Raw genomic sequence first — 115,343 nt, forward strand, 5'->3', positions numbered from 1 at the left:
CCACCATCGGACAGTTCTTCCCCTTCTATGATTTGGTCATGGATACGCAGGTCGATGCGTTCAAGCCATTTGCCAAGGCATTGGATCTCTCTGAAGAGTTTGATGACTTCGACAGTTTCATCCACTCCTTCCTCTATGACCCGGACAATGCCAATTCGGTTCGGAGCGCCATGCAGGCAGCCTTCAACAATGCGGTTGTATTGCGCCCTGAACTCGGATCGAATCTTGTGCAGTACATTGAGATGTCGGTGAATACGATTGCCGGCGCTGCTCACGGCGGTCTCAAATCCGAAAACATTTATAGGCAGCGTGACATCACCGATTACATGCTGGCTCTGTGGGGAGGCGTTGAGGATTCCGCTCTGGCACCCGTGCTCAAGGCGTTCCTGTTCATCGGCAAATATCTTGAGCGCGTGGATCTGTATACGCGATTCAGGCTTCCTGAGACAGACTTGCAGGCGCCGCTGAGCAAGCTCGCCACCTATGGTTCGATGCTGAACGGTATGCCGTTGCCGCAGTGCTTTGCCTCGGGTGCAAGGCAGTTGCTGAAACAGCTGCCAGAGCGAGGGTATGAGCAACTTTCGCAGCGCATTACCGAATTCCTCAATGGATTTGAAGGGCGGGTACTTGATATTGATAGTGGAAAGCCACGCGTGATGAACTCGATGAACATGGATTTTCGGCTTGAATGAGTGTTTGTGGACCTGAATGGATATGTTTGGCCGAAGCATGTACACAGTTTCTTCGATGCTGAACTGACCGAATTCGTGGTGCGTGTGTGTATGCTAACAACGTAAGAATGCGTGAAATGCTGGTTTGGGACATGCTGTTTCACACATGTATTGAGGAGCAGAGTGCTTGTGAAGAAACTTGTATTCGACTATGTGATGAAGCTGAGCTTCAGTGATGCCGTGACGGATCACCGCTTTCAGTTGCGCTGCGTACCGGCTTCAGGCCCACGTCAACAGGTTGTCGACGTCAAGGTAAAGGTGCTTCCAGAAACCGATCTGGAAACCGAGCATGACGGGTTCGGTTCTGTTGTGATGACCGGCTTCATCCCCAAGCCGCATACATCCTTTGAGTATTCTGTCACAGGCATTGCCTTTGTTGACAACGACCACACACAGTCAGAAGAATTCAAACCACTGTATAACTATGATTCGGTGCTGACTGTGCCGGGTCCGACGATTGAGGCGCTCTGTAAGAACTGCAGGGAGAAGCTGGCTGAAGAACACAAAACCGGTGATTCAATGGCAACGGCCAGTGAAATCATGAGCCAAGTATTCAATGCCTTTACCTATACACCAGGGTCAACGACGATTCGTACCACCGCTGAGGAGGCGTTGGAGCAGGGGACTGGTGTGTGTCAGGATTATGCGCATGCGATGCTGGCTGCATGCCGTGATTTGGGCATTGCATCACGCTATATCGCAGGTCTGCTGATCGGTGAGGGAGCTACGCATGCCTGGGTCGAAATCTACGACAACGGCCGTTGGGTCGGTTTCGATCCCACGCATAATCGACTTGTCAACGATGATTACATCACGATTTCCCACGGTCGTGATTATCGTGACTGCGTCATTGATATTGGAACATTTTCGGGGGCAAACGTAGAACAGCGTCAGTGGGTGAATGCATCGGTTCATGAGCAGGTCGCATAGCGTGGCATAGCATAGTCTGAGGGGGCAAGTCTGGTCTGCACAGGCTGAGAAGGACTAAACCAGTGATTGCGAATATTTGACAATATGTTCGTATATGCGCTTAATTACCGATGCAGGTATCGGCCGATCGCGGAATCATGGTCGGATTACCTGAATGCCTGTCAATCATCTGGTGGTTTTCGGGTCTGATTCGGTGGGGAAGTCCAGCGGCGAGTTTGTACCGAAGTTCGCAACATTCTTGTCATCTGGAGAACAGTGACATGGCATGAGTGGCTTTTGCAGCGGAAGAAAATCCCGACGAACAGCTGCCAACTTTGTTCGCTGCATGTTGTGCATGACTTGCGGGAACTGGGCTGGAACCCTCGAGTTTCGAAACAATTGAGGAGGAAGAGCTCCTGCAGAGCCTTGCCGACGTATCATCAACAACCCAAAACAGTGCCTGACTCCCTTTTCTTGGCCTTGCATGAGCATTACACCGATGCCCGCACGGTCGTGTTGGTTGGTTTTGCCGGTCAGATGATAGCCACCAACAACTTCAACTCGGTGATGTCATACCTTGGTAAATTTGATTACTGTTTATAACCATAGCTTATGACTTTTTTGGAAAACCATTGAAATTGTAGGGTTTTCAGAGTTGCGGAGGCTCGTTGCTTCTGGCTTGGAATCTGGCGGGCGGCATTGGTGACTTGTAGCAAATTTATACATCATATACAGTCTTGCTCACGATGCATCAAGATTTTATACGCAAGCTTCAGCAGGCATGTGCATGCCGTGAGATGGGACAGAACAATGCAAGACTTTGAATTCCACGAACCGACACGAACTATTTTTGGCCGAGATGCACTTGACCAGCTATCCAAGGTGCTATTGCAACTCCGTGTGCACAGCATACTGGCAGTTAGCGGTGTCACATATCCAGAAGAGCTGGGAATTCAGGCAAAAGTCACAGCTGTATGTGACGAGCAAGGCATTGACCTGATTTGGAGCGACGAAGTGAGACCAAATCCTCGCTTGGAGCTTGTACATCAACTTGTTGACACAGCGCGAGAGCACAATGTCGACCTGGTCATTGCGGTTGGTGGTGGTAGCTCCATTGACACGGCGAAGACGATTGCTCTCGGAGTGCCTTATGAGCATGATGTGTGGGATTTCTTTCAACGGAAAGCTGTTCCAGTCACAGCATTGCCGATCGGGGTGATTTCAACGATTCCTGGAAGTGGGTCAGAGCAATCGGATTGTGCGGTGATCCAAGAAGGCAGGAATAAGGTCTTCTTTGAAAATCCGCTTATTCTCCCGAATTTTACGATCATCAATCCAGAATTCAGTCGAAGCGTTCCAACGGTGTATCAGAGCAGCGCCATTGCAGACATGACAGCCCATCTGCTTGAAGTCTATGCGACCGATGAAGCGCCGGTCGATGTCACCGACAGGTTGATTGAGGCTAGTTTCACCAGCGTGCTCCATATATGGTCGCAAGGTGATCCGCGACCCACAGGACGTCGCTGTTCGCTCAGAACTGCATATGCTCTCGGCAGTAACGCATAACGATGGCATTCTGGGCAAGGGGCGCATTCCGGACTGGGTTGGACACAAGATCGAGCATGAGATATCTGGACTCTTCGGGCTGATTCATGGTGAAGGCATGTCTGTCGTGACTCCGGCATGGATGCGCTTTGTTGCAGCGCGAAAGCCAGACAAGCTGGTACAGTTTGCCACGCGTGTCTTCCATATTGATGCCGTGAGCTGGACAGATGCCGAGATCGTTGAGATCGCTGCCGCTGAACTCGAGGCATTCTATAGGGAATTGGGATTGCATACCCGTTTGAGCGAGCATGGTATATCGCGGACCGATCTTGAAGACATCGCTTTTCGTGCCACTCAGGATGGAAGTATTCTGCTTGGCAATTACCTGCAACTGAACACAGCTGATGTGGTCGAACTTCTGGAATATGCATTATGACACATCTTTTTTCTCCCTCTCTTGATAGCGAGAGAAAGCATGATGAACCTAGGGAAGCCATCATCAGATTTGACAAGGTTTCAAAGACCTTCCGCAGCGGCGATGGTGAACATGCCGCATTGCATGACATCAGTGCCGACATATTTCCAGGAAGCATCTTCGGCATCATCGGCCTGAGTGGTGCCGGGAAGAGCACGCTTGTACGGCTGATTAACGGCATTGAGCAGGCAACGTTGGGAGAGGTGATAGTCGAAGGACAGAAGCTCTCTCAGTTGAATGCGCGTCAGGGGAGAAAACTGAGAACGACCATCGGGATGATCTTCCAATCATGCAATCTGATGCCATCGCGAACCGTCCGAGACAATATTCTGCTTCCCCTGCAAGATAAGGATCTTTCACGTGAGGAGCGTGAGCAAAGAGTCGACAGCCTCTTGGAACTCGTTGGACTTTCGGGCAGAGAGCGAGCCTATCCAAATGAACTCTCCGGCGGGCAGCAGCAAAGGGTCGCGATTGCCCGAGCGCTCGCAAACAATCCCAGGATTCTACTGTGCGATGAGGCAACCAGTGCTCTCGACCCGGCTACGACGACGTCCATTCTGGATTTGATTCGAACGATCAACCGCAATACTGGCGTCACCGTTGTCATGGTGACGCACCAGATGTCTGTGATCAAGCATGTCTGCGACGAGGTGATGGTCCTCGATCATGGAACCGTCGTGGAACAGGGATCCGTGTATTCGATTTTCGTGAATCCACATGACGCCCTCACCAGAACATTCATCGAAACCACTTCGAATCTCGGAAGAATTAATGATCTGATACACGCAGACAATCCGGCGATCACCATCGGAAAGAGGCAGAGACTTATACGTCTGCAATATTCAAAGGAAGATGTTTCCGAACCCTTGGTTTCTCTGATGACTGCCCGCTTTGGCGTGCTTGTCAACATTCTTCTCAGCGATATTGAAAGCATCGGTGGAAGGCCTATCGGCGGTCTTGTGGCAACTATTGAAGGATCTGCGGAAAATATAGAATCCGCACTTGATTTCTTGAGGAAGAAAGACGTTCGAGTGGAGGTTATCGAACATGTTTGATATCGTTGCTCGATGGTTTCCCCATGTAGTTGAATATCGCGGAGAATTCATATCGTCAATCTGGGAAACGGCCGTCATGGTGGGTGTCTCTGGTGCGATTTCGCTGGTATCAAGTCTCATTCTCGGTGTGCTTCTGGTGACTACGCCCAAAGGGGGTCTGCTTGCCGCGCCGCTATGCAATCGGGTGCTTTCCTATGCCATCAATGTCCTGCGCTCGGTTCCCTTCATCATTCTCGCTGCAGCTCTAGTACCGTTGACACGGGCCTTGACCGGAGCAGCGCTCGGTCTCAGAGGTGCCATCTTTCCGCTGGTTGTCGGCATAACGCCATTCTTTGCGCGTCAAGTCGAAGCTGCGTTGATGACCATACCGTCAAATCTGATTGAAACCGCATACTCCATGGGATTCACGCCCTGGAAGATAATCCGTCGGGTGTATCTCAGAGAAGGCATACCTGCCCTTGCCAAGGGAACAACTATCACCATGGTCAGTCTCATAGGGTTGTCAGCTATATCCGGCTCGCTTGGTAGCGGCGGACTTGGCGACTTTGCCATCCGATACGGCTATCAGCGATTCATGTTTGATGCCACGCTCGCGTCGGTTATCGTGCTGCTCTGCATGGTAGGTTTTGTCGAATTCGTCGGCAAGATCGTAGTCGATGCAACAACACGCCAGTAGCGCGGCCACCTTCACTTCATGATGTCGAGTGAGCAGTGTGCCTACTTTCGGCTGCATGTTCACAGAAATATCTATTTGTTTATCAACGACCAAAGGAGCAATCAATTGAAATCAATAAAAACTCGTCTGATCATACTTGCGGCCATTCTTGCCACGGTGGCTGTGGTTGCAGTGGCAGTCTTCGCCTATAATCGCTTCCGCAGCGACGAATCCAGTCAGATAACCACGGTCAAGGTAGGGGTTGACAGCGACTCATACAACGATATCTGGGATGCTGTGAATGCAGAGCTCACGAAGAATAAGTCCGGCATACAGGTTGAATTGGTGCATATGGATGGAAGCCAGATCAATGCTGCCACGGCCAATGGCGAACTGGACCTGAACGCTTTCCAACATCACGCATTCCTCGACGACCAGAATGAGAGCGAGGGATACGACCTTACTACGTACGCCAACACCTTCATACAGCCGATGAATGTCTATTCCGATAGCATCGAGAGTCTTGACGATCTGAAGGATGGAGACAGTGTCGTGCTTCCCAACAACCCCACGAACATGGGTCGGGCGTTGAAGGTTCTGGAGCGGGCGGGAGTGCTGAAAACGAATCCAGACAAGGGATATCTGCCGACTGAGGAAGATGTCACCGACAATCCCAAGCATCTGGTTTTCAACCCGGTTGAATATCCGCAGGTTCCACGTCTGCTGCCTGATAACGCGGTTGGAATCATCAACACGAACGTTGCGATAGATGCCGGTCTGGATCCCATTGAGGATTCCATATATAGCGTGCCTGTCAATCCCGACGATGAATACAACCTGCCATGGATCAACATCATCGCCGGACGGGCGACAGATGCCAAGAATCCTGCCTATGTGAAAGTCGTTGAGGCATATGGTACTGAATCGGTCAAGAAGGTCATCGAAGAGAAACATGCCGGTCAGTGCATCTATGTGTTCAGCGACGAAGTGAATCCGAATCAGCCGGCTCAGGACTGACCCAGAGCCGTGAATGTGAGCGAGGACCGCCTCCTTGAGTCACTCTGCCCAGTGCAGAAGCCCAAGAGGGCGGTTCATCGTGGTTGCTGCGAGAGATTTGTAGCTGAAGCATTGTTCCAGAACCTTGCATGGAGCAGAGGAATGGCTACGGTCGTGTTGAAATATTCGACCAGTGGCCCCATGCATAATGCGGTTATTACCGTGGCAATGCCAACGGTGGCACCGCATGAGAACCCTACCGCGACGCAAAACAGATCCGTCCCAATGCGGCAGAACCTGAATTTCCAATGGGTGGAGGCATGAAGAGTCAACGCGCAGGCATCATAAGCGGAAACACCTAGATTCCCGGTGAAATACAGGGCAGTCGCCAAACAGAGCAAGACGATTCCGCAGACGAGCAGCATGCAGCGTACCGCGAGTGATGGCGACGGAATCCAGGCCTGCAGGGCGCTGAGCCACCATTGGGTAACAAAACCACTGAGAAAGATGGTAATCGGGGTTGCAAAGCCGAGATGTGTTCGACCAACACATGCAATCACCGCGAGCAAGCCAAGATTCACCAAGGTATAGCAGATTCCATACCCCATGTTTGTGATGGTGGCCATGCCAAAGACGAATGTGGTGAAAGGGTCAATGCCGAACGAGGATTTACTGATGACCGCCACGCTTGAAGCAGTGAGTATCACACCAGCGCACGATAGGACAAGACGTTGTGGAAACTGCTGAATGGGCTGAAATTTCAAAGTTTACTCACTTATGTTCGAAAGGATGGCAATGGAACGGGTTGGGTTCGGGTTGAACTGCAGGCCGCGTTGGTCGAACCACATGTATTTCTTGATGCCGGTCTCGTCTCCCCATGATTCAGGGCAATCGGTTTGTTGCCAATCGAGAGGAATTGCGTGGACTTCGCCAATGGAAGCCGTGCGCAAGGCCTTGCGCAGGTCTTCCTCCATGGCGGGTGTGAGGCTTTCCGGTTTTGCTGAGAAGAAGAACGGGGTGCCGCTGTTTGCAACGACCTCAGCCCATTGACGATTGAACTTCCAGTCTATGGTCGGGCCAATGCCGATGCAGTCCGCATCGATATCGAAGAAACGTCTGTGCTGTGGCAGGCGAAAAGCAAGCGTATTGATACCCATCTGACGTGTACGTTCCCAATCGATGCCGCTGGTATCGTCACCGGCACGCTGAATGTGCATCAGACCTGCGCCCAGATGACCGATGGTATTGCACCCAAGAACCAAGGCTCCAAAGCGTGCGGTTTCTTCATGGATACGGGCGTAGAATCTTTTGACCATCTGAGCATTGGTAATCGTGCGATCATAGAGGTGCCAGCCATCGTGGGTGACGTATGGGTTCATTTGGAATCCCCATAGACCGAACAGATCGAAGGTCGAGAAATCATGTTTCAGCAGCCGGTATCCCCAACCGCACATGGTTCGAATATCTTCCGCTATATATTCCAAGGCATCGGGGCATGATGGATCGAGACATCCATTCGTTTTCAGTCTCCAGCTGCATGGGATCTCCGGGTCATCGTTAAGCAGTAGACGAGTCCAGATTCCTGGCTTGATGCTCTTGTCTCTCATATAGTCCGCAAGACGTTGCATGTCTGGAAACCTGGAATTGCCTTCACGCCAGGGGCCGCCATTGTAGTTGTTGATACGGTGATGAATCTGCCATCCGTCATCGATGATCATGTATGGGCGATTGTCGTTGCCTTCGCTGAGCTTCGCCAAGTAATCGGTATCCTGCATGATGTCACGTTCGGTGCTGTCGCCGTATGCGTAATACCAGTTATTACTTCCGTAGACGGGCTTATTTGGGAGCAGGGGGTCGTCGCAGAGCGCAGAGCAGAACTGCTGGGCGGTTTGCATTGCGGTGGCGTTCTCATATTTTCTGGCGATGATGGTGGCCAGTTCGAGGTGTTCGCCGTGCAGTTGAACTCCCATGCCCCCATTTCTCACATCAAGGACCAGGGTGATGCCCTCAGCATCAATCTGCCAGAAGCACATGGCGTTTGGTCTGACGCGGACGCCGTAGCCAAAGCCGCCATCGGCTTGCGAAGCAATGAAATACCATGGCATGAATCGATTTGACAACAGATTATGAAAACCCATTGTTCCATACCCACGCTCCCACTCATCACCCAGGTAGAGTGCATCCTTGGGCATGCTCAGATTCCATCGCAAGCTAACGATCTTGATTCCGGTTTGCCGTGAGCTCAAGGTAACTGAGGTGGAACTTTCATCGGGCGACACCACGATTTGCGTATCTGAAAACCACAGATGCCGTGCATCGTACGTGCCCGACTCATTGCCTCGATCGGAGGTCACGGTTATCTGATGTGGTTCGCCAATGCAGATTGGCAGCATTTCGATATGTGAACTATCGGTCAACGTAACCACCCTTTCGTTGTGGACGACTGTGTCCCTGACTTCTGTGCCCTTGACTTCTGTGTCGCGAATCTCTCAGTGTCGAATGCGATGCATTCGGCATATTGCATAGTGATGCCCGTCGTGGCGATGTGCCTGGAAATTTTGGCCAGGAACATAACCACATGAATAGTTTTAGAGCGTGACTCGCCGTATTTCAAATAGACGAATTGTTTCTGGCTTGCAGCGTGGCATGCGGATTCCGACTGACTCAAGGAACGAACCGCTGACTTCCGCTTTTCCGAAAGGCCCATAGGAATCCAACGATTCCAAAGCAGCCTTGGCTGCCTCTGGACCTGTCCACTGCACGCAGTACTTGCCTTGCGGATCAAGCCCGGCAATGCGCATATATGAACCACGATTGCTTGGGGATTCCTCTTCCTGAACATGCGCAATGATTGCCCGCGACCCATCATTGGACACAACGCCATAGCCGGTTACTGAAGGATCGGCAATGTCGAAACGATGGTAGTTGCCGCCATGGAGGAATTCACGATGTTCCTTGTACCACGTAATCCATGCTGCCAATTCATCAAGGTCATCCTGAGAGGCGGTGGTGATATCCCACTCGATACCAAAACTGTAGAACACGGCGGTTGCAGCCCTGAATCCAAGCGAAAAAGTACGTCCTGTCTGCTTCGACGATGGCTGTGATATATGTGCGCCGATATATTCTGGTGCGACATGCTGCACGGTCCATCGCTGAATGCTTTGCCTGCTGAACTTCGCCGTAATTCGGTAGCGTAGAAGACCTATCATGGGTGGCATGTCAAAGCGTTCACAACCGTCAACTGTCACCTATAGGCTTGCTGAGCGTGATGAGCTGGGTAGCATTGCCGATCTTGCTGCCGCATCCTTTGCGGATTATCCTTTCTTTACCTTTGTCTTCCGTGACGCGTTCAGCGATGAGTCGGATTATCTGAAGTTCATCAGGTCGTTGCTCCTGATGTACTTTCGAGCGATCGCTCGTCGCAATGACTGCCTGGTAGGCGTGCTTGATGGGAGCATCGTGTCGGTTGCCTTGATGCAAAATCCGACGAACAAGCGTCCCGGACTCTTGAATTACATCGTTTCTGGCGGATGGCGGATTCCGTGGCGTGTGGGTTTGAAGAGAGTGCTGGATTTTCGCAGAATCAGTGACGATACCGATAGGGATTGCTTCACCAGGTATCCACAGGCATGGTATGTGGAATTACTTGCAGTGCAAAACAACCACAGAGGTCAGCGGCTTGGAAGCCGAATGATTCAGGACTGCATGATTCCCTATGTCAGGCGTAAGGGTGGGAACGCGATTACATTGATCACCAACACCGAGCCCAATCGACGGTTCTATACCAGCAACGGGTTCACGGAATTTCTCTCTCAGCCAGTAGAGCGCAACGGTATCACCGTTGGCAACTGGAGCTATTACATGGATCTGGACGACTGACACGCGTGATGGCTCATGGTCATGACGGTCTGTGACCAACCCTCGTTGAAGCCGCGGAACGCTCGTTCTTGATTATCTGACGTATATGTAATAGATTACCTAGCGTTCATATGGCTGCAGGGAGTGACTGCTCAGCCTTCGATAGGGATGTGGCATCCCAGACATGGCGCGTCGATGCGTTCGATGGTGTTCGATGGGGATGGTTAGAAGGGTTGCACACATGGCTGGCTTGTTGCTCGCGATTATTTATCTGGCATTCGTCAGTTTGGGACTTCCCGATTCGCTGCTTGGATCGGCATGGCCCTCGATGTATCAAGGGTTCGGGGTTCCAATCTCATACGCGGGTGGTATTGCGGTTGTTATTTCCTTGGGGACCATTGTCTCATCCTTGCTCAGCGACCGCTTCACGCAACGTTTCGGAGCAGGGAAGGTGACCGCTTCGTCCGTGCTCGTGACTGCGCTCGCACTTTTAGGATTCTCTGCGGCAACAAGCTACTGGCAGCTTTGTATTCTTGCAATCCCATATGGGCTGGGTGCCGGAGGTGTCGATGCCGCGCTCAACAACTACGTTGCCTTGCATTATGCGAGCAGACATATGAGTTGGCTGCATTGCATGTGGGGTATGGGCGCTTCGATAGGGCCATATATCATGGGCTTTGCGCTCGCAAGGAATCAGGGATGGCAGGGTGGCTATCGTTATATTGCCATCCTGCAGATGGTGCTCACTGCCGTGCTGATTTTCAGCGTTCCTCTGTGGAAACGGCGGGTGCATACTTCGTCACAGGACCGCGCAAAGGCTTCAGCTGATGCCGGGGCGGTGAGCAGCTCACATCTTGGAATCCGCGAGATTCTCAGCATTCCCGGGGCACCTCAGGTGTTCCTGCTGTTCTTCTGCTATTGTGCCATCGAGACCACTGCGGGACTGTGGGCGAGCAGCTACATGGTGAAGCATCTTGGCATTGCTTCGGATGCAGCAGCATCATGGGCCAGCATGTTCTATATAGGTATCACGGTTGGCCGGGCATTCAGCGGCTTCATGACGATCCGGCTGAACGATGCCGTGATGATACGCGTGGGATATGCGATTATGGCATTTGGACTGCTCGTCATCATGGTGTCAGGCAGTTCGAGCTTCATTGTTCTGGCAGGGCTGGTGATTCTGGGGCTTGGCTGTGCGCCAGTGTATCCGTGCGTCATCCATTCCACGCCTGCCACGTTTGGGGTAGATCGATCTCAGGCGATCATCGGTGTACAGATGGCAAGTGCGTATACCGGGTCCCTTGCGATGCCGCCGTTGTTCGGAGTCATTGCTAACGGTGTCGGCATCGCCGTGTTCCCTTGGTATCTTGGAGTGCTTCTTCTCGTGATGATTGCGATGCATGAGAGCATGCAGCGTGTGAAGAGCTAATACGCACCACTATCGCGCAGACTCTCGAAGTCCGGATCGATGCGCATGGTGCGTTATGATTTCGCAGGTTCCACGGTGATGTGATGATGGTGCCTTTGCGTATGACTTCGATGCAGCACACGCACGTTCAAGCGAAATTTTCATTCGGTAACCACACCAATTTCCAAGCATTCGTTGATAGCATGGACATGTTATTCCAGGTTATAAACAAGGGGGTTTTCTCATGGGTGACGTATTGGTTGTTATTGGTGTTGGTGGCATGGGAGGCACGATTGCGCGCCGTCTTGCACCAGGTCGAACTACAGTGCTCGCAGATTACAACGAGTCACTACTCAGTGCAACGGCTGATTCCATGCGAGCAGATGGATTCGATGTCGTGGCGCAGCACGTTGATGTATCTTCACGAGAATCGGTTCATCGGTTGGTTGAGTTTGTTGCGAAGACTGGCAAGCTCTCGACGCTTGTACATACTGCTGGAGTGTCACCTACGATGATGCCCCTCGATAGGATTCTTGCCATTGATCTTGCTGGTGTCGCGTACACCCTGGAGGAGTTTGGAGCCATTGTTAACCCCGATACTGCCGGCGTTGTGGTTTCAAGCATGTCGAGTTATCTTTCTCGTCCATTCACACCGGAACAGGAGCATGCGATCCGAGTTTCCACAGGTGAGCAGCTGTTGAAGCTTGATTTCTTCTCTGAGGCTGCACTCGGCAATTCGGGTGTAGGCTATGGCGTTGCCAAGTTAGCGAACAGAATTCAGGTGCAGGCTGCAAGTATTGCATGGGGCGCGCGCGGAGCAAGAATCAATGCTGTGAGCCCTGGAGTCATTTCGACGGGTATGGGTCAGCAGGAGCTTGACAGTCCATCGGGTGCATTCATGCAAGCCATGGTAGACAACTCGGGCACCGGTCGCATTGGGACTGCGAGTGATATTGCCGATGCAGTGACTTTTTTGGTTGGGCCACAGGCAAGCTTCATCACTGGCATAGATCTCCTTGTAGATGGAGGCGCGATAGCGGCAGTCTATTCCGGCAAGGTCCCACTGCCGACTGCGTGAGTGTCGATACCTTCATATGAATCAACGGCAATGTTTTCCAAACAGGTCGTCATAGCAAGTATTCTTTCAAACAGATTCCATTCATGGTGCTGGAAGCGCAGATATTCAGCAGATATTGGGATTGGCTCTAGCGTTACTCCTCAATTCCAAGATTTGTGGTAAGAATCTGACCCGTGCAATCATGTATCTCCCTGCCTTGGTTGGATGGTTGGATGGTTGGCGGGTGGATCCAACAGTGTGACCGAATGGTCTGCATCCACTTCCATGTTATTGGGAGTGTGTTTTTGTTGTTGGGAAGGCTTGTAGGGGTCGTATGTGGGTTTTCTGGTTGGGTGTTGCAAGGTGGGTGCAGTTTTCATGGTGTTGAAGCTTAGTGTGCGTTTTTGATGGCTGTGATGATGGCTCCGCTGGCGATTGTGAGGATTCCTGAAGTTATGAATACTGCTGGGTAGCCGGATAGGGAGATGCTTGTTGCTGCGGCGATTGGTCCGAGTGCGATTGCGCTGAGGTCGGCGACGTTGATCAGGCTCAGGTCTCGGGCTCGGCGTTCGCTGTCGGGGAGTAGGTGAATGGCCATGGTCATGCTTGTGGAGGCGTATGCGCCATATCCTAGGCCGGTGAGTATGGCGAGGATGGTCACTCCGGTCCAGCTGCCGGTCACCGCTCCGAGCACGGCTCCTATGGCGAATGCGAGTGTGGCAGTCACCAGACACCACTTGAAACGACCAGTTCGGTCGGTCAGAGATCCCGCGAATATCGCGGCCACGATGACACATGGTGCATATATTGCCGTCAGCAGCAGCACCCCGTCGTCGGTGGTCCGACCGGGGTGCTGCGCGGCATAGTGAATCACGTCCTGAAGATAATAGAACAGGTAGGCCAACGCCATGTTCTGGCCGAGTCCGAACAGAATCCTGTGTGCACAGACCAGCCAGAAATCCTTGCTCCGCGGAATCATATGCTCCCAATACATACGTTTCTTCGTTCTGGAGTGGGCTTGTGGAACCGTGTGGTCGTTGCGAAGTGTGGTGATGAAGCACAACTGTGCGATGCAGATCAGTCCCCCAAGGATCATGTATACCTGGCTGGGTGATGAGACAAGGGTCTGAACGCCAGTTCCGAGTACCGGAGCGGCGGCAGCGGCAATCCCGAGGCAAGCGGATGCCATGCCGCGATGTCGTTCTGGTACCACGTCGGGTATCGTGGCCGACGTTGGGGCCATGAGCATGTTTGCACCCACTTGAAGCAGCGTCCACCAAAGAGTCAGTTCTAAGATCGATCTGGAATGTCCGATGATGATTGAAATCGGAAGGATCAGTGCCATCCCTCCCAGTAGCCAAGGGATTCTCCTGCCGAATCGGGTTCTGGTTCTATCGCTCAGATGTCCTATGAGCGGGTTCGTGACTATGCCGACGATTCCTGCGATGCCCGTTACAAGCGCGAGACCAAACACCTTGTTCCCGGGGGCGATGCTGTCGACCTGATTGGGGATGGTGCTCAGAACAGGGCCAAGGATGATTGCCCACATGCTCGTACTGGCGGCGACGAGTGCAGGATAGTATGCGCGACCGATGATCGGTGGTGACGTGATGGCGTTGCTCATTGTTCCTGCCATCGGCACCAGCTTTGAGACAGGGGGAAGATGCACGAGCGAAGATTTATATTGACCATATGGCCAATATAAATCATCATTCTTTCCAGTTCCCTGAAAAGTTTCTTGAATTTACATCACGCGTTCGTGATCGTAACGAAACCGAAACCGGCAAGCATGGCGTTCATGATCTCGACCATGCGCTTGGCGGGAATGCGATCAGGATACATCGCGACTTGCGCGCCGAGTCCATCGAGGGTCGAGATAATTGTTTCCGCAACAAGAGTCGGATCGGGGCCATCAAGATGTTCCTGCGCCTGCGCGCCCTTGATCAGGAGTTCGAGCGCCCGTCTCCACTCGGTGTAAGAGCGCCAGCGCTCCTCGGCCAACTCTGGATTTCCAATCGCATATGCCCAGAATGCAAGCTCTATCTGCTCTCCAACCCTGCCTTCGTCGTCTACGGGGAGAGCGTCATAGACGGCTTGTTGCAGGGCCTCGGCACCTGAAAGTCCATTGAGATTCGCATCTATGCGATCGGCAAGCTGCTGATATGAACGTTGCAGTGCGGCTCGCAGTATTTCGTTCTTCCCATTGAAATAGTGAGAGATGATCCCATGGGAGACCCCCGCCTCTTTTGCGATTTCGCGCGTCGTCGCTCCTGAAAGGCCGGCTCGCGATACCACTCGGAGACATGCGTCGACGATTTCAAGGCGACGTGCCGAGTGATTGACGATCTTGCTCATGCTTGCAAGCATAGCGAGCAGATGCACTCGGGCAAGTTCATCGAAGCTTGACGCATTTTGGGATTTCGTTTATGTTGTACATATGGCCAATATTGCCGTTAGGATTGGTCCTGTCGAAAAGCGCTGTAGAAGGGTTAGCGGCTTGCATCGGCGGTGACGAAAGATGATAGGAGCATCATGATTCACATTGCAAACCCCAGTGACATCGGTGAACTGCGAGAGGCGATTGTCGGACCGTACAAGACATACAACTGGTGGAATCTGATCTGGGGGTCGGTGCGTTATCCGGACCTAGCCAGCCTTCGATATGTGGAAAACAACACCGTTCGCGTGCCGAATCATGACATTGCCCGCCGTCAGCACGACAAGCTCGTGCAGACTCTGATCGATTCGGGAGTAAAGGTTCATGCGCTTGCATCCTTGCCGGATGTGGACATTCAGCTGTACCCGAGGGACATTGCGTTCGCGGTCGACGACACGATATTCCTCTCGCGTTCGCGCGATCCAATCAGGAAGAAGGAGCAGAGGGCTCTCGAACCATATCTGACCGAATTTTCGAAAGTCAAGAGAATCGAATCGGGTCACATCGAAGGCGGCGATGTGATGGTGACCGACGACGTCGTTTTCGTCGGGCTGAGCGAGGCGACCAATCTTCAAGGAATCAGCGCGTTGAGGGAATGTTTCTCTTGTGCCGGCATCGACAGGGAAATAGTTCCGATTGAGTTCTCTGGCAGGGGCGTCGTCCATCTCGATACGAAGTTCACGATGGTCGGACCGAAGCTGGGATATATCCACTCTTCGTCACTGACTCCATATTCACGTAGTCAGATCGCTTCCCGTTTCGAACTTATCGAGGCGAACGATATGGAGGCGCGATCGCTGATGGTCAATACCGTTGCCCTTGCCCCTGATCGCATCATCATCGACTCGCATGCGCGCCGACTCGCCGATGCCCTGCGCGCCCATGATGTGGAGCCAGTCCCGTTGGACTTCTCGGAAGTCACCAAGTTCCCGGGTGGATTTCGCTGTGCAACGCTGCCCCTCCGTAGGGATAAGGTCAAATAGTCATCGGGCCTTATGTGTGATGGGTTGGTTTGGCAGACCAACCCATCACCGTGTTGGTCATATTGCTTATGGATCAAGACTCATATCTACGGTTCATATAATCTGAAATCAAGAATACGAATTCGGGAATAATGTGCCAATGGTGGCAAATAAGAGAGCGGAAACTTCAGACCCTTATCACGATTTAAAAAGTGGTGCGCAATTCGAATCTGTAAACTCGGAACGAATAATGCCTGTGGAGCTACTATGTTTCCAACGTAAAGGTGTCCATGAGATGCCTGCAATCCCATCCTAGAGCCAACCGAGCCGAAGGTTCAGGTTCAGGTTAAGGTGTCTACTTCCTACGGCTCCTTAGGTAGTAATATGATTGCGAAATGCGTATCCTGATGTTAGCCAAATATTACATTTTATGAATATAATGAATCTATTACATTCATATAATGTTATGACTCCATTACATTATTGATTGTGCGGGAGGAAATCCTGATGGAGCAATTCGTCGCCAGCATATCTGGCATTCATCATATGGCAACAGTCGTGCGCGATGCGCGTTTGGCGCGAGGATGGACGCAGGAAGAACTGGCGGCGCAGTCAGGGTTTTCGAGAGTCTGGATCAACCGTTTTGAGCTGACTGCAATTGCCGAGCCGAGTTTCAGCCGCATTCTTACATTGTGCAACATACTTGGCATCAAGCTTACCGTTTCCTATGCAATAGACCCAGATGCGGTGGGCAGTAGGGAAACTTCCCAGGGGAGGGCAAAGGAAGGCGCCGCCCGTAGCGGAGAAGGAAACATGGGTGAAAGCATCGGCGACAAGATGACGGACGACATGCCGCCGACACGGCAGCGGCGGTCAAGGAATGCCGCGACAATCCTTGAGACACTTGCCCTGCGATCCAAAGAGCAGAGGTCAGGTGGCATTGGTGAAGAGGAAAGCGCATGAAATCCAAAGAGCTCGTTGTGTTCCTCGAAGGCAGGCGGATTGGTCTTCTCAGGGAAGAGAACGATGGCAGGCATGTTTTCGCATACGATATGGGCGAGGATACCGGTGCCTCATTGTCTCTATCCATGCCTCGCCGTGCCAGACCTTGGTCAGGGAAACCAGTGGAGGCCTTCATCGACGGTGTGCTTCCAGACGAAAGAGCCATGCGGCAACGCATCGCACGCATATATGATGTCAATGCCAACAACCCGTTCTCTCTGCTGAGCGCCATCGGTCTGGATTGTGCTGGTGGCGTGCAGTTCGTTCCCATTGACAACATTGATACCTTTGAGCGCGATGCGGGTTTGCAAGAGATTTCAGAGCCTGACATCAGACAGCGGCTGATGTCGATTTCAGACAATCGACAAGCCACTTGGCAAGGCGAGGACGAGCATTGGTCGTTGAACGGGGCGCAGGACAAGATTGCACTATGCAGGCTCAATGACACTTGGTATGAAGCGCAAGGGTCTGCGCCGACCACCCATATCGTCAAGCCAGGCATCATGACCCTGCACGAGCAGGCATTCAACGAATATGTTTGCCTGAAAACGATTGAACAGTTGGATTTGCCAGTGTCCAATTCGCAATTCCGCATCTTTGATGGGCTGCCGGCTCTGGTGAGCAAACGCTGGGATCGAAAATATGTCAAGGACAAGGATGGACGCACGCAAATCCTTAGAATCCATCAGGAAGATCTATGTCAGGCAACCGCTCATCCGTCGGCTGAGAAATATCAGGCAGAAGGTGGACCCGGGCCTATTGAAATAGTCAGGTGTCTTCGAGACAACGGTTTGGATGAAAGCAGCATCGCTTTGTTCTATATCGCGTTGATATTGAATTTCCTGATGGCAGGAAGCGATGCCCATGCCAGGAACTATGCGATTACAGAACCGATTGGCGATACTCCGCAGCTTGCACCACTGTATGATGTAGCTTCCATGTTTGCTTATGACACAAGCCGAAATCAGCGAAAGCTTGCCATGAGCATCGGGGGTGAATACAACTGGGAACGAATAGAACTGAGGCACTGGCGAAAGCTTGTCAATGATGCCGGTTCCATTGATATCGCTGATCTGGAAGACTTCCTTACGCTGTATTCCAAGCGTTTGCCCGGTGCCTTCGCCGAAGCATCTCAAACGGCGCTCGACCTGTCTAAAGATGTCTTGTATGCGGACGATCAAACGCATAACGATCGTGTAGAACTTGTCAATCGGATTCAGAATGGAATCGACAAACAATGCGAGCGCGCATTGCAATGGTTTCGATAGGAATTCAGTTGGTGGAATCTGAAAAGTGGCGAATCAGAACGAATCTGTGGAGCTAGGGAGAGTTGCTGTAAGGGCTGAATTCGGCATTATTCTGCGGAAACAATGGTTATTGTGTTGACAATGCACCTAAATATGCGCGCCTATTCAAATTGATGCCAGGGTTGATAGGAGTGAGTCTACTCTCGAAATATCAAAAATATACATGTAGTATATTCTCTCTGTTATGCTGAGTGTCGATTATCTCGATTTTGTTTGAAATGTTGTAAGGAGACTGCATGAAGAGAAAAAATATGCGGGGGGGGGGGCTTCGTTTTAGCCGTCTCCTGGTGAGTGTGGCCGCTGTGGCGAGTCTGGGGCTTGGGGCGGCGTTCGTTCCTTCGGCCTTGGCTGTCGAAGAATCTGTCGGGGAACCTCAGGTTGCGGTGACCCCTGCAAGCGAGGTTGATGCGCAATCCGATGGTGCGTTCCTTCCGGCGGAGACTGCCCCAGTGGTGTTGGGTCCTGATGGGTATTTCAGCGAGATGATCACTGAGACTGAGAGGCTTCCGATGTGGTGGATGCTCGTAAAGTGGAATTTGGTAGGTCGGGTAGATTGCCGAATGTGGCCGCCAGCGGTACTGTTTCGGTTAATGGCAAGTATCTGGTGTTGGGCAAGGGTGCGCATAGTTCGAAGATTCGTGATCCGCGTAACGCTCCTTTGGCTGATACAAGTTCGTCTGCTTCGTCTTCGACTGCGCTGGGTGCGGGTGAGGCGTTGCTGTGGGCATCTGATGTGATGACCACGGGTTTCGCGTTTGATGGGAATGGCACACCGTATACAAACACTTTCGATAGTGCCGACTATGAGTCGAATGTGGCCAGGATATCGAAGGCGCTTGATGTGGATGCTTATTATTCGTCATTTGAACGCTCGTTGTTTGGTACTGCTACAACGTTGCCGGGTGTGTGCACAGGATCACAAAGTTCGCCTCCGTTTGATCAGGGTTGTGTTGCCGGGTATGCATTTGGTCAGGCATCTTCACACGGATTGTATCGTGTGTTCCCGTTGTCGGTGGGTGATATGGCTGAGTATTTCAACGCGAACGATGGTTATGTTCCAGATGATGATTTTAAGCGAGGATGTTCCGACGGTGCTTGTAGTAGTGCTGCTGGCTCTTGGCTGCGTTCTGCTTCTTGGGACGTGGTGAGCAAAGCTTTCAGCGTGGCGAGTACCGGACTCCCGCTCGCAACCAATGCGTCGTATGCCGGTCCCGGATTGCGACCTGCTCTTCGCCTGAATCTTGATAATCTGCTGCTGTCGGCATCCAGCAGGGATCAGAGTCAGCGCGTTTCGGATGATTTGCGTCTAACATTTGTCGAGTTGGGTAGGATGTTACATCCTGGATGGTCGGCTTCGGTTTCCGGTGGTGCCGGTTCGCGCATGTTGAATCTGACGGGTAGTTCCGATATGGGTTCCGATATGGGTTGGAAGGTCGTTGATCCCGATACGGATACGGTACTGGGTTCAGGTAGGACGAGTAGCGGAGGCAATGTTGCATTGCCCGAAGACGCAATGACCGACGATACTAAGGACTATGACCTGTATGTGTGGGGTCAGCAGGACGGCAGCGCTGCTGACGGCCTGACAAACAAGGCCACGGAGCCGGTGAAAACCACGATCAGGGGTTGGCAGATCACAATCCCTGGTACTGATCCTGTTGACCCTTCGGATCCGACCGACCCGGATCCTGGCACCCCAGAGGATCCTGAAGTGCCTGATGACCCTGATGACCCTGAGGTTCAAGAAAATCCTGAGGTTCCTGAGGCTCCAGAGGTGCCTTTGGATGTCGTGCCGTTGCCTGAGAGTGGTTTGTCAGGGTCTTCGGGTGGTGTGCTTTCTGCTGCTTCTGTGGCCACTGCGGGTAGCGCATTCAGATTGTATATCGGTGATGCTGCTGGTGTAGATGAGGGTGACAGGCTTGCGGCGTTCATCTATTCGACTCCGGTGCGTCTGAAGTCCACGACTGGCTTGAGTGACCTGATCGTGCAGAAGGCTGCCGATGGTCGCCTCTTCGTTGATGTGGTGCTGCCGGTCGGCTATTCGGGAGATCACAAGGTTGCTTTGTATGACGAGGATGGCGAGTTGCTTGGCTGGGTGCCGGTGAACATCGTTGCGCCGGTTGATGATTCGGATACCGACAAGTCGGTTCAGAACGCTGCGGACAAGAACGCTTCGAATGCTGCCGGTGATGCTGGCGGTGGTTCGACAGACCTGTATGGCGGTCTGGCTTCCACCGGTGTCGAAACGAGCACGCTTGTCGCCTTGATTGCCGTGTTCGCTCTTACCGGCGTGGGTCTGGCGATGCTTCGCAGGAAGAGCGCGAAGTAGTTCTCGATAGCTGTGAGTTCAAGGCGCATCCCGTTCTGTTTGGCGGGTGCGCCTTTATACGTCCTAGCGTTTGGCGTTGCAACGATGCTTCGCTAATGATGAGAAAGAGATGGAAAATGACTGATGTAAGTGCTGACGGTGTGGGCGCTCAGGAGGATCTTCCCTTTGAAGCAAGGGTGTTGCGTGGTCTGATGAAAGAGCATGATATTTCTCATAAGGAGCTTGCTTCATGAAATTAGGCAACGGGAACGGGGTGAAGAATGCCGATTGTGGGATAATGGATAATACGAGTTAAGGAGGGTGTGATGGATGAGCGAACACGTCGGAGCTTGGTTATTCGTGACGGCATGCATTCCGCCGAGCTTGAAGGCGGCCATGTCACTGCTGCTTATCGTCGTGATGCGCAGGACTACATCGATGGCCACATCAATGAGGATGATCTGATCCGGCGCACACGAGTCCGATATGGTCTGGAAGCCGCATGAATGATGATGCGGGTATCGACCCGTATCTGATCTCCGGAACGAACGTACTTCGAAACAAGGTAGACGCCCACACTGAGCAGGAGTTGGCTGACGCCGAGAATGATTTGGTCAATGCCCGGTACAGCAAGCTCAGCAGTACACCTCTGACCGCCGAGGGGACGGTCAGCCAGTTGCAGTGGATTCACCATTATCTCTTCCAGGACGTGTACGAGTGGGCGGGTCGGATCCGCACCATCGATATGAGCAAGGGCGGTGGCAGCGTCTTTCAACCCTTGCAACTGTTCGCCACGGGCGTGCAATATGCCGAGACGACGCTGCGCGATGATCTTATGCTTCAAGGCTTGGATCGAGACCAGTTCATCGAGCGACTGGCCGTCAACTTCGATAATTTCAACACCCTGCACCCCTTCCGCGAGGGCAATGGCCGCACGCAGCGCGTCTTCTGGACGCTGATCGCTAGGGACGCCGGTTGGGGCCTGGATTGGGCGCAGATATCCAAGCGTGAGAACGACATTGCCTCATTCGTCGCTCACGAGAACGTGGACTATCACCCGTTGGAATCCATGTTCGACAGAATCGTACACCCGTTGCCTCCCGAGCAGGATCGCCGACTTCTGCCGTCCATCGGTCTCACGTCAGGCAGCCATGATGATACCGAAACACCGAACGTGTACCAGGCGTTGAGTGACAGTGAGTACGAGCGGCAGCGGCAACGCTACAGCTACCAGAAGAAAGACGGCTCCGAAGCCCAGACCAAGGAAGGGTGTCAGCGACTTACGCCAGGAACTCAGAGTGAAAACCAAGTGTCTCGTAATAGGACAATCCTCGCCCGGCGCTTTGCAGCAGAAGCACAGCGGGGGAGATGAATCGTGGACTGCTGACCTCACCCGCCGAGCTGGATCAGATCGACCAAGCCCCGGACGCACCAATCAACAAAAGCGTTGATCCGTGAGAATCGTGCCCCAGTCACTGCGCTGTTCCTTGCGCCTGGACATGCTGCGCCTCCATATTCACCACATCGAATACGGGGAAAACCGTGCACCTAAACATGCACCTATCTAGACCATAATCATACGGGAACGAATGCAAGCGTACGCGAAAGTACGAAGGAAAGACCGACGAAAGACCCAAGAAACGGCGGAATTCCAACAAAGACTGCATGAAATAAAGACTTTTAGAAAATGCCCAAAGAACCAACTGTGGAGCTAGGGAGAATCCGATTCTACTCCTGTGAGATGCTGAAAAGACTATAAAACATCGGGACTGGGCAAATTTTGCCACGCTATTTACCACCTCAATAGGGAAATGAATTTCAGCGAATCACCACGGAGTTTATGGATGGGAAAATGGTGAAGATGGATCGGGTCATTACAAGAAATTAACTGGATTGTTTGTGGAAAGGATGATCCCATTGACTTTCTGGTGTCGCTATCCGGACACCTTCTCATTTACATCCAGAATGAGTGTTCGAAATCACATCTGTCTCGACACATTTTCTATGCAGGTGCGGGCTTTCGGCGTGGCAATAGAGTCAATATATTGGAATATCAGTATCACGGGCCGGCTAGACCTATAATATGGAGAATACAATAACCATGTATGGATCCCGTCGCATGCGACAAAAAACGTATACCAGAATTAACCTCTCTTATTATCCGCTGGGGGATATCGTCGAATACCGAGTGAGGAAGCTTAATAATATATTGACTATGCTGAATCAAAAGGATTTTAGGACGCCATTACCCGAATGACCCGTATGGTATGTTTCAACATCGGTTCAATCACCAACCCACCCTGTATATACCTATGTATAGCTGGTTACTAACCTTCCGGGGGTCGGTGGGCTCCCGGCACCACAGGAAGTACTGTTGTTATAGGGTCGCTAGCCCGGTGCTATCGAGGATATGGATTAAATTACGCCGACGTGCAATAAAGCCCCTGATCTCAAGGCTCCGGAGATCACGTGAAAGCGTTTCGGGTGTTGTCCCTATAAGGCGTGCTAGTACATTCATTTTCACAGGTAATACAAACTGCTGTGATCCTGTTGTCTCAGACTGATCCAGTAGATATCTTGCCAGTCGCCCTTCGGTACGTTCTATGGATAGAATCCCATTCATCCATTCCATCTCCACGAATTTCGCGGTGTTCATTTCCAGCATTCGTATACTCAGCAGTGGTTGCTCTACGAGGAGTTTATGGAACAATTGGTGCGAGAGTAGACACACCTCTGCCGGTTCCAGGGTCTGCCCATAGAGGGAATCGTTCGGGTATCCGAGCATCCACGCTTCCCCCTCGTAACCTCCGGCTTTTTGCACGCGAAGTAGCTGCTCACGCCCATTGCTGCTCATCTGGTATATCTTTAGCGACCCGCGAGCCACTATGATGAGCTTCAGTTCGTCGCCAGGCATGAATACCATTTCATTTCGGGAGAATTGTTGGTGTTGCAGGTGCTCGTCAATGAAGTTCTGGTCAGACTGGGGGAGATTTGCGAACAGAGGGACTAGCCCCGCGCATCTATGCTCATGAGGTTTAGACCGAGCTGCTGCGATGCTATTCATCATCGTCATCGGTCTCTTGGTACAGACCATCCATCGGATCCTTTCCCAGGAAAAGTTGGATTTCAGTGATTTGATGTTTCACCCATATCGCAAGACGATTGAGTGCGTCATACAGTGGTATCTTACCCTCTTTCTCCGCTAATTCGATTGCTCTATTGATGAAAAGCAGCTGCCAGCCGAAATTGTTGACTAGTGCACCGAGCTGCTCCTCACCTGGAGCATACTTCATTGATGGATCTTCGGTCAGCTTACCGTATTCAACGATTTGCGAGCTCGTTGTTGGAATGATCTCGTTCTCTGATACCAGGACGCCGTCAATTTCACCGAGGATGTCACGCTGAAACAACAACCATTCCTTGACATGGTATTCCATAAAGATTCGGGCAGTGCCGGATGCGTACCACCTCGTTTGTCGTATGGTGAGTATGTTGAGGAAGAGATTCGAGATTACGTGTCCTGACATAGCGGCGGACGTCGGAATATGATGTTCCTTTTCTGATTGGGTGATCTCATCCTGATACCGTCTTCTCCAGATATTCTCCTGACTATCAGCCATTAGTTCTCCTTAGTCGTCGTCCTCTCGACGACATATCCCATCTTTTCTACTGTATTGGCGAGCGATCGCGCGTTTGTCGCGCGCTCATCAAAATTGGCCTTGACCTTCCCCGCATTGAAAAGCACCTCTACATCTTGTACCCCATGCTGCCGGGCAACTGCCGTCCGAATGGTATCTAGACATGATGGGCATGTCATTCCACTCACTTGTAGGATCGCTCTTTTCATCTATATTCCTTACTCTGTGTGTGTTTCACCTTTTACTGTATGGGGATTTGGGTCGGTCCCGTCTGGGCCTCTGAATGACACATACAGTTAAATGCCCTCGCCCCCAACACTTGGTCATAATACGGATTACATCTAGCGTCGGTGTTGACGTGTATCAAGTTTTCTGTGTGATAGTCGTAAAGCATTGATCACTACGACGAGGATGCTTGCCTCGTGTACCAGCATGCCCGATGCCATGTATATGAATCCGGTGAATAGGCCGATGATTAGTATTAATATTGTGATGAGGGCGATGCCAATATTCTCATATGTATTGATAACCGTTGCCTTCGCTAGAGCATGGGCAATAGGGAGTTTAGTGATATCCGAGTTCAATAGCACGATATCGGATATCTCGATCGTTGTTGCGGTCCCATCGCCCATAGCGATTCCCAGATCTGCGACCGCTAGTGCGGGTCCGTCATTGATCCCGTCCCCGACAAACGCGATCTTCTGATTGGATCCTTGTATGGTCCTAATGAAGTTCGCTTTATCCTGAGGGAGCAGATCACCATGGGCCTCATCAAGGTCAAGCTTGCTGGAGATCTCATTCACAACAGTCTGAGAGTCGCCGGAAAGCATTATCAGGCGGCCAATGCCCTGTCTGCGTAGTTGTCTCAATGCTGCGTTGGCGTGGCGTCGGATCGTATCGCCGATACCGATCATGATACATGGCCTACCATCAATCGCGATGAATACAACGGAAAGTCCGGCGTGCATCCATTTATCCGCCATGATCTTGTCCGAGGGGGTGACAGTGATTGCATGTGCTTGCAACAGACGTCGGTTACCGATGACTACCGTATGCTGGTCACAAATTGCACTTACGCCTTGTCCGGCGGTCACTCGGAAGTGCTTCGGTTGAGTGAACGATATTGCAGGCATACGCCGCTGTACATACGTCACCACAGCCGTCGCCAAAGGGTGGGTTGACTCTTGTTCTAAACTGGCCGCCAATCTCCATACGTAATTAATGTCCAGCTCAGGATACGGTGACGAGGTTGCGGGGATGGTGCACTCTCTCACTCGAGCCACTGCCGGGATACCATTGGTCAGGGTTCCCGTCTTGTCAAGGACCATAACATCGACCTTACTTAGTTCATGGAACATCCGTGCCCCTTTTACAAGGATGCCGCATTTCGCTCCGAGTCCAATCCCTGCAACGTTCGATACCGGTACACCGATGACCAATGCACCAGGACAACCCAAGACAAGGATCGTGATCGCTAAGCGAACGTCACTGGTTAGCACACCAGTCGCAAATGACACCAGAATCACAACCGGGGTATAGTACCTTGCAAAGCGGTCGATGAAACGCTGTACCGCGGTTTTGGAGTCCTCCGCCTGCTCAATCACCTCAATGATTCTTCCGAAGACTGTGTCATCACCAACCTGTGTCGTCCTCACCACAATCATGCCGTCCGTAAGGAATGAACCAGCGAAGACCGCATCACAATCCTGTGCGGACTTACGGCGCGCGGTCGACTCTCCAGTGATGCTCGCCTCGTTAAGATTGCCATCCCCAGATACGATGACGCCATCAACTGGAACTTGTGAACCTGTCTTTACCAGGAGATAATCACCGCTCTTGATGGCGTCAATGGTGACCTCTTCGGCATCGTGGGCTGTTGGCGATGTGACACGTAGTGCGGTCTGGGGTGAGAGATCGATGAGGTCTTTGACTGCTGAACGCGTTTTCGTGAGTGTAGACTCTTCGATGATCTGACCGATGAGGAATAACCATGCGACGATACCGGCCTCACTAAATTCACCGATGATCAATGCTCCGACAATGGCGACACTAACTAACAGCTCTATGGAGATTACTCGGAGTTGTAAAGAAACCAACGCCTTGATGAATATGGGGATCAGCCCAAGGATGCCAGAGAGTAGATAGAATATCGATGCTATCAGTGTTCGATCTCTCATGAATGGTATTGGCAGGTACTGGATGAGAATCGCCGAAATAATGAGACCGCTCATTACATATACCATGTTCCGCATATGTCGTACGAAGTATCGTTGGATTACATGCATTAGAATCTCTCCTCTTGTCCAGTACTTGTAAGATAGCGGGGACGTGGATAAAAGGAATTGATAGCCGTCAAGGGAAGTTTGGACGGGATCCTCACCGTGAGATCCGAGCGTTGCGACATGAATCATTCGGGAGAAGTATGGTAATCCATTCGTTCTCGGTATCGTTCAATTTTCACGGGTACCCTGCAGGATCGCTGCTCGTCGCTCTAACATTGCGGGTTGCTGACCTGGTATTAAATATGGTTCCATCTTGAGGGGTACCTCCAACGTATCCTATGGATACCATGATGCTCTTGCCTCAGGTGGCAGAAGCATAACTATGATGAGACATACTCGTCATGGTGGGCAGAACTACGTCTTGTACGGTTATTGGGCGTGCTCATGGAAAGGGTGCGCCCTCTATCATGGGTTGGTGGTGGTACTCGGTTATCGCCGAACCGGGATAGTATGCTATGGGCATCGGGTCGATCCTTTCGCAACGGCACCGTCAAAGATTTCTATGTGTGTAGGATGACCCCGTAGGAATCGCGAAGGAGGTGCATAACTTGAGCCTACTGGCAGTGGGGCGGGTCGCAGGGAAGGGATCCCGGGTCGGACTCGATCATGAACAAGTCCCAGCCGTTAGCTGTATTCAGAGATGTGATGCGTGAGGGGTGAGGGGGCTATTCCTGGATTCTGCATACATCTTCGGGATACTAGGCGGATACGCGGGCTGAGATTCTCCTGGCCACCAAACCTCTATCGATGATGACCATCAGGAAAGCAATCATCTCAACCGCTAATGTCAATACAGCCAAGTTGATGAACACGGTACGTCTACCGAACTGGTCTATGTCGAGGAACGGGTAGGGATAATGACCGCCACCAGGCCACTCGGCCTCGGTAAAGAAGGGGCGGATGTAAGCGAATGCCACGTAGGTATACGGTATTAATGCCCACCATAATGGATCCCACCAGCGTAGGGCACCTTTCTTCGCGAAGAGCACCCAGTCTCCGGTCACCAACAGAGGGACAATGATATGTACCAGATTATCCGTCAATGTGAAAGGTTGATAACTAGAACTTTGCGTAAAGTCTGAGGGAGCGAGGATCACGAGGTAAATGAGCAGTGTCACGAGAAGTGCAAGCCCTATGCCTGCGCCGATTCTGGGATGAACTGATGCAGTCCCATTCCTAGCATGTTTCGCAATGGTGATTAATGTCGTTATGAGTGCGCAAAGAGACCAAGCCATACCCAGTAGATTACTCATCGACGTATAATACAATATTCCACCGGGTGCAAAACTGGGTGTACCTAAATTAATGACTCTAGAGATCGCGACACCGGCAATGACTGCTGTCGCCGCACGGTAGGCTGCGGCGGGAAGACGAATATCAGCAAGCATACGTATCCCTCCTATGAGTCAGACGTCCTAATAGGCTAGGCACCCCGTTGGATATGCCTCGTACCGTACGTTATAGATGGAAGATTGTGAAAGGAACAATTAATCGCAGGATGCCATGATGGTGAGTGGCGTGCAGGCACGGATTCGATCAGGACTTCTATGGTAGGTCCGATATGGGATAATCTGTGATTGCTCACCGATAGCTTGTGGAATGATGCGAATATCAGACTGGTATCAAGATAAAGGCCTCAACTCAGATAATGCCGTAATGATTACATGTGGATATTGAACATGAGGGGATTAATCGTCAACGGCTAATGATCCATCGCATCAGGGAATGGCCTGGTTCCACCGGATTCAGAACGGGAGGTATTGGCGAACGACATTCTGAGCCGTCCAGGCCATACAGACGAGCTGATACCACCATAGAATCACCGCTTTGAGAAACCGAGTGAAGGAATAACTTTGTGATCCTTACATTCTATGAGCGAAGTTCCCTATTCATCGCCCTCCAGATCCGGGCATCTTCTTCATATTGAACGTTAATGTCGTATATCCTCCGTTATCCAGGGTTGATGAATGAATGATAATGGTATTCCATCCCTTCCATGCTTTGTGGATAGATGGTTCACAAGCCGGAAACCCAATCGTATCAATGCGCCACTGGACGCCGATGCACCTATGCCCCGTGGCGGAGATGCGTTCCCGCATCACGTCCAACCCCTTCCACCCACCCGCGGCCTCCATACGAACAGTCATCATCTAGGGATACGGGGAGCAACGGATTACCTAATCCAACTCTTAGAGAATTTCTCGCACTCTTCCCGATCAACTTATAATGTGTTTATACCGTTGCATCGGAGGCATGGAGTTATGGAACATGGTATAAGGATTGAACGGGTATATTCGTTGGCGCCGGGGGAAACTGGATATCGTATCCTTGTTGATCGATTGTGGCCACGGGGCATCAGTAAGGCGAAGTTGGCGCTGGATTTCTGGGCGAAGGATTTAGCTCCTACCCCTGAATTACGAAAATGGTTTTCACATCGAGCAGATCGGTTTGAAGAATTTCAAACGCGCTATCTTGCACAACTGGACGCGTATGACGGGGCCAACAATTTTTGCACGATGTGCTCCGATGTGCTCCGCAATCACGATGTTCTGCTTTTATATGCTGCCAAAGATGAACATAACAATCAGGCGGTTGTGTTGCAGGCATGGTTGAGACAGCGCTTGCACAGATAACTCAAGGTAGCTGATTCATTTCGCGCTGCACTCCCCTCGTTCGGACGACTTAGGATAGTTCCGACAATCACAAAGATCAAGAGTAACTACATATTGTGTCGAAAAAAATTTTGATTACTATATCTAGTGGTTTTAAAAATTAGTGATTGTATGTGAAGGGGAAGAACCATGGACGAGGGATCTGTCATCACGCTTGATCAAGCATTCGTTGACCAAGTGAATCAAAGCGTTGAACCTCACTGGGGGCCACTTGGCTGGGTTACCTATAAACGCACATACGCGCGTTTCATTGACGCTGAGAACCGGTCCGAGGAATGGTCTGAAACAGTACAACGCGTGGTTGAGGGCAATATCAATCTTGATCCCAGACTGCATGATGACAGTGTTACGGATAAGGATGCGCTGGTTCGCACACTCACCAACGAGGCTCAGAGCTTGTACAAGCTGATCTATGGTCTTGCGGCAACCCCATCTGGACGCAATTTGTGGGTGAGCGGAACGCAGTATCAGCGTGAGCATGGCGATTCACTCAATAACTGCTGGTTTATTTCCATAAAACCACAACGCTACGGTGATTCCGCAATTGTTCCATCGTATGTGAATGCGCAGCAAGAAACCGTGTCGATGCCCTTCGCATTCATGTTTGACCAACTCATGAAAGGCGGCGGTGTCGGATTCTCTGTTACTCGTAACAATATTGAACACATACCGAAGGTTGCGTGCACCCGCAATCTGACCATTGTGGTAAGCAGCAAGAATGGGTCGGCTGAAGAAGCTTGCAAATCCGGTGCGGTTGACCGAGATGAATGGTTGGCTCACCATCCAGTTACGGAAGATGCGCCGTTCTATTACGAGGTTCCTGATACACGTGAGGGATGGGTGGAAGCGCTTGCGACAGTCATTGACGCACACTTCGACTATTTCCCGAAAGCCCACGATTCAATCGTCATAGACATCTCACGCATTCGTGCACGAGGAGAACGCATTCACGGCTTTGGTGGAACAGCCTCAGGAGCAGCACCCCTTGTCGAGATGCTTCTCGATGTCAATTCGATTGTGAATGCGGCGGTACACGGACATCTCTCATCGGTGGACGCTACGGATATCGGCAATCTGATAGGCAAAGCTGTGGTTGCAGGAAACGTTCGGCGTTCTGCTGAACTGGCTTTGGGAAATTGGGATGATGAAGCCTTTGTGACGATGAAACAAGATCAGCAGAAGCTGTACCATCACCGTTGGGCTTCCAACAATTCTGTAGCAGTCTCTGGTGATAGGCAGGAATACGAAAGAATTGCTGATTCCATCAGGGTTAATGGTGAACCTGGAGTTGTTGATCTCGATCTCTCTCGACATTACGGGCGTCTTGTCGATGGTCGTTCAGATTCTTCGGATATTCTCGCGGAAGGAACAAATCCTTGCGGTGAAATCACGTTGGAGAATGGTGAACCGTGCAATTTATTCGAAGTATTTCCTGATATTGCACAGCAGCAGGGTTGGGATCTTGGGACTGTGTTCTCTCTTGCAGCTCGATTTGCGAAGCGAGTGACTTTCGGTCATTATGACTGGGAGGTCTCACGTAAGGTCATTGAACGTAACCGGCGTATTGGTATCTCTATGTCAGGTATACAAGACTGGTTCCTGAACCGTTTTGGTCACCGGGTGGTTATAGGATTCACACAGCAGCGAGAGCCGATTTTCGATAAGCGTGCAATTGCCGAGGTTGACGCATTATATCGTGATGTAGTTCAGGCAGACAACGCGTATTCCGCGCAACTGCATTGTCCGACATCACTTAAGCACACCACGGTGAAACCCTCTGGAACAGTTGCCAAGTTAGCAGGAGCTTCAGAAGGTATGCATTTCCATTACGCACCATACCTCATACAGCGCATCCGTTTCCAGGAAGACGACCCATTGCTTCCAGCGCTTCAAGCTTGCGGATACACGATTGAGCCCGATGTGTATACGGAACATACGATGTGTGTCGAATTCCCAGTCGAAGCCGAGAATGCCGATTCCCAGCGTTTTGCATCAGCAGGAACAGTGTCGGCTCAGGAGCAGTTGGCGACGCAGACGTTCTTGCAAACCTATTGGGCAGATAATGCAGTGAGCTGCACGATAACATTCCAAGAGAGTGAAAAGCCATCATTACCCAGCATCCTCAGTGACTATGCAGGCCTGATTAAATCCACTTCCATGCTGCCTTATTCGGGTGCAGGATTCAAACAAGCCCCCAAAGAACCCATAAGCAAGACCACATATGAGCACATAGTTGGCCAGATTAGCGATGATCCTCATCAAGTGTTCTTGCGGTTGAACCCTCAGCATGATCGTGACGACCTTGTTCTCGTCGATCAGAGCGATTGCGTGAGTGGCGCGTGCCCGGTTCGTTAGGTGTTGTGGAAACATCCTCCGAATTGTCTGCATACGAAGCATTGAAAACATCATCTAAGTTCACCCAGCCGTTGGAAAAGCTGCATGGTGCGATGCTTCGCAGACATCGTCAGCTTGAGCAGTTCGCACTCATGGCCTTCCATAGACTTTCGTTGGCAGCAGTGTTGTGGCATCATCTCGCCATAGTTTTCATATGTGGCATGAATCTGTCAATACCTTTGCAAATGTGGATTATCGTGCTGCTCGTATCCTTCGAAATGATATCCTCTCGAGTCAGACCAGTGCTGACAACACTTATGTATGGCACGATCATGGGACTGATGATAACGCTCGCGGCACTGGTGTTCGATACAGAAGGCAGTGCAATTCTGATACATCTCTGGGGATGGATGCCGACAACACAGGCACTGCAATCCGGAATATCTCACGCATTATCGTTTCTCATCATTATGATTGTGGCACTTTCGCAAACGCGTAATGCTCACAGCTTGGGATCGCCAAAAGCGATGCAACATTGGATGCCCCAATTTTCAATAGTGCTAAGCCTATGCATGACCATGATTCCTGATCTCGCACGGCAAGTGATGTCACTACGCTTCCTTGTCAAGCGATATCAGGCATGTAGAGTGGACACTGCGACACAATATTCCGGCGGATGGCATCGTGACAATTCGCGATGTATCTTGGTACGAGCACTCATGTATACAGTTTTGGTTGAATCAATACAGTGCGCTTCAACACGTGCCGGTGCGCTCACTCGGGTAGTATCCACCTCTTCGAGCGATATGCGCCTTCGCCATCGCCCACCACAATCTTTAGACATGCTACAGCCACCTGGCCGTCAGAGTGCGGCTATGAGATGGACCAATGCCAACCGTGTGCGCTCTGAGAGGTCACGTCGCTTCGTCGCTGTTTCGGGAATGCTGTTCCTGCTCTTAATGGTGCAGCTGTGGAATGAATCTTTTAGGGAGAGTGTTTTCAGTGTTACCTTGCTTGTTGCCTTACCATACCTGTTTGCAATGGAGGAGCTGATATGGGCGAAATTGCACGCATAAGCCATTACAGCTACATGTATCCGCACTCGCAAGCATCGTCTTGTGGCGAGTCTCCTCAGGCATTGAATGACGTATCTTTCACCGTTTCACAGGGAGAATTCATTGTGCTCACCGGCTTCACAGGAAGTGGAAAGACAACCTTGTTGCGTCATCTCAATCCTGATTTTTCCTTGCAGGGAAAACATCAAGGGTGTGTGCACGTTGCAAAGCGTACCAGAAGTAACGAGTCGGGCGAGAGCAGCAATGTGCGGATTGGATACGTTCCCCAGCATCCGAAAGACGTTATGGTAGCGGAAACACTGCGCGATGATCTCGCAATCAGGCTTTCAAGTCCCCAAGCGAGTAAACACAGAAGCGCCACTAATGTCGAGACATTAGCGTTGATGGCAAACGACATTATTGGATTCCTTGGTATTGCATCCATCGTTGACATCCCAGTTTCGCAGTTATCTGAGGGGCAGAGCCAGCTGGTGGCATTAGCGGCTGTCCTCTCAACGAGGCCAGACATGTTGCTACTTGATGAGCCGACCGCCTATTTGGATTCAGTGACTCGCAGGAATACCCTCGATGTATTGCAACGTCTCAATATTGATGATGGCCTCACCATAGTCATTGCAGAGCATCGCCTCAGTGGATTACTGCCCATGTCTGATCGGATCATTGCTTTGCACCATGGGCGAATTATCGTTGATGATCAACCTCGTGTGGCGTTGCGAACATTATATGCTGATCCTGAACTACGACCTCTGATTCCTGATGTCCCTAGAGTTTTTCTCGAATATTATTGCCGGACGTCACAGCTGAATCATCACATGCACAGCAGCGAAGCATGTGTGCCGCTGGGAGTTGGAGAGGGAAGACGAGAACTGGAATCCATCACAGCATACGGCGACAATGCATCATGTACAAACAAAGATCCTCTGACAAGCCGGATTATGAACACCACTGACGCGCAGACCGCAACTGAGGATCCGCACGTTTCACCAATCCTACAAGTGAACGGACTGAGTTACACGTATCCGCAGGCAAGCAGGAGCGCATTGGAAGATATCACTTTCACTGCCAACGCAGCTCAGGTAGTCGCGGTGACGGGACAAAGCGGAAGCGGGAAGAGCACACTATTTCAGCTGCTCAGCGGTGTGATTAATCCACAGTACGGCACTATCACATGGGACATGCACAATGACAACGAGACTGAGCATCAAGTCTCGAACAAGCATCAGGGTGACCGGAGTCGCCCGTGGAGCATATTCCACAATCGCCATGCTCATACCCGTCGCATGCATCCTTCTCAGGCGGGTCCATACATTGGATACGTGCCGCAGGACTGTCGCATCTTACTGAATTTCGAGGCTGGATATAACCCCGAACAATCAATAAGTCATGGGATTTACGACGCAAGCAATGGGGAACAGCAGTTGAAAACAGTGATGAGTGTCATCCGTGAAACACACCAGATCCTTATATTGGATGAACCAACACAGGGTTTAGACACCAATGCAACGAAAATTGTCGGGCAAGCCCTAGTCAGAAAAGCCTCACAGGGCTGCCTAGTGATGATATCTTCTCATGATCCCGATTTCTGCATCACATATGCCACCCAAGCCATCGTCATCATGGGCGGACACATAGTCGCATACGATACCCCTCAAAGCATCATCGGCAGCCAACACTATTCAACGACTGACATCCACCGATTATTCGCTCATATTGACAACCGTATCCTTACCTTGCCGCAATCCGAAGCGTTTATTGCCGGACAGGTAGGGCAAGAGGTGCAAATGCCCTAATACCTATTGTCGTAATCTCCATATCACATTAATCATCTTCCCAAGTAATGAACAGTATGCAAGAAAAGAGCAACTGATTTGATGAGCAGTCATATAGCACAAGAATCAACGGCACATACTGATATCGATAGTGCCAACGATCTAGAGGAACAGACCAATAATCCACATCCAACACCGGCGCAGCATATTCGGACGATATCGCTCGTTTTTCTTGGGCTCCTCGGTATATGCCTCATACTCCTCCTCGTCCAATCCGTGTTCCGCATGGATACCGCCTACGCATTCGCAATAATTATCGTTCCCGTGATTGCGGCAGTAGCCCTGTGGATAATAGAGAAACAGAAGCTGGATACCGTTACCCTCGCGATAACTGCTGCGCTTGCGGCACTTGCTGTTGTCTCCAGAATCGTGAAAATACCAATACCAGATGTAGAACTTACTAGTTTTCTGGTGATTCTTGCAGGGTTGTCACTTGGACCCGAATCAGGTTTCCTTACAGGGGCTCTCAACGCACTCATCTCAAATGCTTGGCTTGGTCAGGGCGCCTGGACACCGTGGCAAATGCTTGCGTGGGGGATCATGGGAGCTGCTGCTGGTTGGATACGAGGATACAGATGGAGTCAGAATCGTATCGTGATGTTTGTTTGGGGAATAGTATGGGCTTTCATATTTGGCTGGATTCTTGATATTTGGTCATGGCTCACCTATATCCGTGTGTACACCGTACCGGCGTTCTTTGCCTCTCTTGCATCTTCGGCACCGTTTGACATGATGAACGCGATCTCTACAGGTGTATTGCTGCTCATCACCACCCCATGGGCTGTCAACCTGATTCGTCGCGCTCAAGATGACAACACCGTGTCGCCAGAAACTTCCGATGCTCATGTGGTACAAGAGCCTTACGAATAAGAGCCGCGAGGTTGGGAAGGGTATGAGCATACGATGAAGATTTATACAAGACGAGGTGATGCGGGTTCAAGCAGGCAAATGAATGGTCATAGCATACCTAAATCAGATCCTCAGATTCTCGCTGTCGGGGTTCTCGATGAAACGCAATCCTGGATTGGTCTCGTCATATCGGATCTATCTCCGGCTTGCACTCAGCTTGAGTCTAAGCTACTGCATGTTCAATCCTTGCTGTATCTACTTCAGGCAGACATCAGTATTGATAATCGTTGCAGCATTCATGATAATGACGTGACGATAATGGAGCATGAGATTGATTCTATGATGAGTGCTGTGCCTGCTATTCATGCTTTCATTCTTCCCGGAGGAGGACATACAGGAGCACAGCTGCAATATGCCCGAACCCTAGCCCGTGGGGCAGAACGAGCGTGTGTGGCATTCCACAGCACACGACCCGATCGGGTTCAGCCTGAGAGTATGCGTTTCATTAACCGTCTCTCAGATTATCTATTTGCAATGGCTCTGTACGCGAATCATCTCGACGGCATTCCCGAAAAAATGTCCCGAGAATCATGAACCAGGATATGCATATCGATTTCGACGGATATCGGGATACGCGAATTTGCATATCGCAACCAGCTCCCCTATCGGAGGGGCAATATCACGATATAAAGTTGCACCTGTGTGCGGGAAAATTATGGTAATTGTTTTTTTTGAGGGGGGGGGGGCAGTCGTTGCAATTAGCTCGTTCTGACCTGGCTTTCCTTGAAGGTTCTGCAGATGAAGCTGCACAAGGCCTACTTGGATGCGTGTTGTCAAGTGATATTGGAGGTTTTCATACCAGTGTGCGCATTGTTGAAACTGAGGCATATGACCAAGATGATCCAGCTAGCCATGCATTTCATGGTTTGAGTCGCAGGAATCGTGCATTATTTGGGCCTGCAGGACACGCATACATATATGTTTCTCATGGCATATATCATTGCTGCAATATCACGGCAGGTGTTGAAGGTTATGGAGCTGGAGCACTTATACGAGCTGTTGAACCAATTGATGGCATCGATGTGTTGCAGTCTAGAAGAGCCAAAAATGCGGTTGAGCTCACAAACGGTCCAGCTAAACTCTGTCAGGCGCTCGGCATAGACATGAGCTTATATGGGCATGATTTCACAAGTTCACCATTGGTGCTTCGCTACGCCGCATTGCGGCGAGGGGAGCGCATTGTGCGAACCCCTCGCGTTGGCATAACCAAGGCGACAGAGCGTTTGCGACGTTTCGTGATTGCAAATAATCCCTATGTTTCCAAGGCTCCACGATCGATTCGCAATCGTAGCGAATTCCTATTGTGAAATAGACGACCGTTTGGCCGTGCATTACAGGCGTAGCGACTGCATGTATCCCGGTGCAATTCCCCTCTTGGGGGTTCTTTCTTTCTGGCTGCTATGACAGTCGGAGTCTGATGTTGGCATGATCACTGTTCTTTCGCGTCAGTCAGCTAGATTGGTGGTCAAAGCCAGTTGCACGGATTTCAGAGCAGTCACGCTTCTCGAGCTAACGAGGTAGGGAGTAGAGTCGTTTGCACCGGTTGGCGATTACGAGACGGGTGCCATTGCAGAGGTGGTCGTAATGAGGCAGGGGTCGATTCGTTTTCTGCGTCTTGGGTCTTGTCGGGAGTGTGGTTGCATGGGCGTTGTGGAGTGGGCGGTCGGCGATGGCAGGAACTGATCATGGCAGTCGCAGACTGTTGACCCGACGGGGCTGGCGACGTGTGCTGTGGTGGGCCGGTCTCGCCGCTTTGTTCACCGCGGCGGCGGTGGATTATGGCATCTGGTGGACGATTTTCCCCACGTTGATGATCGGCACCATCATTTTTTCGCCCTCAGTGTGGGTTTACACGGCTCTTGGCGTGAGCCTATGCTGCTGGATCGCCGTTTTGCTGTTGCATGAGAGCGTCACACCTACGTCCGTGAAATTCGGACGGCTGCGACGTGTCGTGGTTGCCGTCATCGTCGTTGTGGGATTGGCTGGCGTGCTTCCGATGACTGTATTCACGGGGTTTACTGCTGAATCTCAGTACCGGGTGCTCTCACCGGGCACTCCGGCGGGATGCCGTGTGGTGACGTCCATGGCACCGATGCTGGAGGGCACGGCCGGGTATGTGTATCTCTCGACTCCGGGATCGATCGTTCTGCACCGCGTGCCCACATCTTGGTTCTCGTACTGGTGGTGGTCGAATGACGGTTCCAACAATGGATACAACCCCATCGATGCAGGGGAATGGTCGCTGTGCTGGGATGGCGACCAAGGGTACTTGTCCATCAGGCTTAGGGGGTTGGCGGATGATGGGCACTCAGCAACATTGACCTGTCCGCGCCGGTAGGTTCACTTGCTGGTATTCCGTTCAGTGGTGGGGATTGGAGCAAGCCCTTAACGACGTGAGAGATACCCAAACCAACAAGCGAGGAAAACGGCAATGGTGGCAGTGAGGGTCAAAGCCGACGCCCTTCAAGAGAACCAAAGGAAAAAGCAGTTTGCCGATCAGGAAGATAGCGATCGGGGGAGGTGGATTCCGGTCGTTACTTTTGTGGCTATCGTATTGGTGATGCTGTGGTTCGGAAAGTATATGGGAAGTGTATGAACTCTCTAACCCCTAGTTCGTGGTCTAGGAATGCGAGCTCCCTGCTTAAGGCTTCGGTATTGGGCACGGGGATCTGTACCGCCCTTCTTCCGCCCCTAGTAATAGTCCTGAACGGGTGGAAGCTAGTTCATCCTTCTGAGACCATGAAGAGATTCATCGATTACCCGTTGTATTCGGTTAGTTGGGCAGCGCTTCTCTTCTCCGTCATAGTCATTATCGTTAACTCCAGAATGTGATGTGTAATTAATGACCGTTTTCTAGACAATCCCACGGCCTGCCGACCCAGGCCGTTTTTTCATGCTGAAACGTGTATGGAAACCCGTGCAAGAATCAGAGTGCAGTAATCGCTTGATTGGGTTGAGTTTCTTCACATAAGAACCTGCACGTAGCACGAAAGTGTGCTATACTTATGTCGTGTCTTCAAGGATGGTGTTTGCCCGCTCGGCCGAGCGTCATGGTTACACGGTCGCCGATGTGCTGTTTGCGTATCAGCATCTGATTCGTCGTAAGGTGCTGGTGCGTAGCGGTGAACGCTATCTTAAGTTCACTGGACTGCACCACGGTGACCCGCTGGTGCCGAGCATCGAGGTCATGATGAAGATCATACCGGGGCAGGGCATCGTGGTGTTCCATGTGAACGCCGAACAGGGTGGCTTCTGGGACAAGGATTGAAAGGTAGGTGAACCTCATGGCATTGCAGGACGAGACGTGGCAGTGGGATGATTCTCAGGCGGTGGAGAGTACCGCCGCCCAGGCTCAGGTTGAGGCCGATCACGATTTGATGGAGGCGGCCGGCACCGATAATGTTGCGGATGCCGTGGCTGTATTGATGGGCAGGCCTCGCCTGGGGGACAAGCCCAGGGAGAAGAGCGTGCAGATTCATTTCAAGGCTTCCGAGTCGATGGCTGCCTTCGTGGACGAGCAGCGCAAACAGTCTGGAATGCGCAACAAGTCCGAGTATCTGCGCATGCTCATAGAGCAGGAGATGAAGCACCAGCACCACCGGTTGCAGGCCGCGTGACCATGATCGTCGGTTATGCCAGGGTGAGCACTCTGGAGCAGAACGAGCGGTTGCAGACCGACGCGCTCACCAGGGCAGGATGCGAACGGCTGTTCACCGACCATGCGTCCGGCGCGAAGGCGCACCGGCCCGAACTGGACCATATGCTCGACACCATCCGCGAGGGGGACACGCTCGTCGTGTGGAAGCTCGACCGGCTCGGCCGTAGCGTGCAGAACCTCGTCGATCTCATGAACCTGCTGCAAGTAAAGGGAGTGGGGTTCAAAAGCCTGACGGAGAACATGGACACCACCACACCCGGAGGCGTGCTGATCTTCAACGTGTTCGCCGCGATGGCGCAGTTCGAACGCGACCTGATACGGGAACGCACCAACGCGGGATTGCAGGCCGCCAGGGCCAGGGGACACCTGGGTGGCAGGCCATCCAAGCTTGACGGGAGGCAGCGCAAACGCATCCGCGAACTCTACCAGGGCAGGACGCTCACCGTGCAGGAGATCGCCGACCAGTACCACGTCAGCCGGCAGACCATATACAGCGTCATCAAGGCATAGCTAGCTAGTTATATAACTAGCTAGCTGCATCCGCTCATCGCGCCTCCGCCACGGTCAGCTCATCCCACCGTGTGGGAATCCGGTTGCTGAGGTGCTGTCGTTTCATGTTCCATCCCGTTGAGGGTCTGATCGGTGGCGGTGCTGCATGGATGCGCAGTGGACGGGAGTATCGTGTTGGAACTTGTGATAGCTCTGGATATGAAAAAGGGTTGGTTGCTGGATAAGGTTCGGTCGGTTCGTAGGATGGCTGGAGGTGCCGATGGGTCGTTGGCGCAGGTTGCTTGGTTGGATTGGCTCTGTCTGCTTCCTTATCCCGCTCGTTCCGCTCAGTGATCCGCAGGTGCGCACTAGCGTGGGAATCAGTGTGTGGGAACATCCTATGATGCCGCTGCCAGGGATGGTGCTCACACCGGAGACGTTGCTGACTACTGCCGGTCTGGTGCTCGGCGCTTTGTGCTGGCTTGCCTACGGAGTCCTGTGCATGGTGGCCGCTGGCAGACCCGGCGCGGCGGCCGGCCAACGTGTCGTTACAGGCCATGCGCGCAGGGTTCTGTGGCTTCTGACGCGCGTCATCCTCGCATTGGCGGTGTTCTGGGGATTGCTGACCGCCGGGTTCACGCTGCTGTTCGCCGATAGTTATCATGTGCTCGCGCCGCGCAGCGCTGCCGGCTGCGCCGTCGTCGTCTCGTTCGGCGAGGGCATGGCCAACTCCTCCGGCGACGTGTATCTCAAGCAGCCCGACTCCCCATGGCTCGTAGACACCGGCGGCAACTGGTCGCAGGTGCATGACGTTGTTGCCGATCCCATCCGCGAGGGTGCATGGTCGCTCATATGGCAGGGCCGTGCCGCCCATCTGAACATCTGGGGACACGACGGCACCGTGGAGTTCCAGACGTCACCGCACGGGATCACCTGCGATCAATGATGCGTGGCTTTCATCTGCTCGGTGAGGCAAGGAACCTGGCGTACACGCGGGCTAGCGCATCCGCTTGGCTGGCGGAGGGCATACCCGATGCCTTTGCTGCTGCCAACAGCAGTTTAGTGGTGAAGCCGAGGTTGACGCCCCACACGTCGATGCCATTGAGAACCATGGTGAACGCTGCAGACACGTTGTCCGGGTTTGCGTTGAACCGGCTGCTGTAGAAGTTTCTGATCCGCTGGTTGCCGTCTGCCTGATAGATCGAGCGCATCGCGTTGCCCAGCGCCAGCCCCGAGGTATCGCCGCTCATGGCTTTCTGCAGGAGCCACCCGTCGGCGTCCGCCAGCACATCGGCGTATGCGAAACCTCCGTCTGCGTCGACCACGCCAAGGCGCTGAGCCGCCCATGTCGACAGGTCTGCGTTTTCTCCGCTTCCTTCGTAGGAGCCCCAGAGCTGGAGCAGATCGAGCAGCCATCCGCCCAAATCACCGGCATCCGACTTGTTTGCGGCAATGTCAACGCCCCAATCGCGGTAGCCAAGGCAGGTGGCCGCCATGTGGGGGACATCCCGGTAGGATGTATTGACCGATGGCAGACTTCCAGTGGTTCCCGCAGTGCCGAGCGCTTCTTCGACAGCGGCTCTCGCAAGGACCTCCTGCTCATTTGTTGCCGGCTCCGGCGTATAAGTGTGCCACATTATGGATTTCTCTTCTCCGTCGGACCAGTATGTCGGTTTTCTTAGCCATCCGAGGATGTAGTCGGGCATGAACCCGGCGTAGGCGTTCATGGGGTTGAGCAGGCTGTTGGCCGCGTATATCGCCTTCTCTCCCTTGATCTCGGCGCTGACGATCCAGTCGTAGAGGACGTCGAGGCCGAACTGTGCGGGGGTGTCCCCGTCCTTTTCGGTGGGTGGCAGGGTGAGGGATGCTAGGTCGATGGCTGCCGCGCGCGATGAGATGGCATCCTTGTCGATGCCTATGCTGCTGCCGCCCAGGCTGGCGGTGGTTTCCTGTATCTGGTTGTACTGCCATGCTGGCGGCATGGGGAATCCCATGTTGCCCGACCAGCCTGTGGACATGCCGGCCACGAAGACGGCCGATGCCAGACCCTTGCCGGTGAGACTCTGACATACGTTGCGGGTGCCGTACACGCCGATGGCGTATGCGCCGTTGAGGTAGGGCTTCATCCCGTCGGCGATGCCGTTGAAGAAGTCGGATACCGGTCCGGCGATGGAATCCTCGTTCGGATCATAGTCCACTGCGAAGAAGACGGTGGATCCCATGGGCAGTCCCAGCAGCCGGCATCGCGCCGTGGCCTCGGCGCCCTGAGTTTCTCCTTCCGCAGCGGTCATGACGCTGTCGCTGTTGTTGTAGCGTTCGTGGATGGGGAACAGTCTGAGTCCCGCGGCCTTGATCGCGCCAAGCTCGGCGATGGTGATGTTCTTGCCGGACCCGACCGTGTATCGGCCAACATGCGTGTATCCGGCATCGGCGGCGCCTTGCGCCTGGCTGCCGGTGAGCTGCGTCGAGGTGTCGAACCCCTTCGTTGTCCTGTCGGGGTCCCCTGTCGATACAAGCAGCGCGCACCAGGTCCCGTAGTCACCCTCGCCAGTCACTGTCAGTTCCATGAAGGACTGGAAGCTTGACGCCTGTGCGCCGGTCTGCGCGCCGAACGATCCGTCGAATGGTGTGTCCGCATACCCGTTGAGCCGGAGCGCTCCTTGGAAGAGACGGACGTAATGGTGGGAGCTGTCCGCGTCTCCCTGGGAGACCGGAGCACTGTCGCGCAGACCCTGCCTGGTGCCGGGGCCGAAGTTGCCGTTGGCTGTCGCATCGTCCATGCCGAACTCGTACTGCAATCCGTAGAGCATGGCCGTCTGTATCTGCCGCGAGTACAGTCCGTCGCAGGGAACCAGAGCGAAGCTGCCACGAGTGGAGTACATGCCGTTGAGCCACTGTTGCACCGTGCGAATGCTGCCGGTCCCGCTGCCCGTCTCGGGAATGACGTACGCATCCATCGACATCAGCGATGCCATGAGCTTCACATCGATGGACTGAATCGTTGCATCCAGGCCGAGATCGGACCTGACCCGGGAAACGGATGGCACCAGGTTCGTGAATGCCATGGGATCGGTGAAGTTCCATCCCGAATACCCTTTGCACCACAGGCTTCCCGATACCAGGCGCAGCACGTTCTGCGACGTCGTCGATGCATCTATCTTCCCTATCTTCGCCGTGAACGCGGCGGTGGTGGCCGTGCCGAAACCCGAGGACACCGGAGAAATGCCAAGCTCATGCTGAAGACCTCGGCGCAGCCCATAGATCGTGTTCCACCCGGTATTTCCATCCTCCGCAAGACTCACCCATCCGTCAACCGACCCGTATGTTGCGTTGAGCCACTGCTGTGTGGCTAGAACCATTGCATCTGCCATGATAGGCATCTCCTTCAGAGATTCATCAGAATCGATAAACCTGTAAGTAACTGAATCTTGAACCGTTCGACCGGCCACGTACCCTTCGCGTGTGACCGCTCTACAAAGAGCGGGAAGAGGCGTCGGCGTATTACCCAAGCCCGTTCCTACCGCTGGAACCGTCGTCCTTGACATTTCCACGATCATTATATGCAGGCGACACACGCTGCAAGGGTCACGGAACATGAACGTGCGATGAGCAGTAAGTGACGTCTGTGAGCCTGCTTCCTCCCAGCAGTATGATTATGGCAGGCTCCGGTCTCATCGGCGAGAATGGGGGCTTATTCTATGAAGGGGAAAGAAATGATTCATCATCAGAACTCTATGCTCAGGTTCAACGGCACTGCCGTTAGTAACTACTCGCAGTTGAACATGACCAAGCGCATCAACATCACCACCCAATAGCAGGCCAAAGACTCCGACCCTGACAACGGGCCGGAAGGAGACGGCTGACCAGTACCACGTCAGCCGACATACCATCCATAGCGTTATAGGCGCGTGACGTGCTATACGGCTAGTCGGTCATATGACTGCGGCTATTAAGGGGTCTATCGGCAGACTATTCTGAGTCGTATGAAGAATTCAGCGGACGTGGACGGGGCATCATTGATCGATACCAATGTCTGGTTCAGTCATCTTCGTTCATGCCATCTTGATGATCGGGATGCCATTCTTCAGGCGACCTTGGATATTGAGATGTCGCTCACGGGACGCATTGACATGTTTCAGCTCAATATCTTCTTTGCGGAGGCGTCGAAGGAGCTGCGTAATGCCGTGAAGCTTTTAGAAAGCGGCATGTATGATTCCGCGTTCTATTCCGTGAGATCCGCAGTGGAACTGGCCCACATCGTGGCATATTTCTCGGGCGACGATGATCCAGCATCTAGTGAGCTGTATGAAAGATGGAAAAAAGGCGGATGGTTTCCGCCCGATGGGGAGATAAGGAAAAACCTGGCGGAGGTCTGCGCCCCGTTTCAGGAGGTCAAGGCCGCTCTGCCTGAATTCTTCGCTGAACGCAACAAGGCCTTGCGTCGTGCGAACAAGTACATTCACCGGCAGGGGTTCCGCACGTTCTACTCATTGACTCAGAGACCGGAACCCTGGTATGCAGGATATTTGCCTGCGATGCGCGATGAGTTCCATGCGTTCATCATGGGTGCAGTGACCGAGATCATCCTGCTGCGACTGAGCGTGGATCCCTTCCCGATTCTGCTCCGCGATCCTGACGTGATGTATAAGATCCATTATGTTTCTCAGACCAAGCCGCTGTCGGACACGGTCGTGGACCTGTTTCTGACCCCTAAGATAATTGACTCGTACCGTTCCACAAGCTTCTATTCCCAGCTTGCCGAAGAATTCTCGGGTAATGAGCCGTTCTCCAAGGCAACCTACAACCTGTTCAACTTCGGGATATACCATCATGCCGATCACGATAAGATCATGCAACAATTCAAGCTTCTCGGAAAATCGGACCGTATGGCTGTTCGCATCTTCGAATGCATGCCAGACGTGTCGTGCATATTCACAGAATCCGGACTGAAAATGTACATGGCGGAATCATTTGTTCTCAAGAGCGGCCCTCTCATCAGCTCTGACGACTTCAGAACAGATCAAGGACAGCCAGGCATCGTTAACCGGCCTTGCCCCCAGGGATACGAAACTCTCATACACATTGATGGTGACGCCTATATGTTGAATCATGCCCACCCTTTATCCACCGATTCCATGCGGAGTCTTGAAAGACTGAAGTCAGACATTGAAGCCGACTCCTAGAGGATGCCCGTAAAAAGGTGCTCCTACCATGCTCACAGAGAGACAGCGTTAAAGGATCATCGTGCCTTCGCCACGGCCAGCTCATCCCACCGTGTGGTGCCTCGGTTGCTGAGGTGGTGTCGTTTCATGTTCCATGCGGCGCCGGTTTCCTGGCGTGCCCTGCCCTTGCCTTTCATGCCGGCCCAGCCGATGCCGACGCTTTGCAGCCCGAATTTCCGGTTGGCCTGGTCGAGGATCGTGCCCAGGCCATTGTCACGCTTGGCGTCCATCCCGTCGAAGGTCGTGTATGACGCGGCGTCGGTGAGTGCGCCGAGCATGACGCCGGCCCGCACGTATCTGGCGTGTGGGTCGATCATGCGGGGGAGTGTGCCCACGGCTGCCCTGGCGATGGTGAGCGGGTCGTCTGCCGGGTCGGTGAGGATGATGCTGCCGCTTCTGGACTGGTAGTCCTGGTTGAAGGGGCTGGTGGCGATGAACACGGTGACCATGCCGGCCAGGGATCCTTGCTTGCGTAGCCGGATGGATGCCTGCTGCGCGTAGGTGCTGACTGCTGCGGAGAGGTCGGGCAGGCCGGTTATGGGCTGGCCGAACATTCTGCTGCACATGAGCTGCTGTTTCCTGGTGCCGTCGATGGCGTCGAAATCGTCCAGTTCGATGGAGGGTATGCCTTGCAGTTCCAATACCGTGCGTTGCAGGAGCACGGAGAACAGGTGACGGATCCTGGATGGATCCGCGCGTGCGAGGTCGCCGGCCGTGGTGATGCTCATGCCTTGAAGCTTTCTGGTGAGGCGTCGGCCGACGCCCCACACTTCCGACACGTCGATCCGGTCGAGCACGTCCGGCTCCTGGGATCTAAGCAGATCCCAGTCGCCTATGCCGCCGCCCTGGTGCTTGATGTAGTGGCTGACGATCTTCGCCAACGTCCTGGTGGGGGCGGTGGCGATGGTGAGCGGGATGCCGATGCCTTGCAGCACCGTTTCCCGCATTCTTGTGCAGACGATCCTGGTGCGCTGCGGATCCTGGAAGCCTCGCAGGAAGCATTCGTCTATCGAGTAGATCTCCTGGCCGGGAAGGGCCGCGGCCATGAGCCGCATCATGCGCCTGGACAGGCTCGCATACAGTTCGTAGTTGCTGCTCCTGGCTATCACGCCATCATGCTGTGCCTGGCCTCTGATCTTGAACCAGGGCGTGCCGTTGCTGATGCCGAGCAGCTTCGCCTCGCGGCTGCGCGAGACCACGCACCCGTCATTGTTGGAGAGCACCACGAGCGGCCGGCGTGCGAGTTCGGGGTGGAACACTCTCTCGCATGACGCATAGAAGCTATCCGCGTCGGCCAGCACGAACATGCGTCCACTCATCGGCATCACCCTTCTTCGAGGACGTTCATTCTATCTGCCGGCCGCGATGTGATCCGCGTCTCCCGGATCACATCATTCGATGAGCTAGGGGAGACGGACTGCCCGCAGAGGGACAGACCGGTTTTCGTCGCCTTACGGCCTATGGCGGTAAGGCTGAACAGGTTGGATGGTGGGGTTTTCCTGCCACCTTCCACTCTGGCACAACCCGCTGCGAGTCAAGCCGGATGTGTCCCGGCCCACGCCTCGCTTTCGTCTTCGGGGATATAAAAGCGTATCCCCTTGGGCTTCGCTCCCCATGTTCCGATCCACACACGGCTTGACTCTCCGCTTCCTGTTGTGCCGGCATTCCAGGCGTCAGGAAAACAGTTGGATACACAAAGGAGAGTCATGATGACGAACACGTTCTGCGACGACTTCAGGGCAATGACCGCCGAGAGGATGGCCGGGTCGATGGAGGACATGACCTACGCCTACGAGCAGACCAGAGTCCCCAAGGCACACTACAGGAAGATGCTCGCCACCGGCATCGAGCAGGTGATGGAAGCCAGCGTCGAAATCAACTTGATACAGCCCTACATCAGCATCATCAAGCAGATGATAAACGAAAACCCCAAGAGCTTCTACAAGGCACTGCTGTGCATCGACGCGAAGGTGACCATGACCACTATCCGCACCAGCGAATGGGAAGCACTGGAAGACATGTGGCAGTCACACCAATCGAAGGACGACCCCAACCATGGCGGCCACCTGCCCAAGGCCACCATCGACACGTTCAAGGACATAGCCAAGCACGGCCTCGACCAACTCAGCAACGAGCTTGACGACAAGCAGAAATAGCCAATCAACAGCAATCAAATGAAACAGAACCAAGGAGAGAACATCATGGCAAACACCTACTACCACTGCTCAAGGTGCGGCAGACAAGTCGAAGAAAACGAAGCATGTGACGAACACTTTACCTGCGAATGCCGATTGGAACCACAACCAGACGTCAAGACCACGACTGCGGTCATCAGTCTTGAAAAGCTCGGCATAGCCGCCTATGAACCAGACGAGCAGGAAATAGAGGACGCGCTCATCAACGACTATTACGACACACTCAGGTACGAGCAGGGACGTGCCGTGGCCGACCAGTGGGAAAAGGAAAAGCGCGAGGCATTCCACCAATGGATGCGACACCACGATGAACAAGTCATCAGAAATCAACAGAAGAAGGAAGGTGAAGACTGATGGCCCGCCCGAACGGAACGGAGGAACTGTATTCGATACGCCTTGGAATCGAGGCGCGGGAAGCGCCAGTCGCCGCACTCTACAGTGACCTGAGACTGAACCCCGAACAGGTTCCACACGGCTGGCACCGGTATTCGATTCGTGAGACGGACGGGGGCAGCGGGGAGCCGGCCACCATCGAACGGCATGTGCTGGTGAACCATCTGATGGACATTCTCACCACGGAAAACCTGGACAGCCTCATCGAAAAAAACGACGGCTGTCTGAACATCAGCGACTACGACTACGACGATTCACATTGCGTATCATTCCCCAAATCGATTCTTTCGCCACGATACTTCCACGACTGAGCGTCACACCCGCCGCACAGCAACGGCGGGCACACCCCACCGTCGCCATCGCGCGATGCAGGGGGAATGGAGCGGCCCACGGCTGCACTGACCATCGAAAGGAGCATCCGCCAAACGCGGACGCAGACACATGAAGGCGGCCGAACAACGTGGCCGCGTCCTCGATGCCTGAAGAGAAGAGGCGAGGCATCGAGCAGGAGATGGAGCAGCCTTCGGCTGCGCTTTTCTGTTTTCTTTTTGACCGGTCGGCTATCGCCTTGGATCATATCGAAGTCGCGGAACCCGTCAACGCGACGCACGCGAGCAAGCTCGGAGCGTCGCTTATGACGGAACCCGCTTTGTTCGATAACGCTTCGCTTGACCAACCGGCCAAAAAGAAAAAACAGGGGGGGTAGAACTCATGAGCCGCACACTAAGAATCAGCATCGAGCAGCCATCAGAGAGCAACCATACATGGAACAAATGCGACACCTATGTGCATAGCGAGGGCATCGGCAACGATGACGCAGACCAAATTATCTCATCGATGGACACGATTGCGCCCGACGTGTGGCATCTGGAAAACGATTGCGGCGACGAGTGGGAAATCAGCACGGAACAATACGAACAACTGCAATCAGAGCATGAGAAATGCAGTCCATCACGGTTCACCCTTCCCGACTTGCCACAGACTTTCACCACCGATTACGTCACCGTTAGCATCAACTAAGGAGCAGCACATCATGACTACCATCATCAAAGCAAACAGCTTGGAACAGGCGAAGAGCAGACTCGAACGGGTCAGAAGCGAACGGGAAGCGACCGAACAGGCGGCACGCGACGAGGCGCATGCGATACCGTTCGGACAGCCGAACATCGAGGGACGCGGCAACATCTACAAGCATGTGCAGCAGCAGTGGGACAGGACGCGCCGCCTCGCTGACGAGGAAGAGCGTGCAGCCGACCGCGTGGACATGCTCGAAATGGTCGAGAAGTTCAAGGAAGATAACGAACGGTTGCAGGATGTTCGCGTGGTGGGACGCACAGGCTGGGCAAGCGTGGGAGCCGCCACGAGCGTCAACAACCTTGACTATTTCAAAGGCAGGCTAGCTCAGATGATAGCCGACAACGAGGCAGTGAAAGCATGGAACAAGAACCACAGGGATGCGAAGCGTTGCACGTTCGGCAGCAAGATAACCGCCCTGAGAAAAAAGGTCGCCTATCTCGAAGCAGTGAAAAGCAAGGCCGACAGCACGCCCGTCAGCGAGCACAGCCAGCAGCTCATCGACAGTGGCAAGGTAAGCCAGTGGAAGAAGAAACCAATCTACTATTTCGTGGACGGGCTGCGCAAAGTCGCGTTGACCCTTGATGATAACGGTGACTTCCAGGAATCGAAACGCTACCCAGCATACGAGGACAGCGACCGCGAGACCGTGCAAAGACTCCTGGCACACTGAACCAGCCGGGCACTCCACAGTCAGCGTGGAGTGCCCAAGGCTCGCGTCCCGTGCGTTTCTCGCGCGCCACAGACAACGTGGCGCACTCCAAGCCGCTCTCGCCTACCGGCGACATAGGGAGCGGGTTTCACCCGCGCATTGATGAGCGGAACGACCGTCAAAGGGGCGGTCGCATTAGTGTCTTCATGATCGTGGCTGCGCTTCGCTGCGCGTCTTTTTCGTCCCTTCTTGACTCATTCCACTGTAGCGCCGGTGCTGCCTCATGCAACCCGGATGCGTCGGCAAAGCCGGCCGCCGCGCACGGGCCTTCGGGCCTTCTCGCCACTCCGGTCACACGCCGCAGGCGTGTTCTCTCGTGCCGCTGCGGCTTGCATTCGTGCGCTCCACCGCATCCGTGGAAATCGTTCAAGAAGTTCCAAAAAAATGATTGGAACCACACAAAGAAAGAAGAAAACAATGCAATATCTCAACGACAGCCAAGGACACGCACTGACCGGCACCAACGGGTTCGACGAACCGATAACCTACACAGTCTGCCGGTTCCAAGCAGACAGATCACTGGCACTGATGACGGTGTACAGAGATGAGATGGGCAACATGGGAGCCGACCCGGTAAGCGTCAACCTTATGGCATATGGCTACATTCCCATGCGCGGGCACACGTACATCAACGAAGAATACCTTCAACTCGTCAAACCCCTCATCGACGCTGAACAAGCAAGAATATGCAGCCACATTCATTACGGCTCCTACAATGCCTCAGCGGTAGATATGGAAATACTCATCGACAACATCGAGGAAATCGCAGACCAAAACAGTAAGGAAGAATAGAGACACAAGCCGATACCATCACGAAATTTGCGCGGATAATCGCCCGAAACGAATAAAGAATGCCCCGCTTTTGCGGGGCATTACTGTTTGTCAGTGAAGAACAAATCACGCATCATGATGTACAAAAGCAGGAACATCACTGATCGCATTCTGCGAAGAATCCTGAGATTCCGTTTCCTCATTTGATGATTTTTCTTGCGCATCTTCCGAAGATGAATCACTCGCAGCCGCTTGTCGAATCAAGGATATTTGTTGCGAAGAAAGCTCAAAAAGCTCATCGATTGCCTGCTTGTTCATCCCATACTTATTCGTGAACTTTGCCAATTCCGAGTTCAAAACCGACGCAGCACCCATCATTTTCTTAAGCTCATTGAATACAGTCTTCATATCCTTCAGCTTCTCCGATGCAAGTGCACGCTCTCGTTTCAGCACATCAACACCCAGAGTATTCTCGCTCATTCTCGACGCCATTACTGTGCTCCAATCTCTATAAAAATATGCATTTCCATGCTCAATTATCAATTCTAGTTCATGCACTAGAAGCTCAAAAAAATGACAAAACAAGTAAAACTACCTACTGTGCCCCCTTGGGGCTAAAATGGGTAGCAAGCATAGCATTGGGGACCCCCCAATGCTCATTCCGGCTTCGCCGGACTGCGGGACACCCGAACCCGATAGGAGCAGCAGTGAGCAACGATCATCACAGAAACAGATCAGTAGAGAAGAAAATTCGTTTCACACCTGAGGAGTGGCAACAGGCGTCGGCCATCCTTGACCAGGTTCGTGAGTATCGGCCGATGTCGCTGAATGAGTTTGTGTGTCAGTCGGTGTTGGGCAAACAGATCACGTTGATTGCTGTGCCTTTGGACTATACGAAGATGGAGGTTCAGGTCAACAAGATCGGTGTGAACGTCAACCAGATCGCACATCGAGTCAATGCACAGGATTATGCAACCTTGGAAGAGGTCAGTAAGGTGAAGGCCGAGTTGGCTGAAGTGCATCGTCTCGTCGGTGAGGCGTGGAAAAAATTCAACGAACAGCAGGGCCGATAGGATGGCCGTAGTCAAGATCGGCCAGGTGAAGCAGACGCTTTCCAAGGCCATGCAGTACATCTGCAACCCCGACAAGACCCGGGACATGGAGCTGGTGAGCACCAACCTTCCATCCGTGGGCAAAGACCCTACCGCTTTTGCACAGTATTTTCTTGAAGAGCAGCACCGAATCGAAACAGGCCGCGCCCCGACGAAGACCACACTGGTGCGCGCTCACCACATCATTCAGTCGTTCGACCCGGGTGACAACATTACCCCGGAGAGGGCGCACGAGCTGGGCGTGGAGCTGATGGAACGCATCACCGGGGGCATGCAGCATTACGTGATCGCCACGCATACCGACCGCGACCATATCCACAACCACATCATGCTCAGTCCGGTGAACTTTGAAACATTGAAACGAGTGAAGGTGCCGCGCACCTATCTCAAAAGGCTCAGAACAATCAGCGATGAGCTATGTCTGGAAAACGGGTTGAAGGTGATCCGTGAGAAGAAGGTCAAGTCGTACGGCAAGACACGTCCCGACCTGTACACGCAGTTGAAGGGGGAGAGCGTCAAGGAGTCGATCCGTCTGCGCATCGACCAGACGGCCGGCCGTGTGGAGTCTTTCGACCAGTTCAAGCGCGTGCTGCGCTCCACGGGAGTGTTCACGCACGTGCGTGGCAAGTATCTCACGTTCGAGGATGCGCAGACGGGCATGAGGTTCCGGGATGCGAAGCTTGGCGAGGCGTATGACGAGATGAGCCTGATGGTCAAGATCGGCCAGGAGAGTCTGGAATGCATCAGCTTCAACAGGGGCATGATCGCCAGGCAAGATTCCAGGACGGTGAGCGTATGGGTGCCGGGCACCAGGCGCGGCAAGCGGCTGGTGATTCCACGGCAGCGTCTGGTCGTGGACGGGCAGACGATCCGCGCATGGCTGCCCAGGGATTCGGAACAGGTCTTGAGTGACAGCCGCGGACGGTTCATGCAGCAGGTTCCCACGGAAGGACTCTACGAATACTTCACGCCACCGAGCCTGAACATCGACAAGCTCATACGCAACAGCTTCCCCCAGATCTACACGGCCAACCCCGCGCAGCGGAAACGACTCATGGCACAGGCCATCAAGGTCGAGGAAGTCAACAACGTGGTCAGAGAAATCAATACGGTACGCGAATACCTCCTGGAAGGCGGAATGAGCAGCAGGCAGGCCGTGGCCACCCTGGGAGCAAAGATCCGCGAAAGACAGGACGACCTCCAAGCGCTCATCGTGGCAAGCTGCGAGGAAGGCCTGAACCCTGAACAGGTCGAAAGCCTGGACAAACAGATCAGAGGCAGCGAGAAGGAAATATCAGACCTCGCCCGACAAGTGAAGGCGCTGACCGGACGCGAGCAAAGACTCACACAACAGGAGGGGCAGCGGCGGCAGGGGAAGCACCACGGCAGATAGCAGCTCACAGGTCTGAATCGTGATGTGATTCGTGATCCCAATTGCAGTTATGGTTCCAGAGACCAGCGGGTGGTGTCGCTACACCTGACCTTTCCGCTCGTCACCTTGGGTGTTGTGATGGATTCCACCTGTTTCTGCACAGGAGTTTGTGGCCTGGAAGATCAGTGGCGGTGGTGTGGCGTTGCTGCCCGGCGGCGAGTGTGAAGGATGAGCAGGGTCGGGAGTGCGAGTATGGCGATGAGTGCCAGGATGATGCCGATGCCGGCGGCTGCGTGTTCCTGGATCCAGGCGAGGGGCTGCACGGCGGTGTGTGTGGGAGTGGCTGTGGGTTTGGCCGAGGCGCTGCTCTTGCTGTTCTTGCTGCTGGTGTCGATGGTGCGGCCGGTGTTGACGATGTCGATGCTTTCGCCTCCGTTCAGGGCGATTCGGCTGCCGTCGGGGGAAATGATGATTGATTCGCTTCCGGCCGCGTCGGTTTTTACTGTGCTGACGGTGCCTGTGGCGGTGTCCGTCGCCGTGAGTTGGAAGTTGTCGGCGATGGATCCGTATATCACGGTGCCGTCGGGGGACAGTCCGCACATGTATCCGTTGGCGCACACGTTGCTCTTGACCTGCGTGGTCTTGTCGTTGGCCGTGTCGGTCAGTGTTGCCTTTCCCTGGCCGTCGGCGGTGAGGATGACCGTTCCGTCCGGGGTGGATGCAAGGTATGTGGCGGCCAGGGGTATGGTCAGCCGGTGCCGTACCGTGCCGGTGGCGGCGTTGACGAGGAGCAGGCTGGTCGTGGACTCCTTGCTGACTGGTAGGTAGAGGGTGCCGCCGTCGGGGGATGCGAGGGTGTTGGCCCCGTGGATGAGGTCCATGTCAGTGGGGGCGGTGCCGTAGTCCTGCTCCACGCTGCCGGTCGCCGTGTCTATGCGTACCCATCGTGGCTGGCTGGTGGTCGTGGCCATGAGTGCCCCGTACAGGCTTGTCCCGTCTGCCGACAGGGCGACGGGCGTGAGGAAGGCGCCGTCGAGCTGCTTGAACTGCAGTGCGCTTCCAGTGGCGTTCGTGTCGATCGCGGCGATCCTGTTGACCTTGTGGCCGGTCTCGTCGGCAAACACGCCGACGACGTGCCTGGCATCGGGAGATGCTGCGTAGTACACCAGCTTCGTGGTCTGCACGCTTGCGGTCACGGTATCGGTGGCGGTGTCGATCCTGACGAGCTGGTTCGTGTTGAGACCGGACTGCACGAGCAGTGTCCTGCCGTCTAGGGAAATCCTTGGGTTCGTGGGGTTCGTCACGTGCGTGTCGATCGTGGCGGTCGCCCGTGCGGCTGCCATGTCGATCACCGTGACCGTCGTGTCAGCATTGCCACTGTCCGTGTTGCCATTGGTGACGTACAGGGTCTTCCCGTCCGGTGCGAGCAGCATCGCGTTGGCATGCTTGCCGACGGGCACGGACGCGGCAACGCTCAGTTTCGCAGCAGACGAAGGCGAAGCCGATGCACTGGCGCCTGCACCCCACGCAGCCGGAGCCATGCATACCACCAGTAGCATCAACAGCACGATGGTCACAGGCATCTGCACGCGCCGCAAGCTTCTCATGAGATTCACCGTTCTTCTCCATTTTCGCATCAACCTGAAGGCAGGCCGTCCGACCCCCATCGCTCGGACGGCCTGCAATGATTCACATCACATCCAATGATCGCATCATATCGGACTGCGCCTACCAGATGGCCCTGTCCGATGGCATGCTTCCGTACTGCAGACCAAGATCCACGTATCCGTTCACCTGCTGGCCTGCAGCATGGAATGAGAACCACGAGGATCCATCCCCCCAATAATCGGCGAGCATGAACAAGATGTGGGTCGCTCCCATCGGCGCATCGGTGTTCCCGTCTCCCTGTTTGAGCGCGATCTTGGTTCCGGCCTTCAACGGTGACATCATTATAGTTTCACCATCTGTTGCGGTATAGCACCAGGCGAGGTCCTGGCTAAGCGTGAATACGGCGTAGACGCTCCCATTGATGGAGGTCGTCGTTGCTGCGGCAAGCGATGATCCTGTGGAGTTATAGTCGGTGAATTCTTTTTGTTGACTTGCCCAGTGGTATAGAATGTCTGATCCCCATGAATCGGATTCGTGAATGAATCCGATGACGATGTTTCCGGCTGAGTTTCTGAAATAGATCTCATAGGTATATGAGCTCGCCGGGATAGGTGAGCCTCCGGCCTCCGCACCGTCCTGTCTGATGTAGATTTCGTTGGGATTGATCTGTCCGATCTGATTTGCCGCGTCCGCGTTCTGTCTGGCGTTGTATACGGGTATCGAGGTTGTGGAAAGATTCACGAGTGTGTGGCGGGCCGCGTTGACGGCATTGTGGATGTCGGGTGATGGGTTGTCTGTACTGGAGGGGATGGCGCTAGAGATGGTTTCCGCCCGGGGTGAGGTGATGTCGTTGTCGATTTCCAGGCTCTGGGATCCGCTGGTGATAGTGAGGTTCGATATCTGGTCGAAACCCCAGTTGGAGGGAAGTCGATAACCCATGTTGCCGCTGAAGCCGGAGGACATGTCGGATACGAAACTGTTGACCGCATACCCCGCTTCGCTAACCCTGCTGCACACGTTTCTCGCCCCATAAATACCGATGCGATACATGTCGCCCATCGCCTGGTGGAGGGCCTGGAAATACGGCAGGATGTTGGTCGTCACATCGGCGTCCAAAGCATCAAAATCAACCGCAACAAAGATCAGGGCGTTCGCCGGTATCCCGAACTCCGCACCCGCAGACTTCACGGCTGCGGCATCCACGGCCCCTTGCGCTGCAGTGAAATAGGACAGGGAATTTCCCAATGTTTGGAAGATGGGGAACACGGAAAGGCCTCCGGCGAGAATCCGTCCGAGCTCGCCGTCCTGCAAAGCCTTGTCCTCCCCGTCGATGATGCCATGCGTGATGTATCGTCCCACCATCGAATAGGAGTTTGCTCTCAGAACTGCCAGACGTGCCGTTGTGATCTCGAATCTCGTGTCGCAGGCCGTGCCCTTCCGGGTGTTGTCGCCATAGCTGATGAGCAGACTCATCCATGTGGCCAGGTTCGCCACCCCGGTCTGCGGCAGTGCGCACAGCTGTTGGAACGCGCTGACATTGCTCGCGGAGAAGCCGCCATCGAAATTTCCACTGCCAAACCCATTGACATACAGGCAGAAGTTGAGCAGACGGGTGAAATCGCTGATCTGGCTGGCCGTGTAGGAGGATCCTGTGTAGCTGGTCTGACCGCCTGTATATGGGATCGTCGGGCAGTAGGTCTTGGTGCCAGTGCCGAAATTGCCGTTGGCGACGCTCGTGGGCATGCCTTCCAACGCCTGTAGCACGAGAATGGTGGCCGTGTTCGTGTCCCTGTTATACAGGCCATCGCAGGGAATGATGCCGACGTATGCCTCGTAATCGCGATTCATTTCCTGCTGGAAGGAGCGCACATTGCTGTCCCCGCCGGATCCGGTGACGATCTGGAACTGATTCATGGAAAGCAGGGCCTTCATGAAGTTCACGCTCACGACGGCATCGGGACTGACCTTGCCAGCATCCTCTTTCATAGTGATCACGGCATCGGCTACGGGTTGGTCAAAATGGTTGTCCAATGTCCCGTAATGTTCGGGATTGTATCCCTTGCACCACAATGCGCCTTGGAGAATCGCATATTTGTTGCTTGTCCCCGATGCCGGCTGCAACGGGTTTTGGGCATACAGGGCCTGCGAGGTGGGACCGAAGTTGTCCGCCGTGTTCTGTATCCCCAATTCAATCTGCAACGCGCGCGTCAACGCATAGATCGTTTGCCAACCCGTGAACCCATCCTCGGTGATCGTGTTGTAGCGGGGATCACCGCCATATGTTGCGTTGAGCCACTGCTGTGTGGCTAGAACCATTGCATCTGCCATGATAGGCATCTCCTTCAGAGATTCATCAGAATCGATAAACCTGTAAGTAACTGAATCTTGAACCGTTCGACCGGCCACGTACCCTTCGCGTGTGACCGCTCTACAAAGAGCGGGAAGAGGCGTCGGCGTATTACCCAAGCCCGTTCCTACCGCTGGAACCGTCGTCCTTGACATTTCCACGATCATTATATGCAGGCGACACACGCTGCAAGGGTCACGGAACATGAACGTGCGATGAGCAGTAAGTGACGTCTGTGAGCCTGCTTCCTCCCAGCAGTATGATTATGGCAGGCTCCGGTCTCATCGGCGAGAATGGGGGCTTATTCTATGAAGGGGAAAGAAATGATTCATCATCAGAACTCTATGAAAAAATGGGCTGCGCCCATCGGTTTTTGCCTCACAGCATTCCTACTGTCATCATTCTTCGTTCCCGCCGTCTCGGCCGACGAGCTATCGGATGATACGCCGGCATCCACTGGCAATGTCGAGCTGATAGAAACCGGGAATGTACTCAACCCCGACGCCCTCATCAACGCAGGATCGGCCACCGACGACGAAACAACCATCAGCCCCATGCGAGTAACAGCTACGACTGACGAACTGGAATTGCAGCCCACCTGGCAAAACCCTGCATATGTGTCTCGAACGTCATCCTCGGGAATGATGTCCCGCGCATCCGTTGTATCAAGCGTGTGCACCACGAAGAATTATAAAGTCATCACCAAAGTCGGCGGGGAAGCAGGATCTGGATACGTATACCAGTGCTGGAGCGGCAAGGGAACCTACACGTCATCAACAGCATTCCCCACATATGGTGGAGGAGTCACAGCAGTCTGCCCCGGCAACAACAAGGGACAGATCTACTATCGTGCCACCTGGGGAGGAAGCTGGTTTTGGAGTCTGGTACGTGGACCCGTCTCCACTAACAGCACCTGCTATTCGTTTGCTGCTCAAATGATGTACAGGAGCATTAGACTCAACTCCTGACAGCCGTTATCAACGGGAAGGCGGAGGCACATGCGTGCAACACTCCTAAGACTCGCACGAGTCGCCTGCATGGCGGGCATAACGATGATGCTCGTCATGCCCGCGGCGGCATGCTCGTCCGTCCGGCAGGCGACGCCCATCGAACCCACCGGATCGTCATCCTCAACAAGCAGGGACACGACGCATGGGGAAGCCCCCTCTCCGGCGGCCAACATGTCATCGACGACCACCGCGTCGCCCAGTCCGACAGGGGCGCAGGAGAATCTGGGCACCTACCGGCAGCTGTTCGCCGACCCCACGCTAGCCCAGTGCATGGCAGAGATCATGGGCCAGCACGTCGACGACCAACTCACCCGCCAGGCAGCCGAAGGAATGACCGGCATCGGCGGCCTCGGCGTCGCGAACGATTCCGGACTTCCCGATACCGAGCATCCCCACTGTGGCATCGCATTGAAGAACGTGACCAGCCTTTCGGGACTCGAACACTTCACGAACATCCAGACCCTCTACCTCGATGGTCTTACACACGTTAGCGACCTGACCCCCATACGAGGGCTCGACCGGCTCATGATGCTCAGGCTCAACGGCACGGCCGTCACCGACTACTCGCAGCTGAACATGCCCAAACGCATCTTCAACCTCGACGTGTACGTCAACCCAGGCCAGCCCACACCCACCATCGCCCAGCAGAGAGCCTGGCGCATCAACATCATCACGCAATGACTTGTCCGGCGATGTGAGAGACCACATAAGCTACGCAAGCCAAAATATCACGACAACGGCGATAAGAGCAGCATGCCAGACGATGAGTTAGAGTCCTGGATCACTGCCACCAATGTTTCCTTCGTCGCTGCCACTACTGGGCACACTCCACGAAGGGGCTGCACTGCTGCCATTCTTGGAAGTTCCTGACGTGCTGGATCCTGATGTGCTGCCGGTTGAATGCCGGCGTGTAGTGGATCCCGACGAATCAGAAGAACGATGATACGAGTTCGAGGACGAAGACGGGGAACCCGAAGATCCCGACGCAGCCTGAGCCGCAGCCTGAGCGGCGGCAGCAGCCTTGTCGGCGGCCGCCTTGTCAGCCGCAGCCTTCGCAGCCACGCTATCGTTCACGCCCTTCACCGGAGCGGCCAGCGTCGCCTGAGCATCCCGATACTTCTTGGGATCCTTCACGCCCTTGTCCGCAAGCACCTTGTTCGCCGCGTCTAGCGACTTCTTCAACGTCTCGCGAGTCTTGTTGTCGGCAACCTTGCCGTGCGACGAGTCCAACGTGCCCTGAGCGGCCTTCACCGCCTTCGCCAGCGAAGACTTCGCATCCGCAAGCGACTTCGCATCACGCGACGCCACCACCACACGAGCAGCCCTAACAATGGCACTTGTGTCGGATTGTATGGCTGAGGCATTTGTGGCGAGACGTTCGGCTTGGCCGGTGAGCTGGGTGGTGGTGAGACTGGACGTGCAGGAGACGGTGAGCTGGTCGGCCATGCTGGTCTGAACTTTTTGAAGCGTGGTGAGGGTCGATGGGGTGGTGAGTTGGGTGGGTTGGATGCCTTTGAGTTCGTGCGCCGTGGCGAGACTCTTTGCACGGGCGGTGATGGCTTGTTCCTGACTGGTGAGTGCCGACTGGCACGATTGGAGTGCCTTGCCGTGCTGTGCGCTGTGCCATGCCTGCATGCAGCCTGCGGCGGCAGCTACAAGAATGAGCGCGCCTGCGAGGATGCAGGCGGCTTTGATGAACATGATGCGGCTGATGGCCGGCAGTCGTCTGACTGATGTTGGCGCCGGCCCGTCATCGTTCATGCTCACGGGATCAAGCTGCTGGGTGGGTGCTTCGTTGATGGGCTGCGTCACCTCGTCGGAGACGGGTAGTGGCTCGACCGCCGTTTCAGGTTCAGGTTCAGGCTTTGGCTCCCGTTCGGTGGCCGGCTGTAGGGCCGTCGTGGCGATGCCGTCCGGCTCCTGGGTGTCAACGAGGGAACCGTCAGGACGGACGACGAAGTGATGCTGCCCGTCCGATTCCAGGACGTTGAGTGCATGATCCTCTTTGAGTGTGGCGGCGTCGCGGACGAGGATCGTAAGTATTGCCGAACGCGCTGCCTGCGCGTCCTGTTCGCGGATCTTGCGTCGTTGCCCGTTGACGGTGAGCGTGGCCGAACCGTCATCGTAGATGGCCGCCGTGCACTGGATCATGATATTGAGTCCTTACTGCTGTTGGGTTTCGTTGACCAGATCGTCAGGGATGCGGAAGCTGAGCTGGTCTGCCGTGGGGTTGACTACCTTGGTCACCAGATCGCTTTTCTCATCGACGGTGACTGTCCAGGTGTCCTTTTCCTCATCGAACTGCACATCTTTCCCGTTCTTATCCGTATACCAGGGTTGGATGGAGGCAGTCACCGTGATGGTATAGGTACGATCCGGTTTCTTGCCGGTGACGTTCTGCACCGCCCAGGTGGTGTAGGCGGTTTCGCCGCTGGGTTGGATGCCTGCCGTATGCGCCTTGGCGAACACGGTGTCCCACAGCGAGATATACGACGATGCGGCCTGCTTGCTCATACCGGCGCTTTCCAAGGTGGTTGCATCGGGCTTGGTGACGGCATCGTTCAGCTTGCTGTATGTGGTTGCAATGGTGGCCACGACGCTGGTCGCTTTGTAGACCACGGCGTCGGGCACGTTCGTATAGCTGTCATCCTCGCCACCCTTGCCACCGTCGCCGGCCCCCGTCGATGATGATGCACTGTAGCCGAAGGCTTTGTTGGCGATGGCTGCCTGCTGTTCACGATTGCGGTTCACGGCGCCGACAATGGCGAACGTGCAGCCCACGATGATGGCCAATACGACTGCCGCCGCGACCCCGATTATTGTCCACTTCTTCTTGTTGCTCATAATGTTTTCTCCTTCTCCTTCTTCTTCTTTAATACCAGTGGGGGCTACGGGACTGCCACTTCTCCCATGCTGCGCATGGTGTCCCGTAGTCAGGTCGTGACTTAATGTAGCCCAGACCCCACTTGACCTGGGTCACCCCGTTGGTCTTCCAGTCAGAGCCGGACGAGGCCATCTTGCTGCCCGGCAGCGCCTGGGGAATGCCATAGGCGCCGCTGGAAGCGTTCTCCGCATCGACGCGCCAGCCTGATTCGTGATCCCACAGCTGCACCAGGCAGTTGTATTGGGTGTCATCGTTCAACGCGCTCTTTGCGTAGCTTTTCGCGTCCGTTCCCGTGCCGCCGGCGGAGCCGGAAGCACTGCGGCCGAGTGGATTGTGCTTGATCACGGCCTGCCCGGAGGCCACATATGAGGCGAGCTGGCTGGTGGTGGGGTTGGTCTGGAAGTATTTGCCGCCTCCATAGTTCTCGATGAGCACGGATCCATCAGAGACCTGCGCGATGTAGCCGACGTGCCCGTAGGGGCCGCCGCTGGCGCCGAGAATGGCGACGCCGGCCGGTATGGAGATGATGTCGCCAGCGGAGGGCGTCGTGGTGACGTTCCATCCGGATAGATTGCCGGCGAGGCCCCATTGGCCGCCGTTGCCGCCCAGGGGAGTGAGCTGCGCCCACTTGTATTTCCAGGGTGCGGCGGTGACGCCGGCATCACGGTTGATTCGCCAGGCCACGAAGTCGGTGCAGTTGCCGTACTCGTAGCCCAGGGGAGACGTTCCGTCGTTGTAATGGCCCTTGTATGGGTAGTCGTCTGTGATCGGATAGTTCGCGCTGCTGGTCTGCGTATTCTGGTCGTTCGCGGCTCCTGGAAGCCAGGAGAACAGTGAGGTGATCAATGTGATCACGGCCATGAGAATCACGATGCCCATGATGAGCGGCAGCGACATGGAGCTGACGGCCGCAGCGACCGCCGTGGCCGCACGGGTAGCCAGGGCAACGGCCTGCCTGGTGATGTTGGCTGTCGTTCGTGCGGCCGCCTGGGCCGTCTTCCTGGCCGCTTTTGCTGTGGCTTTGCGGGCCGTGGATTGCGTTGCCTTGCGCGCTGTGCGCTGGGCAACCTTCCTGGCCGCCACGCTGGCCGCCTTTCGTGTGGCCAGCGTGGCGGTCTTGCGCACCGTGGTCGCCGTCGATCGAGCCGCCCAGACGGTGGTCTTGCGGGCTACCATCGCCCCTGCTTTCACGCCGGTGCGTGCGAAGCGTTTCGCCCCCGTTTGCAGGAGCTGTTTCGACTTGTCGCCTAGGCGCTCGTTCATGTCGCGCTGATCGCGTCCGGTCAGGGTCGGCGTCGTGGAACGAATGCCGCTGCTCAGCTTGGACAACAGCCTGCTCTTCTTGCGCCGTTCGTTCCTCACGATGGATTGTGCGCCGCGACGGCGGCCCAGGGCAGCGCCTTCCCTATGGAAGTTCATGCTGCCCTTGCGTGATTTCACGTTGGGTTGGCCGAACCTTACCATGCCGGCCTGGTGTGTCCTGGCTTTCATCAGGACTCGCTTTCACCGAACTTGGTGGAGAACAGCCGGTACAGGCCGCTCGTGGTGGGAATGCGCCCATCGACGGGCACGGTGGCGCTGCCACAGCGGATCAGGCCGCATCCTGCCGGAATGTTGGTGAAGCTGCGCCGCTGCTCGTCACTGAAATGCAGCAGGTCGCACAGGGTGTCGGCATCGGTCGCGTTCTGCTTCAACAGGTACAGGAAGTTCGAGTTGGCGAGCATGAGCCGAGCGTCATCGTTGGAAAGCAGCTCATCGATGTTCTGCGTGATGCCGGTGGGGATCAGCCCCCATTTGCGGGCACGCTTGTACAGGCTACGGAAGTATTCGCTGCTGAACCTGTTGGAGAACAGCAGGTGGAACTCATCGATGTAGAGCCAGGTGCGACGGCCACGCTTTCGGTTGTAGGCCGTGCGACGCCAGATCTGGTCGAGCACCACCATCATGCCGAACGTCTTCAACTCGTTGCCCAGAGACGAAATGTCCCAGGATACGAGCCGGTTGTCCACCTGCACGTTGGTCTCATGGGCGAACAGGTTCAGCGAGCCGTTCGTGTACAGGTCCAACGCTCCTGCCAGCTCGTGGCCTTCCGCTGACTCTGAGTCCTCCAAAGACTTCTGCAAGTCCAGCAAGGTCGGCTGCACCATCGGCACGCCATCATGGGCTGCGGCCGCATGGGTGCGGTACAGCTTGACGGCACACCGGTCGATGAGCGACTTCTGGGCTGCGGTCAGCCCCTCCTTGCCGCCCACCAGGGCTGAGATCATCTGGAGGATGAAGTCGGCCTTCTCGTGGATGGCGTCACCGTCTGCCATGCCGGACTCCAAGCTAATGTCCATCGGATTGACGGTATCCGTGGATCCGGCGTGAATCTGTATGGTGGTGCCGCCATACGCCTTGATGAGCGGCGCATACTCACGTTCCGGGTCGATGATGATAATGTCATCGTCCGGCCGGGAGAGAAACACGTTCGTGATCTCCATCTTGCCGGACTGGCTCTTGCCTGATCCGGTGGTGCCCAGGATGAACCCGTTGCCGTTCATCTCCTGGGTACGATCCGCGAGAATCACGTTGCCGGACTGCGAGTTGATCCCATACCAGTTGCCGTGCGGGGCCAGCAGCTCCTGCGTAGTGAAGGGGATGATCACGGCCGTGCTCGCGGTGGTCATGGTGCGTCTCATCGGCAGTGCGCGCACGCCAAGCGGCAGTTCGGTGCTGATCCCGTCAAGCGTCATGAACGTGGCGCGTTCCGCCTGGCAGGAATGCTTGCGGATCGCGGTCATCACCTCTTCGGTCACCTGGTCGCAGTCCTCCTTGGTGGTGCCGGTGATGCCGATGATGAGCACGGTGCTGAGGATCTTCTGATTCGACTGCTCCAATTCCTCACGCAACTGGGTGGCCTCGTCCAGACCCTCGGTGAGCCGGTGAGGGATCATGGTCTCGTCATAGTGCGCCCTGCGAGCCTTCTTCTGCTCGGTCATGACCTGCATCTCGAACTCGGCTATCTGACGGTTGAGCATGCCCATGCCGTCAGCCTGATCGAACGGCTCGATATGCAGGCTGATGTTCAGATCGCTCTTGATCGCCGTGAGATCCCCGATGAGACTGTCAGAAAGCCAACGCGGGTAGTCACGCACCCACAGCACCGTGTGATGGGATGAACCCGAACCGTTCATCAGCTCACAGCCCTTGCCGTCAGCATCGAGCTTGATGGCCCAGGGGGCGATGTAATCCTTCGTGTGCATGGACTTGCGGGCTGCGGCGAAATCATCCTCCGTGAACGACGGCACCTCGCCGGGACGCATCAGATGCGATAGCAGCGCGAGCCGCTGCGTACGGTCAAGCCGTTCGACACGGCAGCCATCCATGGCGCTCAGCATGCCCTGGATCTCCCCATAGGCGCGGCTCAGCGCTGCGGAAGCCTTCTCCGCATCGCTTTCACGAACCGTCACCGTCAGATACTTTTCGGTGACCACGCTTTTCCCACTGCCGGAACGCAGCTTGTTCGTGGCGATCCTGTTGAAGTCCTCGCGCCATGCATCGAACCGGTCGCCGGTCAATGGCTTCTGCACCAGGTCGGTCACGTCAGCCTCATCGAGCACGCGGTTGATGACATTCTCCTGGATCCTGGTGCCGGAGCCGAAACTGTTAATAAACTTGGCCCACTGATCTACCAGAGCCTCCTTCGTGTCCTGCGCCGACGCCACATAGTTGATGTCGGACATGCTCATCGTGATCGACCATTCATCCTCTCCCAGGTAGGCCATCCCGTCAGGCTTCATCGCCCTGTACGCAATGACGTCGCCCGTGCGCTTGGGGGCAGCCGACCACACGCCACGGCTCACGTCATCGTAGCCGGTGACGTGGCGGATATGACCCTTGGCTGAAAGATGGGTGTCAGCGTTCTTTGAGGTTTTCCTTCTCCTTCTTTTTATCCTGCTTCTGCTCTCTTCTGCTTCGCTGATCTGCTGGGCGGCCTGCGTCCATCCCTCGGTATTCGTCTGCATAAGTAATGACCTTTCGTGATGCGTAATGATTGATGACATAGCCGATGTACTGTTCGGGCTTCAATCCCTTGGGACGCCACCATCCCCAGGCAGCAATGGGAATGAGTATGGGGAACAGGAGATACATCGCCATGTTGGTGGCCGACGACCAGGATGCGCCATTCGCGTGCAGCGTGAAGGCCGCAGCGGCATAGGCGCCGCCACCGACCAGCACGGCGACGGCGGCCGCGCCAAGCTGACGCCAGCTCATGCCAAACATGACCTTCGCCTCATAGGCGCGAACGTCTTTATAGACTTGTACTTCCAATGCCATGCGTCATCCTTCCCCGACAATGGCTTTTGCGAGGCTGTTCGAGCCAATAACGACCAGCGCCAAGATGATGGGAGCCACGAACAGGTTCCCGAAGTTCTTCATGATAAAGTCCATCGGATCGCTGCCGGCCTTCACGGCACTGGTCACCCACCCGTTGATCAGTGCCTGGTAGAGCTTGATCCCCGCTATGAGCATGACGCCCTGTAGGGTGATCGTCGCATAGCGTTTGAGATAGCCAATGCCGATCTGCTTGGTGTCCTCATGGGCCAGGAAAGCAAGAGGAAGACTGCTGAAAGCGGTCATCAGATCAAGCTGGATGAAACGCCAGAAGATCATCACCGTAGGCAGCACGCCAACGACGTTGGCGATGAGCCAGGGGAACAGCACGATCATCAGCATGGCAGCCTGAGCGCCCCAGTTGGCAGAGTCGATGGAGTCCTTCATCGCATTGCCCAGATTGGCGGTGGCAGTCGTGCCAGAGCCAATCTGGATGTTGCTGCCACTCTTTGCCAGTGAGACGCCGATATTGTCAATGCCTTGCAGCAGCGCCCCACTGATCTTGAGCACCGCCAGCACCAGGCACGCCTTGATCATGACCGCTGCGACCAGGCGCACGCTCAGCATCTTGTCACCGTCCGCACGGGTGGTGGCCTGTTGCAGCATGAGCATGAGCATGACGCTCAATACCAGGGCGGTAATGGGCTTGACGGCCACGTTCTGGAATGTGGTCATCGCGTTGTACATCGTGGCGTTGTAGTCCGATGGCAGCTTGAGCAGATTCTTCGTATCAGCATTGCCACTGCTGATCGCGTTGAGCATGGCTACAATCCACTGATCCATAGCGGCCTCACACCTGGATGTTCAGGAACAGCTGTGCTGCGGCGATGATGAGGCCGCCGCCCACGACCTGCCAGATGCCCGACTGAATCTGTGGCCCCTGATGGTCGCGGAGCGCAAGCCCCATGACGATGGCTCCCCAAACGAGCCACAGTCCGCCGCCAACGGTGACGAATGTTTTTATCAGGGAGAGAATTGTCTGAATGGTCATTGTTTTGCCTTTCTCCGGTCATTAATAATTATATAACATCATTTTATGTATTTATAGTTTTATACTAGAATCGTGTCCATGAGATCTAATGACCCGGCCGATGCACTGCACGCAGTCCTGAATATGCGCCGCTACCTGCTGCTGAGACGCATAGCAGGGGATCCGTCCGGAAGCTGCAAGATCTCACAGCTTCAGGCCAGCCTCCCCGAACAGTCACCGACAGGCATCTACCGAGACTGCCTCGCGCTCGAACGCGCAGGGCTACTGCGCCCCACGGGAGGAATACCACGCCGCGCGCACGTCGAATCGTCATGGGAGCTTGCAACCGACGTGCAGGAGCTACTGACGGCACTGGCAGAGTCCTTCCCGAAGCGTTCATGACCGCTTCTCCTTGTACACGAAGGCAGACGGATCTATCTTCTTGGAAAGGAACGGCCGCACGCCGCGCAGCGTATACACGCACTCGTCCGATCTGATCAGCGCCAGCTCGTCCGTGGTCAGCAGCTCTCGCTTCACCTTGTGCCACGACTTCGTGCTGCTGCCGCTCATCCCATAGCTCTGACTATCCTCGCGCACGTCGATGGTGCCCGATCCGAGCCGCTTGCTCAGCCACTCGTTCGTGGTGTTGTCATTCGACCCGAGGTAGAGGATGGAATCGCAGTTGCCCACGATGGTGTCCCACTGCTCCTTATAGAGGGCCTTGCCCTGACTGTATGACTGCAAGACGATGCACGCGCTGATCCACCGACTGCGGAACGTGGAGATGCGCTGCTCGAAGTCGGGAATCTTGCCGATGTTGGCGAACTCGTCCAACAGGCATTGAATGGGCACCTGCACATGCCCTTCGGGACTGTGGTCGGCAATGTAGATGTTCTCCTCGAACAGGCACTGGTAGAAGATCGAGGCGAGGAAGCTGAACGTGCGATCCGTGTCCGACAGTTCCAGGAACAGTACCGTTTTCTCCTTGCCTATGCGTCCCAGGTCAATGTCATCGTCGGAGAGCATGGCGCGCACATGGCCGACCTGCATCGGGGCAAGCCGGTTGCCCAGGGAGATGATGATGCTTTTCTTCGTCTCGCCGGCACCCTGCGTGAACGGCGTGTACTCCTTGATGGCGAACTCAAGGCCCTGGATGATGCGGGTGGCCTCGTCGTCATAAAGCTCTGGATCCTTGATGAATGCGGCGACCGTGTGCTTCGCGGACTCAAACATCAGGTCAACGTCGAAACGCTTGTTTTCATCCTGCTCACTCGCGCCCATGCGGCCAACCAGGTCGATGACCATAGGCAGCGATGGATCGGTCTCGGAGAAGTAGACGAACGCGATCAGGGCATTCAGGAGGGCACGTTCGGAACTGACCCAGAACGAGTCGGACGATTCCTTGCTGCTGCTGCCCGACGTGTTGTTGATCAGGTTCTCAGTCAATCGCAGGATGGACACTTCGGGATCGTTTCTGCTGAAATACTTCATCGGGTTGAAATGATTGGATTGGGCGAAGTCGATAAGGTTCAGCGTGCGCACCTGGTAGCCGCGTGACGCCAGCTCCATGCCGTAGTCGCGCATGATCTCGCCCTTGGGATCGGTGACCGCATAGCTTGTCAGGGCACGCCGCAGGTTCGGCATGATGAAGAAGCGCGTTTTTCCCGTGCCGGAACCGCCGATAATGAAGGCATTGATATTGCGCTGCGTCTTGTGCGTGTCAATGCTCAGCCCCTCGGTCTGGGTGAATTGAATGTTGTTGAACGCCTTGCGATCCATGAAGGGGCGTATGTCTCTGGCAGTGCCCCATGTAGCTGACCCATGTTCCTCGCCGTTGCGCTCTCTGCGCCACCCCGCGTTATACAGCGCAACCAGGCCGAGCGCGATCAGGCTGACGGCACCGGCCATGAGATCAGCACGGTTCGTGGAAAAGTGCGACGGACGGGAGAGAATGTCGGTAAAGAGACGGTTCATCGCCGTGTCGAGACTCATGCCCTGGGCGCGGTCTGTGCGCACCTGGTAGCTGATCTTGTCAACCATCCAGAACAGGATGACGGCGAAGACGATGCCGATAACGGCAAGATCGCGTCTGTTGCGTGTACGATTCATGATTTACCTTTTCACTGTGTCCATGCGAGCATTGCGCTCAACGTCATGGGTGAGCACACTGCTATCCGACGAGCCGCTTGCAGCCTGCTGCTCATGACTGTGCTGCTCCTGTATGAGGCGCTGTGTGGTCTGATGCAGGAGGTTTCTCACATCCATCGCAGTGCGGCGCCGCGAGGAATCCTCACGCTGCCCGTCACCGCCCTGTGCCGTCCGGTCGGACTGCATCTTGTGTTCGGGGAGGCTGGCCTGAAGCTGCGGCAAGGCCGGCGCCGGCCGGCGCACCTTCACGGGCGGCTGAGGATCGTTGACCGGCATGGTGATGGCCGTGATCCCCTCACCGAACCATGTGATGACCCGTTCTGCCGTGGTGCCGGTCATGGCCTGAAAGAGCTGCAACGACGGCGATCCGGCGTGAGCGGCACCGACCAGAACGCGAGCAGTGGGTTTCATGCTTCACTCTCCTGCCAGGTTTCACTAGTTTCACCAGTCATGGCCTCAATGTTGACCACGGCCGTGATTTGGCCCGAGTTTTCTTTCTTCTCGCGCACAAGTCCACGGATCCAGAGCAGATCACCACGGGTATATTGCTTGGCCTGGCAATATCTGGAAACAGTGCCGCGCGCACTACAGGGAACACTCACCAGACGATTGCCGCCAATATCGCAGGTCACTAAAAGATACGTAACTTCATTGCCGTCGCTGAAACTCAGATGCTTCGGTTCCTTCAACAGCGTGCCTGTAATCCACACTCGTGCCCCGGCAGGCAGCACATCTTCTTCTTCCTCGCTCATGGCCGTTCACCTGGCTCTCGTCTTGGTCGCCGTTTTCACCGGTGCCGCGTTGCGTGCCCGGTTGATGCGCTCCTGGGTGTCCTGTTTCAGTTCCCTGCGCACGTCGGCGGCAGTCTTCTTGCGTGGCATGGCCTTGGACGATGAGCGGGTCTTTGCCTGGACGGGCTGCTGCGCGGTCTCGCCATGCTCCTTGCCTACAGCGGGCATCTTCTGGGTGGAGGCCTGCGCCACCTGCTCGATGCCGAGCTGCTGATAGTTGCCGACACGGCTTGTGTCGAAGTTGGGTACGTTCTGCGCGTAGGAGTCGATGAACTGCTTGACGGCCGGCGTGCATGATTGCGGGAACGTGAAAACCTGCTGGCCTTCCCCGCCAGGCTTCACCGTGAAGGGGATGGAGAGCTTGGTGAGATTGTCGCTGATAATCTTCGCATCCCGATCCCATTGCACGGTCTTGAACGGCATCGAGAACTTGGGGGCGTCGGCCGCAACGGTTTCCGGCACGAGATCCGAGGCTTTCGTGACCGCCACATCCTGTGCGGTCTCATTGATGCCCTGAGCTTGCTCAGGCACCGTCACCGGGTCGATGCTAGCCTTGCCGCTCACGGTCGCCAACGCACGTTCGAGCGAGTGTTTGACCATATCGGCGTCAGTGCCTTTGAACACGATGTAGTACTTGCCGGTATCGGGGTTCTTCTCGATCCCGTAATGCAGCCCATATTGATGCAGTTGATTGCGCACCGAGCGCATGTCCTCACGGGAGAGCTCTTCGGTGAAATGAAGGTCGCCGCCAGCCTTCTTCGTGAGTTTCACTACTGATTCACGCCCTTGCCGCAGCGTGTCCTTCGTGGTTTTCCCTATCTTGGAGACTGTCGTTGATGTGGCCGCCGCAAGTATGTTCGCCGCCTTCTCGCTGACGCGCAGGATAAGGGTTGCTCCCTGCATGGCCGCGCTGAGCACGCTTTGTGCGATCTGTTCTTCCATGACCATGATGGCCTTCGCTTTCGTTCAAAAGAATGGTTGAAATATTGAAGGATGCCCCGCCCGCAGGGGAAAGCAGACGGGGCATCATATGGCCGGCGGATGTTCAGCCGGCCGCTGATGGTGACGGTTGGGGAAACCGTCAGTGCCCTGCATGAGGGCCGGTGCGGTGGTTGATCGCATCGAGGTGTTCAAGCTGTCTGTCTCCTATCGCGGCAGCCCTGCACAGCGATAGCACCATAAGTAGGCCGAATGACACTGCGAGAACGGCCACGATCCACAGCATGATGGCTCCTTTCGAGACTGGATGAATGATGATTGGGGGGGGGATGCCTCGCCCGAAGAAGAGAGAAGAGGGCGAGGCAAGCATGATCACTCCTTGCTGTCCGTATCCTTGCCGGAAGCGTCGGAGAGGGCGAGGGAACGGCGGTAGAGGAACAGTCCCGCACCGCCACCTGCTAGCAGAACCACGGCGGCAGCCAGCCAGAAGATGTCGGCACCGGTCTTCGCCAGGGCGTTCTTGGCGGGCGCGGGCTTGTTGTACCCGTTCCAGTCGTCGTGCGCGCTGATCGCAGTGTCGTAGCACACCTTGGATGGATCCACGGTCGGGTTCTTGCCGTCGAATGGGTCGGTGTCGATGGCCGGACAGTCGATGATCGGCTGCGCGGTGACCTTCGCACGATCCGTGTGGTGGTCGTTGCTCTTGGTGCCCTTCAACGTGCCGGTGACGTCCACGGACGCTCCGGGCTTCAACACGAGCGTGTTCCAGTTGGCCGGATACTTGAAGTCCACGACCGTGCCGGAACCGGCGATGGTCTGGTCTTTCAAGTCGATCTTTGAGAGACTGGCCTTGCCGGTGTTGGTGATGTGGAACACGATCTGTGTGTCACCCGTCACGTCCAGGGCGTCCTTGGGATCGTTGCGATCCCCGGCCTTCATGCCGCTCTTCGCATCGTATTTCTCGATGCTGATGGAAGGCGTCTGATCAGGAGTATGGGTGACCACCACGTTCGACGGCCTGTCCTGGCCGTTGAGCGTTTCAACAAACTGGTTCTTCACGTCGCCGGTCTTGATACGTTCCATCTGCACGTAGGCACGCCAACCCTGCTCCGTGGTGTCGTTGGATGAGGCGATGGCGAGGTATCGAGCCGTGGCGGTCACCGTGAGTACACCGTCCTTATCGGATGCGGTGAACAGGTCTCCACCGAATTTCGTGGAGTCCACGCCACTGCCGGCGATCCGGTCACCCTTCGCGGCCAAAGTCACGGCCTTGCCGTCCTGGTATTCGACCACATCCTTGGTGGCGTACACCGCCCACTGGCCGGTGTACCGGTCGTGCGACTGGTCGTACCCGTCCGTGATCTTCCAGTCGGTGATCTCCTTGTATGCACGATTCGTGTGCAAAGTCGAGGAATCCAGCTGGTAGAGGAACAGGTGGTTCAGGTAGATGCTCTGACCGTCGGCCGAAGCGCCGCCCACGTTGACCGTGACATCCTTGGAGGGGTTGATCTCTTTCAACGGGTTGCTTACGGTGTTGGTGAGCTTCTGCTCGTTGTTGGTGACCTGGATCGCGGTGTTCTTCACCGTGTAACCGTCCTTGACGGCCTTCACCGTCATGGGCAGCACGATCTGGTAGGTCTGTCCAAGCACCTTCTGGTCGATGGCGGGCGAGGTGAGCGGATCCAGCTTCTCGGTCGAATACGCTTTCAGGTCGGACGGCTGCGGGTCGCCCTTCACGGTCTCGCCCGTGGCGGGAATGGTCGTGTCCACCGTCTTGAAGAAGGCATATACGATGCCGTCCTTCTCCTGGATGTTGAACTTGCCGGTCACGTCACTGCCCTGGGCGTCAAGCACATGGATCCCTGTCGTGTCAAGCTTCAAGTACTGCTCGTCGTAGTCATCGACCATGCCCAGGCGCTGCACCACATACGCGGTGTTGTCCAGCTTCGAGGCATCGAGGTTGACCCGATAGTAGATCCTGTCGCCCAGCACGGCGGTCTTGCCGTCGATGTTGATCTTCGCATCCTTCTGAGTGTCCTGCTTGGAGGGATTGTCGTCGGGAGGCGTGTTCTCCACGATGTTCGACGGAGTGATGCTGTTGTTCAGCGTCAACTTCCACTGGTTGTCCACCTTCGTGTTCGCGGGAGCATCCTTGGAGACCGTGCCCTCGAACCGCACGATGATCCTCGGGTTCGAGCCGGCCTTCCAGTTGGCCTTCACCCAGGCGTCGGAGAACGCGATGCGAACCGTGTGCGCGGTGTCATCCCAGGTGTTGGTGTACTGGCTCTTGGGAATGATGTTGCCCGTATTCAGGTCGGTGACCTCCAAGGTCTGCTTGTCCACGTTCAGATACTGGTCGTAACTGTCCGTCACACCCACGTTCGTCACCTGATAGGCCAGGTTCGCAGGCAGTTTCGGCGTGGTTTCAAGCTTGTATTCGACCTTCTGGCCGGGGAACACGGTCTTGCCGTCCACGCTGGACTGGTCGCCGCCCTGTGAGGCTTCGGCCAGCACGTCCTTCGTGACCGGTGGCACGTAGCCGCAGATCTCGGGCTGGTTCGTATCCTCAGACTGCGTGTTCAAGGTTTCGGAACCCGCGTTCGTCAAACCCGCGCCATCGTTGACACCGGCGGGGTTCGTGCAGAAGGTCAGCTCGTCGCCGGCGTTCTTGCCGAAGTCGGAGCGCACCTGCTTGGCGCCCCCGCCATTGGCGAAATTGATGGTTCCTGGGATCAGCAGGGTGATCTGCTGAGCCTTGGCCAGGCCCTTCAACGAGGTGAGATAGCCGGCCTTCGCGGTTGCGGTGGCAGTCGTACCGTTCACGGTGATGGTGAACTGGTCGGTCACGTCCGTGCCCGTGTTGGCGATGTCCGCGACACTGGACTGCTTCTCACTGCTCGCATCGGCCTCGTACACGCGGATCTTGGACGCGTCGGCGGCATCGAAGATGTAGTCCGCCTTCGCCCAATCGTCGGTCAACGTGAGCTTGGTGGGGGCTTGGATCAGGTGTGCGGCAACGGTTCCGTTGACCACTGAGCCGACCTTGTCGCCGTCGAGGAAGGTCTCGGTGTCGGCACCGGTCTGGTTGCTTCTGGACGGGTCGATCACGGCCTGCCACTTGCCATCCACGTATTTGATCCAGGACTTGTCGGGGTTGGGACGCCAGGTCGGGAACGACTTGTCATCCGTGTTCACGCTCGGCTCCTGATTCCACTTGACCGAAGCCACATCATCGACCTTGGAGAAGTCAGGCTTGGCAACCGTCACATCGAAGCTGAAGGTGAAGGTGTGATCCGACGGCATCTCACCCTTGGAAGCGGCGCGCACGGCAGTGACCGTGTTCGCGTTTCTGTCCCAGTTGATCGTGAACTGACCGGATACATCCTTATTACCGTCCGACGTGTCCACGAGCTTGTAGTTGCTGATGCCATAGCTCACGCCGTTCGGGGTGATCGTATCCTTGATGGTCATCTCATAGCCACCACGACCGGTACCGGTCGTGATCGTCGTACGATTCACCATCTGGTCGGCGGAAGTACCCTCTTCGATGCTCTTACCAGGCTTCACGGGAGGCACGGCGGCAACCGAGAACGATTCAGACGCCTCAGGATCCGTGGTATCCACGGCAGCCTGCATCTTGCCCTGCTTGGCTACCTGCACGTCAAACCAGTACGTGCCTTCCTGCCAATGCGACATGCCAAAGTCGGAAGGCGTGAAATCGGGCGAGTTCTTCGAACCATCATTACGGATGGCCATGCTCTTCGTCACGCTTCTCGCGGCCACGTACCCGTTCCTCTGCCCGTCATAGTGCATGATGACCTTCGCCGTAAGGTTCTCGCTCAGCGAGGAACCATTGTTCGACGTGGTGATCACGTCATGCACGGCAGCGGTGGAACCCACCTTCATCGAGGCGGCAGACGCCTGCTTGGTGGACACGGAAAGCTTGTATGCAACCGGTGGTTCGTCGCTGGAAAGGACGATGACAATGATTCCTGGTGTCTTCGCGGCCTCGCGTGCCACCAGAGCATTGATGGTGGTCACACCATTGGAGAATGGTGTGGTGGTCTGATAGGCCACGCCTTCATGTGAGTAGCTTTTACCCTGTGTCTCGGCATTCCAGGCAGAAGCCCATTGCGATGTAGTGAAGCCGCCTGTGCTGCCGGTGTACTTTCCGTCAGTGGAAACCGCACCAACGCTCACCAATCTGCAACCGGCATTCGTGTCACCGTTATGCTTGGTAGCATAACGAGACTGGCATTCACTGACCGCACTATTCAACGCTGTATTCGCTGACGCATCCGCAGGATGTGAAGCGTCGTTATAGGAAGTCAATCCCATCGCGGCCAACGCTATATCCACATTCCCTAGTGTGGGAGCACCATAACTGTCTTGGTAAGTGAAACTGATCTGACCGTCACCACCGGAACCTGTACCGCCGCCACCTGATCCGCCGCCACCGTCAGCATACGCGGCAAGCGGTGAAACCGATGTGGAAAGTGCAGCGACCAAGGCAGCCGCTATGGTCGTTCCCTTCTTCCAATTCCTCATATTCTTCCCTTATCATTAAGGGGCAGCCCCTTGTGGGTTGCCCTAACAGGCCCCTGCTATCGCGTTCATCCGGCAAAAGAGAACCGCGGTAGCGGGGACGCACTTGGTGTTTGCCGTGCGTGCGGACACGTCACGGCGTGGACAGGTCATCGTCGGTCGGCAAACCCAACCGTTGCAGTGCCTGGATGCCGGTGATGCCCGTGTTCAACAGTTTGGCCAGGGTGACCGCGAGACCGTCGGGAGTGGCGTTCTCCTCGTCCCTGCGCAGCAAGGCGAGCACGTGCGTGCATTTCCAGGTGTGCGTGTGAGCATGGCCGGATGGGTGGCGGGCCTTGACCGTGAGGTTGAGTTCAAGGCCGCGTCTGAGCCAGTTGCGGAAACTGGCATCCCAGTCGGCACTGACCTGTGCCGAGGAGAGGCAACGGTCACGGAATTTCGCAAACTCCGCATCACAGTCCAGACCAAGGGTGGTGGCGAGAGCGTGGTGCGCACTATCAGGCCGCCAGTCGCCGATTCCGCTCATCGTGGGTCGGCGTCGACGGTGGGGAAGTTTCTCACCCGGGTTATTGGTCGGGTTATATGGTTCGTGCGCACCGTGTTGCATGTCTACGGGGCTGTGATTGCACCCCTGGACAGCGCTTGCTGCATCCCTGTGAACATCCACGGGTGCAGGATCTGCACCCGTAACGGTCGTGTCCTCCGCCCGGTGTCTCGTTGTTCGCAGGTTCAGGTCCCATACCGTGGGGCGATGATTGCCGGGCAGGTACGAGGCGAGCCGCTGGTCGCCGTGCCGTATCGCTCCGGACCGTTCCAGCAGGCGCAGCTTGTACTGCACCGTGCGGCGTGACACCTCGGCGATCCGGGACAGCGTCGCCAGGCTGGGGTAGGCGCCGGTGCCGTCGGGATTGGCGTAATCACCCAAGGCGATCAGGATCACCTTCGCGGTCGCGTCCTTGCCCGTGGGCGCCTCGTTCAACGCCCACAGCATGCTGCGCAGACTCATGAGCGTCGCCTGCGATGGATCCTCGTGGTGCTGCGCACCTCGACGAGCCGTTCGTCCAGATGCTCGATGCTGTCCGTGGACACCCGATACTGGCGTGAGGGCTGGCATACGCGCAGCACACCCTCCCTGCCGAGCTTGAGGATCTGGCGACGATCCATGCCCAGCATGAGCGACGCCTCACTCAGATTCACCCACTTCGGCACGAACCCGCCACCGCTACTCATGATCGGCCCCTTCTCCCGCAACCCCATGATGCGTGTCCGGCACCGGTGTGGCCGTCTCTTCGTCGGGGCTCACCAGTGTCTCGATGTCGACATGGAAGGCTCGCGCCAGCATCTCCAGCTCATGCACATCGAACGGTGACGTGGAGGGGAAGCGCAGCCGACGGATCAAAGTCACCCGAGGGATCCCCGTCAGCTGCGAGGCACGCAGCACGGAAGCGCCCGACCGGGTGATGACCGCCGCGACATGGTGCGCGACGAGTGTCGCGAAACTTGAACTGTCCATGAAAGACATGGTAATGCCCAAACAGGCAGCATGTCAATATCGGAGGTGCCCATATAGGACTTGATAATGACTGTTCAGTGTTATAGAGTGTCCATATGGACATGAACGAAGCTACAGCGAAGACCATAGCATCCGAACGATCGGCTGCGGGGCTGACGATCAAACGGCTCGCGGAACGCTCGGGCGTCCCCGAACGCACTTTGATCCGCATCCTCAAGAACGAGCGTGACATCAAGGTCACCCAACTCGCCCAACTCGCCGAAGTGTTCGGCGTCTACCCCCACGAACTCATCCAATCCGCCGAAGCGTTCATCGAACGCGACCAGCGCGGACCCGTCACCCTTGGGGAGCCGCAGCCCAGCGAACTGTCCGAAGCGGACAAGACAGCGTACGTGCTCAACAAGATAGGCAACCATGACGTCAGGCTCGCGGCATCGCACGACCCCAACAAATGGGCTGAGGCGGCAGGCGGCGATGGACGATAACAGGCGCATCCTCCCCGATTTCCTGCACCGGACATACACGCAGATCATCAACGACACCGAGCACCTCGACGTGAGCGTCGTCAACACCCTGCTTCCGGGGGATCTCACCGGAATATACGATGAAGCAACGAAGCTCATCCTCATAGACCAGCGGCTCATCAGCGCCCAGCAACGCTGCACCCTGGCACACGAACTCGTGCACTGGGAGCACGCCGATGAAACCTGTTCGGGAACCCTGGGCTCGAAGATCGAGCGGCACACCCGCATGGAAACCGCATCCAAGCTCATACGGCCGTGCGAATACGCCCTCGCCGAGAACGAATACGACGGCGACACCTACGCCATCGCCTGCGAACTGGACGTCACCGTGCAAGTCATCGAAGACTTCCGCAACTACCTCGCAATGGTCCCTGCCATGACAGACCGTCGGCAACAGGCATTTTGCCAAAGCCGAAGATCGACGGGTGGCATCTGACAGCCAGGGGAGGAATCAGCCTTGCTTCTTCGCTTGTTTGCCCGTTTCATGCCGCATCATGGCGGTGGAGAGTTGTGATGACAGCTGTTCGTTCTGCTTTCTGAGTTCCTGTATGCGCTGATCATTATCCTCTATACGGGAGCGCAGCGACTCGACGGTATCATCACCGGGAATGAGCGAGCCTACCTGGCGGGCGAGGTACCTTGACCGCGACTGGACACTGTGCTGATACCGCATCGCGGTCTGCGGATCCGAATGACCGGCCGCATCCATGATCTCACGCACCGTTGCACCCTGCTGGGCCAGCAACGTCAACGCCGTATGACGCAAATCATGGAAACGAAGATCCTTGCGCCCTGCCTGGATTCTGGCCTTGTCATACCAGCCTCTGAGCGTGTTGGGGTGCAACGGGGCTGAACTGTCAGTGACACCGGGGAAAATAAAAGCACCAGCTTCGGGACCGGTAAGGTCGACCAGCGTCTCCATCATTGGTTTCAATTGTGGGGGTATGCTCTCATCGCGTTCACTGTGCTCGGTTTTGGTGCTGCCAATAAGCTCCGGTCCAATGGTCTTGCGGCTCGTACGAATATGAAGCACCATATGGTCCAGATCGATGCTGCTTCTGGTGAGCGCGCAGATCTCGCCGATGCGAGGGCCGTTGCAGAATACGGCGATGTACACCGCCGCGCGATACCGTTCGGGCATGGCCTCGTAGATCATGCGTACCTGTGCGAGCGTGGCGGGCACCGTCTCGGTGTTGCGACGCTGTGATGGTGTCATGATGGTGCAGGGATTCCTGGGAATCAGGGGGCTTTCCCCATCAGGTCCGGGACTGCTGGCGGATGCCAACACGCTCTTGAGCACTTTGAGTGCATTGATGCACATGCTGCGCTGCGAGTGATCCAACCCGTCCCACCACCGATCCACATCACGGCTCGTAATCTCGGCCAAGCGTCGTTTGCCGAAAAACGGGAGGATATGGTTCGTCGCGTCCTTGCGTATCCTGTAGACCGTGCCTGCCTGGAGTTGGTCGCCCGACCGGGTACGTCGCAGACCCAGCCATTGTTCAAAGTATTGGGCGAAGGTCAACGAGCGACGCTGCTGTTCCCGAAGGATCTCCCTTTCAGGCTGCCATGAATGGGCGTCGATACGAAGCTTGGCGTCCCTGAGCCACACCAGTGCACCGGCCTCGTCTTCGATGTCGAAGCTGGCATACTGACGCTCCCTCAATCCAGGCCACTTATCAAAAGCCCAGAAGGGCGTCAGATAACTCGCCTCTATCCACGCGCTCGTCCGATTGCTCTTGTGCCGAAGCGTACCGAATCTCCGAGTCATAACATCCTCCTGCACCCGTGAACCATGCTGCTTTTACCACATGAATTACCACGCCAAACAGGAAACAGCAAGCGAAAACACGGCATTGCACGTCAAGACAGACCAACCGGGAAACCATGGAAGCACAAGGGGAAAACACTGAAATGGCAACAAAAAAGGCCGGTCACGACGGACCGGCCCTTTGATAACCGTGGAGCTAGGGAGAGTCGAACTCCCGACCCTCTGCTTGCAAAGCAGATGCGCTACCAGCTGCGCCATAGCCCCGAATTGCCAAATACTTAACTTAGCGTGGGCCCGGGAGGACTTGAACCTCCGACCTCATCCTTATCAGGGATGCGCTCTAACCACCTGAGCTACGGGCCCGCTTTTGTGCGTGTAAAACACACAAAGAGATACAATACAGTCTTAGTCTCATGAAGTCAATTCCACCGTGTCGTTGTCAAGGTCGTTGTCAAGCATGAATTTTCCTATTGCTGCCGCGCCTTACCAACCGGGGAACAGCGTCATGTTCTATGCTGGTTGAGCGAATATAACAGGAAATAATGGCAGGATGGTTGCACGATTATCCGCATCGCTGCAACGTGCAGGCATGTGCGGGATGAACCTGAATTGGTGGAGTCGAATGGCAAGGATTGGTTGCAGAGCAAGGTGAGTGTTGTTTATAGGGGTGCTACGGGGCGGACTGCCCGAACGAGCGTGGTTCGTGTAGCCGAAATCCACGGCAGACCGGTCACGATAACTCGCAAGCCCGTGAAGAACATGTATCTGCGCATTCAGAGCAAGGACGGCAGAATCAGCGTCACTGCACCATTTCGGATATCTGATGGCACAATCCGAGATTTTATTGAGAATCGATGGGATTGGATTGAACATGCCGAAAAGGAGCTCAACAAGGCAAGAAATGCTGCTATGGAGTCGGGAACGAGCCACGTCTGGTCGACAGCCAGGAAAAGGGAGGCTCGGCAAAGGATGAATGATGTCCTGCCTGCATTGCTGAATAAGTGGCTGCCGATTGTTGGCCGTGAACCGAGTAACATTTCCTTGAGACTCATGACAACCCGCTGGGGATCGTGCACGCCAGCCACACGGCGAATTCGCCTGAATCTAGAGCTGGCATGGCTCGAACCTGAGCTACTTGAATATGTGCTGGTCCATGAGCTGACGCACCTCTGGGCCTCAGGGCATGGCGCATCATTCCAGCGCTATATGACCACATTCATGCCCGACTGGAAACACCGCCGCCGCACCCTCAATCGACACATCATCGGCTGATTCCCGGACTCTGCTGCACACGTTGCGCTTCCAGAGTCTTAAATACAGAAACAGTGCGCTTTTGGAGTCACTTTTGGGTGAAAAGCTGAAAAGCTGAAAAGCGACTCCAAAACACACTGTATGAAATCTCTATATGAGAGAGAACTCAGATTAAGTGGCTTCTCATGAACCACTGGAAGGTTTCGAGCTTCTGCACGTGGTCCTGTATGATGTTGGAGCTGACAACATCCAGCTCATCCAGCTCCTTGATGGCCTCGCGGTCATCGGCAATAAATGAATCATAGAAGCCACACAGCGCCTTCAGATAGTCAAGAGTGGATTTACGGCCACTCAGGTCGACACCCTTCCACGTGCGGTTACGAATGATTGCCTCTGGGCGTCCATCTGGTGAACCACCGAGGGTTGCAATGCGTTCTGCGGTCTCATCGGCCATATCTCTGACCTCGTCAACCTGTGGATCAATCATCAAATGCACTGCAATGAAGTTTGGACCGGTTACGTTCCAGTGAGCATGCTTGAGCACGAGTGAAGCCTCTTGTTCTTGGCTCAGTCTGTTCTGCAAAATGGAGATAATCTTCTCGGAAGCTGCCTCATCAAGTCCGGGAACCGTAAAAGTCAATGCCATAAGAACTCCTTCGTATACTGTTTCGCATTCCATCGTTTTCGTTGGTGCGATTCAACAGATGGAATCTTTACCTATTGCACCCTGATCACTACAGTAAAGGCCACATTCTAGAAGTCAAATCAGTGAAATGTGAACGTTTATGGGCATTCAAATGCCTTCCGGTCTCAGACCTCTTGTTTGGCGGCCTCCACATTGTTGCTCGAGCCTGTCAATGGGTTCGCAGGCCCAATGTTCTGCCTGCGGCGTACCTGTACCGTTTCGATTCGTCTTCCCTCAACCTGTGTGACGACCATGTCATAGCCATCATCAGAGTGCAGAATCTCACCGATCTGACCCATCTTTCCGGTATGCGCAAGAAAGTATCCGGCGACGGTTTCGTAAGGTCCATCTTCGAGTTCAATGCCGGTGACATCCGCAAAGTCCTCGATGGTCATGCCGCCGTCAATCGTGGCGATTCCGTTGACGAACGCGGTCTGTTTCTGCCGAGGTCCCCCCGGTGTTTCAGGCAGATCATATTCATCGCGGATATCACCGACCAGCTCTTCTGTCATGTCTTCAAGCGTGACAATTCCGTCTGTGCCACCGTATTCATCGATGACTACGGCGAGGTGAATGCCGCGTTTGCGTAGCATTTCCAAACTGGGAAGCAACTTCGAAGTGCCCGGCAGCGATATACCATCTCGGGTCACGTCGGCAACGGTCTTGGCACTCGAATCGCGAACATCGAGTAGGTCGCGAACATGTACGAAACCGAGCACATCGTCAAAATCCTTGCCTTTCACCGGATAGCGTGAATAGGGCTCGTTGCGTACGAAGATTGCGGCATCATGCAGTGACATGTCAGCGTCAAGGAAGGTGACATCAGCGCGTGGTCGCATGACTTCGGCGACAATCGTTTCGGAGGCATCGAAGACATCGTCGAGAATGGTGCGTTCGTCCTTGCTTAAATGCGTATTGCTTGAGACAAGAACCCTGAGCTCGTCATCGCTGACCTGTGTGTTGGTCTGCTGCGGATCGAAGCCCAGCAGTCTCACGATGCCATTCGTATTCTTGCCAATAAGCCAGATCAGTGGCCTGCACACCGCAGAGAAAACATGAATGGCAGGAACGGTTGCACGTGCAATCTGTTCGGTGCGTTGCATGGCGATACGCTTCGGAACCATCTCAGATATCACGTTGGAGAAATATGAAATGATCAGAGTCAGAACAACCGTCGTCAATGGTGATGCCACATTGCTGGGCATGCCCCATGAGATCAGCAGCGGCACTATTTGCGGTGCAAGCGATGATGCGCCGAACGATACGGAGAGAAATCCAGAAAGGGTGACGCCAATCTGCACCGTGGAAAGAAATGTATTTGGATCGCGTGCAATTTTGCCCACTCTTGCGCCCTTGGCATCTTCCTGCTCCATTTGCTCAATCTGCGAGCCACGCAGCGACACCAAAGCCAGCTCCGTACCTGAAAATACGGAGCCGATGATGAGAAATACAAAGATCAGCACGATATTAAGCCACAACGACATATCTCCAATTTACGTTGAACAGCCGTCAATTGCACGCTGTGCACCTCTGTGAGCGAAGAAATACGGAGTGGCGCAATGATGCGTTGCCAGGCCACGCTCCTTCACTCTTAGAAGGAGAGCACCTCAACCTTGCCAGTGGTGAGCAGGTAACGGGCTCCAACCATCGAAACCCTGCCGCTTGCAATGGCTGATTGAATGATGCTTGAGCTCGAGACCAGATGTTCAATCGTCCTAGCGATATGCACACGCTCGAAATCGTCGGTCGTGGTCAGATCTGCTGCCTGTGCGGCAAGGATGGAAGCTCCGACCTGGCGAACGACGATTGAGTCGGAAACCAGCTCGGCGGTGTCATTGTCTTCGGAGAACCCTGCCCTCAACGATTCATCGGCATGCAAAGCCGCCAGAGCCGATTGAACGGCCCCGCAATGCTCATGACCCATGACGACCAGCAGACTCACATGAAGGGATTCGATCGCGAACTCCAACGATGCCTGTACTGCGTCGTCAATGATTTCGCCTGCCGTTCGAATCGTGAACAGATCACCCAGTCCTTCGTCAAATATGATTTCCGGGGGCACTCGCGAATCAGAGCACGAGAGCACCGCAGCATCTGGACTCTGCCCGTCGACAAGACCTTCACGAGTTTCCTTGTCCTGCCAAGGGTGTTCGGCCTCACCTTGTGCAAAACGTCTGTTGCCAGCAAGCATGCGACTCCACGTCACCGTAGCGGTGCTTTCTTCGCGCTGTTCAACTTTATTCGCCTCAACATTGTGTTTTCCATCTGTATTGACCACAACCGCCCCCTTGTTAGCTGTGACAATCCTACAGTCACACTATGGCGGCTGATCGCGCTTTCGCATATGACGCAATGCAGAGTGTGACGATATAGGCATTGAGCGGATGGGGATGTCTATCGCAATAGGTAAGTGCGAAGATGCGTTCCAAATCTGCAATCAGACGATGACGTGCAGGTGACGAATGTTGACCTGGACCCCCCCAGCAAGAGATTCATGCCGTATCCAATGTGTGACTGGTTCGTAAGTGTCGTGGAGCTGTTGAGAAAGCCAATGTGGTGTTCGTGGCTTTCGCCAAGCTTTGGGATTGCAACAGGCAGTAACGGCACATAAGTTTTTCGTATACTGCAGAACTTGTTTTCACATCGAGAACGCTGCTAGTTTGTTGCTTCATCACCCAGGATATGACGTGCTTGGTAGTCGAGTGAAGATGACGATTGACGAGAAAAGCAAGAAGGTTCCACGATGACACAATTTGCAACTCAACTGGTGCATGGTGTCGAGGTTCACGACAATGAGACAGGTGCCGTGAATCCGCCCATCTACAATTCATCGACCTATGCGTTCAGCTCCGTAGATGAAGCTCCTCGATGGGATTATGCCCGTTCAGGCAATCCGACTCGTGAATTCTTGGAGCGGCAGATCGCGCAGCTCGAGCATGGATTCCAAGGCTTTGCATTCTCTTCCGGTCTGGCAGCGATTCATGCAACACTATCGGTGTTCTCTCCAGGTGACCGCATCGTGGTAGGAGCGAATATCTATGGTGGCACCTATTCACAGATTCATGAGCATTTCGATCGTTGGGGACTCGATTTTGCTCCAGTCGATACACAGGATCTGGAAGCCGTCGAGCGTGCACTGCAGCTCGTGCCAACGCAGGCTTTGTATATCGAAACGCTCACCAATCCTGTATTGCAGGTCAATGACGTTGCAGCGCTCGCAAGCTTGGCTCATCGATATGGTGCAGTTCTTATCGTTGACAACACCTTCGTGACACCATATCTGCAACAGCCACTCGACTTGGGCGCTGACATCGTGCTTCATTCGGCGACCAAGTATCTTGCCGGCCATTCTGACGTTATTGCTGGTCTGGCTGTGGCAAAAAGCGAATCGATTGCGCATCGTCTGTATTTTGCGCTGAACCGTCTTGGCGGGGCACTGCCGCCTGCAGAGTGCGATTCGGTGCGTAAGGGCCTGCAAACACTGGCGTTGCGTATGGATAGGCAACAGAGCAATGCATCACCGATTGCGCGTTATCTGCTTGCACATCCGCTCATAAGCGTCGTGCACTATCCGGGAGCCAGTGAGGCTGGCAAGGCTTTGCTCGAGTCGAAAGGTCTGCGCGGAGCTGGTGGCGTGCTCTCGTTTGAGGTGAAGCGAGGAGTGGATCCCAGCATTGTGGTCAACAATCTTAAGATTTTCCGTCTAGCGGTGAGCCTTGGCGCGGTTGAGAGTCTCGCCGAATTACCCTGTAGAATGACACATTTCGAGATTCCACGGGAGGAACGTCTCAAGCTGGGGATCAGCGATGAACTTATTCGGCTCGCAATCGGCATAGAAGACGTGCATGATCTTCTTGCAGATCTGGAGCAAGCTTTCACTCTCGCTGCAAAATCCGAAAGACCCAGCCCTCGCCAAAACCGCGTGAGCACTCGGGCGTAGTCAGAAGGTGCCAATCAATTTCGTATAGAGAAGTCCGGTCTCAGATTCCTGCTCAGGCCATGACGGCTGAATAATTGCATCCCGTACGCTAGAACGATTGAGGTGGCTTGTTGTGGTGTGCGGTGGTCTTGGCAAGATTTGAAGTTGCCACGCCAAGGCTGGTCGCCATGCCGAGCGGACCGAGAGCCACGATTGGAAGGTGACTCACCTCCATCACCATCATCAAGGCCATCAATGGTGCGCGCTGCGAGGCCGAGAGCAGAGCGACGGCTCCGACCATGGCACACTGCCATAGCGGTGTGCCAGGAATCCAGTAATTCCAAGCAATGCCGAGAATGGCACCAAGCGCTGCACCTATGCCAATGGAGGGTGTCAGGGTGCCGCCAGAAGCACCAGCCTTGAGTGTGAATGTGGTAAGCAACGCCTTTGCGCAGGCGAGAACAGCCAAAGCGATGACTACTGTCACTCCTGAGTTCTCTGCCGAATAATTCATCGCTGTCTGGGCAAGTGCCCTCCCATTGCCCATGACCTCAGGGCCCCAGAGAGCTACGACTCCTGTCAGCAGTGCAACCAGCGGAAGTTGCCAAAGAATATGCATGCCTGTGGTTTTTTTCGTTTCTGCCCAAGAGGATGCGCGAGAGAAGTAGCCTCCGGCAATGCCTATCAGTGGAGATGCAACGATGGAGAATGCAAGGATCTGCCACGAGAATGGCGAATTGGGCACGGCATAATATGCATCGGTGCCATGAATGAGTCCTCCGACATACGACGCAATCGATGACATTGCCAGACTGACCGCGACTGTCTCTGCATTCACGCGCTTCAGAAGGATTTCGACGCTGAAAAGCGCTCCAGTCAATGGAGAAATATAGACTCCAGCAAATCCTGCCCCGGCTGCGGCTGCGACAAGCAACTCTCGATCCTCGCTTGGCAATCCCCACCTATGCATCAGTTGGAACCAAAGGCCACCGAACAATGCTCCAGCTTCTCGTGGTGCAACTTCTCGACCGACCGATCCACCGGTTCCGACCAGAAATATCTGAGTGACCACATGTACGATGGTCTGCCAGAAAGGCATCTGCGCACCCTTGACCGACTTCTTGACCGAGGGAACATGCCTGGCCTTATTGCGTAGTAGCCACCAAATAACTGCGGCGATAATGCCACCAATGGTCAATGAAATGAATCTTCGCCAACGATTGACGTTAAATGCGCCAGGCATTGAGGAACTTTCAACGAAGCCGAGAAAGAAATTTTCGACGACCTTGAGCAATAACGACAAGAGTCCTGAAGACACTCCTGCCACTATTCCCAAAACGAGGGTTGAGATGATAAGTATGAAGGTTCTTTGTTTGGATATCGATTTTTTTGAACCTAGGTCCGTGATTGTGGATTCTCCTGAATGTGACTGTGACTGTGACTGGGCATGTGAAGCATTTTGCATGGTGTTATCTATGTGATCGTGGGTTTTCATTGTTGGGAATATGTAAGAATCAGATCGTTGCCTTCAGCGGTGTGATGTCGTGCCAATCGCCTGTAGAGGCTATGGCCGGCCCACGATTGTATTCGGATAGGCGCCATTTCAGATGCTCCCCATCGTCGTTGCAAAAATGCAGCGGTATCAACCGTGCCCAGTGCGCATTTCTCATGCCAACCAATGACGTGCATGGAGGGATGCTATGAATACCTAAAACTGTGTGTAACAAGGTTTCTATCAATGTTCCGTGAGCAAAGATGAACAGATTTGTATCTGCCCCCGCTGAAGTAGCCCACCGTTGCAACGCGGAGGCACCGCGTTTGCCAACGTCTTCGAGTGGTTCGGCATGGTGCTTCAGCTCACCGCCGTCCAGACTCTGCCAGAGTTTGAAATCCTCTGGCCATTTCGACTGAATCTCGTCTCGGGACATGCCTTCCCAATCTCCGTAGCTGCGTTCACGGAAAGCCGGATCCGTATGCACCTCAAGATTGAGCGGATCAGCAAATTGGTGTGCAGTATCGAGTGCACGGTTGAGGTCGGAGCTGACAACCAGCTGTTTCGGAACCTCGTGGGCATGTTCGACATAGAGTGTGTTCAATGCACGTGCTGTCTGCGTTACCTGCCAGAGTCCATCCTTGTCGAGAGGCTGTTCGATTTGACCTTGAAGTCTATGCTGCGCATTGAAACCTGTGCGACCGTGACGAACAAGAATAATCGAATTGACCGTCTGTATGCTGTCTGCCATACCTGTCCTTTTCTATTGAGCTCATGCTTTCATTTCTCGCAGTCGCGCCAAAGAGTCCAACCATTTCACAATCATTCCACAATCATTCCCCAATCAGAATAAACCGGTAGCTAAACGTCTTGTGTTACCTGTGTGAATACATGATTCATAATTGCAAGATACACGCGGTGGTGTCTCCGTGATGCATGCCCGATTCCAGACGATGGGCGGGGCGAATGGCGGTAGCGAATAAATTTCAGAAAACTTTCAGCATTCACTACGATTTTGTCAAGGTCGGGATGGTTAGGTTATACCTGTCGATGGAAAGCAGCAAGACATCGAACAAGAGATTTTTCTCCTGATAATTGAATTCTTCTTCTCTCTCCTTTCTTCCCGGCGGTTACCCCGCCGGGTTTTTGCTTTTCGGATTAGGATTGTGCCCTGAGATGGCTCAAGGACGTAAAGTCTTAAGATGAGTCGATATATGGTGTGGTTCAACAAGGTGTGGGAGAGCGGATGAGAGACGAACAAGGCAGGGCTTCAGCCAGTGGTGTGCCGCAAGAGCAGCAGTATTCTTACAATGAACCCGAGTCGGAGTATGAGCCACCCCGCTCGCGTGCTGCATCGGCGTTAGGCGCGACCGCAGCAGTTCTTGGACTTATTGCAGTCATCTGTTCTCTACTATTCATCACAAGAACCATAGCGCCGGCATCCCTCAAGTTCAGCGACGTACTATCCTTGTCAAACCTTGAATGGTGCTCGTTCGTTTTCAGTATTCTTGCTTTGATTCTCGTCATTGCCGCCAAGATTTCACACAGACGGGCAATGGAAGATGGCAGAAGAGGCACCTGGGGAATTATCGGAATCATTCTGGCGCTATTGATCACGGTCTGTGGTCTGCTGATTGGCAATCTTTTCCCTCAAGGTGTGATCCAGCCTTCCGTCTCCGAAAATGCTCCCGTTTCAAGCAGCAAGACAATGCGCAAGGGTATTGAGAGCTCAGTTGGGTCATGCACCGGGGGCTGGCAGTCATTGAGTACAAGTTCATATCCAGGTCTGACGCTCGCGGAGCTGTGTAAGGACCCAAGAATGGCATATGTCACCTTTGAGAATCCGACCATGGCGAGCCTTGAACGAGGAGCGGTCAATTCGAAGATTTCCGACATGCTCGAGGAATATTCGGATAACGGCAAAGCACAGGGTGATTGGCGCACCCTGAATGGAAAGATGTGGCTCGTGTTTGGTGAGAAGGCCAACATTGAAAAATTGCAGAAATCGTGGGGTGGCACCATCGACACCGTTGAATGACATGGTTCATTCTTTGATGAATCACTTAAGCATGGCTGATTGATTTCTCTCTTGTCTCAATGCTGTGCAATTTCATTGCTCGGTGAAGTAAAGAAGCTAAGGTTTGCAATATGAGTGAAAATATGCACGATGACGACAATCAGGGCAGCGAAGCTGGAGTTTCTGGCACGAATGCCCTCATTGGAGAAGCTTCAACGGTAATTCCGGGTCATTTTGGCGACCCATTGCAGATAACGCATGCACTGTACTCTAATCGTGATGCTCGGGCCAATCCCGCCAAGCCGTTGTTCCTGTTGCTGCATGGATGGGGATCTCGTGAGCGGGATCTGGCCGATCTGATGCAATATATCGCGCCTTTCAACGACTATATCGGGCTGCGTGCTCCCCTGGATATGCCTGAGCAATTCGGTCAGTTTGGGGCTCAAGGCTATACATGGTTCCACGATTGCGTTCCAACAGGGTCTCAACTTGATCGCGATGCATATGCAGCCTCACGGGCCATAGATCAGTGGGTCGAATCAAACATCGCTCCAGAACGAGAAGTCGTTCCCCTCGGTTTCTCTCAAGGGGGTGTTCTGGCAGTTCATTTGCTTCGTGTGCATCCTGAACGCTATCGTGCTGCGGTGAGTTTGTCTGGCTTTCTGGCACCGAAAGCCATTGCTGCCACAGCTCCCGCCGATGATCGACTTGCTGCTCTCGAGATTCCTGTCTTCTACGGCTACGGAAAAGCAGACAACATAATTCCCAAATATGAGATTTTTGCTATGGCCGCGTGGCTTGAGGAACACACATGGTTGAAATCCCGTGGATACCCCGGATTGGATCACGCTGTGAGCCTGGATGAGTTCAATGATATCCGTCAATGGCTCAGTGACAATAACATCGCCTCTGGAGTGATGTAGCGCCTATGAATCCCACATGCGTCAGAGGTCGGAATCAGCGTCAACCTGCATCACATAGACATTTCTTCTGAGCTGGCGGGCTTCGGCACGAGTGATGTCGCCCGATTCGAACATATTCTGAATGACGCCAAGCTCGATCGCATATCCTTCGCGTTTGATTTCCTGAATGCCATTCAGCACATGAGCCGATTCATTCACCGAAGGACGTGCACGGAGAGCGGTTTCTGCACGCTGATGCTCAATGATTACCGATAGCACATCTTCAGTGTTGAAATTTGGTTTTGCAAGCTCAGCATAGAGTTTCTCGATCACATAGCGATTCAAATCGAGATGCAGCCGCCGAGACACCGCATAAATGGTGTCATCGCTTACCAAAGGCGTGGAATGGCGCACGCGGCTTTCGATGCCCTTTGCCAGGTTATGAGTGCGGCGACGTAGGGAACGCAGTCTCCAAAGCAGCTCGCTCGCTTCTGAGATGTGGCTGAGTGTACGTGAGATATGCACCAGAATGCGTTCAGCTGCCTGACGTTCTGATTCGAATCGTTGTAGTGGCGTGAGTTGAGAAATGATCCAGGAATTCTGCCAAGACGTGCGTTCATCAGAGAGCGCAGGTGTGTCTTCCGTCGTATCTCCAGGCGATGTGACGGGTAAGTTGCCGGTGTCGTCGGAGATCGTCGCAGCGAGTTCTTCACTTTCGGCACCATTGGAAGCGTTGAAATCGGCAATTTCCTGCTCGATAATGGTGATTCGGTTTTCAATATAATCGCGTTCCCAATTCAGCACAGTGATTTGCAGCCGTTCCAACTCCTTGGAGTCATGCTGCCCAATCTGCGACTTGAGACGCGCGATACGCTGATTGTATGAAGAAAGCACCATGCGCAGTGCGTGATGATTCTCCTGAGTATCGTGCTCCGAGAGTTGCTCGATGGTTCGACGCAGGACCTCAAGAACGGTTTCGACGAATTTCGTTGAAACGACCTGATCGTAGACCGGAGCTAGAACCTGAAGAGCGAAATTGGCCAGTAGCAGCGTCACGATGATGACACCGGATGCAATGAAGATCAGTTCATCGCGCATGGGGAACCACGCACCCGAGCTGACCGTGTAGGGAATTGTGAGTGCCAGCGAAAGCGTAATGGTTCCTTTTGGCCCTCCGAAGGTCATAACCGCAGCGGACCTCCAGCGCTCAAGGTTCATCGGTCTGCGTTCGCCGGTAACCACGTCCTTGGTGATGGCGAGCATCGCAGAAATCCAGATGAAACGGATGATGATAACCACGACCGATACCAGGAATATGACCCCAATGAGCAACCCATGGCTGATGTTTTCATCCGACCAGCTTGACATCATCGCATTGGGCAAGAGCATGCCGAGCAATACAAAGACAGCACCGTTCAAACTGAAGGAGAGTACCGTCCACACGCTTGATGACACGATATTCGTTCGTGAAACGTTCGGTCCGATGCCGCTGGTGTCGAATCGGGCGAGCAACCCTCCCGTCACCACCGCAAGCACTCCTGAAATATGAAGCAGATGCTCAGCTATCAAATACAGCAGGAATGGGAAAAAAATTTCCAACAGGATGCGCGTTGTCGTGGTTTCCCAACCCAAGTGTCTACTGGTCTCAAACATCCAGTTCATGATCAACCCTGCTATGGCTCCAACTGCTATGCCACCTATGAACGAGAATAGGAATTGGCTCACGGCACCAACGGCAGAGAACGAACCGGTTACCGCAGCATAGATGGCAAACTGAAAGCCGATGACACCGGTAGCATCGTTGAAGAGCGATTCGCCATTGAGAATCGAGCGCTGGCGTTCGCTGAGATTTGCCACTCTGCCGATTGAGGATACGGCCACGGCATCGGTCGGACCGAGCGCTGCGCCCAGAGAGAATGCTGCGGCAAGCGGTATCGAAAGCCATGCGCCATGCAGACTATAGCCAACTGCAAGCATGGTTACTGTGGCAAGTCCGATGGCGAGCGAGAGCGAAAGTCGAAGATTTTTCAGTAACGCCTGTTTGTTGATGCTATGGGCTTCGTAATACAGCAGCGGCGCAATAAAGAGCACCATGAACAATTCAGGATCAAGATCAGTATTGGGCACAATCGGCAGCAAGGTCATGAGCGCGCCAAGAAGAATCTGAACAAGAGGTGTCGAAATTCGAGGAATGAAACGACTTATGAAAGAAGACACGAGCACTGCGCCGATGATGCACAGTATCAGAGTGAATGATTCCACAGGTCACTCCCCTCTTCATTACACGTATCACATGTAACTATACGCATCCCATCCTTCCAAAATTGTGCGGTAAGCGAGACGGCATGTGGCATATGAATATTCTTTCCCTTGCGCGAAGATTGCGAAACCCTGAAGCCTCTGTGTGTTAGCTTGGAATTATGTTTGTGTAACCGTCAGTTTGACACATGCAATGTTGGCGTCATGTGTGAATTGGTATGGACCGCAGCGACCTTTACGATGGTTCAACTCAGAAAGGCCCTACGACAATGACAAGTATAGAGAACGATGTCCAGAATGCATCAGAGAGGCTGATGCAGGGCGCTATAGATGAAGACGATGCCCGTGTCTCGAATCAGAAAGATAATATTGGCGTCAAAAATGACACGGTATGGCATAACATCGACGCGAATCAGGCCTTGGAAGTCTTGGAAACAAGCCGAAAAGGCATTTCAAGGAGAGAAGCTAGCCGCAGGCTTTCGGTTTTCGGCCCGAATTCGCTCTCTTCTGTCGAGAAGATGCCGAAGTGGAAACTTTTTCTCGTTCAGTTCAAGAGTCCACTCATAGCAGTGCTTATCGTGTGCGGCATAATCACGATTGCCCTTGATCATCTTATCGATGCTGCCGCCATCTTTCTGGTGCTGCTGCTCAATGCAATCATCGGCTACTACCAAGAGTCCAAGGCAGATCAGGCAGTCGAGGCGCTCGCGTCGCTCTCCAGTCCAACCTGTCGCGTGATTCGCGATGGCAAACGCTTCGAAATCGAAGCTGCGGATCTCGTCCCGGGAGACATCACACTGCTTGAGAGTGGCGATAGAGTGCCTGCTGACATTCGCCTGCTCGACACCAGCCGTTTGCGCGTTGACGAGTCGATGCTTACCGGCGAGAGCAACGATGTTCAGAAACATACTGATCCGGTCGAAGAGGATGCCTCGCTTGGCGATAGAAAGTGCATCACGTTCTCGGGAACAATGGTTACCAGCGGCAGAGGGCGTGGCGTCGTCGTTGCCACGGGAAGCGATACCGAGCTTGGCGAGATAAGCAGCTTGGTAAATAATTCCAACGGAAAGACTCCGCTGCAGCAGATCATGCAGCGTACTGAGAAGGGAATATCCATAGGTGTCATCATCGTGGCGGTTTTCGTGTTCATCGCGGGAACTGTCATCAATGACGATATGACAAACTCATTCCTATCGGCTGTATCCCTCGTTGTAGCCTCCATGCCCGAGGCTTTGCCAATCGTGCTTACGGTGGCAATGGCTCTCGGTATATCACGCATGGCCAAGCGCAACGCGATCGTAAGAACCTTGCCTGCAGTCGAGACATTGGGCTCGACGACGGTCATCGGTTCGGACAAGACCGGAACACTCACTCAGAATCGTATGACGGTTGAGCGTCTGAGCCTAGGCGCGGGAGATCCGTTCAGTGTTGAAGAGAGCAAGGAGGATAGGCTGGGCAGCGATGCCACGACAAGGCTCCACGCCATGCTCAAGGCAGCGGCATTGACCAATGAGGCGTATCGAAACATCTCTGCCGAGGGTGACGTGTCGTATTCCGGTGATGCAGTTGATGTGGCAATGATGAGGATTGCCGATGATCTGGGTGCCGTGAGCGATGAAGATCGCAAGACCGAAACCAAACTCGAAACTGCGTACGAGCCCGAGCATGCTTACTCGATGACCATCAAGCCCAATCGCGAAGGCGGGTTCACACAATATGTGAAAGGTGCTCCTGACAAGCTGGCGATGATGAGCGAGACCATGGATGATGGTCAGGGCAATGCCGTGCCTATCGATGCCGATGCGATTCATCATGTTTACGAGCAGATGGGCAAAGACGGTCTGCGTGTGATTGGCGTGGCGAGCAGACAAATCGATGAGGATCAGGATCTTGCCACATATCGAAAGCCGCGTGAACTCCATTTTCTTGGGCTCGAAGGTATGCTCGACCCGCCTCGATCCGGCGTTCGAGAGGCCATAGAGCTATGCATTGGCGCCGGCATTGAAGTCAAGATGATAACCGGCGATCATCCGACTACAGCCGCAGCAATAGGTGAGCGTCTCGGGCTCCAGCAGACAGACAATGTCCTGACAGGCCGTGAGATGTCCGAAATGAGCGACGAAGTCTTGAAAGCTCGATTGAGGGAAACCTCGATTGCGGCACGAGTCTCGCCGCAGGATAAGCTCCGAATCGTCGAGGTGCTGCAGGATCAGGGCGAGGTCGTTGCGGTCACCGGTGATGGTGTGAACGATGCACCCGCATTGAAGTCGGCTTCAGTTGGCATTGCCATGGGTGAGTCAGGGACCGATGTCGCGCGCGAAGCCAGCGATGTGGTGCTCACCGACGATAACTTTGTGACACTGACTCATGCAGTTCGCCAGGGAAGGATCACCTTCAAGGCAATTCGTGGATCCGCATTCTTCCTGCTTTCCACCGCAGTCGCCGCGATGATCGCCGTGGGCGTGAATGTGATTGCAGAAATGCCGTTGCTGTTTCTGCCCTTGCAGATGCTGTGGATCAACTTCGTCACCAACGGTGTGCAGGATGTCGCTTTGGGATTTGAGCCGGGCAGCGGTGACGAGCTTGATTACAAGCCTCGAAAGAACACCGAAGGTCTGCTCTCGTCGGCCCTGTGGGCGCGAACGGCCATATGCGGTCTCTGGATGGCTATGTGCATTCTTGTGATGTTCAGACTTGAAATCGATCAGGGTGTCGATGTCATATCGGCAAGAACCATGGCTTTGACGCTGCTGGTACTCTTCAACTTCTTCATGTCGATGTCAGCCCGCTCTGAAACCGTGATGATCTTCAGGCTCAATCCGTTGCGTAACAAATTCCTGCTTATTGCCTCTATCGTTGCTCTGTTGATTCATGCAATCGCTATGTATATTCCGGGCATCGCAGCGGTTTTGGGCATGGCTCCGCTGGCCTTGTGGCAGTGGGGGTTGTGCATGGCCATCGGTCTCAGCGTGCTGATCCTATCCGAAGGGGATAAGTTCATCCGCGCTCGACTGGCAGCTCGTGGATATGGTGCCCGAACAGGCATGTATGCCGCCGTTCATCAGGCTCGAAGAAAGATCGCGGGGATGATCCGTTCATGAGGTATTCCAAGGCCGACAGACCAGGGAGTCTATGTTCTAGGCTTGATGAATGGACTCTTTGATGACAGGTACCTGGAATCATGCGATGAACAAGGCGCTCGCACTTGCTCGTATTGCGCAGGACGGCGGGGATGTTCCCATCGGCGCTGTGGTGCTCAACAAAAAAGGTGAGGTTGTGGCAGAGGGCTACAACCGACGAGAAGCCACCGGCGATCCGCTGGCGCATGCTGAAATCGTTGCGCTCAGGCAGGTTCATGGATCAAGGGTTGATGTGCCGCTGTTCGATCTGCCAGAATCGTCGCGAGCCGCAAGTGTGAAACCTGCGAGTTGGAATCTGAGTGGATTGACCCTCGTGGTAACCATGGAACCATGCCCTATGTGCGCAGGAGCAGCGGTGCTATCGCATGTCGATCGCATCATCTTTGGCAGTTGGGATCCTAAGCTCGGTGCATGTGGATCGGTCTGGGATATTCCACGGGATCCGCATACAGGGCACAGGCCTGAGGTCTTTGGCGGAGTGAAGGAGCAGGAAAGCGCCGCTCTGCTGGCTAAATTCTTCCGTGACAAGCGCGTTCACTATGTGGACAAAAGCCGCCCACTGATCGGATAGGTTACATACTCGAAACATAGCGTTCCTTGGCTTTGGCTCACAAGACCGGGGTGGGGTCGCTGCCAGTGGGGGTCTTGATCGGGATTAACAGTCCCATCTTCATTGACGATGTAACGATAATCGCAAACGTGTGCATGGGGGTGCGGCACGTTCCTGACGTTGTGCGCTGAACAATCAGTCACACGCAGGCACAGGACAGGCAAGAGTATGAGCGCAATTCAGCTCAATGGTGCCCAGGCAGGCTCATTAACTACATTTTGCTTCACGTTGCCAACAAAAATGCACATATATTATGGGAAGACACAGATGAAATATGCAGTAATCGGCGCAGGCGCAATGGGATATCGCTATGGTGTGCTCCTTCAGGAGAACGCGGGCCGCAAAGTTGATTTTATCGACGCATGGGAGCCCAATATCAAGGCTGTTCGCCAGCAGGGCGGCGTCTATGTGTCACGAGATCGCAAGAATCGTCATCTGGTTCCAATCAACATCTATTCACCTGAGGAATATCAGGGAGATCCGGATGTCTGGATTATCTTCGTCAAGCAAATGCAGCTCGATGAGATGCTGAAACGTTGTGCACCGCTGTTCAAGGACCATCAGATCGTATTCTCGGCAATGAATGGTTGGGGTCATTTCGAGAAGATTCAGCAATACTTCAGCGATGACCGCATCTATGGCGGCACGGCAATGATCGCGACAGTGCTGAACGGGCCTGGCGATGTCGACTTCATTGGCAAGTCCGGTGCCGGAGTGATGCATATGTGCGCATTCAACGAGCAAACGACCGACATAGAGCGCACGATGTTTGAAGATTTCAAGACTGCGAACATGAATCCAATCATCACCACCAACTTCACGGGAACATGCATGGCCAAGGTCATCTTCAATTCCGTGGTCAATACACTGTGCACGATGTATCAGATCACCATGGGTGAATTCATTGAGTATCCAGGTGCAATGGACATGGCGAAGCAGCTTATCGACGAGGCATACGATGCATGTGATCGCGCTGGAATTCGATTGATCGAGAGCCGTCAGGAAGAACTGAAGTCCGTCGATTACGTCAGTCGTGTAGCCAACCCGCTGCACTATCCTTCGATGTATCAGGACATGTCTCGCGGGCGGAAGACCGAGGTTGACTTTATCAATGGCTGCATTGCAAAAATCGGTCGAGATCATGACTACGTCTGCAGAACTCACGAGTTTTTGACCCACGGCGTGCATCTTGCCGAACTCGCATTCAGAATTCACAACCCAGATATCGTGCGTGCTGCACAGAATGCCTGTAATTCCACTGGTGCAACAGCGATCCAGGACGCAGAGAATCTGGTGAAGGCAGCGCAAAGCAGAGAAGAGTGAGCTTCGAGAGCTCGGCATTGACCCATATGCTGGATTCGATCCCACCCCTCGGGTGATCGTTTCCGGTGAAACCCCGAACCATCCCTTGACATATGTTCATCGATGGTTCGAGGTTATTTTTTTACCAATTCTCAGAACATGCGCGAGGATGACAACAAAGGAATCACTCCATTATTCTTAAAAACATTGACGGATGACCAATACGTTGCAGTCGTCCGCAGCAAGTTGGAGTGCCTTGCACGGTCAAGCGGCATTTCAAGGAAAACGAAATTCAATGTCGAAGGAAATGTGTGATGAACAACGTGGTTGACAACACAACAACACCATCGTCCAATTTGAGCAGTGGCGTATGGCAACGCTTTACAGAAACCGCATCAGATGGCACCCAGGCCACAGTCCTCTATGGTGAAGATTCACAGGCAGATGCCGCAATCCTCCTGCTACTGCGCAACAACGAGCTGCCAAGAATCGTCCAATGGGGTCGTCCGATTTCTCATGCCGAATATCTCGTGAACTGCCTCGACGCGCTCAAGCCACAACGCGTCTCCGGTGGTCTTGATGACACTGATTGGCCAAGCATCATTCCAACGCAAGCCGAAGCATGGACAGGATCCAATCGGTTCGTGGTTCGTAGAGATGGCATCGAACTATTCTGTTGCTTCCAGACGGTGGATAATTCTATCGCAATCGACAATCGAACCGTCTCGATCATTGCGATCGATCCCGAACACAGTCTCACGCTGCTGTGGAAGTGCGAGATAACCGAATCGGGCCTGCTGCGTCAGCAGGCCACCATCACGAACGGCTTCAAGGGTGATGCCTCTGCACCGACAGCACAAGCTGTGCAGACATCTCTCGGCATCGTGTCGGTGGATAAAATCGAACTCGCCTATCCTGTGCCTGAAGAAGCCAGCGAAATACTCTCCACCACCGGACACCATCTTCGCGAGCGTTCCCCACAGCGTCAGCCTTTCAATATCGGGAGAATCGAGCGTCTGAGCATGGTCGGACGTCCCGATTTTGATGCCTCCCTGCTACTTTCGGCAGGCATTCCCGGATTTGGATTCTCACATGGCGAGGTATATTCCACCCATGTTGGCTGGAGCGGTAACTCGGTGCTCTCGGCCGAGAGAACAACATATACGCAAGGTCTGATCGGCGGTGCGGAGTTGCTGGTCGGCGGCGAGATGCAGCTTGGGAAAGGCGAAAGTTACACAACACCCTGGGTATATGGCGCCTATGGTGAAGGATTGAACGCTGTGGCGGCGCGCTTGCATGGGTTTGTGCGTGCCCAGCATCCAAATCTGGCATCAAAGCCGCGACCCGTAATTCTGAACACTTGGGAAGCCGTCTATTTCGAGCATTCCTTCGATACCTTGAAGGCACTCGCCGACAAGGCAAAGGATTCTGGCGTGGAGCGTTTCGTCGTCGATGATGGATGGTTCATGCATCGCAGAGATGACACTGCGGGACTCGGCGATTGGCAGATCGATCCAGCGGTATGGCCACAAGGCGAGAAAAGCCTTGGTGCGCTCGCCCATTACGTTCACGGCCTGGATATGGAATTCGGCCTATGGTTCGAACCCGAGATGATCAATCCTGACTCAGATACCGCTCGCGCACATCCTGACTGGATCATGCATGCGGCACGCAACAGGCTGCCGATGCAGGGGCGCTCGCAGCAAGTCATGGACCTGACCAATCCGGCAGCTTATGACTACGTGTTCAATGCAATGGATGCGCTTGTCGATTCCCTTGGCATCGATTACATCAAGTGGGACCACAACAAGCTCGTAACCGAGCCTGTTTCGCCTTATTCTGGACTGCCATGCGTACATGCACAGACAGAAGCCGTCTATCGAATATTCAAGACCTTGAAGCAGCATCATCAGGGACTCGAAATTGAAACCTGCAGCTCAGGCGGTGGCCGAGTCGATCTCGGTATCCTTTCCCTTGCTGATCGAATCTGGGCTTCCGACTGCGTTGATCCCGTTGAACGAGCCGACATTCAGCGCTACACATCGCTGCTCGTGCCTCCGGAAATGATCGGTGAACACATTGGTGCGTCTCCTGCACATTCGACGATGCGTGCAACCAGCCAGCAGATGCGCATGGCAACAGCGTTCTTTGGTCATCTCGGCATAGAGTGGGACTTGCAGAAGCAGAATGGCGCAGCACTGGAGCGACTCGCTCAGTGGGTCGGAGCTTACAAGCAAAACCGAACGATGTTCGAGAGTGGAACCGTGATTCATGCCGATAGCTCGGATCCTTCGGTGCGTGTTGACGGCGTGATTGCCAAAGACAGGAGTCGTGCAGTTGTCCGATTCACTCAGCTGACTACGTCGAAGCATTACCCGGTTGCTCCAATTCGCATACCAGGGCTTGATGCCGATGAGGTTTATAGAGTCCGCCCATTGCAGGTATCGCTCGACCTAGAAGGCCTTGGTAACGGGCAATCCAAGCTGGGGTGGTGGAACGAGCAGGGAACCATCCTTCCAGGGGAGTTTCTTGCCGACTGCGGCATTCGTCCTCCAACACTCAATCCTGCGCAGGCCGTTCTCTTCGAGATTGTCAAAATCTGAACGGTGGGTCCGTTGCAGACAGGCATCGCGTGTAATCAGCCGAGGATATAACGGCTGATTACACGCGATGCAGCCGCAGATGCCCACCTATCCCAAGTGTCATCGAGGATTTCCAGGGATACCGGTGCAGCCTGGCTATGGCGATATGATTCGATGCCCTTGCGAATGGACTCGGTGTTCATTCGAACGATGAACGACGATTCGCCTGCCACAAGAATCTTTTGAGGCATGGCAATATTCGCGACGGTTGCAATGAATACTCCCAATCTGAAGCATGTTCGGTTCAACAGCTGTGTTGCCTGAGGAACTCCGTGTCTGGCATCGTGCGCGAAGTCATCAAACGAGGTGGTTCTGCCCAGATTCTGCGAATACTGTTCGGCTATCGAATCATTGGTCAGACACTCTGCACAACCCTTATGCCCCTGATAGCAACGAGGACCTTCTGGATCCACCAGTGTATGTGCGATCAGACCGTAGCTTTTATCGCCATAGTCGATAGGTTGTCCATTCTGTGCCAGTGAATACCCCAGACCGGCACCCATGGTGACGACGGCGAATCGTGGAATTCCGACGCCTGCCTCGAACCAGCATTCATAATGCAGCAACGAGTCAAGATCGTTGAAAATCCCAGTTGGAATGCCGCACTCCTCGCTCATCATGCTGGCAAGGTTCACAGAACCATCCCAATGCAGGAACGGAGCGAAGGTCACCGTCGAATCATTGATGGTATGGCCACCGATGCTGATGCCAACGGCAACCGGTTTGCTCAGGCCTGCATTCCTGATGTCTTCAAGGCATTCGTTGACCAATGTTGTAAGCGTCTTGCAGAGTTGGCGAGGACTCTGATCTTCAAAATCGACAATATGGACCTCACCTAATTCTTCGCATGCGACATTCAATGCTGTTGCCAAGGCGCTGTTGCCTCTGACATTGATACCGATGAAGGTACGCTCGTTCTTGCGTATTCTCAGTGCTGTCTGCGGCCGACCGCGGCGCTCGCCTCCGCTCTCTTTGGGGATGAATCCAAGTGGCAGCGGCTTCTGTATGGAAGCGTCCGGATCTTCAGGATCCAATTCCTCAATGACTCCATAATGAAGCAGATCGCTGGTAATCCGGGACAGAGCTCCCTGCGAAAGCCCAAGCAACTGTGCAAGCGTTGTTCGCGCGATGGGACCATATTGCAAAATATCAGCGGCGACCTGATGTGTATATGACGATGCTGAAAACCACGATGGCAAGGGCTGCTCGGACGCGTCTTCCTCTGGCTGGAATGAACCAACGCTGAATCGTGAAACATTACTTGTTAGCCGCATTGAAGATTCAGTGCCAAAAAAACTGCCAGGATGCCTCCGGGCAGCATCGTTTTCGCTCGTGTGTCCATTGAAACTAGGCATTCAATCCCCTTGCTGGTTGAGGCATGCTGGTTGCAGTAGAGCCGTTTCCTGTATTCATCCTAGTAATTTCTTGCTTTATAGACAAAAATAATTACTTTTTATTTTCCCATGTCCATAGACTCGCCAACAGTGGTAAAGAAAGCTAGGAGATATTTATCATGAAGAATGCGATATTCGGATGTCGAGGGTCCGAAACGCAAGACGAAGGAGTCGAGAAATGAGACGTGATTTTAACAGTCAGCTCGGCGGCGATTCGAATGTGATTGGAAGCAGAATGAAGTTTATGAAGGTGTTCAGACGCGTTGCCACAGCGGTAGTTGCGGCTGCCATCGGAATTTCCATGGCAGGATGTGGTTCAACCAGCGCGAACGTTGTCACCTTGGATTTCTTCCAGTTCAAATCCGAAGCCGCTGATCAATTCAAGAAAATGGTTCAGGATTTTGAGGCACAAAATCCAAACATTCGCATCAATATCAACAATTCCGCCAGTGCACAGACAGATCTTCGTACACGCTTGGTGAAGAACCGTGTGCCGGATGTCATCACGTTCAATGGCGATATCAACTTTGGGCAATTCGCCGCTTCAGGCGTCTTCCATGATTTCACGAACGATCCAATCGTTAAGAAGCTCAATCCAGGCATGGTAAAAATCGCCAAGGACTTGGTTCAGACCACAGACCCGGCAAAGAAACGTCTGTACGGTCTTCCCTTCGCAGGCAACGCCAGTGGTTATATCTATAACAAAACAGTTTGGCGTCAGGCAGGTGTGGATCCAAACAATCCACCGAAGACCTGGTCAGAGATGGTTGCGCTGCTGCAGAAGTTTGAAAAGGCCGGCATCACCCCAATTCAAGCTTCGCTCGCAGACTCTTGGACGACCCAGGCCCCATTCGCTTCGTTTTCGGGCACCTTGGTTCCAGCCAGTGAATATACCAAGCTGAAGAAGGGCGAAACGACATTTGCCAAAATCTGGACAACAACCGCTGAAAAAGAGGTTGAGCTTTATAAGTATGCGACGAGCGACAAGGGCGTGACCTACCAGCAGGCAACACAGAACCTTGCGGCAGGCAAAGTCGCCATTCTCCCGCTGGGAACGTATGCCATTCCACAGGTTCGTCTGGTCAATGCCAAGGCCGACCTCGGTTTCGCACAGTTGCCGGCAACTGATGATGAGAGCGAACAAATCCTCACAGCTGGCGATGATGTCATGCTGACAATGGGTGCCAATACCAAGCATCCAAAGGAAGCAATGGAGTTCATCAACTTCCTGATGAGCAAGCCACAGCTTGAGGAATACGCCAAGGCTCAGTCTGCTTTCACTCCATTGAAGGAGACAGGGATTGGTGATGAGGCGCTTAAGGGCGTGCTGCCATTCTTCAAGTCCAATAAGCTTGCGGATTTCAGCGATCACTACATTCCGGCATCAATCAACATCGGTGGATATCTTCAAACGCTGGCCACCACCGGTAATGTCCCACGGTTTACAAGTCAGATGCAGACCGACTGGGATAAAGTCCAGGCGAGAACGTTCGAATAAAGGGAGGAAGAATCATGGCAAATGCACAATCACCGGCAATGACGAATGTTCCGGTATCTAGTTCGGCTTCCCAAACGGGCAAGCCAGGCAAGAAGCGCAAAAGTGCTTTTTCAAAGCGTAAGGTGGATCACGCCTACTATTGGATGGCTGTTCCCGCTGCAGTGATATTTGCAGTGTTCCTGTATGTTCCATTCATTCAGGGTGTTGGCTACTCATTCACAAATTCGCAAGGATATGGGCAATCCAAGTTCATCGGCCTGAAGAACTACTTCGCGCTGTTCATCGATAATCGTGTCGGGCATGCGTATCTGTTCACCTTCCTGATTTCCGTGCTGATCACGATTCTGGTGAACCTGATTGCAATGTTCCTGGCCGTTGCGTTGAATGGCAAGATTCTCTTCAAGAATGGCTTCAGAGCAATCTTCTTCATTCCTTACACCCTTGCAGTGCTGGTTATCGGCTATGTCTTCAAGTACATCTTCATGACACCGCTTCCGGCGCTTGGGCAGGCGCTGCACATCAGCTGGCTTTCGCAGTCCTTGCTCACCAGCGAGCGTTATGCATGGGTTCCCATCGTGTTCCTTGCCGTATGGCAGAGCGTTGCATACTCAACATTGATTTATCTTGCCGGTCTGCAGACTATTGATGACGAGATTTATGAGGCAGCTTCCATTGACGGTGTCAATCCATGGCAGCGCTTCTGGCAGATCACCTTCCCACTCATCGGACCGTTCTTCACCATCAACCTTGTGCTGAGCATGAAGAACGCATTCGGAACCTTCGATCAGGTTATGGCATTGACTCAAGGTGGCCCTGATTCATCTACGGAAACGGTTACCTACCTTATTTATACGAACGGCCTGACCGGTGGAGAGTACGCATATGAGACCGCCAACGCGGTACTGTTCTTCATCGTCCTCGCAATCATCGCGTTCATTCAGCTGAAGTTCTTCGGTAACAAGGAGAAGATCTGATATGACTTCTGTAACGATTTCGAATTCAGGCTCGGAAGGTAAACAAACCACGAAGACTGATTCACAGTGGCATAGCCGCCATCACGTGAACTGGTGGCTCACCGCAGCTGTTGCCGTGCTGTCGCTGACCATTCTGATTCCGCTGTATTTCACCATCATCACCGCGTTGAAGACTCCAGCGGAAGCCGGTGGCTTCGGTCTGCCAACAACCTGGGAATGGCATAACTTCGCTGATGCATCGGCGAAGGTAAACTACCCGAAGGCTGCGTTGAACTCGGCTATCATCACGGTTGCCGCCGTGGTATTGACCCTCTTCACGAATACCTTTGTGGCGTATGCAATTGCAAGAAATATGGACAAGCGCTTCTTCCGCTTCCTCTATTACTTCTTCATCGCAGCTATGTTCGTTCCCTTCCCCGTTGTCATGCTCCCCATCGCAAAGCAGTTCGGTAGCTGGCATCTGGATAATCAGCTTGGTCTGATTCTGCTCTACACGGTTCTGGGTCTAGGTACGAACCTCTTTATCGCGACGGGATTCATTCGTTCGATTCCTGTGTCTTTGGAAGAAGCTGCAAGAATTGACGGTGCAAGCACATGGCGTATCTTCTGGAAGATTATCTTCCCATTGATGGGACCTATCAATGCGACCATTGCCATTCTGACTGCACTCTGGGCATGGAACGACTTCCTTCTGCCGTTGATTGTGCTGACCGATCAGTCGAATCAGACGATTCCTCTGGCGCAGTATGTCTTCAGCTCGCAGTTCGCGACAAACTACCCGATGGCCTTTGCCAGCTATCTGATGGCCATGGCTCCAATCCTCATCGTCTACATCTTCGCCCAGCGCTGGGTAATTTCCGGAGTAATGCGCGGCGCGGTCAAATAGCAAAGAGCCTAGTAGGCTCTTTGCTTGACCGCGCCGAACGGCCTCCACAGGCCGTGAGGAAATATTGAGTCCCGCCCTTAAGGCGGGTCCCAAATTGCTGGAGCCGTCAAATGAACAGCCCGGTGGGCTGTTCATAGGCGCCGTGAGCAGCCCTAAGGCTGCGAAGATTGTGCGTAGCACAATAATCAGCGTGGATGATGTGTTCCTGTTGGGTTATGCTGCGTAGGCTCGGTGAGCAGCCCTAAGCCTGCGAAGCTAACCGCTCCGCGGTTACTGGCTGCGAAGATTGTGCGTAGCACAATAATCAGCGGATACTACCTTCCCACCCGACAATAGTAATTAACCGCAAGGGGTACCAATCGATTTTTGCGCCCAGTGCTGTGCGATCATGAATATTCCGAGCCTTCACCGTTTCTACTTTACGAATGCTCAGAGGGTTGCATTGCTGTAGGCGACAAAAATTGAGCAGTTCCCCTTTTTAATGTCCAAAATCTCAAGTCAAGTAAGGAAAGTGAGTGGAATGACTACACAACAGCGTGTCTTTATATCGGATTCGACTCGTACGAATGGTGAAACCCCGAACCCTTGGTGGACCAACGCCGTGGTGTATCAGATTTATCCAAGAAGTTTCCAGGATTCAAATGGTGATGGATTGGGCGACATTCCAGGCATTACTTCGCGCCTTGATTATCTGCAGGAACTTGGCGTAGATGTAATCTGGCTCAGCCCTGTATATAGGTCTCCTCAGGACGACAACGGATACGACATCTCTGACTATCAAGACATCGATCCAATGTTCGGTACCTTGGATGACATGGATGAGCTAATTGCTCAGGCACATCATCGTGGCATCAAGATTGTCATGGATCTGGTGGTGAACCATACTTCTGATGAGCACGCCTGGTTCCAAGCTTCGCGTGATCGCAACGATGAGCATGCAGACTGGTACTGGTGGCGTGACGCCCGTCCCGGAGCAACTCCTGGAGAACCAGGTGCCGAGCCCAACGCATGGGGATCCTACTTCGGCGGTTCTGCGTGGGAATACGACGAGGAGCGCGGGCAGTATTACTTCCATCAGTTCTCCCGCAAGCAGCCCGATCTGAACTGGGAAAATCCAGCAGTTCGCAATGCGGTATACGCCATGATGAATTGGTGGATGGATCGTGGCATCGACGGATTCCGCATGGATGTCATCGTCTTGATTTCTAAATTCATGGATGCACATGGCCGTCTGCCCGGCGAGGCGGGAAGTCAGTTGGAAGATAATCCCGTTGGTCCGGAAGGTTTCTCAGACCCATCCGTATTCTGCTGTGATGGTCCCAGACTTGAAGAATTTCTTAAGGAAATGCGGCGCGAAGTATTCAGCAAACGAGAAGGATACCTCACTGTTGGTGAGGCACCAGGGCTGAAGGCTGCAAGAACTGGGGATATAACTGATCCTGAGAATAAAGAATTGGATATGCTATTTCTCTTTGAGCAGGTCGGCATTGACCAAGGTGCTTCGAAGTGGGATGTCTTGCCGTTTGAAGTAAAAAAATTGCGAACCGTCATGTCAAATCAGCAGGAAGCAGTTCGCAAGGCCGGCTGGGCAAGCTTGTATTTCGATAATCATGATCAGCCTCGGGTGGTTTCGCGGTGGGGAGACACGTCAACCGAAGAGCTGCGTTCCCGGTCTGCAAAGGCGCTTGGTCTGCTTCTTCACATGCATCGCGGCACGCCCTACATCTATCAGGGTGAAGAACTGGGCATGACGAATGCTGGTTTCACCAAGCTTGATCAATATCGAGACATTGAGTCCCTTGACCTATATCGTCAACGTGTCGTGGAGGCAAAAGTGCAGTCCTCCGAATCCATGCTTCATGCGATGGGGGTGATGGGTCGAGATAATGCGCGTACCCCTATGCAATGGGATTCGACCAAATATGCAGGTTTTACAGCCTCGTATGCTCCAACCGAGCCATGGATATCCGTCAATCCCAACCACGATGTGATCAACGCACAGCGTGAGGGTAAGGATGACAACTCTGTTCTTGCATTCTATAGGCAGCTCATCGCTTTGCGTCACTCCAATGTGCTTGTTTCCGCCGGAGAATGGGATCTTCTCGATGCAGATGATCCCAATGTCTATGCGTTTACACGCTCTCTTCCGGGAAACACCAATGATCAAGGCAAGATGCTGGTCGTCGTGAACGTATCATCGCAGTCTTCACGTCTTCCAGAGCAGACTGCAAAGTTGCTGGGAGTCGATGCATCTTCTTCGACACTCTCTTCTATGGGCGGAATCAATTCGGATAATGTGGTGCTCAGCACGTACTCTGCAGAGCAGACAGCGGCATCATTGCTCACAGGATCGCTTTCTCCTTGGGAAGGTTTCATCTACACCCTCTGAATGTGAAAGTGCTTGATTGTTAGGGTTTTGCAAAGCTCCAGGCTGAGTCTCATCGAGTTCGTCGCTCAGCCTGGATTGCGCTTCCGGTGCAGCGCCGCATTGATTGCTGCGCGGTGTTCAATGTTGATAGTTCGGCACGGGATTTGGCGTGTCCTTTACCAGATGTCTCTCAACCCGAGATTGCGATGTGCTATAGCTTAACTTGAGAAGGACTCAAACACGAGAAGCTCACATTGAGCAGCTGGATGGGGCTATTTCCACCGGCAACCGGGGAGGATTTTCATGTCAAGACTCATAATAGTTTCAAATCGACTGCCTTTTTCGATGGAAGAGACCCAAGACAAAACATTTACATTGAGGCAGAATGTCGGTGGTCTGGCAACGGCGATCGGTCCATATCATAAGGCGCATCGCGATAGCATCTGGGTTGGTTGGAGTGGCATCGATGCATCCAATCACACAAAATCGGAAATCGAAAGCATCAAGAAGGAGTTCTCGCAACGGCGCTGTGTACCGATCTTCCTCAGGAAATCAGAGGTCAAGGGTTACTACGCGGGTTTCTCCAATGATACTTTGTGGCCGTTGCTTCACGATTTCGCTCATCAGGCAAATTTTGACGAAGAGACATTCAAAATCTATACGGCCGTGAACAAGAAGTTCGCAGACAAGGTTGCTCCGCTCATTCATAAGGGCGACACCATCTGGATTCAGGATTATCATCTGATGCTTCTTCCTCAGATGCTGCGCAAGCGTTTTCCGGAGGCATCCATCGGCTGGTTTTTGCATGTTCCATTTCCCAGTCCGGAAATTTTCCGCTCGCTGCCATGGAGCCGTGATATTCTCAACGGAATTCTGGGAGCTGATCTGGTTGGTTTCCACACTGTTGACTACGCGCATAGTTTTAATGCCTCAGTCAAGCTTCTGCTTGATAAGGATGTGGATGAACAAGGTCATATCGAGATGGAGGATGGTCGTAGGAGCACCATCGACGCATTCCCGATTGGCATTGACTACAATCTTTATCGCAGGACCTCGCGTTCCAATCTCGCGACGGAAATGCGCAGAGGTATAGAAGCGGTATGTGGCAAACGAACCGTTCAACGCTATGCGACATCGTTGACTGCAGAAAGTAATGCGGCGACCGAGGCCTCTACCAAGGAAGGCGCATGGTGGAGCCATTATTCGCGCGAAGACCTGCCAGAGCTGGCTCTGGCAAATTCGGCTGCTGCCAACAGTCCGAAGCCGAACAAGGTCATTGTTTCCATTGATCGGCTCGACTATACCAAGGGCATTCCAGAACGCTTGCGCGCCTTTGAGCAGATGCTCGACAAATATCCGGAATGGATTGGACACGTTACTTACTATCTGTTGGCAACCCCGTCGCGTGAAAACGTTCCAACATATAAGCGTTTGAAGGAGCAAGTCGACCAGCTGGTCGGCCAGATCAACGGTAAATACTCGCTGCTTTCATGGAATCCCATCCACTACATCACCCGCTCACTGCCGATCAAGCCTGTGTGCGGTATCTATGCTGCCGGAGATGTCGCTTTGGTGACACCGCTTCGAGACGGCATGAATCTCGTGGCAAAGGAATACCTGGCTTGTCACGATGGTCGCGCAGGAGCATTGGTGCTTTCTGATATGTGCGGTGCGGCTCGCGAATTGGATCAAGCTTTCATTGTCAATCCATATGACACCTCTGCCGTGTGTGAGGCGCTCCACGAGGCACTGGAAATCTCGAACGAGGAGTCAAGGCGTCGCAACATTGCCATGCAGGCACGTTTGAAGTTCAGAACAGCAGCTACATGGTGTACCGGGTTTTTGGCTTCACTTGCACAGGTTGCCGATTCCAGCCTTGCTGATAAACGTCTGCGTATGGATCAACGCAACGTCATCATGGAGCAGTGGGATGGTGCCAAGAAGCGTTTGTTGCTGCTGGACTATGATGGCACGCTCACACCGCTCGTTCGTACACCAGAGCGCGCAAAGCCTACGCATGGTCTGCGCGCTCTGATTCGACACGTTGCTTCGGATTCGGCGGTAAATCTCGTGATTGTTTCCGGGCGTTCACATGAAACCATGGATGAATGGTTTGGCGACCTGCCAGTCAGTCTGATTGCAGAGCATGGGGTCTGGCGAAGTGACTATGAGTCCAGGGAGGATGCCAATGAGGGTCGCAAGTGGACTCGCCTCGAAGGTCTGCCTGACGCAGAAGAGTGGAAGAGGCAGATCGGGCCAATTATGCAGGAATCAGTCGAGGCTCTCGCGAAATCGTTTATCGAGCACAAGGATGATGCCATGGCTTGGCATTATCGTCTGAGTGATCAGCACAAGGCGAATGATGAGCGTGTGAAACTGCTCGAAAAGCTTCGCGCAATCACCGGTAAGCTCGGGTTGATGGTCATGGAAAATTCCAAGGTCGTTGAGGTCTGCCCAGTTGCCGTGAGCAAGGGCCAGGCTGTATCTCCGATTATTGAGAGCGGAGACTATGACTTCATGCTTGCCGCTGGCGATGACTCGACGGACGAGACCATGTTCGCAGTCATGCCTGAGAACTCGTGGAGCATCAAGGTTGGTGCAGGAATCACACGCGCTCATTCTCGACTTCTGAATTCTGCATCTGTTCAGAGGCTGCTTGGGTATCTTGCAGCTGAGTCAGATGCCACCCGCGAGTGATGATTGTGTGAGGAGAAATCGCCATCATGCTAGAGCACTGTTCTTGCAGTGCGAAATCTCGTAAAACTATGGCTTTATACAGTCTGTAGCATCTACTATTGTCGTTGTTTCGTTATGTGACGCAATGGGTCCATGTGGAAGAGATTCCGTCAGTGGATTCGTTGCGCCACTTTCGACAGTAATGCCAGGTTGCTAAAGCCGTTATGAGATGAGGGATATGACTGACGAGCAGCGCATATATCTTCCGGATTCAATCCGTACGAATGGTGAGACGCCTAACCCTTGGTGGACGAATGCCGTCGTGTATCAGATATATCCAAGAAGCTTTCAGGACTCCAATGGTGATGGCGTGGGCGATATCCCCGGCATCACCTCGCGCCTGGATTATCTTGCGGATTTAGGTATCGACGTCATCTGGCTGAGTCCCGTATTTAAATCTCCCCAGGACGACAATGGTTACGATATTTCGGATTATCGTGCCATCGATCCTGTTTTCGGCAACCTTTACGACATGGACGATCTGATTGCGGGAGTCCACGAGCGCGGCATGAAAATCATCATGGATCTGGTGGTGAACCATACCTCTGATCAACATGCATGGTTCCAGGCCTCCCGCAGGAGCATTGATGGATATACCGATTGGTATTGGTGGCGTCCGCCGAAGGAGGGGCATGTTCCTGGAACTCCTGGCGCTGAGCCCAATAATTGGGGTTCTGATTTCGGGGGTTCGGCGTGGGAATTCGACTCAGACCGCGGCGAATACTATCTGCACTCATTCTCACCCAAGCAGCCTGATCTGAACTGGGAGAATCCGAATGTGCGGCAGGCCATCTTCGATATGATGAACTGGTGGATGGACCGTGGCATCGATGGCTTCCGCATGGATGTCATCACCCTGATCTCGAAGCCCGTTCTCGAAGACGGCACGCTCCCTGACGGCGAGCCAGGCGAAGATGGGTACGCCAATTCGCAGAAGGTCGCAGCCGATGGGCCAAGACTCGATGAGTTTCTTTCACAGATGCGTCGCGAGGTCTTCGACGGACGTGACGGCACGTTGACAGTAGGTGAAGCCCCAGGCATTTCGCCGGATAGAGATAGACATATCACCGATCCAGCCAACGGCGAACTCGACATGCTCTTCCTTTTCAGACATGTTGAGTTCGACGAGAATGGCAGTAAGTGGAATCCTCTGCCTTTGAACATCGTGCCTCTCAAACAGATCATGACCCGCGCTCAGAGTGCAGTGAAAGACGTGGGCTGGAGCAGTCTCTTCTTTAATAATCATGATCAGCCCAGGGTCGTCTCACGGTGGGGAGATACATCCAGCGACGATCTTCGACGGTACTCAGCGAAGGCCATTGGGCTCATACTGCATATGCATCGTGGTACCCCATATGTGTATCAAGGCGAGGAGCTTGGCATGACCAATGCCGGATTCACTGCACTTGACCAATATCGCGATATAGAATCTCTCGATCTCTATCGCGTGCGCGTGCTTTCCATGCATCTTTCCACCCATGATCAGATGATTGATGCACTCGGTCGCCGTAGCCGAGACAATGCGCGTACGCCAATGCAATGGGATGGCAGCCGTTATGCCGGATTTATGAGTCCAAACGGTGATAAGCACCCGTGGCTTCCGGTGAACATCAACAAGCAATACATCAATGTTCGTAATGATCAGCGCAATCCGAATTCCGTGCTTACCTTCTACAAGGAAATGATTCACTTGCGTCATAGCGATCCAGTCGTCGCCGCAGGAGACTTCACGCTGCTTGACGCAGATGATCAGCGCGTGTATGCGTTCACCCGATCGATTCCCATAATCGATATGCCGGGTCATGCCGATGGAGTATCACATGGTTCTGAGGATGTTGATCGTATTGTCGTAATAGCTAATCTCACGAGTCGAACAGCGCAGATTCCGCCCGAGACAGCGAAAACAATCGGCCTTGATCCTTCATGGTCGATCGTTGCGGAAGGCATGATTGATCAGGATCGCGTGCTCATCAGCAACTATTCGGCGGATCACTCTGCCACAGCACTCGTTACAGGTCGACTTTCCCCTTGGGAGGCCTTTGTCTACCGCGTTTAGCCGAGTATTTTGTTCATTGTGAACTTATCAAAGTATAAATGCTCGCAGATGGTTTCATTGGCAGATGAAGAAGCCAAAAATCTGTGTTTATACATCGCGAAGTTCACAATGAGCGAGTGCACAGTCGAAAAAGCCATCAACAATCAGTATTCCTGCCTCACTCGGAAGCCTTTCGTGCGCAGCGTATCCAGAATCAGTGCAATATGATCCGGTCCATTCGTTTCGACCGTCACCTCGAGCAGTACACCGTTGCGATAATGTCCCGAAGCCTTGAACTGATCATGGTTGAGTTCAATAACATTGGCTCGAAGCGTTGCAAGAAGATTGGCAATGGCTGCCAATTGCCCTGGCACATCAGGTAGCTCCACCCCAAACTGCATGATTCTTCCGCGCGAAATCATACTGCGCTGAATGACTGCCCCAATCGTGACGGTGTCAATGTTCCCTCCCGAGAGGATGGGGACAATCACATGCTTGCCCGGTGCCGATTGGAAGACCTGGCTTGTGGAGAGCCGGTTCAATGCAGCCAGAGCAACAGCGCCGGCAGCCTCAACAACCAGCTTGTGTTTCTCAAGCATCAGGAGGATCATCTCGGAAATGTCGCGCTCGCTCACCATGACGAGATCATCGAGATATCGATTCAGCAGGCTGAAGGTCAGATCGCCTGGTCTTTTAACGGCAACGCCTTCTGCAGAGGTATTCACGCTTGTGGCTTCAACCACGTGTCCTGCGGCAAATGAGTCATGCCAGGCGGGAGAACCTTCCGGAGTCGCACCAATCACATGCACATCCGGCTTGAAATTCTTCACGGCCATGGCAATGCCTGCAGCCAGACCGCCGCCCCCCATTGGTACGACGATGTCAGTTACGTCAGGTACATCGTTGAGTATTTCCAAGGCAATGGTGCCTTGCCCACAGATGACGTCATAATCATCGAAGGGATGAACAAAGGTGATGTCGTTGTCTTCCGCCTGACTGACAGCATATGCAAAGCTTTCATCGAATACGGTGCCTTCGAGCACCACATCGGCTCCATAGGCTCGCGTCGCATCCACCTTGAGTGGCGGAGTGATCTGTGGCATTACGATAGTGGCCTTCGCTCCGCGCTCGCGAGCCGCGTATGCGACTCCCTGTGCATGGTTGCCTGCCGAAGCGGTGATGATGCCCTTGTCGAGCTGACTTTGTGACAGTGACGCAATCTTGTTGTATGCGCCACGAATCTTGAACGACCCTGTGCGCTGCAGGTTCTCAGGTTTCAGGTTGATTGAGAAACCGCTCATCTCGCTCAAAATCTGTGAAGGAATAATGTCCGTATGACGAACGGTTCCCGAAAGCCGTTGCACCGCCTGATTCAGATCTTCAACATGGTTTCTGGAGAGAAACGTCTCAATTTGTTCAGATTGCATGTCTCATATTATGAACCACATATCAGCCACGACACCCGCATGATGTCAAGACTTGAGACGGATGCTCATACAATCCGCCGATCAACATGCTCCAGGCCTACTCCCACTCCCACGAGCAACCGCTTTACCCCGCTTGCAACAAAAAATCAAGACTGTTGGAAGCGCAACATATTTGCTAGATTGCAGGTGCAGAAGGATTGTGGACAACTTTTCCATACAATCCATGACAAGGCACCTCACGGGGTGTCTTCGGCAGTTTCGTGCACACGCAGTTTTCGCGAAACCGAAGACTTTGAAAAGATAATACAGAGAGAGGGGCCGTTGATGTCGCTGGCAGACCAAGCACATTTCACTGGTAATTCGTGCGAGGAAACTGAGATGAATCACTACGATTCCACCGTCAAACCAGGCAGAATGAATCGTGCCACGAGATCGTCGAGATTGATCATGGCAGGAATCATGGCACTGGGCTTAGGGTTGACAGCAGCATGCGGGTCAGCTGGGAATGCCTTGTCTTCAAGCGACTCCGGCTCCACAAGCGGATATCCAGTTACCATCAGGAATGCTTATGGTTCGGTCACGCTCAAGAGCAAGCCAACTCGTATCTCAACCGTTGGATGGACAACCTATGACGCAGTGCTTTCACTCGGTGTAATCCCCGTTGATATGCCTAAGATGTCAGACGGCGATGCACAGAACGGCATGTACAGCTGGACTTCCGCAAAGTTGAAGGAGCTTGGCGGGACCGGCAGCAAGGCACCCAAATTGCATGATGAATCAGACAGCATTGATACTGAGGCCATTGCATCCAGCAACCCAGACCTGATCGTAGCGACACAATCCGGCATCACCAAGCAGCAATACCAGACCTTGAGCAAGATTGCTCCAACCCTGGCCTACCCGAAGGAAGCATGGGCAACACCTTGGCGCGACGTCGTCACCATTGCAGCGAAGGCACTGAACATGCAAAACAAGGGCAAGCAGGTGCTCGCCAATGATGAGGCTGCAATCAAGAAAGCTGTCGACGCCAAGCCGAACATCAAGGGCAAGACGGCTGCGGTCATGTATTTCGATACCACCAAGCTCTCGACTGTCAGTGTCTACACCACGCTCGATACGCGTCCTGAATTCCTCAACGATCTCGGACTCAAGACGCCGGCATCAGTGAAGAAGATCTCCGCCAGCACCAAATCCTTCTATAAGGATATTTCCAGTGAGAATGTTGATGAGCTCAACGACGTAGACATCATCGTCACATACGGCGATAGCTCGACTCTCAAGACGCTGCAGGCGGATCCCCTTATCGGCAAGATCCCTGCGGTCAAGCGTGGATCCGTCGTGGTCATAGATACCAATTCTGCCCTGGAATCGGCAATTGCACCATCATCGCTTTCGATCCCTGCAACCGTGGATCAATATGTCGGACTCCTTTCGAAGGCAGCGGATACAATCTGATGAGCGTTTGCGGCCTCGATCGGTGCTCTGCCTGTTGTTCTGGAATGATGGAGTGCCACATGTGCTTCGAGGCACGTAGATGAGACAGTGAATGGGGAATGAATACCGTGTCGAGATCAAGGAATGGCCATCTGATGCTATTCCTCTGCTTGGGATGTGTCACACTCGTGATTTTAAGCCTGGTGTCTGTCGCAATTGGTTCTCGAACCATACCCTTGAATGAGGTGTTTCACGCATTTTCAGACCCAGCTGATTCCAGCGTTTCAGCAGCAGCGGCAAGATTACGTGTTCCTCGAACGATACTTGGAATTCTTGCGGGGGTCGCGCTCGCTGTTGCTGGAACCCTGATGCAGGGCATGACGAGAAATCCTCTTGCAGACCCCTCAATTCTGGGATTGAACAGCGGAGCGGCATTCGCCATAGTTGTATCCATGGCATTTTTCGGCTTGAACACTCCAAAGCAGTTTATCTGGGTGGCTCTGATCGGCTCAGCAATTGCGGCTCTTGCCGTGTGGCTGCTCGGTTCAATGGGTCCAAGCGGTGCAACTATTCTGAAGCTTACGCTTGCCGGAGCGGTCGTGACCGCCATGCTTTCCTCACTCACCTCAGCCATTCTGCTTCCTCGCATTCAGGTGATTTCAACCTATCGTTTCTGGCAGGTAGGCGGTCTTTCAGGAGCACGGTTTGCCTTGATGGTTCCTGTGCTTCCCATGCTCATAGGTGGCCTGACTCTTGCGCTCCTTACAATTCCAGGTATCAATGCCCTTGCCATGGGCGATGAACTCGCAGAGGGTCTGGGAAGTCGAGTGAAATTTACCCGCGGTGTTGCTTGGATTGCAGCTGTGTTGCTCTCGGCCGGAACAACATCCTTGGCAGGACCAATCGGATTCGTCGGTCTGGTTGTTCCCCATGCTGCGCGGCTGCTTGTCGGTTCGGATTATCGCCACATTCTCGCCGCTTCAGCAGTTCTCGGACCAATCTTGCTGCTTGCCGCCGATATCATAGGCCGTGTTCTCACACGTCCCTCCGATGTCGAAGTTGGCATTGTCACCGCCATCATCGGTGCTCCATTCTTCATTATTCTTGCCCGCGGACGAATGCTTCGTCAGGTTTGAAGGCAGATATCATGAACCAAACAAACGACGAAAAGTCCGTTGCTCTCCGAGCATCATTCAAACGTGCAGTGATGGTGATTGTCTCACTGTTCATTCTTGCCCTGGTGCTTCTCTATATTGACATCATCTTTGGAGACTCCCTGTACTCATTCACTGATGTGATGGATGTCATCGCGAGCCGTGCTCCTTCCGGCATCACCTTCGTGATAGGTGAGCTCAGACTGCCGCGAGCCTTGACGGCTTTTGCCTGTGGTGCGCTGTTCGGCATGGCTGGAGCCAGCTTTCAGCGGTTGCTGCATAATCCGCTTGCCAGTCCAGATATCATCGGCATTACAGAAGGTGCGAATACGGCAGCTGTTTTCGGTATTGTCGTTCTCGGCATTTCAGGTCTGGAACTCAGTGCCTTCGCCATCGTTGGCGGTCTCACCACAGCGATTGTCGTCGCCTTGCTGACCTTCCATCATGGATTTGCCCCTCAGCGTTTGGTATTGGTTGGTATTGCCATCGGAGCCATGCTCAACGCTATCGGCTCGTGGATGCTGATTCGAGCTGACCAGTGGGATATTCAGTCCGCATCACGCTGGCTAACCGGCAGTCTTGCCGACTCGGATTGGACATATGTGATCATTACCATGATTACGCTCGCCATTGGCCTGATCGCCGTCATGCCGTTAAGTCGTCAGCTCGATATGCTGCGCCTTGGGGACGATGTCGCGGCCGGGCTTGGTGTGAAGGTTGGTCTTTCACGAGCTGCGATTGTCATCATTGCTGTGCTGATGCTCTCCATTGCGACCAGTGCTGTTGGTCCTATTGCATTCGTGTCTTTCCTCGCCGGACCAATCGCTGTGCGCCTGATTCATTCAGGTTCCTCTGCGATTGCCACATCCGGTTTGGTGGGATCTTGCCTCGTGCTTGGCTCTGATGTCATTGCGCAGCATGCAACCGGTACACAATTCCCAGTCGGCGTGGTCACCAGCGTTATTGGCGGACCTGTTCTTGTCGTGCTTATGTACTTTTCCATGCGGAAGGAGTCACAGCTATGAAGTTACCGGAGATTCCAACGGATCCGTTGAACCATGGACAGCAACAGTCTCAGTCGGCAAGCCTTTCGGCGCAGAAGATCAGTGTCGCCTACGGCACGCATCTGGCCGTCAATGGGGTCGATCTTGATGCTCATGGTGGGCAGATAGGCGCAATTATCGGTGCGAATGGCTGCGGCAAGTCAACCTTCCTGCGCGCTTTGGCCCGCCTGGTGAAGCCGCAGGGAGGCACAGTCATTCTCAACGGCCACGATATTGCAAAACTTCCCACCAAACGCGTCGCCACGCAGTTGGGAATATTGCCACAATCGCCCATCGCACCT

At 54.0% G+C, this 115,343-nt stretch carries 104 protein-coding genes and 2 tRNA genes (2 of these 106 cut by a window edge); 62 read left to right on the forward strand and 44 right to left on the reverse strand.

Annotation, left to right across the window (positions count from 1 at the left end; translation table 11 throughout):
- From BAQU_RS00240 to BAQU_RS00270, 7 genes are all read left to right on the forward strand, one after another.
- Positions 1–692 carry the 3' end of a circularly permuted type 2 ATP-grasp protein gene (locus BAQU_RS00240; RefSeq protein WP_094692074.1) on the forward strand. 1,489 nt of this gene lie to the left of the window's left edge, so the window shows 692 of its 2,181 coding nt (coding positions 1,490–2,181); the start codon falls outside the window, past its left edge; its stop codon occupies positions 690–692.
- A gap of 168 nt (positions 693–860) precedes the next feature.
- Entirely contained in the window at positions 861–1,661 is an 801-nt protein-coding gene (locus BAQU_RS00245; protein WP_094692173.1) for a transglutaminase domain-containing protein, read from the forward strand.
- 789 nt (positions 1,662–2,450) lie between these two features.
- Positions 2,451–3,206, forward strand: a complete 756-nt coding sequence (locus BAQU_RS10660) for an iron-containing alcohol dehydrogenase (RefSeq protein ID WP_094692075.1) — start codon at positions 2,451–2,453, stop codon at positions 3,204–3,206.
- On the forward strand, positions 3,184–3,621 hold the full coding sequence (locus tag BAQU_RS10665) for a dehydroquinate synthase/iron-containing alcohol dehydrogenase family protein (protein WP_275542224.1): 438 nt from the start codon (positions 3,184–3,186) through the stop codon (positions 3,619–3,621). Before BAQU_RS10660 ends, BAQU_RS10665 begins: the two co-directional genes overlap by 23 nt.
- Positions 3,618–4,715: a methionine ABC transporter ATP-binding protein gene (locus BAQU_RS00260; RefSeq protein ID WP_094692077.1), complete on the forward strand. Its 1,098-nt coding sequence runs from the start codon at positions 3,618–3,620 to the stop codon at positions 4,713–4,715. Before BAQU_RS10665 ends, BAQU_RS00260 begins: the two co-directional genes overlap by 4 nt.
- Positions 4,708–5,391 (forward strand): methionine ABC transporter permease, encoded by a 684-nt coding sequence (locus tag BAQU_RS00265; RefSeq protein ID WP_094692078.1) that lies wholly within the window; start codon positions 4,708–4,710, stop codon positions 5,389–5,391. Before BAQU_RS00260 ends, BAQU_RS00265 begins: the two co-directional genes overlap by 8 nt.
- Before the next feature lie 105 nt (positions 5,392–5,496).
- Positions 5,497–6,387 (forward strand): MetQ/NlpA family ABC transporter substrate-binding protein, encoded by an 891-nt coding sequence (locus tag BAQU_RS00270; RefSeq protein ID WP_158215574.1) that lies wholly within the window; start codon positions 5,497–5,499, stop codon positions 6,385–6,387.
- A gap of 74 nt (positions 6,388–6,461) precedes the next feature.
- On the opposite strand, the gene BAQU_RS00275 is transcribed toward BAQU_RS00270, so the two are convergent.
- The 3 genes from BAQU_RS00275 to BAQU_RS00285 all read right to left on the reverse strand — a co-directional run bounded on the left by BAQU_RS00275 (position 6,462) and on the right by BAQU_RS00285 (position 9,578).
- Positions 6,462–7,130 carry a YczE/YyaS/YitT family protein gene (locus tag BAQU_RS00275; protein ID WP_094692080.1) on the reverse strand — a complete coding sequence of 223 codons (669 nt, stop codon included), beginning with the start codon at positions 7,128–7,130 and terminating at the stop codon, positions 6,462–6,464.
- A 3-nt stretch (positions 7,131–7,133) separates the two neighbouring features.
- Positions 7,134–8,783, reverse strand: a complete 1,650-nt coding sequence (locus tag BAQU_RS00280) for an alpha-amylase family protein (protein WP_143241923.1) — start codon at positions 8,781–8,783, stop codon at positions 7,134–7,136.
- A gap of 171 nt (positions 8,784–8,954) precedes the next feature.
- Complete coding sequence (locus tag BAQU_RS00285; protein WP_244568375.1) at positions 8,955–9,578, reverse strand: alpha-galactosidase; 624 nt, start codon at positions 9,576–9,578, stop codon at positions 8,955–8,957.
- A 7-nt stretch (positions 9,579–9,585) separates the two neighbouring features.
- On the opposite strand from BAQU_RS00285, the gene BAQU_RS00290 reads away from it, so the two are divergent.
- The 3 genes from BAQU_RS00290 (at position 9,586) to BAQU_RS00300 (ending at position 12,713) form a co-directional block, all read left to right on the forward strand.
- Positions 9,586–10,248 (forward strand): GNAT family N-acetyltransferase, encoded by a 663-nt coding sequence (locus BAQU_RS00290; protein WP_158215575.1) that lies wholly within the window; start codon positions 9,586–9,588, stop codon positions 10,246–10,248.
- A gap of 220 nt (positions 10,249–10,468) precedes the next feature.
- Positions 10,469–11,656 (forward strand): MFS transporter, encoded by a 1,188-nt coding sequence (locus tag BAQU_RS00295; protein ID WP_094692084.1) that lies wholly within the window; start codon positions 10,469–10,471, stop codon positions 11,654–11,656.
- A 223-nt stretch (positions 11,657–11,879) separates the two neighbouring features.
- A complete protein-coding gene (locus BAQU_RS00300; protein ID WP_094692085.1) occupies positions 11,880–12,713 on the forward strand; it encodes an SDR family oxidoreductase in 834 nt (277 codons plus the stop codon).
- Positions 12,714–13,083: 370 nt separating this feature from the next.
- Here the strand turns inward: BAQU_RS00300 and BAQU_RS00310 are convergent, their stop codons facing one another.
- Positions 13,084–14,328 carry an MFS transporter gene (locus BAQU_RS00310; RefSeq protein WP_094692086.1) on the reverse strand — a complete coding sequence of 415 codons (1,245 nt, stop codon included), beginning with the start codon at positions 14,326–14,328 and terminating at the stop codon, positions 13,084–13,086.
- 113 nt (positions 14,329–14,441) lie between these two features.
- A complete protein-coding gene (locus BAQU_RS00315) occupies positions 14,442–15,047 on the reverse strand; it encodes a TetR/AcrR family transcriptional regulator (RefSeq protein WP_158215576.1) in 606 nt (201 codons plus the stop codon).
- Positions 15,048–15,224: 177 nt separating this feature from the next.
- Here BAQU_RS00315 and BAQU_RS00320 point away from each other — a divergent pair, with 177 nt between their 5' ends.
- From BAQU_RS00320 to BAQU_RS00350, 6 genes are all read left to right on the forward strand, one after another.
- Positions 15,225–16,112, forward strand: coding sequence for a dimethylarginine dimethylaminohydrolase family protein (locus tag BAQU_RS00320; protein WP_094692088.1), 888 nt, complete (start codon positions 15,225–15,227; stop codon positions 16,110–16,112).
- 486 nt (positions 16,113–16,598) lie between these two features.
- A complete protein-coding gene (locus BAQU_RS00325) occupies positions 16,599–17,054 on the forward strand; it encodes a helix-turn-helix domain-containing protein (RefSeq protein WP_094692089.1) in 456 nt (151 codons plus the stop codon).
- The gene (locus BAQU_RS00330; RefSeq protein ID WP_094692090.1) at positions 17,051–18,361 is read left to right on the forward strand and encodes a type II toxin-antitoxin system HipA family toxin; all 1,311 of its coding nucleotides are present in this window, start codon (positions 17,051–17,053) and stop codon (positions 18,359–18,361) included. The genes BAQU_RS00325 and BAQU_RS00330 overlap by 4 nt, the downstream gene beginning before the upstream one ends.
- A 601-nt stretch (positions 18,362–18,962) precedes the next feature.
- Positions 18,963–20,729, forward strand: coding sequence for a hypothetical protein (locus tag BAQU_RS10335; protein ID WP_158215578.1), 1,767 nt, complete (start codon positions 18,963–18,965; stop codon positions 20,727–20,729).
- Positions 20,730–21,034: 305 nt separating this feature from the next.
- Complete coding sequence (locus BAQU_RS00345) at positions 21,035–21,214, forward strand: antitoxin VbhA family protein (protein ID WP_094692093.1); 180 nt, start codon at positions 21,035–21,037, stop codon at positions 21,212–21,214.
- Entirely contained in the window at positions 21,211–22,080 is an 870-nt protein-coding gene (locus tag BAQU_RS00350) for a Fic/DOC family protein (RefSeq protein WP_094692094.1), read from the forward strand. Before BAQU_RS00345 ends, BAQU_RS00350 begins: the two co-directional genes overlap by 4 nt.
- Before the next feature lie 1,005 nt (positions 22,081–23,085).
- On the opposite strand, the gene BAQU_RS10730 is transcribed toward BAQU_RS00350, so the two are convergent.
- The 5 genes from BAQU_RS10730 to BAQU_RS00375 all read right to left on the reverse strand — a co-directional run bounded on the left by BAQU_RS10730 (position 23,086) and on the right by BAQU_RS00375 (position 27,881).
- Positions 23,086–23,802 (reverse strand): Crp/Fnr family transcriptional regulator, encoded by a 717-nt coding sequence (locus tag BAQU_RS10730; protein ID WP_369343097.1) that lies wholly within the window; start codon positions 23,800–23,802, stop codon positions 23,086–23,088.
- Positions 23,765–24,328 carry a ferritin family protein gene (locus BAQU_RS00360; RefSeq protein ID WP_094692095.1) on the reverse strand — a complete coding sequence of 188 codons (564 nt, stop codon included), beginning with the start codon at positions 24,326–24,328 and terminating at the stop codon, positions 23,765–23,767. Before BAQU_RS00360 ends, BAQU_RS10730 begins: the two co-directional genes overlap by 38 nt.
- On the reverse strand, positions 24,328–24,555 hold the full coding sequence (locus BAQU_RS00365) for a heavy-metal-associated domain-containing protein (RefSeq protein ID WP_094692096.1): 228 nt from the start codon (positions 24,553–24,555) through the stop codon (positions 24,328–24,330). The genes BAQU_RS00360 and BAQU_RS00365 overlap by 1 nt, the downstream gene beginning before the upstream one ends.
- A gap of 132 nt (positions 24,556–24,687) precedes the next feature.
- Positions 24,688–26,577, reverse strand: a complete 1,890-nt coding sequence (locus tag BAQU_RS00370; RefSeq protein ID WP_158215579.1) for a heavy metal translocating P-type ATPase — start codon at positions 26,575–26,577, stop codon at positions 24,688–24,690.
- A gap of 749 nt (positions 26,578–27,326) precedes the next feature.
- Positions 27,327–27,881, reverse strand: coding sequence for a Pr6Pr family membrane protein (locus BAQU_RS00375; RefSeq protein ID WP_158215580.1), 555 nt, complete (start codon positions 27,879–27,881; stop codon positions 27,327–27,329).
- Between the two features lie 1,008 nt (positions 27,882–28,889).
- Between BAQU_RS00375 and BAQU_RS00385 the strand changes: the two genes are divergently transcribed.
- From BAQU_RS00385 to BAQU_RS00440, 12 genes are all read left to right on the forward strand, one after another.
- Complete coding sequence (locus tag BAQU_RS00385; protein ID WP_094692100.1) at positions 28,890–29,261, forward strand: DUF488 domain-containing protein; 372 nt, start codon at positions 28,890–28,892, stop codon at positions 29,259–29,261.
- A 168-nt stretch (positions 29,262–29,429) separates the two neighbouring features.
- Positions 29,430–31,655 carry a ribonucleoside-triphosphate reductase, adenosylcobalamin-dependent gene (gene nrdJ, locus BAQU_RS00390; protein WP_094692101.1) on the forward strand — a complete coding sequence of 742 codons (2,226 nt, stop codon included), beginning with the start codon at positions 29,430–29,432 and terminating at the stop codon, positions 31,653–31,655.
- Positions 31,656–31,696: 41 nt separating this feature from the next.
- Complete coding sequence (locus BAQU_RS10340) at positions 31,697–32,710, forward strand: hypothetical protein (protein ID WP_158215581.1); 1,014 nt, start codon at positions 31,697–31,699, stop codon at positions 32,708–32,710.
- Positions 32,689–34,500 (forward strand): ATP-binding cassette domain-containing protein, encoded by a 1,812-nt coding sequence (locus BAQU_RS00400; RefSeq protein WP_094692103.1) that lies wholly within the window; start codon positions 32,689–32,691, stop codon positions 34,498–34,500. Before BAQU_RS10340 ends, BAQU_RS00400 begins: the two co-directional genes overlap by 22 nt.
- An 81-nt stretch (positions 34,501–34,581) precedes the next feature.
- Positions 34,582–35,409, forward strand: coding sequence for an ECF transporter S component (locus BAQU_RS00405; RefSeq protein WP_094692104.1), 828 nt, complete (start codon positions 34,582–34,584; stop codon positions 35,407–35,409).
- A 78-nt stretch (positions 35,410–35,487) separates the two neighbouring features.
- The gene (locus BAQU_RS10735; RefSeq protein ID WP_211277057.1) at positions 35,488–35,982 is read left to right on the forward strand and encodes a cob(I)yrinic acid a,c-diamide adenosyltransferase; all 495 of its coding nucleotides are present in this window, start codon (positions 35,488–35,490) and stop codon (positions 35,980–35,982) included.
- Positions 35,983–36,140: 158 nt separating this feature from the next.
- Positions 36,141–36,755, forward strand: coding sequence for a DNA-3-methyladenine glycosylase (locus tag BAQU_RS00415; protein WP_094692106.1), 615 nt, complete (start codon positions 36,141–36,143; stop codon positions 36,753–36,755).
- Between the two features lie 362 nt (positions 36,756–37,117).
- A complete protein-coding gene (locus BAQU_RS00420; RefSeq protein WP_094692107.1) occupies positions 37,118–37,786 on the forward strand; it encodes a hypothetical protein in 669 nt (222 codons plus the stop codon).
- A 93-nt stretch (positions 37,787–37,879) separates the two neighbouring features.
- Positions 37,880–38,044, forward strand: coding sequence for a hypothetical protein (locus BAQU_RS10345; protein ID WP_158215582.1), 165 nt, complete (start codon positions 37,880–37,882; stop codon positions 38,042–38,044).
- 414 nt (positions 38,045–38,458) lie between these two features.
- Complete coding sequence (locus BAQU_RS00430) at positions 38,459–38,716, forward strand: hypothetical protein (protein WP_143241925.1); 258 nt, start codon at positions 38,459–38,461, stop codon at positions 38,714–38,716.
- A gap of 16 nt (positions 38,717–38,732) precedes the next feature.
- On the forward strand, positions 38,733–39,065 hold the full coding sequence (locus BAQU_RS00435) for a hypothetical protein (RefSeq protein ID WP_094692110.1): 333 nt from the start codon (positions 38,733–38,735) through the stop codon (positions 39,063–39,065).
- A 2-nt stretch (positions 39,066–39,067) separates the two neighbouring features.
- The gene (locus BAQU_RS00440; RefSeq protein ID WP_094692111.1) at positions 39,068–39,616 is read left to right on the forward strand and encodes a recombinase family protein; all 549 of its coding nucleotides are present in this window, start codon (positions 39,068–39,070) and stop codon (positions 39,614–39,616) included.
- Positions 39,617–39,650: 34 nt separating this feature from the next.
- On the opposite strand, the gene BAQU_RS10740 is transcribed toward BAQU_RS00440, so the two are convergent.
- Positions 39,651–39,992, reverse strand: a complete 342-nt coding sequence (locus BAQU_RS10740; RefSeq protein ID WP_158215583.1) for a DUF4113 domain-containing protein — start codon at positions 39,990–39,992, stop codon at positions 39,651–39,653.
- A gap of 3 nt (positions 39,993–39,995) precedes the next feature.
- Between BAQU_RS10740 and BAQU_RS10355 the strand changes: the two genes are divergently transcribed.
- A complete protein-coding gene (locus BAQU_RS10355; RefSeq protein ID WP_094692113.1) occupies positions 39,996–40,541 on the forward strand; it encodes a hypothetical protein in 546 nt (181 codons plus the stop codon).
- A 10-nt stretch (positions 40,542–40,551) separates the two neighbouring features.
- Here BAQU_RS10355 and BAQU_RS00455 read toward each other — a convergent pair whose 3' ends face one another.
- Positions 40,552–43,140, reverse strand: a complete 2,589-nt coding sequence (locus tag BAQU_RS00455; protein WP_244568380.1) for a glycoside hydrolase domain-containing protein — start codon at positions 43,138–43,140, stop codon at positions 40,552–40,554.
- Positions 43,141–43,578: 438 nt separating this feature from the next.
- Between BAQU_RS00455 and BAQU_RS00460 the strand changes: the two genes are divergently transcribed.
- Complete coding sequence (locus BAQU_RS00460) at positions 43,579–44,778, forward strand: hypothetical protein (protein WP_094692115.1); 1,200 nt, start codon at positions 43,579–43,581, stop codon at positions 44,776–44,778.
- Between the two features lie 56 nt (positions 44,779–44,834).
- Here the strand turns inward: BAQU_RS00460 and BAQU_RS00465 are convergent, their stop codons facing one another.
- Positions 44,835–46,136, reverse strand: coding sequence for a Y-family DNA polymerase (locus BAQU_RS00465; RefSeq protein WP_094692175.1), 1,302 nt, complete (start codon positions 46,134–46,136; stop codon positions 44,835–44,837).
- A gap of 387 nt (positions 46,137–46,523) precedes the next feature.
- Between BAQU_RS00465 and BAQU_RS00470 the strand changes: the two genes are divergently transcribed.
- The 7 genes from BAQU_RS00470 to BAQU_RS00500 all read left to right on the forward strand — a co-directional run bounded on the left by BAQU_RS00470 (position 46,524) and on the right by BAQU_RS00500 (position 49,983).
- Positions 46,524–46,973, forward strand: coding sequence for a hypothetical protein (locus tag BAQU_RS00470; protein ID WP_094692116.1), 450 nt, complete (start codon positions 46,524–46,526; stop codon positions 46,971–46,973).
- Between the two features lie 45 nt (positions 46,974–47,018).
- On the forward strand, positions 47,019–47,366 hold the full coding sequence (locus tag BAQU_RS00475) for a globin family protein (protein ID WP_143241927.1): 348 nt from the start codon (positions 47,019–47,021) through the stop codon (positions 47,364–47,366).
- Positions 47,366–47,716, forward strand: coding sequence for an LPD28 domain-containing protein (locus BAQU_RS00480; RefSeq protein ID WP_094692118.1), 351 nt, complete (start codon positions 47,366–47,368; stop codon positions 47,714–47,716). The genes BAQU_RS00475 and BAQU_RS00480 overlap by 1 nt, the downstream gene beginning before the upstream one ends.
- Before the next feature lie 164 nt (positions 47,717–47,880).
- Positions 47,881–48,111 carry a hypothetical protein gene (locus BAQU_RS10360; protein WP_094692119.1) on the forward strand — a complete coding sequence of 77 codons (231 nt, stop codon included), beginning with the start codon at positions 47,881–47,883 and terminating at the stop codon, positions 48,109–48,111.
- A 5-nt stretch (positions 48,112–48,116) separates the two neighbouring features.
- A complete protein-coding gene (locus BAQU_RS00490; protein WP_094692120.1) occupies positions 48,117–48,425 on the forward strand; it encodes a hypothetical protein in 309 nt (102 codons plus the stop codon).
- Positions 48,426–48,438: 13 nt separating this feature from the next.
- A complete protein-coding gene (locus BAQU_RS00495) occupies positions 48,439–49,152 on the forward strand; it encodes a hypothetical protein (RefSeq protein ID WP_094692121.1) in 714 nt (237 codons plus the stop codon).
- Between the two features lie 456 nt (positions 49,153–49,608).
- Positions 49,609–49,983 carry a hypothetical protein gene (locus tag BAQU_RS00500; protein WP_143241928.1) on the forward strand — a complete coding sequence of 125 codons (375 nt, stop codon included), beginning with the start codon at positions 49,609–49,611 and terminating at the stop codon, positions 49,981–49,983.
- A 105-nt stretch (positions 49,984–50,088) separates the two neighbouring features.
- Here the strand turns inward: BAQU_RS00500 and BAQU_RS10365 are convergent, their stop codons facing one another.
- Positions 50,089–50,547, reverse strand: a complete 459-nt coding sequence (locus tag BAQU_RS10365; RefSeq protein WP_158215585.1) for a hypothetical protein — start codon at positions 50,545–50,547, stop codon at positions 50,089–50,091.
- Between the two features lie 122 nt (positions 50,548–50,669).
- Here BAQU_RS10365 and mobC point away from each other — a divergent pair, with 122 nt between their 5' ends.
- On the forward strand, positions 50,670–51,035 hold the full coding sequence (gene mobC / locus BAQU_RS10370; RefSeq protein WP_158215586.1) for a plasmid mobilization relaxosome protein MobC: 366 nt from the start codon (positions 50,670–50,672) through the stop codon (positions 51,033–51,035).
- Position 51,036: 1 nt separating this feature from the next.
- Positions 51,037–52,467, forward strand: coding sequence for a relaxase/mobilization nuclease domain-containing protein (locus BAQU_RS00515; RefSeq protein WP_094692125.1), 1,431 nt, complete (start codon positions 51,037–51,039; stop codon positions 52,465–52,467).
- Positions 52,468–52,628: 161 nt separating this feature from the next.
- On the opposite strand, the gene BAQU_RS00520 is transcribed toward BAQU_RS00515, so the two are convergent.
- Positions 52,629–54,062 carry a WD40 repeat domain-containing protein gene (locus tag BAQU_RS00520; RefSeq protein WP_143241929.1) on the reverse strand — a complete coding sequence of 478 codons (1,434 nt, stop codon included), beginning with the start codon at positions 54,060–54,062 and terminating at the stop codon, positions 52,629–52,631.
- Positions 54,063–54,174: 112 nt separating this feature from the next.
- Positions 54,175–56,382, reverse strand: a complete 2,208-nt coding sequence (locus tag BAQU_RS00525) for a glycoside hydrolase domain-containing protein (protein WP_158215587.1) — start codon at positions 56,380–56,382, stop codon at positions 54,175–54,177.
- A gap of 327 nt (positions 56,383–56,709) precedes the next feature.
- Here BAQU_RS00525 and BAQU_RS00530 point away from each other — a divergent pair, with 327 nt between their 5' ends.
- On the forward strand, positions 56,710–57,369 hold the full coding sequence (locus BAQU_RS00530) for a hypothetical protein (RefSeq protein ID WP_143241930.1): 660 nt from the start codon (positions 56,710–56,712) through the stop codon (positions 57,367–57,369).
- Here the strand turns inward: BAQU_RS00530 and BAQU_RS10240 are convergent.
- On the reverse strand, positions 57,333–57,641 hold the full coding sequence (locus BAQU_RS10240; protein WP_143241931.1) for a hypothetical protein: 309 nt from the start codon (positions 57,639–57,641) through the stop codon (positions 57,333–57,335). The genes BAQU_RS00530 and BAQU_RS10240 overlap by 37 nt on opposite strands.
- 40 nt (positions 57,642–57,681) lie before the next feature.
- Between BAQU_RS10240 and BAQU_RS10245 the strand changes: the two genes are divergently transcribed.
- The gene (locus tag BAQU_RS10245; protein ID WP_143241932.1) at positions 57,682–58,092 is read left to right on the forward strand and encodes a hypothetical protein; all 411 of its coding nucleotides are present in this window, start codon (positions 57,682–57,684) and stop codon (positions 58,090–58,092) included.
- A gap of 87 nt (positions 58,093–58,179) precedes the next feature.
- Here the strand turns inward: BAQU_RS10245 and BAQU_RS00540 are convergent, their stop codons facing one another.
- The 7 genes from BAQU_RS00540 to BAQU_RS00570 are packed head-to-tail and all read right to left on the reverse strand — an operon-like array spanning position 58,180 to position 65,663.
- Positions 58,180–59,562, reverse strand: coding sequence for a hypothetical protein (locus BAQU_RS00540; protein WP_094692130.1), 1,383 nt, complete (start codon positions 59,560–59,562; stop codon positions 58,180–58,182).
- Between the two features lie 12 nt (positions 59,563–59,574).
- Positions 59,575–60,255, reverse strand: a complete 681-nt coding sequence (locus tag BAQU_RS00545) for a hypothetical protein (RefSeq protein ID WP_094692131.1) — start codon at positions 60,253–60,255, stop codon at positions 59,575–59,577.
- Between the two features lie 28 nt (positions 60,256–60,283).
- A complete protein-coding gene (locus BAQU_RS00550; RefSeq protein ID WP_094692132.1) occupies positions 60,284–61,786 on the reverse strand; it encodes a CHAP domain-containing protein in 1,503 nt (500 codons plus the stop codon).
- Positions 61,786–64,302: a VirB4-like conjugal transfer ATPase, CD1110 family gene (locus BAQU_RS00555; RefSeq protein ID WP_158215588.1), complete on the reverse strand. Its 2,517-nt coding sequence runs from the start codon at positions 64,300–64,302 to the stop codon at positions 61,786–61,788. Before BAQU_RS00555 ends, BAQU_RS00550 begins: the two co-directional genes overlap by 1 nt.
- Positions 64,193–64,615, reverse strand: coding sequence for a PrgI family protein (locus BAQU_RS00560; protein WP_094692134.1), 423 nt, complete (start codon positions 64,613–64,615; stop codon positions 64,193–64,195). The genes BAQU_RS00555 and BAQU_RS00560 overlap by 110 nt, the downstream gene beginning before the upstream one ends.
- Positions 64,616–64,618: 3 nt before the next feature.
- Entirely contained in the window at positions 64,619–65,455 is an 837-nt protein-coding gene (locus BAQU_RS00565) for a VirB6/TrbL-like conjugal transfer protein, CD1112 family (protein ID WP_094692135.1), read from the reverse strand.
- A gap of 7 nt (positions 65,456–65,462) precedes the next feature.
- Positions 65,463–65,663 carry a hypothetical protein gene (locus tag BAQU_RS00570; RefSeq protein WP_094692136.1) on the reverse strand — a complete coding sequence of 67 codons (201 nt, stop codon included), beginning with the start codon at positions 65,661–65,663 and terminating at the stop codon, positions 65,463–65,465.
- A 78-nt stretch (positions 65,664–65,741) separates the two neighbouring features.
- On the opposite strand from BAQU_RS00570, the gene BAQU_RS00575 reads away from it, so the two are divergent.
- Complete coding sequence (locus BAQU_RS00575) at positions 65,742–66,044, forward strand: hypothetical protein (RefSeq protein ID WP_094692137.1); 303 nt, start codon at positions 65,742–65,744, stop codon at positions 66,042–66,044.
- Here BAQU_RS00575 and BAQU_RS00580 read toward each other — a convergent pair.
- The 9 genes from BAQU_RS00580 to BAQU_RS00615 all read right to left on the reverse strand — a co-directional run bounded on the left by BAQU_RS00580 (position 66,039) and on the right by BAQU_RS00615 (position 75,578).
- Positions 66,039–67,751 carry a VirD4-like conjugal transfer protein, CD1115 family gene (locus tag BAQU_RS00580; protein WP_094692138.1) on the reverse strand — a complete coding sequence of 571 codons (1,713 nt, stop codon included), beginning with the start codon at positions 67,749–67,751 and terminating at the stop codon, positions 66,039–66,041. The two genes, BAQU_RS00575 and BAQU_RS00580, sit on opposite strands and share 6 nt — an antisense overlap.
- A gap of 3 nt (positions 67,752–67,754) precedes the next feature.
- On the reverse strand, positions 67,755–68,201 hold the full coding sequence (locus BAQU_RS00585; RefSeq protein ID WP_094692139.1) for a hypothetical protein: 447 nt from the start codon (positions 68,199–68,201) through the stop codon (positions 67,755–67,757).
- Positions 68,198–68,542 carry a hypothetical protein gene (locus BAQU_RS00590; RefSeq protein WP_094692140.1) on the reverse strand — a complete coding sequence of 115 codons (345 nt, stop codon included), beginning with the start codon at positions 68,540–68,542 and terminating at the stop codon, positions 68,198–68,200. Before BAQU_RS00590 ends, BAQU_RS00585 begins: the two co-directional genes overlap by 4 nt.
- Positions 68,543–68,548: 6 nt before the next feature.
- Entirely contained in the window at positions 68,549–69,523 is a 975-nt protein-coding gene (locus tag BAQU_RS00595; protein ID WP_158215589.1) for a DUF3801 domain-containing protein, read from the reverse strand.
- Positions 69,524–69,662: 139 nt separating this feature from the next.
- Entirely contained in the window at positions 69,663–69,806 is a 144-nt protein-coding gene (locus tag BAQU_RS10375; protein WP_158215590.1) for a hypothetical protein, read from the reverse strand.
- An 86-nt stretch (positions 69,807–69,892) separates the two neighbouring features.
- Positions 69,893–74,068, reverse strand: a complete 4,176-nt coding sequence (locus BAQU_RS00605) for an LPXTG cell wall anchor domain-containing protein (RefSeq protein WP_094692143.1) — start codon at positions 74,066–74,068, stop codon at positions 69,893–69,895.
- Between the two features lie 130 nt (positions 74,069–74,198).
- Positions 74,199–75,071, reverse strand: coding sequence for a helix-turn-helix domain-containing protein (locus BAQU_RS00610; protein WP_158215591.1), 873 nt, complete (start codon positions 75,069–75,071; stop codon positions 74,199–74,201).
- A complete protein-coding gene (locus BAQU_RS10380; protein ID WP_034253369.1) occupies positions 75,068–75,295 on the reverse strand; it encodes a hypothetical protein in 228 nt (75 codons plus the stop codon). Before BAQU_RS10380 ends, BAQU_RS00610 begins: the two co-directional genes overlap by 4 nt.
- Positions 75,288–75,578 carry a hypothetical protein gene (locus tag BAQU_RS00615; RefSeq protein ID WP_158215593.1) on the reverse strand — a complete coding sequence of 97 codons (291 nt, stop codon included), beginning with the start codon at positions 75,576–75,578 and terminating at the stop codon, positions 75,288–75,290. The genes BAQU_RS10380 and BAQU_RS00615 overlap by 8 nt, the downstream gene beginning before the upstream one ends.
- A gap of 95 nt (positions 75,579–75,673) precedes the next feature.
- Here BAQU_RS00615 and BAQU_RS00620 point away from each other — a divergent pair, with 95 nt between their 5' ends.
- Both BAQU_RS00620 and BAQU_RS00625 read left to right on the forward strand, forming a co-directional pair.
- The gene (locus BAQU_RS00620) at positions 75,674–76,063 is read left to right on the forward strand and encodes a helix-turn-helix transcriptional regulator (protein ID WP_034253364.1); all 390 of its coding nucleotides are present in this window, start codon (positions 75,674–75,676) and stop codon (positions 76,061–76,063) included.
- Positions 76,053–76,538: an ImmA/IrrE family metallo-endopeptidase gene (locus tag BAQU_RS00625; RefSeq protein ID WP_051867423.1), complete on the forward strand. Its 486-nt coding sequence runs from the start codon at positions 76,053–76,055 to the stop codon at positions 76,536–76,538. Before BAQU_RS00620 ends, BAQU_RS00625 begins: the two co-directional genes overlap by 11 nt.
- A 15-nt stretch (positions 76,539–76,553) precedes the next feature.
- Here the strand turns inward: BAQU_RS00625 and BAQU_RS00630 are convergent, their stop codons facing one another.
- The 3 genes from BAQU_RS00630 to BAQU_RS00640 form a co-directional block, all read right to left on the reverse strand.
- Entirely contained in the window at positions 76,554–77,873 is a 1,320-nt protein-coding gene (locus BAQU_RS00630; protein WP_094692146.1) for a tyrosine-type recombinase/integrase, read from the reverse strand.
- A gap of 191 nt (positions 77,874–78,064) precedes the next feature.
- Positions 78,065–78,137, reverse strand: a tRNA-Ala gene (locus tag BAQU_RS00635).
- 25 nt (positions 78,138–78,162) lie between these two features.
- Positions 78,163–78,236 (reverse strand) — tRNA-Ile (locus BAQU_RS00640).
- A 249-nt stretch (positions 78,237–78,485) separates the two neighbouring features.
- Here BAQU_RS00640 and BAQU_RS00645 point away from each other — a divergent pair.
- Complete coding sequence (locus BAQU_RS00645; protein WP_244568381.1) at positions 78,486–79,145, forward strand: M48 family metallopeptidase; 660 nt, start codon at positions 78,486–78,488, stop codon at positions 79,143–79,145.
- Between the two features lie 145 nt (positions 79,146–79,290).
- On the opposite strand, the gene BAQU_RS00650 is transcribed toward BAQU_RS00645, so the two are convergent.
- The 3 genes from BAQU_RS00650 to BAQU_RS00660 form a co-directional block, all read right to left on the reverse strand.
- Positions 79,291–79,770, reverse strand: coding sequence for a Dps family protein (locus BAQU_RS00650; protein WP_094692147.1), 480 nt, complete (start codon positions 79,768–79,770; stop codon positions 79,291–79,293).
- A 164-nt stretch (positions 79,771–79,934) separates the two neighbouring features.
- Complete coding sequence (locus BAQU_RS00655) at positions 79,935–81,293, reverse strand: hemolysin family protein (RefSeq protein ID WP_094692148.1); 1,359 nt, start codon at positions 81,291–81,293, stop codon at positions 79,935–79,937.
- A gap of 107 nt (positions 81,294–81,400) precedes the next feature.
- Positions 81,401–82,000 carry a carbonic anhydrase gene (locus tag BAQU_RS00660; protein WP_094692177.1) on the reverse strand — a complete coding sequence of 200 codons (600 nt, stop codon included), beginning with the start codon at positions 81,998–82,000 and terminating at the stop codon, positions 81,401–81,403.
- Between the two features lie 552 nt (positions 82,001–82,552).
- Here BAQU_RS00660 and BAQU_RS00665 point away from each other — a divergent pair.
- Entirely contained in the window at positions 82,553–83,749 is a 1,197-nt protein-coding gene (locus BAQU_RS00665; protein ID WP_094692149.1) for a trans-sulfuration enzyme family protein, read from the forward strand.
- 88 nt (positions 83,750–83,837) lie between these two features.
- Here the strand turns inward: BAQU_RS00665 and BAQU_RS00670 are convergent, their stop codons facing one another.
- Positions 83,838–85,193 (reverse strand): chloride channel protein, encoded by a 1,356-nt coding sequence (locus BAQU_RS00670; RefSeq protein ID WP_094692178.1) that lies wholly within the window; start codon positions 85,191–85,193, stop codon positions 83,838–83,840.
- Between the two features lie 49 nt (positions 85,194–85,242).
- Positions 85,243–85,971, reverse strand: coding sequence for a histidine phosphatase family protein (locus BAQU_RS00675; protein WP_094692150.1), 729 nt, complete (start codon positions 85,969–85,971; stop codon positions 85,243–85,245).
- A gap of 495 nt (positions 85,972–86,466) precedes the next feature.
- Here BAQU_RS00675 and BAQU_RS00680 point away from each other — a divergent pair, with 495 nt between their 5' ends.
- Entirely contained in the window at positions 86,467–87,258 is a 792-nt protein-coding gene (locus tag BAQU_RS00680; RefSeq protein ID WP_094692151.1) for a hypothetical protein, read from the forward strand.
- A 110-nt stretch (positions 87,259–87,368) separates the two neighbouring features.
- Positions 87,369–88,160 (forward strand): alpha/beta hydrolase, encoded by a 792-nt coding sequence (locus BAQU_RS00685; RefSeq protein ID WP_415447780.1) that lies wholly within the window; start codon positions 87,369–87,371, stop codon positions 88,158–88,160.
- A 21-nt stretch (positions 88,161–88,181) separates the two neighbouring features.
- On the opposite strand, the gene BAQU_RS00690 is transcribed toward BAQU_RS00685, so the two are convergent.
- Positions 88,182–90,401, reverse strand: coding sequence for a cation:proton antiporter (locus tag BAQU_RS00690; protein ID WP_094692153.1), 2,220 nt, complete (start codon positions 90,399–90,401; stop codon positions 88,182–88,184).
- Positions 90,402–90,667: 266 nt separating this feature from the next.
- Between BAQU_RS00690 and BAQU_RS00695 the strand changes: the two genes are divergently transcribed.
- The 4 genes from BAQU_RS00695 (at position 90,668) to BAQU_RS00715 (ending at position 98,053) form a co-directional block, all read left to right on the forward strand.
- Positions 90,668–93,499 (forward strand): cation-translocating P-type ATPase, encoded by a 2,832-nt coding sequence (locus BAQU_RS00695; RefSeq protein WP_275542225.1) that lies wholly within the window; start codon positions 90,668–90,670, stop codon positions 93,497–93,499.
- Between the two features lie 61 nt (positions 93,500–93,560).
- Positions 93,561–94,109 carry a nucleoside deaminase gene (locus BAQU_RS00700; protein WP_094692154.1) on the forward strand — a complete coding sequence of 183 codons (549 nt, stop codon included), beginning with the start codon at positions 93,561–93,563 and terminating at the stop codon, positions 94,107–94,109.
- A 306-nt stretch (positions 94,110–94,415) separates the two neighbouring features.
- On the forward strand, positions 94,416–95,471 hold the full coding sequence (locus tag BAQU_RS00705) for a ketopantoate reductase family protein (protein ID WP_094692180.1): 1,056 nt from the start codon (positions 94,416–94,418) through the stop codon (positions 95,469–95,471).
- Positions 95,472–95,773: 302 nt separating this feature from the next.
- Complete coding sequence (locus BAQU_RS00715) at positions 95,774–98,053, forward strand: alpha-galactosidase (protein WP_415447781.1); 2,280 nt, start codon at positions 95,774–95,776, stop codon at positions 98,051–98,053.
- A 35-nt stretch (positions 98,054–98,088) separates the two neighbouring features.
- Here the strand turns inward: BAQU_RS00715 and BAQU_RS00720 are convergent, their stop codons facing one another.
- Positions 98,089–99,366 carry an ROK family protein gene (locus BAQU_RS00720; RefSeq protein WP_094692181.1) on the reverse strand — a complete coding sequence of 426 codons (1,278 nt, stop codon included), beginning with the start codon at positions 99,364–99,366 and terminating at the stop codon, positions 98,089–98,091.
- A 298-nt stretch (positions 99,367–99,664) separates the two neighbouring features.
- On the opposite strand from BAQU_RS00720, the gene BAQU_RS00725 reads away from it, so the two are divergent.
- From BAQU_RS00725 to BAQU_RS00750, 6 genes are all read left to right on the forward strand, one after another.
- Complete coding sequence (locus BAQU_RS00725) at positions 99,665–100,984, forward strand: ABC transporter substrate-binding protein (protein WP_415447779.1); 1,320 nt, start codon at positions 99,665–99,667, stop codon at positions 100,982–100,984.
- Positions 100,985–101,022: 38 nt separating this feature from the next.
- Positions 101,023–101,958 carry a carbohydrate ABC transporter permease gene (locus BAQU_RS00730; RefSeq protein WP_094692183.1) on the forward strand — a complete coding sequence of 312 codons (936 nt, stop codon included), beginning with the start codon at positions 101,023–101,025 and terminating at the stop codon, positions 101,956–101,958.
- A 1-nt stretch (position 101,959) separates the two neighbouring features.
- Complete coding sequence (locus tag BAQU_RS00735) at positions 101,960–102,844, forward strand: carbohydrate ABC transporter permease (protein WP_094692157.1); 885 nt, start codon at positions 101,960–101,962, stop codon at positions 102,842–102,844.
- A 520-nt stretch (positions 102,845–103,364) separates the two neighbouring features.
- Positions 103,365–105,233 (forward strand): alpha-glucosidase, encoded by a 1,869-nt coding sequence (locus tag BAQU_RS00740; RefSeq protein WP_094692158.1) that lies wholly within the window; start codon positions 103,365–103,367, stop codon positions 105,231–105,233.
- A gap of 282 nt (positions 105,234–105,515) precedes the next feature.
- Positions 105,516–107,909: a trehalose-phosphatase gene (gene otsB / locus BAQU_RS00745; RefSeq protein ID WP_094692159.1), complete on the forward strand. Its 2,394-nt coding sequence runs from the start codon at positions 105,516–105,518 to the stop codon at positions 107,907–107,909.
- Positions 107,910–108,126: 217 nt separating this feature from the next.
- The gene (locus BAQU_RS00750; protein WP_094692160.1) at positions 108,127–110,004 is read left to right on the forward strand and encodes an alpha-glucosidase; all 1,878 of its coding nucleotides are present in this window, start codon (positions 108,127–108,129) and stop codon (positions 110,002–110,004) included.
- 143 nt (positions 110,005–110,147) lie between these two features.
- Here the strand turns inward: BAQU_RS00750 and ilvA are convergent, their stop codons facing one another.
- Positions 110,148–111,410 (reverse strand): threonine ammonia-lyase, encoded by a 1,263-nt coding sequence (gene ilvA, locus BAQU_RS00755; RefSeq protein WP_094692161.1) that lies wholly within the window; start codon positions 111,408–111,410, stop codon positions 110,148–110,150.
- A 378-nt stretch (positions 111,411–111,788) separates the two neighbouring features.
- Between ilvA and BAQU_RS00760 the strand changes: the two genes are divergently transcribed.
- The 4 genes from BAQU_RS00760 to BAQU_RS00775 all read left to right on the forward strand — a co-directional run.
- Entirely contained in the window at positions 111,789–112,865 is a 1,077-nt protein-coding gene (locus BAQU_RS00760; RefSeq protein WP_158215594.1) for an iron-siderophore ABC transporter substrate-binding protein, read from the forward strand.
- 98 nt (positions 112,866–112,963) lie between these two features.
- Positions 112,964–113,980: a FecCD family ABC transporter permease gene (locus BAQU_RS00765; protein ID WP_211277058.1), complete on the forward strand. Its 1,017-nt coding sequence runs from the start codon at positions 112,964–112,966 to the stop codon at positions 113,978–113,980.
- Between the two features lie 11 nt (positions 113,981–113,991).
- The gene (locus tag BAQU_RS00770; RefSeq protein ID WP_094692163.1) at positions 113,992–115,023 is read left to right on the forward strand and encodes a FecCD family ABC transporter permease; all 1,032 of its coding nucleotides are present in this window, start codon (positions 113,992–113,994) and stop codon (positions 115,021–115,023) included.
- Positions 115,020–115,343, forward strand: the start of a protein-coding gene (locus tag BAQU_RS00775; protein ID WP_094692164.1) for an ABC transporter ATP-binding protein. It continues 558 nt past the right edge of the window; only the first 324 of its 882 coding nucleotides appear in the window; it begins with the start codon at positions 115,020–115,022; its stop codon lies beyond the right edge, outside the window. Before BAQU_RS00770 ends, BAQU_RS00775 begins: the two co-directional genes overlap by 4 nt.

The sequence above is a fragment of the Bifidobacterium aquikefiri genome (genome assembly GCF_002259795.1).
GTDB lineage: Bacteria > Actinomycetota > Actinomycetes > Actinomycetales > Bifidobacteriaceae > Bombiscardovia > Bombiscardovia aquikefiri.

Excerpts from the sequence above, each read along its gene's own strand:
- BAQU_RS10660 (WP_094692075.1), top strand. The coding sequence starts at position 2,451 with ATGCAAGACTTTGAATTCCACGAACCGACACGAACTATTTTTGGCCGA.
- BAQU_RS10665 (WP_275542224.1), top strand. The coding sequence starts at position 3,184 with ATGCTCTCGGCAGTAACGCATAACGATGGCATTCTGGGCAAGGGGCGC.
- BAQU_RS00260 (WP_094692077.1), top strand. The coding sequence starts at position 3,618 with ATGACACATCTTTTTTCTCCCTCTCTTGATAGCGAGAGAAAGCATGAT.
- BAQU_RS00265 (WP_094692078.1), top strand. The coding sequence starts at position 4,708 with ATGTTTGATATCGTTGCTCGATGGTTTCCCCATGTAGTTGAATATCGC.
- BAQU_RS00285 (WP_244568375.1), bottom strand. The coding sequence starts at position 9,578 with ATGATAGGTCTTCTACGCTACCGAATTACGGCGAAGTTCAGCAGGCAA.
- BAQU_RS00290 (WP_158215575.1), top strand. The coding sequence starts at position 9,586 with ATGTCAAAGCGTTCACAACCGTCAACTGTCACCTATAGGCTTGCTGAG.
- BAQU_RS00295 (WP_094692084.1), top strand. The coding sequence starts at position 10,469 with ATGGCTGGCTTGTTGCTCGCGATTATTTATCTGGCATTCGTCAGTTTG.
- BAQU_RS00300 (WP_094692085.1), top strand. The coding sequence starts at position 11,880 with ATGGGTGACGTATTGGTTGTTATTGGTGTTGGTGGCATGGGAGGCACG.
- BAQU_RS00310 (WP_094692086.1), bottom strand. The coding sequence starts at position 14,328 with ATGGCAGGAACAATGAGCAACGCCATCACGTCACCACCGATCATCGGT.
- BAQU_RS00315 (WP_158215576.1), bottom strand. The coding sequence starts at position 15,047 with ATGAGCAAGATCGTCAATCACTCGGCACGTCGCCTTGAAATCGTCGAC.
- BAQU_RS00320 (WP_094692088.1), top strand. The coding sequence starts at position 15,225 with ATGATTCACATTGCAAACCCCAGTGACATCGGTGAACTGCGAGAGGCG.
- BAQU_RS00325 (WP_094692089.1), top strand. The coding sequence starts at position 16,599 with ATGGAGCAATTCGTCGCCAGCATATCTGGCATTCATCATATGGCAACA.
- BAQU_RS00330 (WP_094692090.1), top strand. The coding sequence starts at position 17,051 with ATGAAATCCAAAGAGCTCGTTGTGTTCCTCGAAGGCAGGCGGATTGGT.
- BAQU_RS00345 (WP_094692093.1), top strand. The coding sequence starts at position 21,035 with ATGGATGAGCGAACACGTCGGAGCTTGGTTATTCGTGACGGCATGCAT.
- BAQU_RS00350 (WP_094692094.1), top strand. The coding sequence starts at position 21,211 with ATGAATGATGATGCGGGTATCGACCCGTATCTGATCTCCGGAACGAAC.
- BAQU_RS10730 (WP_369343097.1), bottom strand. The coding sequence starts at position 23,802 with ATGGTCTGTACCAAGAGACCGATGACGATGATGAATAGCATCGCAGCA.
- BAQU_RS00360 (WP_094692095.1), bottom strand. The coding sequence starts at position 24,328 with ATGGCTGATAGTCAGGAGAATATCTGGAGAAGACGGTATCAGGATGAG.
- BAQU_RS00365 (WP_094692096.1), bottom strand. The coding sequence starts at position 24,555 with ATGAAAAGAGCGATCCTACAAGTGAGTGGAATGACATGCCCATCATGT.
- BAQU_RS00370 (WP_158215579.1), bottom strand. The coding sequence starts at position 26,577 with ATGAGCGGTCTCATTATTTCGGCGATTCTCATCCAGTACCTGCCAATA.
- BAQU_RS00375 (WP_158215580.1), bottom strand. The coding sequence starts at position 27,881 with ATGAGTAATCTACTGGGTATGGCTTGGTCTCTTTGCGCACTCATAACG.
- BAQU_RS00385 (WP_094692100.1), top strand. The coding sequence starts at position 28,890 with ATGGAACATGGTATAAGGATTGAACGGGTATATTCGTTGGCGCCGGGG.
- nrdJ (WP_094692101.1), top strand. The coding sequence starts at position 29,430 with ATGGACGAGGGATCTGTCATCACGCTTGATCAAGCATTCGTTGACCAA.
- BAQU_RS00400 (WP_094692103.1), top strand. The coding sequence starts at position 32,689 with ATGGGCGAAATTGCACGCATAAGCCATTACAGCTACATGTATCCGCAC.
- BAQU_RS00405 (WP_094692104.1), top strand. The coding sequence starts at position 34,582 with ATGAGCAGTCATATAGCACAAGAATCAACGGCACATACTGATATCGAT.
- BAQU_RS10735 (WP_211277057.1), top strand. The coding sequence starts at position 35,488 with ATGAATGGTCATAGCATACCTAAATCAGATCCTCAGATTCTCGCTGTC.
- BAQU_RS00420 (WP_094692107.1), top strand. The coding sequence starts at position 37,118 with ATGGCAGGAACTGATCATGGCAGTCGCAGACTGTTGACCCGACGGGGC.
- BAQU_RS10345 (WP_158215582.1), top strand. The coding sequence starts at position 37,880 with ATGGTGGCAGTGAGGGTCAAAGCCGACGCCCTTCAAGAGAACCAAAGG.
- BAQU_RS00435 (WP_094692110.1), top strand. The coding sequence starts at position 38,733 with ATGGCATTGCAGGACGAGACGTGGCAGTGGGATGATTCTCAGGCGGTG.
- BAQU_RS00440 (WP_094692111.1), top strand. The coding sequence starts at position 39,068 with ATGATCGTCGGTTATGCCAGGGTGAGCACTCTGGAGCAGAACGAGCGG.
- BAQU_RS10740 (WP_158215583.1), bottom strand. The coding sequence starts at position 39,992 with ATGTTCCCACACACTGATTCCCACGCTAGTGCGCACCTGCGGATCACT.
- BAQU_RS10355 (WP_094692113.1), top strand. The coding sequence starts at position 39,996 with ATGATGCCGCTGCCAGGGATGGTGCTCACACCGGAGACGTTGCTGACT.
- BAQU_RS00455 (WP_244568380.1), bottom strand. The coding sequence starts at position 43,140 with ATGTCAAGGACGACGGTTCCAGCGGTAGGAACGGGCTTGGGTAATACG.
- BAQU_RS00460 (WP_094692115.1), top strand. The coding sequence starts at position 43,579 with ATGAAGAATTCAGCGGACGTGGACGGGGCATCATTGATCGATACCAAT.
- BAQU_RS00465 (WP_094692175.1), bottom strand. The coding sequence starts at position 46,136 with ATGAGTGGACGCATGTTCGTGCTGGCCGACGCGGATAGCTTCTATGCG.
- BAQU_RS00470 (WP_094692116.1), top strand. The coding sequence starts at position 46,524 with ATGATGACGAACACGTTCTGCGACGACTTCAGGGCAATGACCGCCGAG.
- BAQU_RS00475 (WP_143241927.1), top strand. The coding sequence starts at position 47,019 with ATGGCAAACACCTACTACCACTGCTCAAGGTGCGGCAGACAAGTCGAA.
- BAQU_RS00480 (WP_094692118.1), top strand. The coding sequence starts at position 47,366 with ATGGCCCGCCCGAACGGAACGGAGGAACTGTATTCGATACGCCTTGGA.
- BAQU_RS10360 (WP_094692119.1), top strand. The coding sequence starts at position 47,881 with ATGCCTGAAGAGAAGAGGCGAGGCATCGAGCAGGAGATGGAGCAGCCT.
- BAQU_RS00490 (WP_094692120.1), top strand. The coding sequence starts at position 48,117 with ATGAGCCGCACACTAAGAATCAGCATCGAGCAGCCATCAGAGAGCAAC.
- BAQU_RS00495 (WP_094692121.1), top strand. The coding sequence starts at position 48,439 with ATGACTACCATCATCAAAGCAAACAGCTTGGAACAGGCGAAGAGCAGA.
- BAQU_RS00500 (WP_143241928.1), top strand. The coding sequence starts at position 49,609 with ATGCAATATCTCAACGACAGCCAAGGACACGCACTGACCGGCACCAAC.
- BAQU_RS00515 (WP_094692125.1), top strand. The coding sequence starts at position 51,037 with ATGGCCGTAGTCAAGATCGGCCAGGTGAAGCAGACGCTTTCCAAGGCC.
- BAQU_RS00525 (WP_158215587.1), bottom strand. The coding sequence starts at position 56,382 with ATGGCAGATGCAATGGTTCTAGCCACACAGCAGTGGCTCAACGCAACA.
- BAQU_RS00530 (WP_143241930.1), top strand. The coding sequence starts at position 56,710 with ATGAAGGGGAAAGAAATGATTCATCATCAGAACTCTATGAAAAAATGG.
- BAQU_RS10245 (WP_143241932.1), top strand. The coding sequence starts at position 57,682 with ATGGCAGAGATCATGGGCCAGCACGTCGACGACCAACTCACCCGCCAG.
- BAQU_RS00540 (WP_094692130.1), bottom strand. The coding sequence starts at position 59,562 with ATGATCCAGTGCACGGCGGCCATCTACGATGACGGTTCGGCCACGCTC.
- BAQU_RS00545 (WP_094692131.1), bottom strand. The coding sequence starts at position 60,255 with ATGAGCAACAAGAAGAAGTGGACAATAATCGGGGTCGCGGCGGCAGTC.
- BAQU_RS00550 (WP_094692132.1), bottom strand. The coding sequence starts at position 61,786 with ATGAAAGCCAGGACACACCAGGCCGGCATGGTAAGGTTCGGCCAACCC.
- BAQU_RS00555 (WP_158215588.1), bottom strand. The coding sequence starts at position 64,302 with ATGCAGACGAATACCGAGGGATGGACGCAGGCCGCCCAGCAGATCAGC.
- BAQU_RS00560 (WP_094692134.1), bottom strand. The coding sequence starts at position 64,615 with ATGGCATTGGAAGTACAAGTCTATAAAGACGTTCGCGCCTATGAGGCG.
- BAQU_RS00565 (WP_094692135.1), bottom strand. The coding sequence starts at position 65,455 with ATGGATCAGTGGATTGTAGCCATGCTCAACGCGATCAGCAGTGGCAAT.
- BAQU_RS00570 (WP_094692136.1), bottom strand. The coding sequence starts at position 65,663 with ATGACCATTCAGACAATTCTCTCCCTGATAAAAACATTCGTCACCGTT.
- BAQU_RS00575 (WP_094692137.1), top strand. The coding sequence starts at position 65,742 with ATGAGATCTAATGACCCGGCCGATGCACTGCACGCAGTCCTGAATATG.
- BAQU_RS00580 (WP_094692138.1), bottom strand. The coding sequence starts at position 67,751 with ATGAATCGTACACGCAACAGACGCGATCTTGCCGTTATCGGCATCGTC.
- BAQU_RS00585 (WP_094692139.1), bottom strand. The coding sequence starts at position 68,201 with ATGAAACCCACTGCTCGCGTTCTGGTCGGTGCCGCTCACGCCGGATCG.
- BAQU_RS00590 (WP_094692140.1), bottom strand. The coding sequence starts at position 68,542 with ATGAGCGAGGAAGAAGAAGATGTGCTGCCTGCCGGGGCACGAGTGTGG.
- BAQU_RS00595 (WP_158215589.1), bottom strand. The coding sequence starts at position 69,523 with ATGGAAGAACAGATCGCACAAAGCGTGCTCAGCGCGGCCATGCAGGGA.
- BAQU_RS10375 (WP_158215590.1), bottom strand. The coding sequence starts at position 69,806 with ATGCTGTGGATCGTGGCCGTTCTCGCAGTGTCATTCGGCCTACTTATG.
- BAQU_RS00605 (WP_094692143.1), bottom strand. The coding sequence starts at position 74,068 with ATGAGGAATTGGAAGAAGGGAACGACCATAGCGGCTGCCTTGGTCGCT.
- BAQU_RS00610 (WP_158215591.1), bottom strand. The coding sequence starts at position 75,071 with ATGAGTCTGCGCAGCATGCTGTGGGCGTTGAACGAGGCGCCCACGGGC.
- BAQU_RS10380 (WP_034253369.1), bottom strand. The coding sequence starts at position 75,295 with ATGAGTAGCGGTGGCGGGTTCGTGCCGAAGTGGGTGAATCTGAGTGAG.
- BAQU_RS00615 (WP_158215593.1), bottom strand. The coding sequence starts at position 75,578 with ATGGACAGTTCAAGTTTCGCGACACTCGTCGCGCACCATGTCGCGGCG.
- BAQU_RS00620 (WP_034253364.1), top strand. The coding sequence starts at position 75,674 with ATGGACATGAACGAAGCTACAGCGAAGACCATAGCATCCGAACGATCG.
- BAQU_RS00625 (WP_051867423.1), top strand. The coding sequence starts at position 76,053 with ATGGACGATAACAGGCGCATCCTCCCCGATTTCCTGCACCGGACATAC.
- BAQU_RS00630 (WP_094692146.1), bottom strand. The coding sequence starts at position 77,873 with ATGACTCGGAGATTCGGTACGCTTCGGCACAAGAGCAATCGGACGAGC.
- BAQU_RS00650 (WP_094692147.1), bottom strand. The coding sequence starts at position 79,770 with ATGGCATTGACTTTTACGGTTCCCGGACTTGATGAGGCAGCTTCCGAG.
- BAQU_RS00655 (WP_094692148.1), bottom strand. The coding sequence starts at position 81,293 with ATGTCGTTGTGGCTTAATATCGTGCTGATCTTTGTATTTCTCATCATC.
- BAQU_RS00660 (WP_094692177.1), bottom strand. The coding sequence starts at position 82,000 with ATGCTTGCTGGCAACAGACGTTTTGCACAAGGTGAGGCCGAACACCCT.
- BAQU_RS00665 (WP_094692149.1), top strand. The coding sequence starts at position 82,553 with ATGACACAATTTGCAACTCAACTGGTGCATGGTGTCGAGGTTCACGAC.
- BAQU_RS00670 (WP_094692178.1), bottom strand. The coding sequence starts at position 85,193 with ATGCAAAATGCTTCACATGCCCAGTCACAGTCACAGTCACATTCAGGA.
- BAQU_RS00675 (WP_094692150.1), bottom strand. The coding sequence starts at position 85,971 with ATGGCAGACAGCATACAGACGGTCAATTCGATTATTCTTGTTCGTCAC.
- BAQU_RS00680 (WP_094692151.1), top strand. The coding sequence starts at position 86,467 with ATGAGAGACGAACAAGGCAGGGCTTCAGCCAGTGGTGTGCCGCAAGAG.
- BAQU_RS00685 (WP_415447780.1), top strand. The coding sequence starts at position 87,369 with ATGAGTGAAAATATGCACGATGACGACAATCAGGGCAGCGAAGCTGGA.
- BAQU_RS00695 (WP_275542225.1), top strand. The coding sequence starts at position 90,668 with ATGACAAGTATAGAGAACGATGTCCAGAATGCATCAGAGAGGCTGATG.
- BAQU_RS00700 (WP_094692154.1), top strand. The coding sequence starts at position 93,561 with ATGACAGGTACCTGGAATCATGCGATGAACAAGGCGCTCGCACTTGCT.
- BAQU_RS00705 (WP_094692180.1), top strand. The coding sequence starts at position 94,416 with ATGAAATATGCAGTAATCGGCGCAGGCGCAATGGGATATCGCTATGGT.
- BAQU_RS00720 (WP_094692181.1), bottom strand. The coding sequence starts at position 99,366 with ATGCGGCTAACAAGTAATGTTTCACGATTCAGCGTTGGTTCATTCCAG.
- BAQU_RS00725 (WP_415447779.1), top strand. The coding sequence starts at position 99,665 with ATGAGACGTGATTTTAACAGTCAGCTCGGCGGCGATTCGAATGTGATT.
- BAQU_RS00730 (WP_094692183.1), top strand. The coding sequence starts at position 101,023 with ATGACGAATGTTCCGGTATCTAGTTCGGCTTCCCAAACGGGCAAGCCA.
- BAQU_RS00735 (WP_094692157.1), top strand. The coding sequence starts at position 101,960 with ATGACTTCTGTAACGATTTCGAATTCAGGCTCGGAAGGTAAACAAACC.
- BAQU_RS00740 (WP_094692158.1), top strand. The coding sequence starts at position 103,365 with ATGACTACACAACAGCGTGTCTTTATATCGGATTCGACTCGTACGAAT.
- otsB (WP_094692159.1), top strand. The coding sequence starts at position 105,516 with ATGTCAAGACTCATAATAGTTTCAAATCGACTGCCTTTTTCGATGGAA.
- BAQU_RS00750 (WP_094692160.1), top strand. The coding sequence starts at position 108,127 with ATGACTGACGAGCAGCGCATATATCTTCCGGATTCAATCCGTACGAAT.
- ilvA (WP_094692161.1), bottom strand. The coding sequence starts at position 111,410 with ATGCAATCTGAACAAATTGAGACGTTTCTCTCCAGAAACCATGTTGAA.
- BAQU_RS00760 (WP_158215594.1), top strand. The coding sequence starts at position 111,789 with ATGAATCACTACGATTCCACCGTCAAACCAGGCAGAATGAATCGTGCC.
- BAQU_RS00765 (WP_211277058.1), top strand. The coding sequence starts at position 112,964 with ATGAATACCGTGTCGAGATCAAGGAATGGCCATCTGATGCTATTCCTC.
- BAQU_RS00770 (WP_094692163.1), top strand. The coding sequence starts at position 113,992 with ATGAACCAAACAAACGACGAAAAGTCCGTTGCTCTCCGAGCATCATTC.